The 115,343-nt window shown below is 74.3% G+C and carries 75 protein-coding genes, 2 pseudogenes and 1 riboswitch; of the genes and pseudogenes, 51 read left to right on the top strand and 26 right to left on the bottom strand.

The window, feature by feature from the left end:
* Positions 1-185: 185 nt before the first annotated feature.
* The 9 genes from ACF07S_RS21375 (at position 186) to ACF07S_RS21335 (ending at position 45,253) form a co-directional block, all read left to right on the top strand.
* Entirely contained in the window at positions 186-1,394 is a 1,209-nt protein-coding gene (locus ACF07S_RS21375) for a cytochrome P450 (protein ID WP_391974819.1), read from the top strand.
* Positions 1,395-1,482: 88 nt separating this feature from the next.
* Entirely contained in the window at positions 1,483-2,832 is a 1,350-nt protein-coding gene (locus ACF07S_RS21370) for a serine hydrolase domain-containing protein (RefSeq protein ID WP_391963350.1), read from the top strand.
* A gap of 138 nt (positions 2,833-2,970) precedes the next feature.
* Complete coding sequence (locus ACF07S_RS21365; protein WP_391974818.1) at positions 2,971-21,552, top strand: non-ribosomal peptide synthase/polyketide synthase; 18,582 nt, start codon at positions 2,971-2,973, stop codon at positions 21,550-21,552.
* 13 nt (positions 21,553-21,565) lie between these two features.
* Positions 21,566-41,503, top strand: coding sequence for a non-ribosomal peptide synthase/polyketide synthase (locus ACF07S_RS21360; protein ID WP_391974817.1), 19,938 nt, complete (start codon positions 21,566-21,568; stop codon positions 41,501-41,503).
* A 105-nt stretch (positions 41,504-41,608) separates the two neighbouring features.
* Complete coding sequence (locus ACF07S_RS21355; RefSeq protein WP_301971175.1) at positions 41,609-41,812, top strand: MbtH family NRPS accessory protein; 204 nt, start codon at positions 41,609-41,611, stop codon at positions 41,810-41,812.
* Between the two features lie 102 nt (positions 41,813-41,914).
* Positions 41,915-42,427 carry a GNAT family N-acetyltransferase gene (locus tag ACF07S_RS21350; RefSeq protein WP_391963347.1) on the top strand — a complete coding sequence of 171 codons (513 nt, stop codon included), beginning with the start codon at positions 41,915-41,917 and terminating at the stop codon, positions 42,425-42,427.
* 464 nt (positions 42,428-42,891) lie between these two features.
* The gene (locus tag ACF07S_RS21345; RefSeq protein ID WP_391974816.1) at positions 42,892-43,938 is read left to right on the top strand and encodes a glucose 1-dehydrogenase; all 1,047 of its coding nucleotides are present in this window, start codon (positions 42,892-42,894) and stop codon (positions 43,936-43,938) included.
* Positions 43,939-43,965: 27 nt separating this feature from the next.
* Positions 43,966-44,475, top strand: coding sequence for a gluconokinase (locus ACF07S_RS21340; RefSeq protein WP_391963345.1), 510 nt, complete (start codon positions 43,966-43,968; stop codon positions 44,473-44,475).
* A 325-nt stretch (positions 44,476-44,800) separates the two neighbouring features.
* On the top strand, positions 44,801-45,253 hold the full coding sequence (locus tag ACF07S_RS21335; RefSeq protein ID WP_391963344.1) for a DUF4383 domain-containing protein: 453 nt from the start codon (positions 44,801-44,803) through the stop codon (positions 45,251-45,253).
* 173 nt (positions 45,254-45,426) lie between these two features.
* Here the strand turns inward: ACF07S_RS21335 and ACF07S_RS21330 are convergent, their stop codons facing one another.
* On the bottom strand, positions 45,427-45,999 hold the full coding sequence (locus ACF07S_RS21330) for a rhomboid family intramembrane serine protease (protein WP_391974893.1): 573 nt from the start codon (positions 45,997-45,999) through the stop codon (positions 45,427-45,429).
* A gap of 533 nt (positions 46,000-46,532) precedes the next feature.
* A riboswitch (cobalamin riboswitch) is annotated at positions 46,533-46,659 on the top strand.
* Between the two features lie 62 nt (positions 46,660-46,721).
* Here ACF07S_RS21330 and ACF07S_RS21325 point away from each other — a divergent pair.
* Positions 46,722-47,126 (top strand): (2Fe-2S) ferredoxin domain-containing protein, encoded by a 405-nt coding sequence (locus ACF07S_RS21325; RefSeq protein WP_391974815.1) that lies wholly within the window; start codon positions 46,722-46,724, stop codon positions 47,124-47,126.
* A gap of 404 nt (positions 47,127-47,530) precedes the next feature.
* Here ACF07S_RS21325 and ACF07S_RS21320 read toward each other — a convergent pair whose 3' ends face one another.
* Positions 47,531-48,334: an SDR family NAD(P)-dependent oxidoreductase gene (locus ACF07S_RS21320; RefSeq protein ID WP_391974814.1), complete on the bottom strand. Its 804-nt coding sequence runs from the start codon at positions 48,332-48,334 to the stop codon at positions 47,531-47,533.
* Between the two features lie 510 nt (positions 48,335-48,844).
* Positions 48,845-49,081: a hypothetical protein gene (locus ACF07S_RS21315; protein ID WP_391963341.1), complete on the bottom strand. Its 237-nt coding sequence runs from the start codon at positions 49,079-49,081 to the stop codon at positions 48,845-48,847.
* A gap of 349 nt (positions 49,082-49,430) precedes the next feature.
* Here ACF07S_RS21315 and ACF07S_RS21310 point away from each other — a divergent pair, with 349 nt between their 5' ends.
* A complete protein-coding gene (locus tag ACF07S_RS21310) occupies positions 49,431-50,438 on the top strand; it encodes a Ku protein (protein ID WP_391974813.1) in 1,008 nt (335 codons plus the stop codon).
* 118 nt (positions 50,439-50,556) lie between these two features.
* Here ACF07S_RS21310 and ACF07S_RS21305 read toward each other — a convergent pair whose 3' ends face one another.
* Positions 50,557-50,691, bottom strand: coding sequence for a hypothetical protein (locus ACF07S_RS21305; RefSeq protein ID WP_391963339.1), 135 nt, complete (start codon positions 50,689-50,691; stop codon positions 50,557-50,559).
* Positions 50,692-50,709: 18 nt separating this feature from the next.
* Positions 50,710-51,573 carry a hypothetical protein gene (locus tag ACF07S_RS21300; protein WP_391974812.1) on the bottom strand — a complete coding sequence of 288 codons (864 nt, stop codon included), beginning with the start codon at positions 51,571-51,573 and terminating at the stop codon, positions 50,710-50,712.
* A gap of 663 nt (positions 51,574-52,236) precedes the next feature.
* Here ACF07S_RS21300 and panD point away from each other — a divergent pair.
* The 6 genes from panD to ACF07S_RS21270 all read left to right on the top strand — a co-directional run bounded on the left by panD (position 52,237) and on the right by ACF07S_RS21270 (position 55,487).
* Positions 52,237-52,659: an aspartate 1-decarboxylase gene (panD, locus tag ACF07S_RS21295; RefSeq protein WP_391974811.1), complete on the top strand. Its 423-nt coding sequence runs from the start codon at positions 52,237-52,239 to the stop codon at positions 52,657-52,659.
* 34 nt (positions 52,660-52,693) lie between these two features.
* A complete protein-coding gene (locus ACF07S_RS21290; RefSeq protein ID WP_391974810.1) occupies positions 52,694-53,041 on the top strand; it encodes a GNAT family N-acetyltransferase in 348 nt (115 codons plus the stop codon).
* A 6-nt stretch (positions 53,042-53,047) separates the two neighbouring features.
* Positions 53,048-53,731 (top strand): aspartate/glutamate racemase family protein, encoded by a 684-nt coding sequence (locus ACF07S_RS21285; protein ID WP_391974809.1) that lies wholly within the window; start codon positions 53,048-53,050, stop codon positions 53,729-53,731.
* 128 nt (positions 53,732-53,859) lie between these two features.
* On the top strand, positions 53,860-54,357 hold the full coding sequence (locus tag ACF07S_RS21280; protein WP_391963331.1) for an SRPBCC domain-containing protein: 498 nt from the start codon (positions 53,860-53,862) through the stop codon (positions 54,355-54,357).
* Positions 54,354-54,689, top strand: a complete 336-nt coding sequence (locus ACF07S_RS21275) for an ArsR/SmtB family transcription factor (RefSeq protein ID WP_391974808.1) — start codon at positions 54,354-54,356, stop codon at positions 54,687-54,689. Before ACF07S_RS21280 ends, ACF07S_RS21275 begins: the two co-directional genes overlap by 4 nt.
* Before the next feature lie 33 nt (positions 54,690-54,722).
* The gene (locus tag ACF07S_RS21270) at positions 54,723-55,487 is read left to right on the top strand and encodes a DUF899 family protein (protein WP_391974807.1); all 765 of its coding nucleotides are present in this window, start codon (positions 54,723-54,725) and stop codon (positions 55,485-55,487) included.
* A 505-nt stretch (positions 55,488-55,992) separates the two neighbouring features.
* On the opposite strand, the gene gndA is transcribed toward ACF07S_RS21270, so the two are convergent.
* Positions 55,993-57,432: an NADP-dependent phosphogluconate dehydrogenase gene (gene gndA, locus ACF07S_RS21265; protein WP_391963328.1), complete on the bottom strand. Its 1,440-nt coding sequence runs from the start codon at positions 57,430-57,432 to the stop codon at positions 55,993-55,995.
* A gap of 444 nt (positions 57,433-57,876) precedes the next feature.
* Here gndA and ACF07S_RS21260 point away from each other — a divergent pair, with 444 nt between their 5' ends.
* Positions 57,877-59,148 carry a transglycosylase family protein gene (locus ACF07S_RS21260; RefSeq protein ID WP_391974806.1) on the top strand — a complete coding sequence of 424 codons (1,272 nt, stop codon included), beginning with the start codon at positions 57,877-57,879 and terminating at the stop codon, positions 59,146-59,148.
* Here the strand turns inward: ACF07S_RS21260 and ACF07S_RS21255 are convergent.
* A complete protein-coding gene (locus ACF07S_RS21255; RefSeq protein ID WP_391974805.1) occupies positions 59,138-60,322 on the bottom strand; it encodes a DMT family transporter in 1,185 nt (394 codons plus the stop codon). The genes ACF07S_RS21260 and ACF07S_RS21255 overlap by 11 nt on opposite strands.
* Positions 60,323-60,643: 321 nt before the next feature.
* On the opposite strand from ACF07S_RS21255, the pseudogene ACF07S_RS21250 reads away from it, so the two are divergent.
* Positions 60,644-60,928: pseudogene (locus ACF07S_RS21250) on the top strand (IS5/IS1182 family transposase); the annotation flags it as partial.
* 617 nt (positions 60,929-61,545) lie between these two features.
* Here the strand turns inward: ACF07S_RS21250 and ACF07S_RS21245 are convergent.
* On the bottom strand, positions 61,546-61,704 hold the full coding sequence (locus tag ACF07S_RS21245) for a hypothetical protein (protein WP_391974804.1): 159 nt from the start codon (positions 61,702-61,704) through the stop codon (positions 61,546-61,548).
* A 216-nt stretch (positions 61,705-61,920) separates the two neighbouring features.
* On the opposite strand from ACF07S_RS21245, the gene ACF07S_RS21240 reads away from it, so the two are divergent.
* Positions 61,921-62,427, top strand: coding sequence for an AfsR/SARP family transcriptional regulator (locus ACF07S_RS21240; RefSeq protein WP_391974803.1), 507 nt, complete (start codon positions 61,921-61,923; stop codon positions 62,425-62,427).
* A gap of 126 nt (positions 62,428-62,553) precedes the next feature.
* Here the strand turns inward: ACF07S_RS21240 and ACF07S_RS21235 are convergent, their stop codons facing one another.
* Together ACF07S_RS21235 and ACF07S_RS21230 are read right to left on the bottom strand one after the other, a co-directional pair.
* Positions 62,554-63,579 carry a ParB/RepB/Spo0J family partition protein gene (locus tag ACF07S_RS21235; protein WP_391963320.1) on the bottom strand — a complete coding sequence of 342 codons (1,026 nt, stop codon included), beginning with the start codon at positions 63,577-63,579 and terminating at the stop codon, positions 62,554-62,556.
* A gap of 30 nt (positions 63,580-63,609) precedes the next feature.
* The gene (locus tag ACF07S_RS21230; RefSeq protein ID WP_391974802.1) at positions 63,610-64,143 is read right to left on the bottom strand and encodes an RrF2 family transcriptional regulator; all 534 of its coding nucleotides are present in this window, start codon (positions 64,141-64,143) and stop codon (positions 63,610-63,612) included.
* A 91-nt stretch (positions 64,144-64,234) separates the two neighbouring features.
* On the opposite strand from ACF07S_RS21230, the gene ACF07S_RS21225 reads away from it, so the two are divergent.
* Together ACF07S_RS21225 and ACF07S_RS21220 are read left to right on the top strand one after the other, a co-directional pair.
* The gene (locus ACF07S_RS21225; RefSeq protein ID WP_391974801.1) at positions 64,235-65,512 is read left to right on the top strand and encodes a CynX/NimT family MFS transporter; all 1,278 of its coding nucleotides are present in this window, start codon (positions 64,235-64,237) and stop codon (positions 65,510-65,512) included.
* Between the two features lie 79 nt (positions 65,513-65,591).
* Positions 65,592-66,524 (top strand): NAD(P)/FAD-dependent oxidoreductase, encoded by a 933-nt coding sequence (locus ACF07S_RS21220; protein ID WP_391974800.1) that lies wholly within the window; start codon positions 65,592-65,594, stop codon positions 66,522-66,524.
* 19 nt (positions 66,525-66,543) lie between these two features.
* On the opposite strand, the gene ACF07S_RS21215 is transcribed toward ACF07S_RS21220, so the two are convergent.
* Both ACF07S_RS21215 and ACF07S_RS21210 read right to left on the bottom strand, forming a co-directional pair.
* Positions 66,544-66,777 (bottom strand): hypothetical protein, encoded by a 234-nt coding sequence (locus ACF07S_RS21215; RefSeq protein WP_391963303.1) that lies wholly within the window; start codon positions 66,775-66,777, stop codon positions 66,544-66,546.
* 69 nt (positions 66,778-66,846) lie between these two features.
* Positions 66,847-68,061 carry an MFS transporter gene (locus tag ACF07S_RS21210; RefSeq protein WP_391974799.1) on the bottom strand — a complete coding sequence of 405 codons (1,215 nt, stop codon included), beginning with the start codon at positions 68,059-68,061 and terminating at the stop codon, positions 66,847-66,849.
* Between the two features lie 54 nt (positions 68,062-68,115).
* Here ACF07S_RS21210 and ACF07S_RS21205 point away from each other — a divergent pair, with 54 nt between their 5' ends.
* The 7 genes from ACF07S_RS21205 to ACF07S_RS21175 all read left to right on the top strand — a co-directional run bounded on the left by ACF07S_RS21205 (position 68,116) and on the right by ACF07S_RS21175 (position 78,514).
* Positions 68,116-68,850 carry an AraC family transcriptional regulator gene (locus ACF07S_RS21205; RefSeq protein WP_391974798.1) on the top strand — a complete coding sequence of 245 codons (735 nt, stop codon included), beginning with the start codon at positions 68,116-68,118 and terminating at the stop codon, positions 68,848-68,850.
* 130 nt (positions 68,851-68,980) lie between these two features.
* Entirely contained in the window at positions 68,981-69,718 is a 738-nt protein-coding gene (locus ACF07S_RS21200) for a (2Fe-2S)-binding protein (protein ID WP_391963300.1), read from the top strand.
* A gap of 39 nt (positions 69,719-69,757) precedes the next feature.
* Positions 69,758-70,909, top strand: coding sequence for a glycogen synthase (gene glgA, locus ACF07S_RS21195; RefSeq protein ID WP_391963299.1), 1,152 nt, complete (start codon positions 69,758-69,760; stop codon positions 70,907-70,909).
* 52 nt (positions 70,910-70,961) lie between these two features.
* Positions 70,962-72,182, top strand: a complete 1,221-nt coding sequence (glgC, locus tag ACF07S_RS21190) for a glucose-1-phosphate adenylyltransferase (RefSeq protein WP_391963298.1) — start codon at positions 70,962-70,964, stop codon at positions 72,180-72,182.
* A 205-nt stretch (positions 72,183-72,387) separates the two neighbouring features.
* Entirely contained in the window at positions 72,388-75,015 is a 2,628-nt protein-coding gene (locus ACF07S_RS21185; protein ID WP_391974797.1) for a PA14 domain-containing protein, read from the top strand.
* Between the two features lie 357 nt (positions 75,016-75,372).
* Positions 75,373-76,803, top strand: a complete 1,431-nt coding sequence (locus ACF07S_RS21180; RefSeq protein WP_391974796.1) for a wax ester/triacylglycerol synthase family O-acyltransferase — start codon at positions 75,373-75,375, stop codon at positions 76,801-76,803.
* 217 nt (positions 76,804-77,020) lie between these two features.
* Entirely contained in the window at positions 77,021-78,514 is a 1,494-nt protein-coding gene (locus ACF07S_RS21175; RefSeq protein WP_391963295.1) for an SDR family NAD(P)-dependent oxidoreductase, read from the top strand.
* A 15-nt stretch (positions 78,515-78,529) separates the two neighbouring features.
* On the opposite strand, the gene ACF07S_RS21170 is transcribed toward ACF07S_RS21175, so the two are convergent.
* The gene (locus ACF07S_RS21170; protein ID WP_391963493.1) at positions 78,530-78,979 is read right to left on the bottom strand and encodes a hypothetical protein; all 450 of its coding nucleotides are present in this window, start codon (positions 78,977-78,979) and stop codon (positions 78,530-78,532) included.
* A 469-nt stretch (positions 78,980-79,448) separates the two neighbouring features.
* On the opposite strand from ACF07S_RS21170, the gene ACF07S_RS21165 reads away from it, so the two are divergent.
* Together ACF07S_RS21165 and ACF07S_RS21160 are read left to right on the top strand one after the other, a co-directional pair.
* Complete coding sequence (locus ACF07S_RS21165; RefSeq protein ID WP_391963294.1) at positions 79,449-79,625, top strand: hypothetical protein; 177 nt, start codon at positions 79,449-79,451, stop codon at positions 79,623-79,625.
* 52 nt (positions 79,626-79,677) lie between these two features.
* Positions 79,678-80,170 (top strand): annotated as a pseudogene (locus ACF07S_RS21160) (GNAT family N-acetyltransferase).
* A 16-nt stretch (positions 80,171-80,186) separates the two neighbouring features.
* Here the strand turns inward: ACF07S_RS21160 and ACF07S_RS21155 are convergent.
* Both ACF07S_RS21155 and ACF07S_RS21150 read right to left on the bottom strand, forming a co-directional pair.
* The gene (locus ACF07S_RS21155) at positions 80,187-80,582 is read right to left on the bottom strand and encodes a VOC family protein (protein ID WP_391963293.1); all 396 of its coding nucleotides are present in this window, start codon (positions 80,580-80,582) and stop codon (positions 80,187-80,189) included.
* Between the two features lie 245 nt (positions 80,583-80,827).
* A complete protein-coding gene (locus tag ACF07S_RS21150; RefSeq protein ID WP_391974795.1) occupies positions 80,828-80,986 on the bottom strand; it encodes a hypothetical protein in 159 nt (52 codons plus the stop codon).
* A gap of 406 nt (positions 80,987-81,392) precedes the next feature.
* Between ACF07S_RS21150 and ACF07S_RS21145 the strand changes: the two genes are divergently transcribed.
* Positions 81,393-84,413: an alpha-mannosidase gene (locus ACF07S_RS21145; RefSeq protein ID WP_391974794.1), complete on the top strand. Its 3,021-nt coding sequence runs from the start codon at positions 81,393-81,395 to the stop codon at positions 84,411-84,413.
* A gap of 5 nt (positions 84,414-84,418) precedes the next feature.
* Here the strand turns inward: ACF07S_RS21145 and ACF07S_RS21140 are convergent, their stop codons facing one another.
* Complete coding sequence (locus ACF07S_RS21140; protein WP_391963291.1) at positions 84,419-85,120, bottom strand: FadR/GntR family transcriptional regulator; 702 nt, start codon at positions 85,118-85,120, stop codon at positions 84,419-84,421.
* Positions 85,121-85,332: 212 nt separating this feature from the next.
* Between ACF07S_RS21140 and ACF07S_RS21135 the strand changes: the two genes are divergently transcribed.
* The 4 genes from ACF07S_RS21135 (at position 85,333) to ACF07S_RS21120 (ending at position 89,327) form a co-directional block, all read left to right on the top strand.
* Positions 85,333-86,679: an enolase C-terminal domain-like protein gene (locus ACF07S_RS21135; protein ID WP_391974793.1), complete on the top strand. Its 1,347-nt coding sequence runs from the start codon at positions 85,333-85,335 to the stop codon at positions 86,677-86,679.
* Complete coding sequence (locus ACF07S_RS21130; RefSeq protein ID WP_391963289.1) at positions 86,676-87,431, top strand: SDR family NAD(P)-dependent oxidoreductase; 756 nt, start codon at positions 86,676-86,678, stop codon at positions 87,429-87,431. The genes ACF07S_RS21135 and ACF07S_RS21130 overlap by 4 nt, the downstream gene beginning before the upstream one ends.
* A complete protein-coding gene (locus ACF07S_RS21125) occupies positions 87,428-88,426 on the top strand; it encodes an aldo/keto reductase (protein ID WP_391974792.1) in 999 nt (332 codons plus the stop codon). Before ACF07S_RS21130 ends, ACF07S_RS21125 begins: the two co-directional genes overlap by 4 nt.
* Positions 88,427-88,487: 61 nt before the next feature.
* Complete coding sequence (locus ACF07S_RS21120; protein ID WP_391963287.1) at positions 88,488-89,327, top strand: amidohydrolase family protein; 840 nt, start codon at positions 88,488-88,490, stop codon at positions 89,325-89,327.
* Here the strand turns inward: ACF07S_RS21120 and ACF07S_RS21115 are convergent.
* Complete coding sequence (locus ACF07S_RS21115; RefSeq protein WP_391974791.1) at positions 89,315-90,736, bottom strand: lipase maturation factor family protein; 1,422 nt, start codon at positions 90,734-90,736, stop codon at positions 89,315-89,317. The two genes, ACF07S_RS21120 and ACF07S_RS21115, sit on opposite strands and share 13 nt — an antisense overlap.
* A 143-nt stretch (positions 90,737-90,879) precedes the next feature.
* Between ACF07S_RS21115 and ACF07S_RS21110 the strand changes: the two genes are divergently transcribed.
* Positions 90,880-92,976: a SpoIIE family protein phosphatase gene (locus ACF07S_RS21110; RefSeq protein ID WP_391963285.1), complete on the top strand. Its 2,097-nt coding sequence runs from the start codon at positions 90,880-90,882 to the stop codon at positions 92,974-92,976.
* 3 nt (positions 92,977-92,979) lie between these two features.
* On the opposite strand, the gene ACF07S_RS21105 is transcribed toward ACF07S_RS21110, so the two are convergent.
* From ACF07S_RS21105 to ACF07S_RS21095, 3 genes are all read right to left on the bottom strand, one after another.
* Positions 92,980-93,633, bottom strand: coding sequence for a zf-HC2 domain-containing protein (locus ACF07S_RS21105; protein ID WP_391974790.1), 654 nt, complete (start codon positions 93,631-93,633; stop codon positions 92,980-92,982).
* A gap of 151 nt (positions 93,634-93,784) precedes the next feature.
* Entirely contained in the window at positions 93,785-94,303 is a 519-nt protein-coding gene (locus tag ACF07S_RS21100) for a hypothetical protein (protein WP_391963283.1), read from the bottom strand.
* Between the two features lie 136 nt (positions 94,304-94,439).
* Positions 94,440-94,985 (bottom strand): sigma-70 family RNA polymerase sigma factor, encoded by a 546-nt coding sequence (locus tag ACF07S_RS21095; protein ID WP_391963492.1) that lies wholly within the window; start codon positions 94,983-94,985, stop codon positions 94,440-94,442.
* 211 nt (positions 94,986-95,196) lie between these two features.
* Here ACF07S_RS21095 and ACF07S_RS21090 point away from each other — a divergent pair, with 211 nt between their 5' ends.
* The gene (locus tag ACF07S_RS21090) at positions 95,197-96,351 is read left to right on the top strand and encodes a CapA family protein (RefSeq protein ID WP_391974789.1); all 1,155 of its coding nucleotides are present in this window, start codon (positions 95,197-95,199) and stop codon (positions 96,349-96,351) included.
* A gap of 7 nt (positions 96,352-96,358) precedes the next feature.
* On the opposite strand, the gene ACF07S_RS21085 is transcribed toward ACF07S_RS21090, so the two are convergent.
* Positions 96,359-96,826 (bottom strand): MarR family winged helix-turn-helix transcriptional regulator, encoded by a 468-nt coding sequence (locus ACF07S_RS21085; protein WP_391974788.1) that lies wholly within the window; start codon positions 96,824-96,826, stop codon positions 96,359-96,361.
* Between the two features lie 66 nt (positions 96,827-96,892).
* On the opposite strand from ACF07S_RS21085, the gene ACF07S_RS21080 reads away from it, so the two are divergent.
* Positions 96,893-97,708, top strand: coding sequence for an alpha/beta fold hydrolase (locus ACF07S_RS21080; RefSeq protein ID WP_391963280.1), 816 nt, complete (start codon positions 96,893-96,895; stop codon positions 97,706-97,708).
* 199 nt (positions 97,709-97,907) lie between these two features.
* On the top strand, positions 97,908-98,732 hold the full coding sequence (locus ACF07S_RS21075) for a polysaccharide deacetylase family protein (RefSeq protein WP_391963279.1): 825 nt from the start codon (positions 97,908-97,910) through the stop codon (positions 98,730-98,732).
* 26 nt (positions 98,733-98,758) lie between these two features.
* Here ACF07S_RS21075 and ACF07S_RS21070 read toward each other — a convergent pair whose 3' ends face one another.
* Positions 98,759-99,427, bottom strand: a complete 669-nt coding sequence (locus tag ACF07S_RS21070) for a class F sortase (RefSeq protein ID WP_391963278.1) — start codon at positions 99,425-99,427, stop codon at positions 98,759-98,761.
* 333 nt (positions 99,428-99,760) lie between these two features.
* Here ACF07S_RS21070 and ACF07S_RS21065 point away from each other — a divergent pair, with 333 nt between their 5' ends.
* Positions 99,761-100,258: a hypothetical protein gene (locus tag ACF07S_RS21065; protein WP_391963277.1), complete on the top strand. Its 498-nt coding sequence runs from the start codon at positions 99,761-99,763 to the stop codon at positions 100,256-100,258.
* Between the two features lie 101 nt (positions 100,259-100,359).
* On the opposite strand, the gene ACF07S_RS21060 is transcribed toward ACF07S_RS21065, so the two are convergent.
* Both ACF07S_RS21060 and ACF07S_RS21055 read right to left on the bottom strand, forming a co-directional pair.
* Positions 100,360-101,121 carry a hypothetical protein gene (locus ACF07S_RS21060; protein WP_391974787.1) on the bottom strand — a complete coding sequence of 254 codons (762 nt, stop codon included), beginning with the start codon at positions 101,119-101,121 and terminating at the stop codon, positions 100,360-100,362.
* A 30-nt stretch (positions 101,122-101,151) separates the two neighbouring features.
* A complete protein-coding gene (locus tag ACF07S_RS21055; RefSeq protein ID WP_391963275.1) occupies positions 101,152-101,289 on the bottom strand; it encodes a hypothetical protein in 138 nt (45 codons plus the stop codon).
* Positions 101,290-101,992: 703 nt separating this feature from the next.
* Here ACF07S_RS21055 and ACF07S_RS21050 point away from each other — a divergent pair.
* The 4 genes from ACF07S_RS21050 (at position 101,993) to ACF07S_RS21035 (ending at position 106,627) form a co-directional block, all read left to right on the top strand.
* Positions 101,993-102,928, top strand: a complete 936-nt coding sequence (locus ACF07S_RS21050; RefSeq protein ID WP_391963491.1) for an SCO0930 family lipoprotein — start codon at positions 101,993-101,995, stop codon at positions 102,926-102,928.
* Positions 102,929-103,251: 323 nt separating this feature from the next.
* Complete coding sequence (locus ACF07S_RS21045) at positions 103,252-104,064, top strand: SAM-dependent methyltransferase (protein ID WP_391963274.1); 813 nt, start codon at positions 103,252-103,254, stop codon at positions 104,062-104,064.
* Positions 104,061-106,202 (top strand): putative bifunctional diguanylate cyclase/phosphodiesterase, encoded by a 2,142-nt coding sequence (locus tag ACF07S_RS21040; protein WP_391963273.1) that lies wholly within the window; start codon positions 104,061-104,063, stop codon positions 106,200-106,202. The genes ACF07S_RS21045 and ACF07S_RS21040 overlap by 4 nt, the downstream gene beginning before the upstream one ends.
* Before the next feature lie 104 nt (positions 106,203-106,306).
* Entirely contained in the window at positions 106,307-106,627 is a 321-nt protein-coding gene (locus ACF07S_RS21035) for a DUF4440 domain-containing protein (protein ID WP_391963490.1), read from the top strand.
* A gap of 113 nt (positions 106,628-106,740) precedes the next feature.
* On the opposite strand, the gene ACF07S_RS21030 is transcribed toward ACF07S_RS21035, so the two are convergent.
* A complete protein-coding gene (locus tag ACF07S_RS21030) occupies positions 106,741-107,625 on the bottom strand; it encodes a LysR family transcriptional regulator (RefSeq protein ID WP_391963272.1) in 885 nt (294 codons plus the stop codon).
* Between the two features lie 119 nt (positions 107,626-107,744).
* Here ACF07S_RS21030 and ACF07S_RS21025 point away from each other — a divergent pair, with 119 nt between their 5' ends.
* The 6 genes from ACF07S_RS21025 to ACF07S_RS21000 all read left to right on the top strand — a co-directional run bounded on the left by ACF07S_RS21025 (position 107,745) and on the right by ACF07S_RS21000 (position 113,975).
* The gene (locus ACF07S_RS21025) at positions 107,745-108,416 is read left to right on the top strand and encodes a succinate dehydrogenase (protein WP_391963489.1); all 672 of its coding nucleotides are present in this window, start codon (positions 107,745-107,747) and stop codon (positions 108,414-108,416) included.
* Positions 108,417-108,418: 2 nt separating this feature from the next.
* Complete coding sequence (locus tag ACF07S_RS21020; RefSeq protein WP_391974786.1) at positions 108,419-110,368, top strand: fumarate reductase/succinate dehydrogenase flavoprotein subunit; 1,950 nt, start codon at positions 108,419-108,421, stop codon at positions 110,366-110,368.
* Positions 110,365-111,114 (top strand): succinate dehydrogenase/fumarate reductase iron-sulfur subunit, encoded by a 750-nt coding sequence (locus ACF07S_RS21015; protein WP_391963270.1) that lies wholly within the window; start codon positions 110,365-110,367, stop codon positions 111,112-111,114. Before ACF07S_RS21020 ends, ACF07S_RS21015 begins: the two co-directional genes overlap by 4 nt.
* 224 nt (positions 111,115-111,338) lie before the next feature.
* Positions 111,339-112,109: a GNAT family N-acetyltransferase gene (locus ACF07S_RS21010; protein ID WP_391974785.1), complete on the top strand. Its 771-nt coding sequence runs from the start codon at positions 111,339-111,341 to the stop codon at positions 112,107-112,109.
* Positions 112,109-112,909, top strand: a complete 801-nt coding sequence (locus ACF07S_RS21005; protein WP_391974784.1) for a lysophospholipid acyltransferase family protein — start codon at positions 112,109-112,111, stop codon at positions 112,907-112,909. The genes ACF07S_RS21010 and ACF07S_RS21005 overlap by 1 nt, the downstream gene beginning before the upstream one ends.
* A 100-nt stretch (positions 112,910-113,009) precedes the next feature.
* Positions 113,010-113,975 carry a PRC and DUF2382 domain-containing protein gene (locus ACF07S_RS21000; RefSeq protein WP_391974783.1) on the top strand — a complete coding sequence of 322 codons (966 nt, stop codon included), beginning with the start codon at positions 113,010-113,012 and terminating at the stop codon, positions 113,973-113,975.
* A 93-nt stretch (positions 113,976-114,068) separates the two neighbouring features.
* Here the strand turns inward: ACF07S_RS21000 and ACF07S_RS20995 are convergent, their stop codons facing one another.
* Positions 114,069-115,091: an LLM class flavin-dependent oxidoreductase gene (locus ACF07S_RS20995; RefSeq protein ID WP_391974782.1), complete on the bottom strand. Its 1,023-nt coding sequence runs from the start codon at positions 115,089-115,091 to the stop codon at positions 114,069-114,071.
* Between the last annotated feature and the right edge of the window lie 252 nt (positions 115,092-115,343).

Genomic DNA, 115,343 nt, shown 5'->3' with positions numbered 1-115,343 from the left:
CGCCCCGTCCGCCCGCCACGCCCGTGACGGCCGCGGCGCCCCGTCCGCCCGCCACGCCCGTGACGGCCGCGGCGCCCCGTCCCGCCCACCACGCCCGTGACGGCCACGGCTTCCCGCCCGGCGAACCCACGGCACCGTCGGTACCCACACCGCCGGGCCCGCGCGTCCTCATCCAAGGAGAAACGGTGACCAGCACCCGACTGTCTGGGAGAAGATCCCCCCTGGACGCGCTGCCCGAGCGGTGGCGGTCCTTACGCGAGGCGGGCCCCGTGACCTACGACGAAGCGCAGGACCAGTGGCGCGTCGTGGACCACCAGGGGGTCTCCGCCGTACTCGCCGACCCGGGCACGTACTCCTCGGACCTCACGCCGATCACCCCCACCCAGCAGGACTTCGAGACCTTCCGGCAGGGCAACTTCGTCGGCATGGACCCGCCGGAACACCGCAAACTCCGCACCCTGGTGAGCCAGGCCTTCACCCCCCGGGTGGTCCACGGGCTCGAACCGCGCATCGAGGCCGTGTGCGCGCGCCTCCTCGACGGCGTCGCCGACCGCGACCGGTTCGACCTGGTCGACACCCTCGCCTACCCGCTGCCGATCATCGTGATCGCCGAACTGCTCGGTGTCCCCGCCGGCGACCACGGACTGTTCCAGGAGTGGGCCAGTACCCTCTTCGGCGGCGACCAACTCGGCGACAGTCTCGACATGGCCGACCTGGAACGGGCTCTGGAGGCCATCGCCCCGACCGTGCGCGAGATGAACGGCTACGTGCTGGACCACATCCGGAACCGCCGCGCCCACCCCGGGGACGACCTCACCAGCAGGCTCCTCACCGCCGAGGTGGACGGAACGCGCCTGGCGGACGAGGAGATCGTCGGGTTCGTCGCCCTGCTGCTGGTCGCCGGGCACATCACCACCACCGCGCTGCTCGGCAACGCCGTGGTCACCTTCGACCGGCACCCCGGAACCCTGGCCGCGCTGCGCGAGAACCCCGGCCGGCTGCCGGACGCCGTCGAGGAAGTGCTGCGCTGGCTGCCGCCCTTCCCCGAGCTGGGACGGCGCACCACCCGGCCGGTGGTGCTCGGCGGACACGAGATCCCGGCCGACACCCTGCTGATGGCACACCTGGGCGCCGCCAACCGTGATCCCTCCTGCTTCACCGATCCGGATGCCTTCGACGTGGCCCGCAGTCCGAATCCCCATCTGACCTTCGGCCACGGCATCCACTTCTGTTTCGGCGCGCCCCTGGCCCGGCTGGAAGCACGGATCGCCCTGCATATGCTGATGGAACGTTTCCCTGTCGTCGCGGTCCCTTCCCACGACGAGGTCACGTACCAGAACCCGGCCGTCCTCGTCGGCGTACGCCACCTGCCGATCGTCGTCACCAGGCCGTGACGCGCGTCGACGCGCCCAGGTCCCGTACCGCTCACCCACGGGGCCGCCCTTCCTCCCCGCACCCGCTCTCACCAGGAGTCCCCTCCCCATGCCGTACTTCACCGCCGCTCCGGCCGCCGACCGGCCGCCGTCCCCGCAGCACCAGGAGTTGCAGAGCCGCCTCGACTCCCTCGCGCGCGCCCACCGCGTGCCCGGCGCCCAGCTGGCCGTGCACACCGGCACGCACACCCTCAGCGTGCACACCGGCACGGCCGACGCCCTGACGGGAACCCCGTTCACCGCGGACACGGCCGTGCCCCTGGGCTCCGTCACCAAGCTCGCCACGGCCGCCACCGTGCTGCTCCTCGCCGACGACGGCGACCTCGACCTCGACGAGTCCGCCGCCGAACTGATACCCGGGTTACGGCCGTTACCCGAGGTGACCGCGCGTCACTTGCTCAGTCACACCGCCGGCCTGCCCACCGGACCCGACTCCGACAGCGCCGCCGGCACCACCGCCACGCGCTACCTCTCGGCGGTCTGCACCGCTCGGAACGCCCTGTTCCCGCCGGGAACCGGCTTCTCCTATTCCAACGCCGGCTATGTCGCCGCCGGCCGGCTCGTGTCCGAAGTGACGGGCATGACCTGGCAGGAGGCGCTGCGAGCGCTCCTTCTCGAACCCCTGGGCATCGTGCCCGCCTTCCTCGGCGACACCGCCCCCGCGCGGTCCCTCGCCACCGGCCACGCCCTCAACACCGCCACGGGCCTGGTACGCCCGGCCCACCAGAACCTCGCCCCGGTGGAGGCTCCGGCCGGAGCCCTGCTGGCGAGCGCCGAGGACCTGGTGGCCCTGGGCAGGGCCGTCATCGGCCGGTCCGCCGTCCTGCCCGCGTCCGTCGCCGCCCGGATGCGCCGTCCCGAGCCGGCTGCCGACCCCGGAGCCCTGGCGGACTCCTGGGGCCTGGGCCTCGCCCTCTTCCAGCAGGACGGTCGCGTGTGGTGCGGCCACGACGGGAACGCCCAGGGCACCTCCTGCCATCTGCGGGCCGAACCGGACAGCGGCGTCGTCGTCGCCTTCACCGGCAACGCCGGCGGCGCCACCGCCCTGTGGCGGGACCTCGCCGCCGACGTCGCCCGGCTCACCGGCACCCGCGTGCCGACCGCCCCGGCCGCCGCCCGCCGCGGCCCCGCCGTGCCGCTGCCGGAATGCGCCGGCACCTACCGCAACGGGAGCACCGAGTACGCCGTCAAGCTCGACGGGGACGGCACGCCGACCTTGTCCGTCGACGGTGACTACCCCATCCCGCTGGTGTGCTACCCGGACCTGTCCTGTGACCTTCTCGACCCGGCCACGGGCCGGCCCGAGCCCGGCGGCCGCTTCCACCGCGACCCCGCCACCGGGACCGTCGACCGCCTGCAGATATCCGGCCGCACCGCGCGCCGCACCGGCACCGGCTGACCGCGCCCGCGTCACGCACCCGCGACACGCACCCGCCCCGTACGCATGGACCCCGCACTGCCCAGGTGTGCCCGCAGGCCGCCCGGGAGCGGTGCGCCGGGTCCGCGCGCCGCCCCACCCCCGGAGGACTTCACCCCGATGACGGACCTGCACGCCCAGCGCCCCGCCGCGCCCGCCGGCACCACCCCGTCGGCCCGCGCGGACCACGCCACCCGTCACGTCCCCCTCGGCGAGCTGTTCGCCGGGTGGGTGGAGCGCGACCCGCACGCCCCCGCGGTGACCGACGGCCGGCGCACCTGGTCCTACGGAGAACTCGCGCGGCGGGCCGGCCGTCTCGCCGCCCACCTCGCCGGCACCGGCGCCGGACCGGAGCGGACGGTGGCGCTGGTCCTGCCGCGCTCGATGGAACTGATCGCCGCCGAGCTGGCCGTCACCCTGACCGGTGCCGCCTTCCTCCCCGTGGATCCCGGCTATCCGGCCGAACGGCGGGCCCTGATGCTCGCCGAGGCCGCGCCGGCCGTCGTCCTGGACGACCCGGACCGGGTCCGCGCGCTGATGGACGCCGGGGACCGGGAGGCGCACCCACCCGGGAGCCGGGTGCTCCCCGACCACGCGGCGTACGTCATCTTCACCTCCGGCTCCACCGGCACCCCCAAGGGCGTCACCGTCACCCACCGCGGCATCGGCGGGTTCACCGCGGCCGCCGCCGAGCGGTACGCCGTCGGCCCGGGCGACCGCGTGCTGCAGTTCTCCTCACCCAGCTTCGACGCCTCCGTACTGGAACTGTGCGTCTCCGTCCTGTCCGGCGCCCTGCTGGTCGTACCGCCGGACGGGCCCTGGCTGGGCGACGAACTGGCCGCCGTCCTGGACGAGCACCGCATCACCCACGCCCTCATACCGCCCGCCGCCCTCGCCACCCTGCCCGACCCGGCGGACACCGGCGGCGCGCCGCACCTGCGCACCCTGATCGTGGGGGCCGAGGCGTGCCCGGCCGCGCTCGTCGACCGGTGGGCACCCGGCCGCCGCATGATCAACTCCTACGGGCCGACCGAGGCCACCGTCGTCGCCACCTGGACCGGGCCGCTGGCCGCCGGCACCGGGACCCCGGCCATCGGCAGCCCGCTGCCCGGCACCGAGGCCCACGTCCTGGACGCGGCGATGCGCCCGGTGCCGCCCGGCACGGAGGGGGAACTGTACGTGGGCGGCGACGGGCTGGCCCGCGGCTACCTCGGCCGCCCCGGCCTGACCGCGACCCGGTTCGTCGCCCACCCCGCCGGCCCGCCCGGCGCCCGCCTCTACCGCACCGGCGACCGGGTGCGCCGCGGGGCGGACGGCGAGCTGGAGTTCCTCGGCAGGACCGACCGGCAGATCAAGGTGCGCGGCTTCCGCATCGAGCCCGGTGAGATCGAGGCCGCCCTGACCCGGGACCCCGGCGTCCGTGAGGCCGTCGTCGTGGTCCGCGAGGAGGAACCCGCCCGCGGCCGGCTCGTCGGCTACGTCACGCCCGCCGACCCGGCCCGCGGAGCCGATCCGGCCCGGCTGCGTGCCGCCCTCGCGGCCACCCTGCCGGCCCACATGGTGCCCTCCGCGGTCGTCGTCCTGGACGCGCTGCCGCTCACCCCGCAGCACAAGATCGACCTGAGGGCCCTGCCCGCGCCCGCCCCCGGCGGTGCGCCGGCCGAGGAGCGCGTCGAGCCGCGCACCGACGACGAGCGGGCCCTGGCCGCGATCTGGGCCGACGTCCTCGGCGCCGACGCCGTCGGCGTCACCGACGACTTCTTCGACCTGGGCGGCGATTCGATCCTCGCCGCCCGTGCCCTGACGCGGATCAGGGACGTCCTCGGCGTCCGGCTCTCCCTGCGCGACGTGTTCACCGCGCGGACCGTCGCCGCCCTCGCCCCACTGGCCGCCGAGCCGTCCGCCGCCGCACCGCCGGACCCGATCGCCCCCGCCCCGCGCGGAAAGCCCGTCCCGCTGTCCAACGCCCAGCGACGCCTGTGGTTCCTCGACGACCTCGCCGACGGCGGGACCGAGTACAACACCGGCGTGGCGCTGCGGTTGCGCGGTCCGCTCGACACGGCGGCCCTGCGACGCGCCCTGGACCGGCTCGCCGCCCGCCACGACTCCCTGCGCACCACCTTCGCCACCGTCGACGGCCGGGGCGTCCAGCTGATCGCCGACGAGGCGGCGCTCCCCCTGCACACCTCCGACGTCGCGCACCTGCCCGCCGGCCGGCGGGACGAGGCCGTCGAACGCCTGCTGACCGGGGAACTGCGGCGCCCCCACGACCTGACGACGGGGCCGCTGACCCGGGCGCTGCTCGTCCGCCGCGGCCCCGGGGACCACGTCCTGCTGCTGGCCCAGCACCACATCGTCACCGACGGCTGGTCGGTCGGTGTCCTGACCCGGGACCTGGCCGCGCTCTACCGCGCCGAGGCGACCGGCGAACCGGACGGCCTTCCCCGGCCGGGCGTGCAGTACCCGGACTTCGCGCTGTGGGAACGCGAGCGGCGCACCGGCGACACGGACGCCGACGGCCTCGGCTACTGGAAGCGCCACCTGGCCGGCATGCAGCAGCTCGAGCTGCCCACCGACCGGCCCCGGCCGGCGGTGCGCACCACCGCGGGCGCGGCACACCGCCACGACCTCCCGCACCACCTGGTGGACCGGCTGCGGCACCTGGCCGCGGGCCGCGGCACGACCGTCTTCACGCTGTTCGCCGGGGCGGCGGCGGTGCTGTTCTCCCGCTGCTCCGGGCAGCGGGACGTGGCGTTCGGGACCGTCACCAACGGACGGGACCGCCGCGAACTGGAGGACGTGACGGGCTTCTTCGCCAACACCGTCGTGCTGCGCGCCGAGGTCGACGACGCCGTCACGGTCGACCGGTTCGTGGCGGCCATGCGGGCGACCGTGCTGGACGCCTTCGCGCACGACGGCGTGCCGTTCGACCGGGTGGTCGAGGAACTGGCCCCGCCGAGAGACCCCAGCCGCACTCCGCTGGTCCAGGTACTGGTGGTGCAGCAGGCGGCGCCCGCCCGGCCGCCGCTGGCGGCCGGGGTGCGGATCGAGGACCATCCGCTGCCCCGCCCGGCCGCCCGCTTCGACCTCGTGCTGGAGTTCGCGCCGCGCGCCGACGGCGGCTGCGAGCTGACGGTCGAGTACAACACCGACCTGTTCGAGGCGGAGACCGTGGCCCGGATGAGCCGCGGGCTGCACCACCTGCTGGAGGGGATGGCGGACGGCCCGCACCGGACGCTGGCCGAACTGCCGCTGCTGTCGGACGAGGAGCGCCGCACGCTCCTCGACACCTGGAACCCGCCCGTGCCGGCCGGCGGCCACGCCGAGGACGCCACCCTCCCGGCGCTGTTCGAGGCGCAGGTGGCCCGGACCCCCGACCGGACCGCCGTGACGTGCGGCGGGACCCGGCTGGACTACGCCGGGCTGAACCGGCGCGCCAACCGGCTCGCGCGGCTGCTGACGGCGCGGGGCGCCGGCCCGGAGTCCCTGGTGGCGCTGTGCCTGCCGCGCTCCGTCGACCTGCTGACGGTGCTGTGGGCGGTCCTGAAGTCGGGCGCCGGATACCTGCCCGTCGATCCCGGCTACCCGGCCGAGCGGATCCGTTTCATGCTCGACGACGCGGCCCCCGCCCTCGTCGTCGCCACCCGCGAAACCGCCCACGCCCTCCCCGACGACTGCGAGCCGCTGCTCCTGGAGGACGCCGGGCCGTCCGACGCCGGTGCCCCGGACCCGGCCGACGCCGACCCGGCCGACGCCGACCCGGCCGACGCCGACCGGACCCGGCCGCTGGACCCGTCGCACCCGGCCTACGTCATCTACACCTCCGGTTCCACCGGCCGCCCCAAGGGCGTGGTCGTCACCCACCGCAGCGTGGCCGCGCTGGCCGCCTGGGCGGAGGAGAGGTTCGGCCCGAGCGGACTGGCGCACGTCGTCGCGTCCACCTCCCTCAACTTCGACGTGTCCGTCTTCGAGCTGCTGTGCCCCCTGCTGGCCGGCGGCGGCGTCGAGGTGGTCGCCGACCTCCCGGCCCTCGCCGACGGCCACGGCCCGCGCCGGGCCGGACTCCTCAGCGGCGTCCCGTCCGTGCTCTCCCGCGTGCTCGGCGGCGACGGCGCCGTCGAGGCGGACACCGTCGTCCTGGCCGGCGAGGCCCTGCCCGCCCGGACCGTGCGGGACATCAGGGACGCCATGCCCTCGGCCCGGATCGCGAACATCTACGGACCCACCGAGGCCACCGTCTACGCCACCGCCTGGTTCGCCGACGGCGCCGTCCCCGGCCAGGCCCCGCCCATCGGCCGTCCCGTCGCCCGCACCCGCGTCTACGTGCTCGACCGCCTGCTGCGCCCCCAGCCCCCGGGCGTCACCGGCGAGCTGTACCTCGGCGGCGGCGGACTGGCCCGCGGCTACCTGGGACGCCCCGGCCTGACCGCCGCCCGCTTCATCGCCGACCCCTTCGGTGCCCCCGGTGACCGCATGTACCGCACGGGCGACCGGGTGCGCTGGAGCGCCGACGGCCAGCTGGAGTACCTCGGCCGCCTCGACCAGCAGGTCAAGGTGCGGGGCTTCCGCATCGAGCTGGGCGAGGTCGAGGAGGCCCTGCGCGGCTGCACGGGCGTCGCCGAGGCCGCCGCCACCGTCCGCGACGGCGACGGCCACCGCCGCCTCGCCGGATACGTCGTCCCCGTCCCCGGCACCCGTGTGGAACCGGAGGCGGTACGCCGCGAACTCGGCCGGACCCTGCCCGACTACATGGTCCCCGCGGCCGTCGTGGTGCTGCCCGCCCTGCCGCTCAACCCCAACGGCAAACTGGACCGCGCGAAGCTGCCCGACCCGGCACCGGCCGGACCCGCGGTCCGCCACGTCGCGCCCCGCACTCCCACCGAGCGGACCCTCGCCGCCATCTGGACCGACGTCCTGCACGTGGAGCGGGTCGGAGCGGACGACAACTTCTTCGCACTGGGCGGCGACTCCATCCTCAGCATCCAGGTCGTCGCCCGGGCCCGGCAGGCGGGCCTCACGATCACCTCGCGGGACGTCTACCGGCACCAGACGGTCGCCGCCCTGGCCCGCTGCGCCGACGAGGCGGGAAGCCGGCGGCCCGCCGCGCCCGCCCCCGTCGAGGCGACCGGCACCGCGCCGCTGACACCCATCCAGCACTGGCTGTTCGGCAGCGCCGCGGAACGGGCCGGGCACTTCGCCCAGACGCTCTCGGTGGAACTGCACACCGGTGTGGACGCGACCGCCCTCGAAGACGCCCTCAACGACGTCGTCGCCCACCACGACGCGCTGCGCTCCCGCTTCCTCACCGACGACGCGGGCGTGCGGTGGCTGATCGACGGGCCGGGCGCGCGCTGCCGCCTCGTCCACCACACCGGCCCGGACACCGGCACCCCGCACCTCGGCCCCCACGACCTGCGCCGCGGCCCGCTGCTGCGCGCCGTCCTGCACGACCGGGGCCCCGGACGACCGCGGGTGCTCCACCTGGCCGTCCACCACCTCGTCGTCGACGGAGTGTCCTGGCGCCTGCTGCTGGAGGACCTCGACCTGGCCTACCGCGCCCGGCGCGCCGGCCGGGACGCGGCGGCGGCGCTGCCCCGGAAGTCCTCCCCGCTGCGGCAGTGGGCCGAACGCCTCGCCGCGCACGCCGCCGCCGGCGGCTTCGACGACGAGAGGGAGTACTGGGAGCGCGCGGCCGAAGGAGCCCGGGCCGCCCTGCCGGCGGACCGGACGGGCACCAACACCTACGCCTCCCAGCGCTCGGTGACGGTACGCCTGGACCCCCGGGACACCGAAGCGCTGCTGCGCACCCTGCCCGGGACCTACCGGACGCGGGCGAACGACGTCCTGCTCGCCGCCCTCGGCCGGACGCTGTGCGGATGGACCGGTCACGACCGGGTGCTGGTGGACGTCGAAGGCCACGGCCGGGAGGAACTGTTCGCCGACGTCGACACCAGCCGCACCGTCGGCTGGTTCACCACCCGCCACCCCGTCGCCCTCGCCGTCCCGTCCGAGGCGCACTGGGACGCCGTGCTCAAGCAGGTCAAGGAGCAGCTGCGCGCGGTTCCCCGGCACGGCCTCGGCCACGGCCTCCTGACCCTGCCGGGCCGCGACGCCGCACCGCTCCCGGCGGTCACCGCGCAGATCAGCTTCAACTACCTGGGCCGCTTCGGGCTCTCCGGGACCTCCGAGGGGCTGTACGCCGGCCCGTTCCGTCCGCTGGAACTGGACGCCGACCCCTCGGCGCCGCGCCCGCACGCCCTGGAGGTCGTGGGGCGGCTGGACGGCGACAGCCTGGAGTTCACCTGGTTCTACTCGGACGAGCTGCACCGGCGGGACACCGTCGCCGGCCTCGCCGGACGGTACGCCGACGAGCTGGCCGGCCTCGCCCGGTACGCGGCCCGGCCCGGCGCCGCCGGACGCACCCCCTCGGACTTCCCGCTGGCCCGCCTGGACCAGACGCACGTCGACCGCATAGCGGGGGAGGACCCGGCCGGGGTCGAGGACGTCCACCCCCTCACGCCCACCCAGGCCGGCATGCTCTTCCACCGGCTCTCGCAGGACGACCGCGGTGTGTACTTCCAGCAGCTGACGTTCGTCCTGGACGGCGTGCCCGACCCGGCCGTGCTGGCGGAGGCATGGCAGCGGGTCACGGACCGTACGCCGGTGCTGCGCGCCCGCGTGGTGTGGCAGGACGTGCCCGAGCCGCTGCTCGTGGTGCAGCGCCGGGCGGCCGTGCCGGTGGAGTCCTCGGACTGGCGCGATCTGTCCGACGCCGGACGGGAGGAGCGGCTGCGCGAACTGCTCGAGGGCGACCGCGCCCGCGGTGTCGACCTGACGCGCGCCCCGCTCCAACGCCTCGCGCTGGCCCGGGTCTCCGACCGTTCGGTCCGTGTCGTGTGGTCCTTCGACCACCTGATCCTGGACGGGTGGAGCCTGTTCCAGGTCCTCTCCGACGTCTTCGCGTGCCACGCCGGACTGTCCGGCGCCGCGGACGTCTCCCCGCCCGACCGCCGCCCCTTCGGCGACTACGTCGCCTGGCTGCTCGGCCGCGCCGACCGGGCCGGGGCCGAACGGCACTGGCGGACCCGCCTGAACGGCCTGGGCGAGGCCACCGCGCTGCCCTTCGACCGCGAGCCCCGCGAGAGCCACCGCGCGGAGTCCACACGGGCGGTACGCGTCACGGTGCCCGAGGCCACCACCCGGGCACTGGAGGGCCTGGCCAGATCGGCGGGCCTGACGATGAACACCCTCGTGCAGGGCGCCTGGGCGCTGCTGCTGAGCCGCCAGGCGGCCCGCGACGAGGTGGTCTTCGGCACCACCGTGTCCGGACGGCCGCCCGAGCTGCCCGGGGCCGACACCATGACCGGCCTGTTCATCGCGACCCTGCCCACCCGCGTGACCGTGCCGCGGGACGAGACGCTGCTCACCTGGCTGGGCCGGCTCCAGCAGGAGCAGAGCGAGGACCGCCGCCACGGCCACGTGCCGCTGCACCACATGACGGCGTTCACCGAACTGCCCGAACGCGTCGCCCTGTTCGACAGCATCGTGGTGTTCGAGAACTATCCGGTCGACGACGGTCTCGCCGCCGCGCACGGCCTGCGGCTCAGCGGCCTGGACGGCATCGAGACCACCAACTACCCGCTCGGCCTGGTCGCCTACCCCGGCACGGAACTCGCCCTGCGCCTCGGCTACGACCCGGACCTCTTCGACGCCGCCACCGTCGAGCGGATGGCCGAGTACCTCACCGTCCTGCTGGAGGGCTTCGCCACCGCACCGCGGAGCGCGCCCGCACGCCTGCCCCTGCTGACGGCCGCCCGCCGCGAGCAGGTGCTCCACACGTGGAACGACACGGCCACGGGCACCCCCGCGGCGACCACCGCCGACCTCTTCGCCGCGCAGGTGCGGCGCACTCCCGACGCCGTCGCGCTGCTGGCCGGCGACGAGCGGCTCACCTACCGGGAACTCGACGACCGCGCCACGGCACTGGCCGGCCGGCTGGCCGCGCTCGGGGTCCGCCCGGAGGTGCCCGTCGGCGTCCTCATGGACCGCTCGGCCGCGCTCGTCGTCACCCAGGTCGCCCTCGCCCGCCTCGGCGGCGTGTACGTCCCGCTCGACGGCAGGGCGCCGCGGGAACGGCTGCGCACCATGCTCGGCGAAGCCGGCACCGACCTGCTGCTCACGGACGACGCCTGGCGGGAGACGGCCGCGGCCCTCCTGCCGGACGGGCGCGTCCTGCGGCCCGAGGACGACACCGCCGACGGTTCCCCCGGCGCGATCGCGTCCCGCGTGCACCCCGACAACGTCCAGTACCTCATGTTCACCTCCGGCTCCACCGGCAACCCCAAGGGCGTGGCGGTGCGCCAGCGGGACGTGGCGGCGCTCGCCCTCGACCGCGCCTTCGCCGCCCACGACCGCGTCCTCGTGCACTCCCCGCACGCCTTCGACGCCTCCACCTACGAGGTGTGGGTGCCGCTGCTGCGCGGCGGCACGGCCGTGCTCGCCCCGCCCGGGGACCTCGAAGCCGCCACCGTGCGTCACGCGATCCGCGAACAGGGCGTGAACTGCCTGTTCCTGACGATCGGTCTGTTCCGCCTCCTCGCCCAGGAGGACCCCGGCTGCCTGCGCGGCGCGCGCGAGGTGTGGACCGGCGGCGAGGCCGTGCCCGGCTCCGCCGTGCGGCGCGTGCTGGACGCCTGCCCGGACCTCACCGTCGTCGACGTGTACGGACCGACCGAGGTCACCACCTTCGCCACCCGGCGGGTCTTCCGCGCCGGTGACGCGCTGCCCGCGGCCCTGCCCATCGGCCGTCCCCTGGACGACACCCGCGCGTACGTCCTGGACGCCGCCCTCCAGCCGCAGCCGCCCGGCATACCGGGCGAGCTGTATCTCGCGGGCGCCGGACTGGCCCGTGGCTACGCCGGGCGTCCCGGCGCGACGGCGGCCCGCTACCTGGCCGACCCGTTCGGCCCGCCCGGCGGCCGGATGTACCGCACCGGCGACATCGTGCGCTGGAGCGCCGACGGCCACCTGCACTTCGTGGGACGCGCCGACGACCAGATCAAGATCCGCGGCTTCCGCGTCGAACCCGCCGAGATCGAGGCGCGGCTCACCGCCCACCCGGAGATCGCCGAGGCGGTCGTGTCGGTGGCGCGGCACGCGGGACGCAAACGCCTGGTCGCCCACCTCGTACCCGCCCCCGGCGCGGCCGTCCCGGCGGCGGCCGAGCTGCGCGAGCGCCTGTCCGGCGCACTGCCCGACTACATGGTGCCGGCCGCGTTCGTCACCGTGGCGAAGCTGCCCCTGACCGCGAACGGCAAGGTCGACCGGCGGCGCCTGCCCGACCCCGGCCTGCCGGCGGTGGACGACACGGCCTACCGCGCGCCGCGCACCGACGCCGAGCGGGTGCTGGCCGGCATCTGGGCCGACCTCCTCGGCGTGGAACGGATCGGCGCCGACGACAACTTCTTCATGCTGGGCGGCGACTCGATCGTCAGCATCCAGGTCGTCTCCCGCGCCCGCACCGCCGGGCTCGCGCTGACCCCGAGGGACCTGTTCCGGCACCCCACGCTCGCCGCCCTGGCCACCGCCGCGACCGGCGCCGCCGCGACCGTCGCGGGCACCGCCGAGGTGTCCGGCGAGGTCGGGCTCACCTCGATCCAGCGCTGGTTCCTCGACGCCGAACCGCCGCGCCCGGAGTACTTCAACCAGTCCGTGACCGCCGAGACGGCCGAGGACGTGGACGCCGGCGCGCTGAGCACCGCCCTGGCCGCGTTGTGGGCCCACCACGACGCCCTGCGCGCCCGCTTCACCCGCACGGCGGACGGCACCTGGCACCAGGAGTACGCCGCCCCGGACGCCGGGGCACCGGAGCTGCTGCGGGTGCACGATCTCAGCGGTCTCGACGCGCGGGACACCGAGGCGGCCGAGGCCCGCCTGTCGGAGGAGGCGCACACCGGGTTCCGGCTGGACACCGGCCCCCTGATCGCCGCCCGCCTGTTCACCGGCGGGCACCGGGCACCCCGCCTGCTGCTGACCGCCCACCACCTGATCGTCGACGGCGTCTCCTGGCGCGTCCTGCTGGAGGACCTGGAGACCGCCTACGCGCAGGCCCGGGCCGGTGAGCGGACACGGCTGCCGCAGCGCACCACGTCCGTACGGGAATGGGTACGGCGGCTCACCGAGCGCGCCGGCGAGACGGACTTCGCCGCGCAGCGTGCCCACTGGGACACCGTGGCCCGGCACTGCGCCGACCCGCTGCCGACGGACCTCGACGGCGGCAACACCGCCGCCGACCTGCGCACGGTGACCGTACGCCTCGACCGCCGGCGGACCGACGACCTCCTGCGCAAGGTCCCCGGCGCCTACCGCACCCGCATCGACGACGTCCTGCTGACCGCCCTCGGCCGCGTGCTGGCCGACTGGACCGGCCGCGCCGCCGTCGCCGTGGGACTGGAGGGACACGGCCGCGAGGACCAGCTCTTCGACGACCTCGACCTGTCCCGCACGGTCGGCTGGTTCACCAGCCTCTACCCCGTCGCCCTCGAACTGCCCAAGGGGGACTGGGGGGCCGCCCTGAAGTCCGTGAAGGAGCAGCTCCGGGCCGTACCCGACCGGGGCGTCGGCTACGGCGCGCTGCGCCACCTGGCGGGCGACGAGCGGCTCGCCGCCGCGCCGCTGCCCGGCATCAGCTTCAACTACCTGGGCCGGTTCGACTGGTCGGCCGACGGCGGCGCGCTGGTCCGGTCCGTACCCGGCGGCCTGGGCGGCGCCGAGGACCCCGGGGCGCCGCGTCCGCACCTGCTGGACGTGGTGGCCCGCGTCGAGGACGGCGAACTGGAGATCACCTGGCACTACAGCGGTGGACGCCACCGTGAGGAGACGGTCGCCTCGCTCGCCGGGGGCATGCTGCGGTCACTGGAGGAGATCGTCGCGCACTGCGCCGCCCCGGACGCCGGCGGCCGCACGCCCTCGGACTTCCCGCTGGCCCGGCTCGACCAGAGTGCCGTGGACCGGGTCGTGGGGGACGGGCGCGCGGTCGAGGACGTGTACCCGCTGACGCCGATGCAGGCGGGCATGCTGTTCCACAGCCTCATGGACCCGCGGGGCCGCACGTACGTCAACCAGGTGCAGGTGGTGCTGCGCGGCGTCACCGACCCGCACGCGCTCGCCGAGGCGTGGCAGCGCACGGCGGACGCCAACCCGGTCCTGCGGACCCGGCTGGTGTGGCAGGAGACCGCGACACCCCTGCAGGTGGTGGAGCGGCGGGCCACCGTGCCCGTCACGCACCACGACTGGTCGGGGTGGCCCGCCGAACGGTGCGCGCGGGAGACGGAGCCGCTGCTCGACGCGGACCGGCGGGCCGGGATCGACCTCGGCGCGGCCCCGCTCATGCGGCTCGCGCTGATCCGGCTGGCACCGGACCGGGTGCGCATGGTGTGGACGTTCCACCACGTCCTGCTCGACGGCTGGAGCGCGGCCCAGGTCTTCGACGAGGTCTGCGAGCGGTACGCGGGCCTCACCGCCGGACACCGCCCGCAGGTGCCCGGCCGGGCGCCCTTCGCCGACTACCTGCGGTGGCTGGCCGCCCAGGACAGCGGCCGCGCGGAACGCTATTGGCGCGAGACCCTCGCCGGGTTCGCCGTCCCCACCGGGCTGCCGCGCGACCGGCGCCCCGCCGACGCCCACCGCACGTCCTCGTCGGGAACGGTCCGGGTGGCCCTCGGGCGTGAGGTGTCGGCGCGGCTGAAGGAGACCGCGCAGCGGGCCGGGCTGACCGTCAACACGGTGCTCCAGGGCGCCTGGGGACTGCTGCTGCACCACTACGGCGGCGGTGACGACGTCGTCTTCGGCACCACCGTCTCCGGCCGCCCGGCCGAACTGCCCGGCGTGACCTCCATGGTGGGCCTGTTCATCAACACCCTGCCCACCCGGCTGCGGATCGACGGGCGGCGCCCCCTGCTGGACTGGCTGCGCGAGGTGCAGGCCGCCCAGTCGGAGGCCCGGCGCCACGACTTCGTCTCCCTGGCCCAGTTGCAGAACTGGAGCGAGGTGCCCGGCGGCACCAACCTGTTCGACAGCATCGTCGTCTTCGAGAACTACCCGTTCGACGAAGGCGCCCTGGCCCGGCACGGGATCGCCGTCGAGCACGAACGCGACCTGGAGCCGACGAACTACCCGCTCAGCGTGGTCGTCGCCCCCGGCGACGACGTGACGGTGTCCCTGGACTACGACCCGGCGGCCTTCGACGCCGCCACCGTCGAAGGGATCGGCGCGAGCCTGCGCACCCTGCTGACGCGGATCGCCGCCGACGCCGACCGCTGCCTGGCCGACCTGCCGCCGCTCGAACCGGCCGACGCTCGCCGCCTGCTGGACCGGCTCGCGGGACCGGTCGCCGAGCTGCCGCACCGCACCCTCCCGGACGTCTTCGCGGCCCGGGCCGCCCGCGTCCCCGACGCCCCGGCCGTGACCGCCGGCGCCGAGAACCTGACGTACCGTCAGCTCGACGAGCGGGCCAACCGCCTGGCCCGCCTCCTGATCGAGGCCGGGGCCGGACCGGAGCGGTTCGTCGCGCTGGCCCTGCCCCGCACCGCCGACCTGATCGTGGCGCTCCTCGCGGTCCTCAAGAGCGGCGCCGCCTACCTGCCGGTCGACCCCGGCCATCCGGCCGAGCGCATCGCGTTCCTCTTCGAGGACGTACGGCCCGACGCGGTGATCACCTGCGCGGAGACCTCCGGGCGGCTGCCGGACGGCCCTTGCACCCGGATCGCCCTGGACGACCCGGCCTGCGCCGGGCGCCTGACCGCCGCGTCCGCCGCGCCGGTCGGTGACGGCGAGCGGCGCGGCGGGCTGCTGCCGGACCACCCCGCCTACGTCATCCACACCTCCGGCTCCACCGGCCGGCCCAAGGGCGTCGTGGTCTCCCACGCCTCGGTGGTGGCGCTGGCCGACTGGGCCGCCGCCGAGTTCACCGGCCGCGGGCTCGCCCACGTGGTGGCCTCCACGTCGCTCAACTTCGACGTGTCCGTGTTCGAGATCCTCTCGCCGCTGCTGGCGGGCGGCCGCATCGAGCTCGTCCGCGACCTGCTGGCCCTCGCCGAGCGGCCCGGGCCGTGGCGCGCGGGACTGCTCAGCGCCGTCCCCTCCGCCCTGGGCCGCCTGCTCGCCGAGGACACCGTGCGCGTCAGCGCCGACACCGTCGTCCTGGCGGGCGAGGCGCTGCCCGCCCGCGCCGTCCAGCAGGTCCGCGCGGCCGTCCCCGGCTGCCGGGTCATGAACATCTACGGCCCCACCGAGGCCACCGTCTACGCCACCGCCTTCACCTGCGACCCGGCCGACCCCGACCGGGTCCCGCCCATCGGCCGGCCCGTCGGCGGCGCCCGCGCCTACGTCCTCGACACGGCCATGCGCCCCGTGCCCGTCGGGGCGCCCGGCGAGCTGTACCTGGCCGGGACCGGCGTGGCCCGCGGCTACCTGAACCGGCCGGGCCTGACCGCCTCCCGCTTCCTCGCCGACCCCTTCGGACCGCCCGGCAGCCGCATGTACCGCACCGGCGACCTGGTCCGCTGGACGGCCGACGGCGACCTGCTGTACCTCGGCCGCGGCGACGACCAGGTGAAGGTGCGCGGCTTCCGCATCGAGCTCGGCGAGGTGGAGGCCGCGCTGGCCCGGCACCCGCAGGTGGCCGCCGCGGCCGCCCGGGTCGTGGAACACGACGGCCACAAGCGCCTCGTGGGCTACGCCGTGCCGCGCGGCGCCGCCGCCCCGGCACCGGCGGACCTGCGCGCCTTCCTCGCCCGGACGCTGCCCGACCACCTGGTCCCGGCGGTCGTGGTGCCGCTGGAGCGGCTGCCGCTGGGCGCCACCGGCAAGCTGGACCGGCGGGCCCTGCCCGCGCCCGTGTGGTCCGCCGCCACCACCGAGGGCAACCGGCCGCCGCGCACCGCCGCCGAGCGGACGCTGGCCGCGATCTGGTCCGAGGTGCTGGGCGTGCCCGACGTGGGCGCCACCGACAACTACTTCATGCTCGGCGGCGACTCCATCCTCGGCATCCAGATCGTCTCCGCCGCCCGCCGCGCCGGCCTCGCGCTCACGCCCCGGCACCTCTTCCAGCACCAGACCGTCGCCGAACTGGCCACCGCGGTCCAGGAGTTCCCGGCCGCGGCGGCCACCGCCGAGCAGGGCCCGGTCGTCGGGGACGTCCCCCTCACTCCCGTACAGCACTGGCTGTTCGACACGCTCACCGGCGACCCGGCCCGCTTCACCCAGGCGGTCTCCTTCGAGCTGGCGTCCGACACCGACGAGGCGCTGCTGCGCGGCGCCCTCGCGGCGGTGCTGGAGCAGCACGACGCGCTGCGCATGCGCTACGAACCGGCCGGCGACGGACGGTGGCGCCAGCACGGCGCCCCGCCCGGCGCCGCACCGCACCTGGAGGTGCGCGACACCCCGGAGGAGCCGGCCGCCGTGGCCGCCGGCCTGTGCGCCGCGTTCGACCTGACGGAGGGACCGCTGCTCAAGGCCGCCCTGTGCCGGCCGGACGACCACCGGCCGCCCGTGCTGGTGCTGGCCGCCCACCACCTGGTCGTCGACGCGGTGTCCTGGCGCGTCGTCCTGGAGGACCTCGACACCGCCCACCGGGCACTGCGCGCCGGGGAGACGCCCGACCTGGGGGCGAAGACGACCTCGTTCCGCGCCTGGGCCCGGCGCCTGGCCGCGCACACCGCCGACGGCGGCTTCGACGACGAGATCGCGCACTGGAGCGGCCTGCGCCCCACCGCCCTGCCGACCGACCTCGCCGGCGGCAACACCGCGGCCGACGAGGAGACCGTGACGGTGAGCCTGGGCGGCGAGGACACCCGCCGGCTCCTCCAGGACGTGCCGGACGCCTACCGCACCCGCGTCAACGACGTCCTGCTGTGCGCCCTCGGCCGGGTCCTGGCCCGCTGGACGGGGCGGGACCGGGTGGTGGTCGCGCTGGAGGGTCACGGCCGCGAGGACCTGTTCGACGACGTCGACCTCGCCCGTACCGTCGGCTGGTTCACCACCATGTTCCCCGTCGCCCTCGACGTGCCCCGCGACGCCGGTCCCGGGACCGCGCTGAAGACGGTCAAGGAGAACCTGCGGGCCGTCCCGCGCGGGGGAGTGGGCTACGGCGCACTGCGGCACCTGCACCCCACGGCGGGGCGCGAGCTGCCCGGCCTGCCCCAGGTGGGCTTCAACTACCTGGGACAACAGGACTGGAACGCGGCCGAGGGCGGCCTGCTGCGCGCGCCCCACGGCGGGCTGAGCGGCGGCATGGACCGCTCGGCGGACCGGCCGCACCTCATCGACGTCCTCGGCCGGGTCACCGGCAAGCGGCTGGAGTTCACCTGGTCCTACTCCCGGCGGGTGCACCGGCACGACACCGTCGTACGCCTCGCGGAGGAGACGGCGGAGGAACTGCGGCGGATCGTCCGGCACTGCGCCGGACCCGGCGCGGGCGGCCGTACCCCGTCGGACTTCCCGCTGGCCGCACTGGACCAGGCGGCCGTCGACCGGCTCGTCGGCGACGGGCGCGAGGTGACGGACGTCTACCCGCTCACGCCCACGCAGACCGGCATGGTCGTGCACGGCATGGACGAGCCCGGTGAGGGCCTGTACGTCGAGCAGATCACCTTCGTCGCGGACGGCGTGCGCGAGCCCCGGCTGCTGGCGGCCGCCTGGCAGCACGTCGTGGACCGCACGCCCGTGCTGCGGACCGCCGTGGCCCCGGGCGAGGTGCCGGTCCCCCTCCAGACCGTGCGCCGCCACGTCACCCTGCCCGTCACCGCACTCGACTGGAGCGGCCTGGACCCGGCGCGGCGGGACGCCGAACTCCGGCGGCTGCTCGAGGAGGACCGCGCCCGCGGCATCGCCCTGGACCGTCCCCCGCTGCTGCGCGTCTCCCTGATCCGGCTCGGCCCCGACGAGGTGCGCGTGGTGTGGACCTTCCACCACGTCCTGCTGGACGGGTGGAGCGTCTTCCACGTGCTGTCGGACGTGATGGCCGCACACGCCGCGCTCGCCGCCGGCGGCGAGCCGCGGCTGCCGCTGCGGCGGCCCTTCGCGGACTACGCCGCCTGGCTGGCCGGCCGGGACACCGCCGCCGCCGAGGAACACTGGAAGGCCGCCCTCGCCGGCTACTCCGCGCCCACCCCGCTGCCGTACGACCGCAGGCCCGCCCCGGGCGCCGCCGCCCGGTCGGGAACCTGGCTGTCCCGGCGGCTCGGCGCCGAGGGCACGGCCCGGCTGACGGACTTCGCCCGCCGCCACCGGCTCACCCTCAACACGCTGGTGCAGGGCGCCTGGGCGCTGCTGCTGGCGCGTTCCAGCGGCGAGCGGGAGGTGTGCTTCGGCACCACCGTCTCCGGCCGGCCCGCCGACCTGCCGGGCGCGGACACGATCACCGGCCTGTTCATCACCACCCTGCCCGCGCGGGTCGCCGTGGACGAGTCCACGCCGTGCGCCGCGTGGCTGCGGGAGCTCCAGGCCGCCCGCGCGGAGGACCGGCGGTTCGACCACGTGCCGCTGACCGACGTGCACCAGTGGAGCGAACTGCCCCCCGGGACGTCCCTGTTCGACAGCCTGCTGGTCTTCGAGAACTATCCCGTGGGCGACGCCACCGCCGGCGCCCACGGCGTGCGCATCCGGGACCTCGACGCCCGCGAGGCGACCAACTACCCGCTCACCGTGGTGATCTCGCCCGGCGACGAACTGAGCGTGGAACTCGGCTACGACCCCCGGTACTTCGAGGAGACCACCGCCCACGCCCTGGCCGCCCGGCTGCTGCAGACCCTGTCCGCCCTCGCCGGATCCGCCGACCCGGCGCCGCTGCACGCGGTCGACGTGCTGCCGCCCGGCGAACGGCACCGGCTGCTGCACGGCCCCGCCCGCCCCCCGTCACCGCCGGTGCCCCCGGCGACGCTGCCCGCGCTGATCGAGGCCGCGGCCGACCGGTGGCCCGGCCGGACCGCCCTCGACACGGGAGGGACGCGGCTGACCTTCGGCGAGGCGGAGGCACACGCCAACCGGCTGGCGCACCGGCTCATCGCACGCGGGGCGGGGCCCGGCGACATCGTCGCGCTGGTCCTGCCGCGCTCGGCGGACATGGTCCTCGCCCAGCTCGCCGTGGCCAAGGCAGGGGCCGCCTTCCTCCCGGTGGACCCCGGCTACCCGGCCGAGCGGGTCGCGCTGATGCTGCGCGACGCGGACCCCGCCGTCACGCTCACCGCCGAGGAGGTCGCCGGCCTGCTCGCCGCGCCGCCCGACGGCACCCCCGGCCACCGGCCCGCCGCCACCGACCGCGTCCGCCCCCTCCACCTCGACGATCCGGCGTACGTCATCTACACCTCCGGCTCCACGGGCACCCCCAAGGGCGTCGTCGTCACCCACCGGGGACTGGCCGGCTTCGCCGCCGCCGAGGCCGCGCACTACCGGGTCGGACCGGGGGACAGGGTCCTGGCCTTCGCCACGCCCAGCTTCGACGCCTCCGTGCTGGAGCTGTGCATGTCGCTGCCGAACGGCGCGGCCCTCGTCGTACCGCCGCCCGGCCCGCTGCTCGGCGCGGAACTGGCCGGCGTCCTGCGCACCGCGCGCATCACCCACACCCTGCTGCCGCCCGCCGCGCTCGCCACCCTCCCGCCGGACACCCCCGGCACCCTGCCGGACCTGCGCACCCTGGTGGTCGGCGCCGACGCCTGCCGGGCCGAACTGGTCGCCCGATGGGCACCGCACCACCGCATGGTCAACTCCTACGGGCCCACCGAGGCGACCGTCGTCGCCACCTGGTCCGACCCGCTGGAACCGGACGGCTCCGCGCCGCCCATCGGCCGCGCGCTGCCCGCCACCGGCGCCTACGTCCTCGACGCGCGCCTGCGCCCCGTCCCCGACGGCGTGCCCGGTGAACTGTGGCTCGCCGGGCCGGCCCTGGCCCGCGGCTACCTGGGCCGCCCCGGCCTGACCGCGGCCCGCTTCACCGCCGACCCGTTCGGGGCGCCCGGCACCCGCATGTACCGCACCGGCGACCTGGTCCGCCGCGACGCCCGCGGCGAACTGCACCACCTCGGACGCACCGACCACCAGATCAAGGTGCGCGGCCACCGCATCGAGGCCGGCGAGGTGGAGGCGACCCTGGTGCGCCACCCGGCGGTGCTGGACGCCGTGGTGAGCGTGCGGGAGGACGAACCGGGGCTGCCGCGCCTGGTGGCCCACCTGTTGCTCGCGCCGGGTGCCGAGCCGCCCGCCGGCGCGGAACTGCGGGCCTTCGCCGCCCGCACCCTGCCCGGCCCCATGGTGCCCTCGGCGTTCGTGACGCTGGACCGCTTCCCGCTCACGGAGAACGGCAAGACCGACCGGGCCGCGCTGCCCGCGCCCGGCCCGGACACGCAGGAGCGGACCGCCGGGCACGTGCCGCCCCGCACCCCCACGGAGGAGGCGGTCGCCGCCCTGTGGGAGGAGGCGCTGGGCACCGCCGTGGGAGTCGAGGACGACTTCTTCGCCCTGGGCGGCGACTCCCTGCGCGCCCTGCGGGTGGCCTCCCGCGCCAACGACACCTTCGGCGTGACCCTCACGCCCCGCGACGTCCTGGTCAACCGCACCGTCGCCGCCCTGGCGGACCTGGTGGAGGAGCAGGTGCTGAGCGAACTCGAAGACGCCGCACGCGGCGACAGCGACCACGACGAACGGTGAGGACCGGACAACCATGACGTCTTCGAAGCGAAACCGCGCCGAGGCCCTGCCGCAGGACCTCCAGGAAGTGCTCCGCCGCCGGCTCGCCGGACGGGCCGCCGGCACCCCCGGCGGCGCCGCCCGGCAGGCCATCCCGCACGCGGACCGCACCCGGCCGCTGCCGCTGTCCTTCGCCCAGCAGCGCCTGTGGTTCCTGGACCGGCTGCGCCCCGGCGACCCCCGCTACAACAGCGCGGTCGCGCTGCGCCTGACCGGAAGCCTCGACCGGGCCGCCCTGTCCGGCGCGCTGGAGCACGTGGTGGGCCGGCACGAGGCCCTGCGCACCACGTTCCAGGACAGCGACGGCAGACCCGTGCAGACCGTGCGGCCCGCCGGGCCGCTCCCGCTGCCCGTCCGGGACCTGACGGCCCCCGGCGACGGGCCGGCGGACCCGGAAGCGGTGCTGCTCGCCGAGTACGAGCGCCCCTTCGACCTGCGGACCGGGCCGCTGCTGCGGGCCCTGCTGCTGCGGGAGGCGCACGACGCGCACGTCCTGATGCTGACGGCTCATCACATCGTCACCGACGGGTGGTCGATGGGCGTGCTGCTGGAGGAGCTGTGCGCCGCCTACGACGCCCTCGCCCGGGGCGACCGGCCCGCGCTGCCGCCGGTGGCCACGCAGTACCCGGACTTCGCCGCCTGGCAGCGCGAACAGCTCTCCGGCCCCCGGCTGGAGCGGGAACTGGCGCACTGGAAGGAGAGGCTGACGGGCGCGGTGGCGCCCGAGCTGCCGCTGGACCGGCCACGCCGCGGCGAGGAGTCCGGCGCGGGCGCGGTGCACACGTTCACCGTCCCCGCGGCCACCGCGGTCCGGCTGAAGCACCTCGCGGCCGAGCAGCACACCACGCTCTTCACCGCCCTGGCCGCCGGCTGCCAGGCCCTGCTGGCCCGCTGGTCCGGTCAGGACGACATCACCATCGGCTCGCTGACCCCCGGACGCGGGCGCACCGACCTGGAACGGGCCGTCGGGTTCTTCGCCAACACCGTCGTGCTGCGCACCCGCGTCGAGACCGCCGGTTCCTTCCGCGAGCTGCTCACGACCGCCGCGGACACCGTCAACGACGCCTTCGCGCACGGCGACACCCCGTTCGAGCGGCTGGTGGAGGCCGTCGGCGCGCCCCGGGAGGCGGGCCGCAACCCCCTGTTCGACGTGATGGTCCTGCTGCACCTCGCGCCGCCCGCCGCACCGGACCCGCACGGTCTGGCCACCGCCCCGGTCGCCGTCCCCAGACAGGCCGCCACGTTCGACCTGAGCGTGGAGTTCGTCCCGCAGGGGGACGGCCTCACCGGCCTCCTCGAGTACCGCACCGACCTGTTCGACGCGGCCACCGCCGAGCGCATGGCGGACCAGCTGCTGCGCACGCTGGAGGCCGCCGTCGCGGAACCGGACCGGCCGCTGGGCACCCTGCCCCTGCTCTCGCCCCGGCAGACGCGGCAGGTGACACAGGACTGGAACGCGACCGCCCTCTCCGTGCCCGAGGTGACCCTGCCCGAGCTGTTCGCGCGGCAGGCCGCCCGCACCCCGCACGCCACCGCCCTGGTCGCGGGGGACGTACGCCTCGACTACGCGGCGCTCGACGCGCGGGCCGACCGTCTGGCCCGTCACCTGATCGCGCGCGGCGCGGGCCCCGAGCGCCTGGTCGCCCTCAGGCTGCCGCGCACCGCCGACATGATCGTGGCGATCCTCGCCGTCTGGAAGGCCGGCGCCGGCCACCTGCCCCTGGACCCCGCGCTGCCCGAGGACCGCGTCCGGTTCCTGCTGGACGACGCGCGGCCGGCGCTCGTCCTGGACGAGGCCGCGCTGCGGGAGGTCCCCGACGACGAGGCCGCGCTGCGGGAGGTCCCCGACACCGCCCCCGGCCGGCTCACCCCGCCGCACCCCGACACCACCGCCTACGTCATCTACACCTCCGGCTCCACCGGCCGCCCCAAGGGCGTCACCGTGACCCACCGGTCCCTGGCGAACCTCCTGGCGGGCCACCGCCAGGGCTTCGTCGCCGAGGCGGGCGGCGGCCCGCTGCGGGTGGCGCTGACGGCGTCGTTCTCCTTCGACACCTCGCTGGAGGGCGTGCTGCTGATGGCCGACGGCCACCCGCTGCACCTGGTCGACGAGACGACCCGGCTGGACGCCGACGCGCTGGTCGAGTACGTCGTCGAGCACCGCGTCGACTTCCTCGACCTGACCCCCACCCACCTGCGCCGGCTGCTGCCCGCCGGACTGCTCACCGACCCGCGCCACCGCCCCCGGGTGCTGATGCTCGGCGGCGAGGCCGTCGGCCCCGGCCTGTGGCGGGAACTGGCGACGCGGCGGGACGTGGCCGCGTACAACTTCTACGGGCCCACCGAGTGCACGGTCGACGCCCTGGCCTGCCGCATCGAGGGCGACGGTCCCCCGACCGTCGGCAGGCCGCTCGCCAACGTGCGCGCCTACGTCCTGGACGACCGGCTGCGGCCCGTGCCGCCCGGTGTCGGCGGCGAGCTGTACCTGGCCGGCGTGCAACTGGCGCGCGGCTACGCCGGCCGGCCGGGGCTGACCGCCACGCGGTTCCTGCCCGACCCGTTCGGCCCGCCCGGCGCCCGCATGTACCGCACCGGTGACCTGGCCCGCTGGACCGCCGACGGACGCCTGGACTACCTGGGGCGCGCCGACGACCAGGTCAAGGTGCGCGGCCACCGCATCGAGCCCGGCGAGGTCGAGGCGGCCCTGACGGAGCTGCCCGGGGTCGCCGCCGCCGCGGTCGTCGCCGTCACCGACCCGCACGGCCACACCCGGCTCGCCGCCTACCTCGTACCCGCGGGCCGCGACGCGCGGCTCACCGCGGGCGAGGTGCGGGCGGCCTGCCGGCGCGTGCTGCCCGACCACATGGTGCCGTCCTCCTTCACCGTGCTCGACGCCCTGCCGATGACCGTCAGCGGCAAGGTCGACCGGCGTGCCCTGCCCGCCCCCGACCTCGAGGGCGGCGAGCGCGACCGGGAGTTCGTCGCCCCGCGCACCCCCGAGGAGGAGACCCTGGCCCGCATCTGGGCCGAGGTGCTGGGCGTGCGCCGGGTCGGCGTGACGCACAACTTCTTCGAGCTGGGCGGCGACTCCATCCTCAGCATCCAGGCCGTCTCCCGCGCCCGCGCGGCGGGACTGCACCTGACCTCGCGGGACGTCTTCCGCCACCAGACCGTCGCCGACCTCGCCGCCGCCGCGTCCCCGCGCGCCGCCGACGTGCCCGCGCCCCGCCGGCCGCGCGAGGAGGGACCGGCGCCGCTGACGCCCGTCCAGGAGTGGTTCTTCGCCACGCACGGCCCGCTGCGGCACTTCAGCATGTCGATGCTGCTGGACCTGCCGCACGACGTGGACGAGCCGGCCCTGGAGCGCGCCCTCGCGGCCCTGATCGCCCACCACCCCGCGCTGCGCACCCGCTTCACCCGCCCGGCCGGCACCTGGCGCCAGCACCCCGGCGACGGCCCGGTCACCGGCCCGCTCACCCGCCACGACCTCTCCCGCGCCGCCGACGCGACGGCCGCCCGCGAGGAGGCCGCCGAGGCCGCCCGCGCCGCCCTCGACCCGGAGACCGGCACCCTGCTGCGCGCCGCCCTGCTCTCCCGCCCGGGCGAGCGCCCCCAGCTCTTCCTCACCGCCCACCACCTGGCCGTGGACAGCGTCTCCTGGCGCATCCTCCTCGCCGACCTCGCCCAGGCCTACCGCCAGGCGGCCCAGGGCGAACCGATACGACTGGAGCCCGTGCCCACGCCGTTCACCGACTGGGCCGCCCACCTGTCCCGCCGGGTGCGCGCCGGTGACCTCGACGCCGACCTGGCGCACTGGACGGCCGAGGCCGCCGAACCCCGTACCCCGCTGCCCGTGGACCGCCCCGGCACCCCGCTCGCCGGTTCGGTCCGCACCCTGCGCACCCGCGTCGACCGCGCCACCACCGGGGCGCTGCTGCGCCGGGTGCCGGCGGTCTACCGCACCCAGGTCAACGACGTGCTGCTCAGCGCGCTGAGCCGGGTCCTCGCCGACTGGACGGGGACCGAGCGGGTGACCGTCGCCCTGGAGGGCCACGGCCGCGAGGACGAGGCGCTGGACCTGTCCCGCACGGTGGGCTGGTTCACCACCCAGTACCCCGTCACCCTCGCCCCCGCCGGACCGCCCGGCGCGCCCGACTGGGGCGCGACCCTCAAGGCGGTGAAGGAGCGCCTGCGGGCCGTCCCCCGGCACGGCCTGGGCTACGAGGCGCTGGCCCGCCTCGGCTCGCCCGACCCGGCCGCCCGCGCCCTGCGGGACCTGCCGCTGCCACAGGTCTGCTTCAACTACCACGGCCAGTGGGAGGCCGGCGACGGGCGGGACTTCGCTCCGGCGGGCGAGGCGCCCGGCCGTGACATCGCCGCCGACGAGCCGCTGGACCACCTGCTGGACGTCTCCGCCGTGGTCGCCGGCGGCGAACTGGAGATCACCTGGCACTACAGCGACCAGGTGCACGACGAGGACACCGTCCGTGCCCTCGCCGACGGCATGACCCGCGCGCTCGCCGCGATCACCGGGCACTGCGCCGGCCCCGGCGCGGGCGGCCGCACCCCGTCCGACTTCCCGCTGGCCCGCCTCGACCAGGACCGCCTGGACCGGCTGGTCGGCGACGGGCGGGACGTGGAGGACGTCCTGCCGCTGACCCCGCTCCAGGAGGGCATGCTCTTCCACCGGCTGGTCGGCGGTCCCGACGACGTGTACGTCGACCAGGCGGCGCTCCTGCTGGACGGCGTCGCCGACCCGCACGCCCTCGCCGTGGCCTGGCAGCGCGTCACCGACCGCACGCCCGCCCTGCGCACCTGTGTGGTCTGGGAGGACGTGCCGGTGCCCCTGCAGGTCGTGCGCCGGGACGTGCGGGTGCCGGTGACCCACCTCGACTGGCGCGACCCGGACGAGCCGGAGCGCGCCGAACGCCTCGACCGGCTGCGGGCCGACGACCTGGCCCGCGGCATCGACCTCGCCGCCGCGCCGCTGATGCGGCTGACCCTGGTCCGGCTGCCCGACGCGCGGCTGCACCTGCTGTGGACCTCCCACCACCTGATCCTGGACGGCTGGAGCCTGGCCCAGGTGCTGACCGAGGTGTTCGAGGAGTACGCCGCCCTCACCGCCGGCGCCGAGTCCCGGCCGCCGGTGCGGCGTCCCTTCGGCGACTACGTGCGCTGGCTCGCCGAGCAGGACGCCGGCGCCGCCCGCGCGCACTGGCAGGGCGTCCTCGCCGGCTTCACCACCCCCACCCCGCTGCCGACCGACCGCCCCCTGCGCGAGGCCCACCTGGCCCGCTCCGCGGACGTGCACGTGGCCGGCCTGGACGAGGGGACGTCGGCCCGGCTGGCGCGCACCGCACGCGACGCCGGACTCACCCTCAACACGGTCGTGCAGGGCGCCTGGGCGCTGCTGCTGGCCCGGTACGCCGCCGAGGACGACGTGGTGTTCGGCACCACCGTCTCCGGCCGGCCCGACGACCTGCCCGGCGTCGAGGCGATGGTGGGCATGTTCATCAACACCGTGCCCACCCGGGTGCGCGTCGACGCCGGGCGCACGGTCGGCGCGTGGCTGCGGGAACTGCAGGACGCGCAGGCCGAGTCGAGACGGTTCGCGGCGGTGTCGCTGGCCGAACTGACCCAGCTGAGCGACCTGCCGTCCGGCAGCCCGCTCTTCCACAGCATGGTCGCCTTCGAGAACTACCCCTTCGACGAGGCCCGCACGGCCGGCTCCGGGGTGCGCCTCGCCGAGGTCACCTCCCGCGACGCCACCAACTACCCCCTCGTCCTGCGCGCTTACCACGGCGAACGGCTCGGCTTCGACCTCGCCCACGACCCCGCCCTGTTCGACGCGGCGACCGTCCGCTCGCTCGCCGACCGGCTGTGCCTGCTGCTGACCGAGATGGCCGACGGCCCCGACCGGCCGCTGCGCGCCCTGTCCTGGACGACGGCCGCGGAACGGCGAGGGCTCACCGGCTGGAACGGCATCGAACGGGGCCGCCCGACGAGGACCCTGGTGGACCTGTTCGAGGCGCAGGCCGCCCGCAGGCCCGGCGCCGTCGCCGTGACCTGCGGAAGCGAACGTCTGGACTACGCGACGCTCGACGCCCGCGCGGGCCGGCTCGCCCACCGGCTCGCCGAACTCGGCGCCGCGCCCGAGCGGTTCGTCGCCCTCGCCCTGCCCCGCTCCTGCGACCAGGTCGTCGCGATCCTGGCCGTGCTGAAGACCGGCGCGGCCTACCTGCCGATCGACCCGGCCTCGCCCGCCGAGCGCGTCGGCCACCTCCTCGCCGACGCCGCCCCGGTGACGCTGGTGACCACGACCGGCACGGCGGCACGGGCCGACGGCACCGGTGTGCCCGTCCTCCTCCTCGACGATCCCGAAGTGGGGGCCGACCTCGCCCGCCGCCCGGCCACCGGCCCCGCCCCGGCCCGCCGGCCGCTGCCGGAGAACCCCGCCTACGCCATCTACACCTCCGGCTCCACCGGCCGCCCCAAGGGCGTGGTGGTCCCGCACGCCAACGTGGTGCGGCTGTTCACCCGCACCCGCCACTGGTTCGGCTTCGGCGAGGACGACGTGTGGACGCTGTTCCACTCCTACGCGTTCGACTTCTCCGTGTGGGAACTGTGGGGCCCGCTGCTGCACGGCGGCCGGCTCGTGGTCGTGCCCGACGGGACCGCCCGCTCCCCGGAGGACTTCCTGCGCCTGCTGGCCGACGAGAAGGTCACCGTCCTCAACCAGACGCCGTCCGCGTTCTACCCGCTGATCCGCGCGGACGCCGAGCACCCCGGGACCGGCGCCCGCCTCGCGCTGCGCACGGTGGTCTTCGGCGGCGAGGCCCTGGACGTCGCCCGGCTCGCCGACTGGTGGACGCGCCACCCGGCCTCCGCCCCGCGCCTGGTCAACATGTACGGCATCACCGAGACCACCGTGCACGTCACCCACGCCCCGCTCGATGCCGCCACCGCCGCCGGCCCCGCCGGCCCCATCGGCACGGCCATCCCCGACCTGCGGGTGTACGTGCTCGACGCGGACCTGGCGCCCGTGCCGCCCGGCGCGACCGGCGAGATGTACGTGGCGGGCGAGGGACCGGCCCGCGGCTACCTGGGCCGCCCCGGCCTCACCGCCACCCGCTTCCTCGCCGACCCGTTCGGGCCGGCCGGCGGCCGCATGTACCGCACGGGCGACCGGGCGAGATGGCGGGCCGACGGCACCCTGGAGTACCTGGGCCGCGCGGACGCCCAGGTGAAGATCCGCGGCTACCGCATCGAACCCGGCGAGATCGAGGCGGCCCTGCACACCCACACCGGCGTCGCCGAGGCCGCGGCCGGCGTGTTCGAGGACGCCTCCGGCACCCGCCGGCTCGTGGCGCACGTCGTCGGCTCCGGCGGCGCCGCCCTCTCGGCCGCCGAGCTGCGCGCCCACCTGGAGCGCCTGCTGCCCGCCCACATGGTGCCCGCCGCCTACGTGCCGGTGGACGCGCTGCCGCTCACCGCCAACGGCAAGCTCGACCGGCGCGCCCTGCCCGCGCCGGGACCGGACGGCTACGCCGCCGGCACCGACCGGACACCGCCGCGCACCCCCGCCGAACGGCTGGTCGCCGCCGCCTGGGCGGACGTCCTGGGGGTCGAGGAGGTGCACGCCGGCGACGACTTCTTCGCCCTCGGCGGCGACTCCATCCTCGCCGTCCGCGTCACCGCCCGGCTGCGCGCCGCGTTCGGCCCCGGCGTCTCCCCGAGGCTGCTGTTCACCCGTCCCACGGTGGCCGCCCTGGCCGCCGAGCTCGGCGAACCGGCCGACGGCACGCCCGCCCCGCGGGCCGACGCGATACCGGCGACCGCCCCGCACACCCCGGCGCCGCTGTCGTACGCCCAGCAACGCCTGTGGTTCCTCGACCGGTTCGAGCCCGGCAGCACCGAGTACACGACGCTGTCCGTGCTCCGCCTGCGCGGTCCCCTCGACGCCGGCGCCCTGCGCACCGCGCTGGACGGCCTGGTCGCCCGGCACGAGGCGCTGCGCACCACGTTCACCGAACAGGACGGACAGGCCCGGCAGCTGGTGCACCCGCCCCACCGCGTCGACCTGCCCGTGGACGACCTCACCACGGCCCCGGACGCGCGGGCGGCGCTGGAGGCGCTGCTGGAGCGGGAGGCCGCCACGCCCTTCGACCTGGCGGCCGGACCGCTGCTGCGCGCCCGGCTGGCCCGCCCGGCCGACGGCGAGCACGTCCTCGTCCTCGCCGTCCACCACATCGTCACCGACGGCTGGTCGCTCGGCGTCCTCGGCCGGGACCTGGGCGAGCTGTACGCGGCGGCGCACGAGGGCCGCAGCCCCCACCTGCCCGCACTGCCCGTGCGGTACGCCGACCACGCCGCCTGGCAGCGCGCCCGTGGCGAGGAGACCGGGCGGCAGCTCGCCCACTGGCGTCAGGTGCTGGACGGAGTACCGCCGCTGGAGCTGCCGACCGACCGGCCGCGTCCCGCCGTACGCGCCCGGGACGGCGCACTGGTCACCTTCACCCTGCCCGCCGACCTGACCGACCGGCTGCGCGAGCGGGGCCGGGAGGCCGACGCCACCCTGTACATGACGCTGCTGACCGCCTGCACGGCCCTGCTGTCCCGCTGGGCCGACCAGGACGACTTCGCCGTCGGCACCGTCACCGCGGGCCGTGAGCGCCCCGAAGTGCACGACGTGGTCGGCATGTTCGTGAACACGCTGGTGCTGCGCAACCGGGTGCGCCCCGGCACGTCGTTCCGCGCGCTGCTGGAGCAGGTGCGCGACACCGTCCTGGACGCGTTCGCCCACCAGGAGGTGCCCTTCGAGCGGCTGGTGGACGCCCTCCGGCCCGAGCGGGACACCAGCCGCACCCCCCTGTTCCAGGTCATGGTCGCCCTGCACAACCTGGGCGCCGAGGTCCCCGCGCTCCCGGACCTGGACGTCGAGCCGGTCCTGCCGCCGGTCCGGCACGCCACGTTCGACCTGGCCTTCGACTTCGTGGAGGGCGACGACGGCGTCACCGGCCACCTGGAGTACGACACCGGCCTGTTCGACGAGGACACCGTCCGGCGCCTGGCCGCCCGGCTGCGGCTGCTGCTGGAGGCCGCCGCGCAGGACCCGGACCGGGACGTGCGGGCGCTGGAACTGATGACCGCCGACGAGCGGCGCCGGGTGCTGCACGACTGGCAGGGGCCGCGGCTCGCGGTCCCGGACACCACCTTCCCCGCGCTGTTCGAGGCGCAGGCCGCCCGCACCCCGCACCTCACCGCCCTGGTGGCACGGGACACCACCCTCGACTTCGCGGCCCTCAACGAGCGCGCCAACCGGCTCGCCCACCATCTGCTGGCCCAGGGTGCCGCCCCCGAGCGGGTGGTCGCCGTACGACTGCCCCGCACCTCCGACCTGATGGCGGCGGTCCTCGCCGTGGCCAAGGCGGGCGGCACCCTCCTCTGCCTCGACCCCGACCTGCCCGAGGAACGCGTCGCCCACCTCCTCGCGGACGTGTCCCCGCACACCGTGCTGACCGCCGACACCCTGCGCGAGACGCCATGGGAGCGGCTGCCCGCCCACAACCCCACCGACCGCGACCGCCCGTCACCGCTGCGCCCGGACCACGCCGCCTACATCGTCCACACCTCCGGCTCCACCGGCCGCCCCAAGGGCGTCGTCGTCGAACACCGCCACCTGGTCAACCTCTGCCACGACCACCGCGAGGGGCTCGTCGCCCCGCACACCGCGGACGGCCGGCGGCTGCGCGCCGCGCTGAGCGCCTCGTTCTCCTTCGACACCTCCTGGGAGGGGCCACTGCTGCTCGCCCTCGGCCAGGAGGTCCACCTCGTCGACGAGGACGTGCGCCTGGACCCCGACGCGTTCTGCGCACAGGTCGCCGAACGCGGCCTGGACCTGGTGAACGTCACCCCGTCCTTCCTGCGCGAACTCACCGCCGCCGGTCTCCTCGCACCCGGCCGCCACCACCCGCGCGTCCTGCTGGTCGGCGGCGAGGCCACCGGCCCCGACACCTGGCGGGAGCTGTGCGCCGCCGCCGACCTCGGCGTCACCGCGTACAACATGTACGGGCCCACCGAGTGCACCGTCGACGCCACCTACGGGCGCTGCGCCGACCACCCCGACCACCCCGTCATCGGGCGCCCCGGCCGCAACCTGCGCGCCTACGTCCTCGACGGCGCCCTGCGCCCGGTGCCGCCCGGCGTGCCCGGCGAGCTGTACCTCGCCGGCGCGCAGGTGGCCCGCGGCTACCTGGGCCGCCCCGGCCCGACCGCGTCGCGCTTCCTCGCCGACCCGTTCGGCGCGCCGGGGGAGCGGATGTATCGCACCGGCGACCGCGCCCGCCGGGACGACCGGGGGCTGCTGGAGTTCCTGGGCCGCGCCGACGAGCAGATCAAGATCCGCGGCTTCCGCATCGAACCCGGCGAGGTCGAGGCCGCGCTGCTCGCCCACCCGGACGTGGCCGAGGCCGTGGTGACGGCACGCGAACACGCCGGCCGGCTCATGCTCGTGGCCCACCTGGTGCCCGCCGGGGACACCGTCCCGACCGCCGCCGGACTGCGTCTCGCGCTGCGCCGCACCCTGCCGGACCACATGGTGCCCGCGGCGTTCGTCCCGCTGGCGCGGATCCCGCGCACCAGCAGCGGCAAGACCGACCGGCGCGCCCTGCCGGCCCCGCCCGCACAGCCCGACCCCGCCACGGCGTACGTGGCACCCCGGCCCGGCACCGAGGAGACGCTGGCCGCGATCTGGACGGAGGTCCTGGGGATCGAACGGGTGGGCGCGCGCGACAACTTCTTCGCGCTCGGCGGCGACTCCATCCTCAGCATCCAGATCGTCTCCCGGGCCCGCCGGGCCGGACTGGCGCTGACCACCAAGGACGTCTTCCGCCACCAGACCGTCGCCGAACTCGCCCTGCGCGTCACCGAGACGGCCTCCGCCCCGGCGGCGCAGGACTGGCCCGCCGAGGCACCGCTCACCCCCATCCAGCGCTGGTACCTCGACGGCCGCGGCCCCGGCGACCCGTTGCGCTTCACCATGTCCCAGCACCTCGAACTCGCCCCCGGCACGGACCCGTCCGCCCTGCGTCCCGCCGTGGACGCCCTCGTCCGCCACCACCCGGCGCTGCGCGCCCGCCTCCGCCGCACCGGCGACGGACGGCACCAGGAGGTCCGGCCGGACGTCCCGGACGGCATCCTCACCCACCACGACGTGAGCGGCCTGGACGGCCCCGCGCTGGAGACCGAGGTGCGGCGCGCGGCGGACGCGGCCCGGGACTCCCTCGACCCCACCGAGGGCCGGGTGGTCCGCGTCCTGCTCTTCGACCGCGGCCCGGAGCGGCCCGCACGACTCCTGTTCATCGTCCATCACCTGGTCGTCGACGGCGTCTCCTGGCGGATCCTGCTGGCCGACCTGGAGACCGCCCACCGCTCGGCCGCCGCCGGGCGCCCCGTCGAACTGCCCCCGGTCACCACCCCGTACGGCCACTGGGCGGCCCGGCTGGAGACGCACACCCGTTCCGGCGCCCTGGACGGCGACCTCGCCCACTGGGAACGCGCCGCGGCGGCCCCCGCCGGCCTGCCCCCGGGCCGGCCCGGCCCCAACACCCACGGCACGGCCGCCACGCTCACCGTCCTGCTGGAGCCGGAGACGACCGAGGCCCTGCTGCGCCGGGTCCCGGAGGTCTACCGCACCCAGGTCAACGACGTGCTGCTCAGCGCCCTCGGCCGGACCCTGGCCCGCTGGTGCGGGCGCGACACCGTGCTGGTCGGCGTGGAGGGCCACGGCCGCGAGGACCTCTTCGACGACGTGGACCTCTCCCGGACGGTCGGCTGGTTCACCGCCGAGTTCCCCCTCGCGCTGAGCGTCGCCCCCGACGCCGGCTGGCACGACACCCTGCGCTCGGTCAAGGAGCAACTGCGCGCGGTACCCCTGCACGGCCTCAGCCACGGCGCACTGCGCCACCTGCTGCCCGACAGCCCGCTGGCCGGCGCCCCCGCGCCGCAGGTCGGCTTCAACTACCACGGCCGGTGGGACGCCGGCGGCGGGAACGGCCTCTACGGCGCCGCCCTGCCCCCGGCCGGTTCCGACACCGACCCCGACGCGCCCCGCCCCTACCTGCTGGACATCACCGGCGTGGTCCAGGACGGCCGGCTCGAACTCGGCTGGACCTACCCGCCGGGCGTCTACGACGAGTCCACCGTCCGCGAGCTGGCCGACGGCATGTGCGCGGCCCTGCGCGAGATCGCGGCGCACTGCGCCCGTCCCGGAGCGGGCGGCCGCACCCCGTCGGACTTCCCGCTCGCCGGGCTCGGCCAGGGGGAGCTGGACCGCCTCGTGGGCGACGGCCGGGACGTGGCGGACGTCCTGCCGCTGACGCCCCTCCAGGCCGGCATGCTCTTCCACGGCCTGGTGGACACGGCGGGCGCCTACTTCGACCGGACGGCCGTACGGCTGTCCGGAGTGGCCGACCCGCGGGCCTTCGCCGCCGCCTGGCAACAGGTCGCCGACCGCACCGACGCCCTGCGCACCAGCGTCCACTGGCAGGGCCTGCCGCACCCGGTCCAGGTCGTCCACCGGCACGTGGAGCTGCCCGTCACCCACCTGGACTGGCGGCACCTGACCCCCGGACAGCGCGAGCAGCGGACCGGCGAACTGCTGGCCGCCGACCGCGCGGCGGGCATGGACCTCACCACCGCGCCCCTCACCCGCCTCACCCTCGCCGAGCTGCCCGGCGACGGGCTGCTGCTGCTGTGGTCCTCCCACCACCTGATCCTGGACGGCTGGAGCACCGGGCAGCTGCTCACCGAGGTGTGCGAGCGCTACGCCGCGCTCACCGGCGGCCGCGAGACCCCGGCGCCGGTCCGGCGCCCGTTCTCCGACTTCCTGCGCTGGCTGCACGAGCAGGACGAGGAGGCGGCCGAGGCCCACTGGACCCGCACCCTCGAGGGCTTCCCGGCCCGCACCCCGCTGCCGTACGACCGCACACCGGCCGAGGCCCACCGCGCTCGCGCCGCCGCCGTGACGCACCGGGAGCTGGACGAGCACCTGTCGGCACGGCTGCGGGAGACCGCGGCCCGGGCCGGACTGACGGTGAACACCGTGATCGAGGGCGCCTGGGCGCTGCTGCTGGCCCGCCACGGCGGACGCGACGACGTCGTGTTCGGCACGACCGTCTCCGGACGCCCGGCCGAACTGCCGGGCGTGGAGGCGATGATCGGCATGTTCATCAACACCGTGCCCGCTCGCGTCCGGGTGCCGGGCGGGGGAGTGGCGTCCTGGCTGCGGGGTGTGCAGGAGCGGCAGAGCGACGCCCGGCGCTTCGACTTCCTCGCGCTGCCCCGCATCCAGGCGCTGAGCGACGTCCCGGCGGGCGAGGCGCTGTTCGACAGCATGGTGGTGTTCGAGAACTATCCCGTCGACGAGTCCGCCACCGCCCGGACGGGCGTGCACGTCGAGGAAGTGCGGACCGACGACGCCCCGACCTTCCCGCTGTGCCTGCGCGCCCACCTCGGCGACCGGCTCGGCATCGACCTCGCCTACGACGCCGAGCTGTTCGACGCGGACACCGCCGAGCGCCTCGCGGCCCGGCTCGCGGCCGTCCTGACCGCCCTCGCCGACGGCATCGAGGCCGACACGGACATCACCCGCCTGGAGCCGCTCACCCGGGACGACCGCGCGCTGCTGGAGCGGTGGAACGCCACCGCCCGCCCGGCGGCGCCGCGCGGCCCCGTCGAGCTGTTCGCCGAGCAGGTCCGCCGCACCCCCGACGCGCCCGCCCTGCGCGACGGCGGCACGGAGCTGACGTACCACCGCCTGGACGACTGGTCGGACGCCGTGGCGTCCCGGCTCCTCGCCGGCGGCCTGCGACCCGAGGACCGGGTGGCCCTGCTGATGGACCGCGGTGCCGAACTGGTCGTCGCCCAGCTCGCCGTCCTGAAGGCGGGCGGCGCCTACGTGCCGCTGGACGTCCGCGCCCCCGAGGAGCGGCGCCGGGCGCTGACCGAGCGGGCCGGTGCGACGGCCGAGCTGACCGCCGCCGACGTCTCCGCCGTGCGCACCCCCGCGCCGGACGCGCCCACCGCCGTGTCCGCGGACCCCGACCGGCTGGCGTACGTGATGTTCACCTCCGGATCGACCGGCGAGCCCAAGGCGGTCGCGGTACGGCACCGCGACGTGGCCGCCCTCGCCACCGACAGCCGCTTCGCCGGCGGGGTGTGCGACCGGGTGCTGCTGCACTCGCCGGTGGCCTTCGACGCCGCCACCTTCGAGGTGTGGGCGCCCCTGCTCAACGGCGGCTGTGTCGTCGTGGCACCCCGGCAGCCCGTGGAGGCGGCACTGCTGCGGCGCCTGGCCGGCGACGGCGGCCTGAGCGCGCTGTGGCTGACCGCCGGGCTCTTCCGCCTGCTGGCGCAGGACGCGCCGGACTGCTTCACCGGCCTGCGCCAGGTGTGGACCGGCGGTGACGTGGTGCCCGCCGCGGCCGTACGCCGCGTGCTGAGCGCCTGCCCCGGCCTGACGGTCGTGGACGGCTACGGCCCCACCGAGGCGACGACGTTCGCGACGTCCTTCGCGATGGCCGACGCGTCGGCCGTCCCCGCCACCGTGCCCATCGGCCGGCCGCTGGACGACCTGCGGGTCCACGTCCTCGACCGGCGGCTGCGGCCCGTACCGCCGGGCAGCGCGGGCGAGCTGTACCTCGCCGGCGAGGGCGTGGCGCGCGGCTACCTGGGCCGCCCCGGCGACACCGCCGCCCGCTTCCTCGCCGACCCCGCCGGCCCGCCCGGCACGCGCATGTACCGCACCGGCGACCTGGCCCGCCGCCGCCCCGACGGCACGGTCGAGTTCCTGGGCCGCGCCGACGACCAGGTGAAGATCCGCGGCTTCCGCGTCGAACCCGGCGAGGTGGAGGCGTCCCTCGCCGCGCATCCCGGCGTCGCGGACGTGGCGGTCCTGGCCCGCGAGGACCGGCCCGGCAGCCGGCGCCTGGTGGCCTACGTGGTCGGCACCGAAGACCTCACGGCCGTCAGGGAGTTCGCGCTGCGCTCGCTCCCCGACCACCTCGTGCCCTCGGCGTTCGTCGCGCTGCCCGCACTGCCGCTCAGCCGGAACGGCAAGGTCGACCGGGCGGCGCTCCCGGCGCCGGAGGCCGCCGCCGACCGGCCGGACGGGCCGGTCGAGCCGCGCACCGACGCCGAGCGGCGCACCGCCGACGTCTTCGCCGAGGTCCTGTCCCTGCCGCGGCCCGGTGTGGAGGACGACTTCTTCCGGCTCGGCGGCGACTCCATCCTCAGCATCCGCCTGGCCGCCCGCCTGTCCGAGGCGTTCGGCACCGGCCTCTCCCCGCGCGCGGTGTTCACCCACCCCACCCCCGCGGGCCTCGCCGCCCTGCTCACCGGGGAGCGCTCCGGTGACGCCGTGCCCACCGCGATCGTCCCGGTGCCCCGCGACACGCCCGCGCCGATGTCGTACGCCCAGCAACGCCTCTGGTTCCTGGAGGAGTTCGCGCCCGGCAGCGGCGAGTACGTCACCGCGCTGGCGCTGCGCCTGCGCGGCCGGCTCGACGTACCCGCGCTCACCTCGGCCCTGCGCGCCCTGGCCGAACGGCACGAGGCACTGCGGACCACCTTCGACGCGGTGGACGGTCACGGCGTGCAGATCGTCCACCCGGCGCCGGACGTACCGCTCACCCCGCACGACCTGTCGGGGGCGGCGGAGACCGACCGGGCGGCGCGGCTGGCGGAGCTGCTGGAGGCCGAACGCGCCCGCACGTTCGACCTGCGGCACGGCCCGCTGCTGCACGCGGGACTGATCAGGCTCTCGAACGACGAGCACGTCCTCACGCTGACCCTGCACCACATCGTCACCGACGGCTGGTCCACCGGCGTGCTCACCGGCGACCTCGCCCACCTCTACCGCGCCGAACTGGGCCTGGAGAGCGGCCCGCTGCCCCCGCTGCCGGTGAGTTACGCCGACTACGCCCACTGGCAGCGCGGCAGCGGCACGGACGAACACCTCGCGTACTGGAAGGAGCACCTGACCGGTCTGGAGACGCTGGACCTGCCCACCGACCGGCCGCGTCCGGCGGTGCGCACCCACGACGGCGCCGGCGTGCGCCTCGTCCTGCCGCGCGACACGACCCGCCGCCTCGTCCAGGTGGGCCGGGACCGGCAGGCCACCCTGTTCACCACGCTGGTCGCCGCCGCGCAGACCTACCTGGCCCGCCTGACCGGCGGACGCGACATCACCGTCGGCACGGTCACCTCCGGCCGCGACCGCGCCGAGACCCAGAACCTCGTCGGGTTCTTCGTCAACACCCTCGTCCTGCGCTCCCGCGTCGAACCCGACCGCCCCTTCCCCGAGTTCCTCGGCGAGGTGCGCGCGACCGTGCTGGACGCCTTCGCCCACCAGGAGGCGCCGTTCGAGCGGGTGGTGGACGAGGTGCAGCCGGTCCGCGACACCAGCCGCACCCCCCTGTTCCAGGTCATGGTGGTGCTGCAGAACGCCCCGGCCGCGGGCCTCGACCTGCCCGGCATCGAGGTCACCGACGTCGACACGGACGCGCGGCACGCGGCGTTCGACCTCACCCTGGAGTTCGCCGAGACCGGCACCGGAGAACTGCACGGCGTGCTCACCTACAACACCGACCTGTTCGACGCGGCCACCGCCGAGCGGATGGCCGACCAGCTCGGCACGCTCCTGACCGCCGTGGCCGACGACCCCGACCGCCCGGTCGGCGCCCTGCCCCTCGCCACCGACGAGACGCTCAAGGCCGTCCTGGACCAGGGACGGGGCACCGCCCGCCCGGTACCGGCGGCGACGCTGCCGGAACTGTTCGAACGGCAGGCCGCCCGCACCCCCGACGCCGTGGCCCTGGCCGACGCCGACGGCCGCGAGCTGACGTACGCGGAGGTCGAACGCGCCGCCAACCGGCTGGCGCACCGGCTCATCGCCCGGGGCGTGGGACCCGAGCGGGTCGTGGCGCTGGCCCTGCCCCGCGGCGCGGAGACGGTGGTGGCCCAGCTCGCCGTCACCAAGGCCGGCGGCGCCTTCCTGCCCGTCGACCCCGACTACCCCGAGCAGCGACGGGAGTTCATGCTGCGCGACGCGGGCGCCCGGCTCGTCCTGGACGACCCCGCCGCCGTACGGGACGCGGACGGCCCCGACACCGCGCCCACGGACGCCGACCGCACGGCCGCGCTGACCGCCGCCCACCCGGCGTACGTGATCTACACGTCCGGTTCCACCGGCACACCCAAGGGCGTGGCGGTGACCCACGGCGGCCTGGCCGCCTTCGCCGCGGCCGCCGCCGACCGCTACGACGCGGGCCCGGGCGACCGGGTCCTGCAGTTCGCCTCGCCCAGCTTCGACGCCTCCGTGCTGGAGCTGTGCGTGTCCCTGCTCGGCGGAGCCACCCTCGTCACCGGGGAGGAGGGCCCCCTCGTCGGCGAACGGCTCGCCCAGGTCCTCGCCGAGCGGCGCATCAGCCACACGCTGGTCCCGCCCGCCGCCCTGGCCACCGTCGCCCCCGGGACCGCCGCCGCCCTGCCGCACCTGCGCACCCTCATCGTGGGCGCCGAGGCGTGCCCGGCCCACCTCGTGGAGCGGTGGGCACCCGGCCGACGCATGATCAACTCGTACGGTCCGACCGAGGCCACCGTCGTCGCCACCTGGACCGGCCCCCTCGCCCCGGGCACGGGTGCCCCGCCGATCGGCCGCCCGGCCGGCGCCACCCGCGTCCACGTCCTCGACGCCGCGCTGCGCCCCGTCCCGCCCGGTGTCACCGGCGAACTGTACGTGGCCGGACCGGGGCTGGCCCGTGGCTACCTGAACCGGCCCGGCCTGACCGCCTCGCGTTTCGTCGCCGACCCGTTCGGCGCGCCGGGGGAGCGGATGTACCGCACCGGCGACCTGGCCCGCTGGGACTCCTCCGGCGAACTGCGCTTCGCCGGACGCGCCGACGACCAGGTCAAGCTGCGCGGCTTCCGCATCGAGCCCGGGGAGATCGAGGACGCGCTGCGCGGCAGCCCGCGGGTGCGCGACGCGGTGGTCACCGTACGCGGCGGCGGGACCGACCCGGACGGCCGCTCCGCCGGACGGCTCGTGGCCTACGTCGTGCCCGCCCGGGGCACCACGGAGGAACTGCCGGTGGCGGAACTGCGCGACCACCTCGCCGGACTGCTCCCGCCGCACATGGTCCCCTCGGCGTTCGTGCCGCTGGACCGGCTGCCGCTCACCCCCAACGGCAAGACCGACCGCGCCGCCCTGCCCGAACCCGGCCCCGCGCACACCGCCACCGGGCCGCACACCCCGCCGCGCACCGACACCGAACGCCGCATCGCCCGCATCTGGGCCGACGTCCTCGGCGTGGCGGACGTCGGCGCGCACGACAACTTCTTCCACCTCGGCGGCGACTCCATCCTCAGCATGCAGGTCGTGTCCCGGCTGCGCAGGGACGGACTGCACCTGGCCACCCGCGACCTGTTCACCCACCAGACGGTCGCCGAGCTGGCCACCGCCGTCACCGGCGCACCCCGGCACTCCGGGGAGGGACCGGTCAGCGGAGACGTACCGCTCACCCCGATCCAGGAGTGGTTCCTGACCACTCCGCGCGCCGACCACGGCCACTTCAACCAGTCGCTGCTGCTGGAACTCGGCACCGCCCCGGACGCCGCCGCCCTGGAAACGGCCCTGAACGCCCTGCTCGACCACCACGACGCCCTGCGCATGCGCTTCACCGAGGACGACGGCGGCTGGCGCCAGTTCAACCCGCCGCCGGCCGACACCGACCGCGACCGGCTGCTGATCCGGCACGACCTGAGCGGACTGACCCGCGCCGAGGCCGACGCGGCGATGGAGAAGGCCGCCGACGACCTGCACACCGGCTTCGACCTGGCGCGCGGCCCGCTGCTGCGGGCGGCCCTGTTCACCGGGGCCGCCGAGGGGCCCGCCTTCCTCCTCCTGGTCGCCCACCACCTCGTCGTGGACGCCGTGTCCTGGCGCATCCTGCGCGACGACCTGGAGGTCGCCCACCGGCAGGCCGTCCGGGGCGAGCCCGTCGCGCTGGGAGAACGCACCACCTCCTTCCGCGACTGGGCCCGAGGACTCGCCGCGCACGTCGCCGCCGGAGCCCTCGACGACGAACTGCCCTACTGGGAACGGGCGGTGAACGCCGGGCCGCCGCCGGCCGAGGCACCGGCCGGGCCGGATACGGGCCTCGTCGACACGCTCACCGTCGAACTCGACGAGGCGGACACCGAGGCCCTGCTGCGCGCCGCGCCGACCGCCTACCGCACCCGCGTCAACGACGTGCTCCTCGCCGCCCTCGCCCTGGCCCTGGCCCGCTGGACCGGCCGCGAGGAGGTCCGCCTGGACCTGGAGGGACACGGCCGCGAGGACGTCCTCGAGGACGTGGACCTGTCCCGCACGGTCGGCTGGTTCACCACCGTCCACCCTGTCGCCCTCCAGGTGCCCGAACCCGCCGACCTCGGCCCCGGCCGGGACTGGCGGACCCTGGTGAAGTCGGTGCGCCGCCGGCTGCGCGCGGTGCCCGGCAACGGCCTGGGCTTCGGCGCACTGCGCACCTTCGGCCCGCCCGAGGTGCGCGAGCGGCTCGGACGGGCCGCGCACGGACAGGTCGTCTTCAACTACCTCGGCCAGTGGGACGCCCGCCCGGAGAGCACCGGCGACGGCCTGGTGCGCGCCGAGCACGGCTCGCTCGGCCGGCACCACGACCCGCGCGACACCGGCTCCCACCCGCTCGAGGTCGTCGGCGCGGTGCAGGGCGGCCGGCTGTCCTTCACCTGGCACCACCGGCCCGCCCTCCACGCCACGGACACCGTGCGACGCGTGGCGCACGACTTCGCCGAGGCCCTGCGCCACATCGCCCACCACGCCCGGAACAACCGGTGACGCCCGGCCCCGCGGTCCGCGGCCCGCCGCCGGACACCGCACCACCGGCCCGTTCCGCCCGCCACACCCCCGATCCGGCGATCCGAGAGAGCGAGAGAGAGACACATGGACGAGAACACCCGCTACCAGGTGCTGCGCAACGACGAGGAGCAGTACTCGCTGTGGCCCGTCGACGTCGAGGTGCCCGCCGGCTGGCAGCCCGTCGGCAAGGAGGGCACGGAGGCGGAGTGCTCCGCCTACGTCGACGAGGTCTGGACGGACATGCGCCCGCGCAGCCTGCGGGAGCGCATGGAGAACGCCGGAGCCTGACGCGTCCCGCGCAGCCGCGCGGGCGGGGCCGGGGTGCGGCCCGCGACCGCACCCCGGCCCCGCCCGGCCCGTCCGTCCGTCCCTCCGTCCCGAGGAGCCGTCATGACACCGGTCCTGTACACCGAACGACTCACGTTCCGGCCCTACCGCCCCGAGGACGAGGACGTCTTCGTGGCCCTGCTGCGCGACGAGGAGGTCTGCCGCTGGATGGGCCAGGACCGCGTGCCCGAGGCCGACCTCCGCGCGCTGTTCCGCGCCATCCTCACCGACGTCTACCCGCAGCGCAGGTTCGACGTGTGGGGACTGTGGTCCGAGGAGGTCCACGTCGGCCACGCGGAGGTGAAGAAGACCGGCAACGTCGACGGCCACGAACTGATCACCGCCCTCGCCCCCGAGTACTGGGGCCGGGGCCTGGGCACCGAAGCGGTCCGCGGCCTGCTCCGCCACGCGGCCGACGACCTGGGCCTCGAGGAGGCCTACGGCATGGTCGGCGCCGGCAACACCGCCAGCCTGTCCATGTGCCGGCGGCTGGGCTTCCGGCACGTGCGCGACGTGGTCGGCGACGACGGCACCGTGACCAGGCTGATGGTGATCCCGACGACGGGCCCGGACTGACGCCGGGAGCCGGTCCGGAGCACCACGCTTCCGACGTCCACATCGTCGGCGGGCGCTGTGTACCTGTGTACCTGTGTTCGGGTGTCGCGCCTGTGTGCGAAAACGGGATGCCGCAAGCCGACCCGCCGACCGGGCCGAAGCCCGCAGGCGTTCCACCACCGCCGTGCGCCCATCCCCTCGTTCGCCATGGCTGCCACCACGCCGTGGCGCGAGGAGGCGGCGGTTCTCCGCGCGGGGCACGGGCCCGCGCGGCGGCGCCGCTCACCCGTTCGGACCGTTCCGCCGGCGGTCCTGAGCGGCTCGCTCCCTTCCGGTGAGCAGCACGGCGGCGCACGGACGTCTCCCCCCGTCCCGTCCGGCCGGTGCTGAAAAGCCGTGAGCGGGACACACGTAAAGCCGGGACGGACATCGAGCAGCGGCGCGCACGGCATGGGGCGCCGCGTGGCGAGAGGACGAGGTGGGCGATGCGTGCACTGACCGTGCGGCCCGGCGAGAAGGATTCCCTGGAGGTGCGGGAGGTGCCCGACCCCGTCCCCGCCGACGGCGAACTGCTGGTGCGGGGACTGGCGGTGGGGGTGTGCGGAACGGACCGGGAGATCGCCCGGGACGAGTACGGCTGGGCCCCGCCGGGCCGCGAGTGGCTGGTGCTGGGGCACGAGTCCCTCGGGCGGGTGCGGCAGGCGCCGCCCGGCAGCGGCTTCTCGGCCGGTGACCTCGTCGCCGGGGTGGTGCGCCGGCCGGACCCCGAACCGTGCGGGGCCTGCGCCGGCGGGGAGTTCGACATGTGCCGCAACGGCCGCTACACCGAACGCGGCATCAAGGAGATCGACGGTTACGGCGCACAGGTGTGGTGCGTGGAAGCCGGCTACGCGGTGAAGCTCGAGTCGCGTCTGGAGCGCGTCGGTGTGCTCATGGAACCGACCACCGTGGTGGCGAAGGCATGGGAGCAGGTCGAGCGGGTCGGTGGCCGTTCGTGGTTCGAGCCGCGTCGCGCTCTGGTCACGGGAGCGGGGCCCATCGGACTGCTCGCCGCCCTGCTGGGGGCACAGCGCGGGCTGGAGGTGCATGTGCTCGACCGGATGACCGAAGGAGTCAAGCCCGCTCTGGTACGGGAGTTGGGCGCCGTCTACCACGCGGAGGACGCCGGGCGGGTCATCTCCGCCGTGCGCCCGGACGTCGTCATCGAAGCCACGGGCGCGAACGAACCCGTCCTCGCCTCGCTGACGGGCACCGCACCCTACGGGGTGGTGTGCCTGACCGGTGTGTCACCCGCCGGCCGCAGGACGACCGTGGACGCGGGCGCCCTCAACCGGGAGATCGTGCTGCAGAACGACGCGGTGGTGGGCTCGGTCAACGCCAACCTGCGCCACTACCGCCAGGCCGCCGAAGCGCTGGCACGGGCCGACACGTCATGGCTCGAGCGCCTGATCACCCGGCGGGTGCCGCTGGAGCGCGCGAAGGAGGCGTTCACGCCGCGACCCGACGACGTCAAAGTGGTCGTCGAGCTGTAGGCGACACGATACGAAGGAAGGCTTCGGATGTCTCACCACACTGCTCCACTGGTCGTCGTCATGGGCGTGTCGGGTTCCGGGAAGACCACAGTGGGCCGACTGCTGGCACGGCACCTCGGCGTCCCCTACGCCGAGGGGGACGACTTCCACCCCGCGCCCAACGTGGCGAAGATGCGGGCGGGCCACCCGCTCGACGACGAGGACCGCCGCCCCTGGCTGGAGGAGATCGCACGGTGGCTGGCCGGCCACGCGGCCGGCGGAGGCGTGGTGACGTGCTCGGCGCTCAAACGCCGCTACCGTGCCCGGCTGGTTTCCGCCGCACCGAGCGTCTTCTTCCTCCACCTCGACGGCTCGCCCGAGCTGATCGCCGCACGGATCACCGCGCGACAGGGCCACTTCATGCCGCCCGGCCTGCTCCGCACGCAGTTCGCCGACTTCGAGCCACTGGGCGACGACGAAGCGGGCTCGGCCATCCCGGTCGACGGTACGCCGCAGGAGACGGCGGCCCTCGCCCGTGCCGCCGTCACCTCGTCCTGAGCCGTTCGCGCCGCGGTCCGTCGCCGGGTGGCGGGGCCCGGGGCGGCGGCCGTGCAACGGCGTGGCCCTCACCACCCGGCCGGCCCAGGACGCCGCAGCGGATTCCTGCCGGCACGGGGACGGAGAAGGACGACCCCGCGCGCCTGCTGCTCCCTGCCGGAACCCCGGACTCACCCCCGCCGGGAGAGGGAACCGGTCGGGAGGCCTCGGACCGGGCAGCGCGCTGAGCGGTGGCAGAAGAGGTGAGCTGGCGGTAAAGAGGTAACCAACGGATTCATCGTGCGCGGCTCCGGCCGCCCGTACCGCCGGAAGAGGCATCACGATCATGTCCACCCATCACGCCACCCCCACGGCCGGCCGGACCAGGGTCCAGCAGGCCGCGCTCGCCGTCGGAACAGTGTTCCTCCTGGTGGGCGTTCTCGGGTTCATCCCCGGTGTCACGACCGACTACGACACCATGAAGTTCGCCGAGCACCACTCCGAGGCCAAGCTCCTGGGGATTTTCCAGGTATCGATCCTGCACAACATCGTCCACCTGCTGTTCGGCGTCGCCGGAATCGCCATGGCCCGCGCGGCCTCCACTGCCCGCACGTTCCTCATCGGCGGTGGCGTGATCTACCTGATCCTGTGGATCTACGGGCTGATCATCGACCACGACAGCGCGGCGAACTTCGTTCCGGTCAACACGGCCGACAACTGGCTGCACTTCTTCCTGGGCATCGGCATGATCGCCCTGGGCGTCCTGCTCACCCGTCGCACCCCGTCGGCCACCCGCTGATCCCCTGCCACCCACGCCGTGGACGCTCCGCCTCCACGGCGTGCACTCCGGCACGGACCTCCCGCGGGCAGCCGAACCGGAAGCCGGACCGGAGGCACCCACCGACCGCCGGCGACTGTGCGCACGGACAGGCCGTCCCACGTGTCGCGTCCGCCGCAGCCTCCCCGCGCCGGTCAGTTTCGCCAGGTCCCCGGGGCGCGCGCACCGCCGCGGTCGTTCCCGCGGTCGTCGCGCGGCCGCCGGAACACGAAGGCCGCGGTCACCCCGCCCAGCAGTCCGAACAGGTGCCCCTGCCAGCTGATCCCGGCAGCCGTCGGCAGGACGCCCCACAGGAGTGACCCGTAGACCGCGGCGACGAGAACGCCCACGACGATGTCGCCGGCGCGGCGATTCACGAAGCCGCGCACCAGCAGATAGCCGAAGAGCCCGAAGACGACACCGGACGCACCCCCGGTCGTGGAGTGTGCGGGCGCCGTCAGCCACAATCCCAGGCCGCCGGCGAGGACGATCACCGTGACGACGGCGAGGAACCGGCGCATGCCGGAGAGCGCGGCGAGGAATCCGAGAACCAGCAGCGGCACGCTGTTCGCGGCGAGGTGGTCGAAGCCGAAGTGGACGAAGGCGGCGGGCACGACGTCCCGCAGTTCGCCCACCTGGCGCGGGCTGACGCCGAAGGTGTCCAGGGCATGGCCGCTCACCGCGTCGACGGCCTCGAGCACCCAGAGCAGAGCTACCCAGCCGGCCATCACAAGACCGGCCTTCCCGGCCCGCCCACGGCGCGACCGGGGCGCGGGGCGCGGGGCGTCGTACGCGCCGTACGAAGGGCCGGGGCCGTACTGCGATCCGTACATCATGAGACGTCCTGTCTCTCCTCGTGTACTGCTCAACGCGGGGAGAGAAGGCCCGGTTCCCGTTCGCGGGCGGCTCGGCCGGGGCATCCGCGGGCCGAGGACCGCCGGGCAGGCCGTCCCGGGCCGGTCCGCTGCTCGCCCCGTACCCGATTCGGTTCCGGGATGCTCCCGGCAAGCCGCGGGAGAGGCCGGCTACGGCACGCAGGACGACGCGACCGAGCGCCTGACGCAGACCCGCGGCCGGGCGCCGTCCTGCTGCAACCGCCCGCGACGGCCCCGCAGGCACCGGAGACGGGACGACGGTCAGGTCCCGGCGGGGAACCCGCTCCTGGGTCTCCCCGCTGGCTCACGGCCGGGTGAGGACAGGGGGCACCGTGGTGCCGGCGCGCCCGCGATGGGAGGATGGCCGGCGACAAGGGCGACGGCGGAACGAGGAAGCCGGTGTGAATCCGGCGCGGTCCCGCCACTGTGATCGGCGAGCGGATCCCGACACGGCCACGGCCCCCAGCGGGCGGGAAGGCCGGGACGAGCATCGACCCGAGAGCCAGGAGACTCACGCGGTCGCCTCCTCGACGGACCACCGGGGCGGATCTCCCCGGAGAGAGGAGCGGCGCGCCATGCCCGCGACGCCTGCCGGAGCGACGAGCGACGACCCGATCGGGGAAACGGCGGCCGGTCCGGTGCCGTGCCGGATCGTCGTGTGCCGGGACTGCTGCTGCGGCAGTCCCAAAGTCACCGGCGTCGACCACACGGCCCAGACCGAGCGCCTGCGCGAGGTGGCGCCGGTACGCGTCTCCGACTGCCTCGACGTCTGCGACCAGGCCAACGTCATCGTCGTACGGCCCTCCGCCGAGGGCCGTGCCGCCGGCGGACGGCCGGTGTGGCTGGGACTGGTCAACGACCCGGACGCGACCGAGGACATCGCCGCCTGGGTGCGTGCCGGAGGCCCCGGCGTCGCGCCCCGGCCGGAGATCCTGGACCTGTACGCCTTCACACCGAAGAAGCGTCGCACGGCGTCCTGAGCCGCTGCCGCGCCGGCCGGGCGAACGCACTGCCTTCCGCGTCCTGCGGGCGCCGGTCAGCCGACTCGTCGCGCCCTGCCCCCCGCCGGCCGGCGCCCCGGCGGGGGCGCCGGGCCCTCGGCGCACGCACCCACCCCGCTCCCGCGAGTGCAGGGATCCGGGAGCCGAGCCGGCTCCTCCGCACACCCCCGCCATCACCTCCCGGAGCCGTCCGTGGGTGGCGCTGTCGCCTGACGACAGCCGGTTCCCCGAAGCCGCCGCGCGCCGGCGAGCCGTCGGCCCCGTCCCGGGCACCGGCCGCGCACCGCCGTGTCCGGCCGCCCCTCCTTCCTCACCTGACCGGTTCCGGCTGTCCCGCCCCGGAACCGCCGGGAGGCGGTCGTCCGCCGTGCGGGCGGGCCGGGTCAGCTCCCGCCCCGGCGGGCCGCCGTGCGGATCGCCAGTTCGGCCTCTGCCAGACCGTCGATCAGGGCCGGGTCCTCGAGTCCCGGTACACACACCACCTCGCCGGTGCCCAGCGCGGCCAGTGACGCGTCGACGACTTGGTCCACGGGCATGCCGCCGTCCTCGTGCACGGACCGGTCCCGTCCCGGGACGGGCTTGTCACCACGCGACCGGTGGAACTCGGTGGCGGTCAGCCCCGGGCACAGCACCTGGATCCGCAGCGGTGTGCCGGCCAGTTCGGCGGCGAGGGTGCGGGTGAAGGTGACCACGTAGCCCTTGGTGCCGCCGTACACGGCGCGTTCGGGCAGCGGGTGCGGCGGCAGCGCGCCCGCGAAGGCCAGCTGCGAGGCCACGTTGACCACGGTGCCGTGCCCGCGTTCCAGCATGGCCGGGACCGCGGCCCGCGTGAGTGCGGTGACGGCGAGGACGTTGACGCCGAGAACCCTTGCCATGAGTTCCGGTTCGAGACCGGGGAACGGGCCGTAGCCGTTGATCCCCGCGTTGTTGAGGAGGAACCCGACGTCGTCGTCCGCCGCGCGCCGCGCCACCCGTACCAGGTCGTCGGGCTCGTACAGGTCGGCCACGAGGGTCTCCACCATGGTGCCCGCCGTCTCGCGCAGTCGCTGCGCGAGGTCGTCGAGCCGCTGCGCCCTTCTGGCCACGAGAACGGTGTCCCATCCCTGGGAGGCCAGTCGTCCGGCGTAGGCCGCTCCGATGCCGGAGGAGGCTCCCGTCACCAGGGCCGTGCCACCTCGTGTGCTCACTGGGACGTCGCCTTTCGCGCGAGCGGTCGGCGAATGCCGTGATCGGTGACAGGCACCCGGGCAAACGCCACGTATCTGCATGAACCCGCTTTGAAGCGGCTGTCGGGATGACGGGATACCGCCTGTCACCGCCTCTACGAGGAGGCGGTGACGCGTGCGGGCGGTCCCGCGAGCACACGCCGACGCCAAGAGGGCCGGGTGAGCCGATCCGCACGGCAGCAGCCGCCCCGGACCGTCCGGCCACCCGTGCGCCCGGACGGCCGTCGAGGAACATCCGGCGTGTGCGGGCAACCACCGCCCGACCTGCCGCGTCTTCGTCGCCCGCACCCTGCTCCCTTGACCTCCCGGGGAGCCGGAGTGCGGTCGAGCGCCCGCGAAAGGACCTGGTGCCCGCTGTGCACCGGTTTCCTGGCCGGGAGGATCTGCGGTCCCACACGGGTGGGGAACGGACCGGTGCCCGTGTGTACGGGCTGCCGGGGACCGGGACCGGACCCGGAAGGACGTGCGCGGCTATGCGCTGTCCGTGAGGGCCTCGTAACCGCGCGCACGGGCGCAGTGGGCGCAGCAGAAGAACTGCCCGTCGGCCTGGTGCCCGTGCCCGAGGACTTTGCACTGGCAGTTGTCGCAGATCGGCGCCAGCTTGTGGGCCGCGCATTCCAGGCTGTCGAACGTGTGCACCGCGCCGCCGACCGTGTGCACCTGAAAGGACAAGGCGTAGTCGTTCCCGCATACCTCGCAGACCGCCATAATGTCCTCCTTTCCGAGCGGCGACCGGGTACCACGCCGTGCCCGTTGCATGCGGATCACTCGCCGTGCGGGCTCGCGACCTCCGGCGGCCGCACGGATGCCCCGCCGGTACGGGTCGTCCGGTGCTCCCGGTGTCGCCCGCATCCGCCTCGACGAGGGGGCCGTCACCGGTCCGGTGGAGTACGGAAACCGGCCGGCACGGAGGCCCTGTACGCGGTGGCGCGGTACCGGAGCACCCGGGCGCGGGTGTGAGCCGTCACCCCGCCCGGCCGGGCTCCGGAGGCGATGGCCGGCATCCCCGCAAGAGGAAAAACTCAAAGTAGGACAAAATGGCATCATCGTCCCGCGGATGACCGGAAAGGTGCTGCACGTGAGGTCCATCTGGAACGGCGTGATCTCGTTCGGCCTGGTCAGGGTTCCGGTCAAGCTGGTGAACGCCACCGAGAGCCACGCGATCCCCTTCCGCGAGATCCACACGGAGGACGGCGGCCGGATCCGCCACCGCAAGTTCTGCGAACTCGAGGACCGCGAGGTCACCGCCCAGGAGATCAGCAGGGGGTACGAGGAGGCGGACGGCACGATCATCCCCGTCACCGACGAGGACCTGTCCCACCTGCCGATCCCCACCGCCAGGACCATCGGGATTCTCACCTTCGTCCCCGAGGACAGCATCGACCCGCTCCAGATGGGCGCCGCGTACTACCTGGCGGCGGGCAGGGCGCCGGCCGCCAGACCGTACGCGCTCCTGCGGGAGGCCCTGAGGCGCAGCGACAAGGTGGCCGTCGCGAAGTTCGCGCTGCGGGGCCGTGAGCGTCTGGGCATGCTCCGCGTGATCGGCGACACGATCGTCCTGCACGGCCTGCTCTGGCCGGACGAGGTCCGCGCCCCCGAGGGACTCGCCCCCGGCACGGACGTCACCGTCCCCGACCGGGAGCTGAACCTCGCGGACGCCCTGGTGGACGCCCTCGGCGGGGCCGGCCTGGAGGGTCTGCGCGACGAGTACCGCGAGGCGGTGGAGGAGGTCGTCGCCGCCAAGATCTCCGGCGAGGCCCTGCCCGAGGCGCCCCAACCGGAGCGCGGCGGCCGGATCCTGGACCTGACGACGGCGCTGGAGATGAGCCTCCGGGAGGCCCGCGAGTCCCGCGCCGCCCCCGGGGAGACCGCTGGCGGAAAGCCGGAGTCCGCGGCGAAGAAGAGGACGCCGGCGAAGAAGACGCCGCAGGGAAAGACACCGACGGGGAAGCCTGCCGCCAAGGCCGGGCAGGACGTGAGGAAGACGACGAAGGCACCGACGAAGAAGGCTCCCGCGAAGAAGGCCCCGGCGAAGAAGGCGGTCTCCCGCGGACGCCCCGCCTGAACCCCGCCCGGGCCACGGGAGCCGCTTGCGCGTCCGGCGCGGAGGGACGGGGGCGGGGACGAGCACCCCGGCCGTCCCCGCCCCCGCGGACCGGGCCGCCGGGCGCCCCGGCCACGCGTCAGGTCCTCGGACGCGCCTTCCAGCCGTGCCGGAAGCCGAGGTGGGCCGGCACCACGACCAGCAGCGGACCGGGGGTCCACCGCAGTGCCACCCGGAACCCGCCGTCCGTCGGGGTGGCGACCAGGACGACCACGCCGGTGCTGCCGGTGGGTCAGCTCTGCTTCCGGCCGCCCTGGAGCGCCTCGTCGGTCATGTCGGCGACCTGCTTCGCGGGCGGAGCCTCGGCGTCGACCTCGGTGCCGAAGTCCGAGAACTCCATCCGTGTGCTGACCTTGACCTGCTGGGGCGAGGCACCGCTCTCCGGCTGCCCGTCGGCGGCCGAGGCCTTGACGGTCATGTCGACCTGCTGGCGACGGAGCCGGCCCTGGTCGTCGAGCCAGACCTCCATGGGCAGCGCCGGACCGATCTGCCGGCGCAGCTGGGCGCCGCCGGGCAGCTCGGCGACGTCGACCGTGACCTTGTACCGGGTGGTGTCGACCCCGTCGATCTTCTCGGTGCCGACCTTGGTGACGTCCTTGTCGGCGATCGCCTTGGCGTAGGCGGCGGACTGGGCCGGGTCACCGATCTGCTGGGGGTTCACGCCCTGCTGATCGGCGACCTTCTCCAGGTCGATCTTGACCCAGGACCTGCCGCCCTGCGCCTTCTGGCCCTCCATCTTCTGGTAGAGGACCTGGTCGACCACGCGCTGCTCGACGCGCTTGCCCTCGGCGGTGACGGTCATGACGCTGTCGCCCTCCGCCATGTCGAGGGTTCCCCGGCCGTTGGACGTCATCGTCCGGCCGTCCGCGGCGGCCTTCACCTCGATCTCCATCCGCGCCGTCTCGGCCTCGGCCGTCCTGTCGTAGGCGGTGCGCACGGCCGCCGTGCCCTCCTCCCGGGCCCCCGCGCCGCTGCTCGCGCTCGACGAGGCGCCCTTCTCCTCGGAGTCGCCGTCCCCGCCACAGCCGGTCAGCGCCACGCTCCCCGTGACGGCCGCCACCGCGATCGCACCGGCCGTCATCCTCTTGCTACGCATAAGTCCCTTTCCTCTCAAGCTGGTTGACTGACTTTCAGCAGATGTCGATCCACCGCCCCGAATGCCCTCCATCGACGGAAAAACGCATGTCTGTACGGCGAGTCGGGAAGACCGGGCCGGACTCCGGGGACCGGTCGAAAGGAACCGGCCGTTCCGCGGAGGCGCCGCTCCCGTGCCCGACCGGGGCACGGGAGCCGGGTCCCGCGGAAGGGGAGCGGACCACCGGCGGCCGTGACCGCCCCCGGCGCACCGTCACGCCCGTGCACGCGGCTTCCGGGCCTGCCGGAAGCCGAGGTGCGACAACGCCACCGTCAGCGGCGGAACGACGTCCCGCAGCAGTACGACGCGGAGCCCGCCGTCCGTCAGGGCGGCGACCGGGCCCGCATTCCCGTGAAGCGGTGCGCATCCTCCTGGCGTGGCGTCAGGAAGAAGGTCGGCATGGAGCCTTCTCCGGCCTGCCCGCCGAAGCACTCAGGGTGCCGCACGGCATCACCGGCGATCGGCTCGGACGTCAGGCCGGAAAGGCTCACCGGGCCGGTGTGAGCCCTTCGACACCCGGTGACAGCCGACCGGACGTGCCCGACGTGCCCGTCGATGTACTCTCCGGGCAACGCCCTTGACCTGCAGAAGCAGGCAGGGAGCAGACGAACCGGGAGTTTCCTCATGTTTCGTACCATGTTCAAGTCCAAGATCCACCGTGCCACCGTCACCCAGGCCGACCTGCACTACGTGGGATCCGTGACGATCGACGCCGAACTGCTCGACGCCGCCGATCTGCTGCCCGGGGAGCTGGTGCACATCGTCGACGTCACCAACGGGGCCCGGCTGGAGACCTACGTCATCGAGGGCGAGCGGGGGTCAGGGGTGGTCGGGATCAACGGGGCCGCCGCGCATCTCGTGCACCCCGGTGATCTGGTGATCATCATCAGTTACGCTCAGGTGACCGACGCCGAGGCGCGGGCGCTGGAGCCCCGGGTGGTGCACGTGGACGCCGGCAACCGCATCGTGGCACTGGGCGCCGACCCGTCCGAGCCGGTGCCGGGGTCGGACCAGGAGCGCAGCCCTCAGGCCGTCACCACGGCCTGACCGGCGCGGACCGAGGCGGGAGCGTGATGTGGCCATGGGTGACATCGAGATCCGTGACGACCGGACGGCGGGCCGGCTCGAGGCGGTGACGGACGGCGAGGTCGTCGGGCGGATCGAGTACTTCGTCCTCGACACCCCCGGCCGCGCGCTCGTGCCGGTGCACACCGTCGTGGAGCCCGCCCACGAGGGCAAGGGCATCGCGGGCTCCCTCGCCCGCGAGCCGTACGGTGTCGCCGCCCGCGAGGGCAGCGCCGTCGCGCCGCTCTGCCCGTACGTCGCCAAGTGGGCCGAGCGTCACCCCGACCAGGCTCCGGCCGCCGCCGGTCCGGAGCTGATCCGGGCGGCGAAGGAGTGGCCGGCGGCTCGTCCCGAGCGGTTCTGAGGTCCCGTGCTCGCGCTGCTGCACACCTCGCCCGTTCACGTGCCCGTCTTCGACGCGCTGCGCGACCGGGCCCATCCCGGGCTGGAGTTGCGCCACCTCGTCGCCGAGGACCTGCTCGAGCGCGCCCGCGCCGACGGTCCCGCGGCGGTGGCCGACGAGGTGCGGGCGAGGGTGCGTGGGGCCGTCGACCGCGGTGCCCGGGCCGTGCTGTGCACCTGCTCGACCATCGGCGGGGTCGCGGAGGCGGCCGCCGCCGACATCGGTGTGCCGGTGCTGCGCGTCGACCGGCCGATGGCGGCCGCGGCGGTGGCCGCCGGGTCGCGTGTCGTCGTCCTCGCCGCCCTGGAGAGCACGCTGGGGCCGACGGTGGCGCTGGTCGAGGAGGAGGCGGGCCGTGCCGGACGGTCCGTCGAGGTGCGGGCCGTGCTGGTCGAGGGCGCGTGGGCGCGCTTCGAGGCGGGCGACCCGGCGGGGTACGCGCGCCGGGTCGCGGACGCCGCCGACGCGGTCACCGGCGCCGACGCGATCGTCCTCGCCCAGGCCTCCATGGCCCCGGCCGAGCGGCTCACCACGGCTTTGGTGCCCGTGCTGTCCAGTCCCCGTACGGGCCTCGCGGCGGCAGCCCGCCTGCGCCGGCAGGGCTCCGGCGAGGCCGTGCCGGACCGGGAGGCGCTCCGGCCGGGGACGTGACACTTCCCGGAGACGTGCCGCGTGGACGCGTGGGCCGCGGATGGACCATCGAGTGCAACCCACGGGTTGCGCGTGCCGTCGGGATGTGCAATCGTTCAGTTGCACAATGGAGGGCGATGGAGGTACCCGTGAACGACGCGAACCGTACCGACGCGGAGCCGGCCGAGCTCGACCGGATCGCCCGCCGGATCGACATCGACGCCCCCGCCGAGCGCGTGTGGGAGCTGGTCGTACGGCCCGGCTGGTACATCAACGACGGCGTGGTCGAGGCCGAGCCGGACCTGCGCCACGAGGGCGACGTGACGGTGGTGCGCCATCCGTCGCTGGGTGAGTTCCGGTTCCGGACGGTGGAGTTGGACGAGCCGCGCTACGCGGCGTTCCGCTGGATCGGAACCCCCTACCGGGACGATTCGACGCCCTCGACCCTGGTCGAGTTCTGGATCGACGAGCGGGACGGCGGCGGGGTGACCCTGCGCGTGGTGGAGAGCGGTTTCTCCGGCCTCGCCGACGACCCGGCGGAGTGGCTGAAGGAGCGCGAGGGCAACGACAGGGGCTGGCTCACCGAGCTGGCGGCCGCGAAGGCGTTCGTCGAGCGGAACGCGTCGGCCCCGGCGAGGCACCGGTGACCGATCCCGCTCCTCCCGTCGTGTGTGCCGCCCTCGGTGACCCGACGCGCTGGGAGATACTCACCCGGCTCGGTGAGGGCCCCATGTCGGCGTCCGCGCTGGCCAGGGTCCTGCCGGTGAGCCGGCAGGCGATCGGCAAGCACCTGGAGGTGCTGCGCGGGGCCGGGCTGGTCGAGTCCGAGCAGCGCGGACGTGAGGTCGTCCACCTCGCCGTCGGCGCCCGGCTCGGCGCGCTGGCCCGCGAACTCGACCGGATCGGCCGCTCCTGGGAGACGCGTCTGCTGCGGATCAAGGAACTGGCGGAGCGCCCCGGACCCGGCGCGGCCACCTGACGGACAGCGGCCTACGACGATGGGAGCAAGACCGTGACCGAGCACGACGAAAGGCCCACGGACCGCGCGCCGGCGCTGCCGCCGACGGCCGACCGGGCCACCTTCCAGGCCGAACTGGACCGCCTGCGGATCCGGGAGAAGGCGCACACCCGGGAAGGCGACGCGATCGCCGCCGCCCGGCGGCGCCTGCCCATGGTCGAGGTGGCCGCCGACCTCGAACTGACCGGGCCCGACGGGCCGGTCACCCTGCTCGAAGCCTTCGAGGGGCGCCGGCAGCTCGTCGCCTACTACTTCATGTGGCACCACGGCCACGACGCGGCCGGGCAGTGCGAGGGCTGCACCTGGGTCACCACCCAGGTCCAGGAGCTGTCGTACCTGCACTCGCGCGACATCACCTACGCGGTCTTCTGCCAGGGCCCGTACGGGGAGAGCCGCCGCTACCGCGACTTCATGGGCTGGGAGGTGCCCTGGTACTCGGCGGTCCCCTCGCAGGACGAACTGCTGGTCGGGCGCCACGTCGGCATGATGCACATCGTGTGCTACCTGCGGGACGGCGACCGCGTCTTCGAGACGTACTGGACGACCCTGCGCGGAGTGGAGGCGATGGACTACAGCTACGCGCTCATGGACCTCACCGTGTACGGACGTCAGGAGCTGTGGGAGGACTCGCCCTCCGGCTGGCCCACCGTCCAGGGCACGCCCGCCGGGCACGTGCGGCTGCGGAGCGGCGGACGCCCCATCCCCCAGTGGTCGCGCCTCGAGGCCGGCCGCTCCGACGCCCTCACCCCGCCCCCCTGATCCGCCGGCCGGGCCGGTTCCCCCCGGCGTCCGGCGTCGGAGGTCCGCGGGGTGCCCGGCCGGGGGGTGGCGCCATCCGGCCCCGCGCCGTCATGCGGGCGGGTGACTGTGGAGGCGGCCGTCGGGTAGGCGGGGTAGTAGTCCAGAGCCCACGCCGAGCGACAGGCCGGAGGACACGCGCCATGACGAACCCGTACCCGGACCCCGTCCCGCCGGGCCCCACCCCGGGACCGGACCCCTCGCACCCCGAGCCCTACCCGGACCCCGCCCCCGCGCCCCCGCCGCCGGGTCCCGGTCCGGAGCCGGCCCCGCAGCCCCCGGGCCCGGGACCGCAGCCGCCCCCGCCGCATCCGGGGCCCCCCGAGCCGTCCCCCTCGCCGATCCCACCGGGTCCCGAGCCGGTGCCGAACCCGGAACCCGGCCCGCCGCTGAGCTGACCCGGACGCGGCACGAAACAGGGCGGCGCACGGCCACCGGGCCGTGCACCGCCCTGTCGCACGGGGTGTTACGCCGACACCTCCGACCGGTCCCCGCCCCACAGCGTGTGGAACGAGCCGTCGCGGTCCGTGCGCCGGTAGGTGTGCGCGCCGAAGTAGTCCCGCTGGCCCTGGGTGAGCGCGGCCGGCAGGCGCTCCGCGCGCAGGGCGTCGTAGTAGGCGAGCGCCGCGGCGAAGCCGGGCGTGGCCACGCCCTGGCGGGTCGCCGCGACCAGCACCTCGCGCCAGTCGTCCTGCGCTTCGGCGATCTCCCGCGCGAAGGTCCCGTCCGCCAGCAGGCTCGGCAGGTCCGCCCGCGCGTCGTAGGCGGCGCGGATGCGATCCAGGAAGGCGGCCCGGATGATGCAGCCGCCGCGCCAGAGCGCGGAGACCGCGCCGAGGTCGATGTCCCAGCCGTACTCCTCGCTGCCCGCGGCGATCTCGTGGAAGCCCTGCGTGTACGACACGATCTTCGACGCGTACAGCGCCTGCTCCACCCGGTCGGCGAACGCCGCGGCCTCCGCCTCGCCCAGCGGCGTGGCCTTCGGTCCCGCGAGGCCGCGTGAGGACTCGCGCAGCGCCGCGTGCCCGGAGAGGGAACGGGCGAACACCGCCTCGGCGATGCCGGACACCGGCACCCCCAGATCGAGGGCGATCTGCACCGTCCAGCGGCCCGTGCCCTTCTGCTCCGCCCGGTCCGCCACCACGTCCACGAACGGCTCGCCCGTGGCGGCGTCGACGTGCGACAGCACCTCGGCCGTGATCTCGATCAGGTACGAGTCCAGCCGGCCGGTGTTCCAGGTGCGGAAGATCTCCGCGATCCGCGCGGGGGAGTACCCCGCCACGTCCCGCAGCAACTGGTACGCCTCGCCGATCAGCTGCATGTCGGCGTACTCGATGCCGTTGTGGACCATCTTCACGAAGTGACCCGCGCCGTCCGGGCCGACGTGCGTGACACAGGGGGTGCCGTCGGCCGCCTTCGCCGAGATCTTCTCCAGCATCGGGCCCAGCGACTCGTACGACTCCGCCGAACCGCCCGGCATGATGCTCGGCCCGAGCAGCGCGCCCTCCTCGCCGCCGGAGATGCCGGTGCCGACGAAGTGGATGCCCTTCTCGCGCAGCTCGCGTTCCCGGCGCCGGGTGTCCGCGAAGTGGGCGTTGCCGCCGTCGATGATCATGTCGCCGGGCTCCAGCAGCGGGGCGAACTCCTCGATCACCGCGTCCGTCGGCTCCCCGGCCTTCACCATGACGACCAGCCGCCGCGGCCGCTCCAGCGCCGCCACGAACTCCTTCGCCGTCCCGGCCGCCACGAAGCCGCCCTCGTGCCCGAACTCCTCCACCAGCGCGTGCGTACGGGCCGCCGTCCGGTTGTGCACCGCGACCGTGTAGCCGTTGCGGGCGAAGTTGCGCGCGAGGTTGCGGCCCATGACCGCGAGCCCCGTGACGCCGATCTGCGCTGAACTGCTCATTGGGGTGGCTCCTGGTGACCTGGTGACCTGGTGGCCTTGTGGCCCTGGCATCGGTACTACCGGGGTGACGGTGCTGCCTTCCGGCCCCGTCGGCCCGCCGTCGACCATCCTGACGTGTCGCACCTGCGTGTGCACGCGCAGACATCGTCACGACACCGCGCAGGCGGATACGGGTGGGAGCACCCGGCGTACTCACGCCGTACGGACGGCGGCCCCGTGCCGTCCTCCCCGCGCCCTCCCCGCGCCCTCCCGGCGCACGCACCCGCGTGCCCCCGCCCGGGGGCACATCCGCCCGCGCACACGCCCTCCGGGCATGGGACGGGGGCGCAGCAGCCGACGACTACCGGCCATGTGGCGCATCCGTGCGGCCGATAGCCGCCTTGTCACGGCAAGTTCGCACCGCTTACTTTTGCCCCTCCTGACGCATCGTCGAGGGGGGATTCCATGGCCGTGCGCGGCCGGCACCGCCGGTATCAGCCGAACAGGATCAACCGGGCCTCGCTCACGGTCACCGCGGGCGGTGCCGGGATGGCACTGCCGTTCCTGGGCGCCGGGGCGGCCCAGGCCGCCGACGTGGACACCTGGGACAAGGTCGCCGCCTGCGAGTCCAGCAACGACTGGAACATCAACACCGGCAACGGGTACTACGGCGGGCTCCAGTTCACCCAGTCGACCTGGGAGGCGTACGGCGGCGCCCGTTACGCACCGCGCGCGGACCTGGCCACCAAGGACCAGCAGATCGCCGTCGCCGAGAAGGTCCTCGACGGACAGGGCCCCGGTGCCTGGCCGGCCTGCTCGGTACGGGCCGGACTGACCCGGGGCGGCGCCGTGCCCGACATCCGGCCGACCGCCGGCACGTCCGGTGGGAGCGGTACCAAGGCCGACGGCGAGAGGAGCAGCAGGAGCAAGGAGAGCGACGGCAGGCCCACCCGCCGGTCCTCCGTCGACGACGTCAAACCGCACACCACACCCCAGTCCCGCGCGGGCAGGGCCGAGATGTACACCGTGGTCCGCGGCGACACCCTCTCCGGCATCGCCGCCGAGGAGCGGATCCGGGCCGGCTGGCAGGGGCTGTACGACGCCAACCGCTCGGCCATCGGCACCGACCCGGACCTCATCGTGCCCGGGCAGCGGCTCGCCCTGCCCGACGGAACGGCCAGGGCCCCGGAGAGGCCGGCCGGCAGGCAGGCCGACAAGAAGGCCGACAAGAAGGCCGACAAGAAGAGCGACAAGAAGACCGGGAAGAAAACGGAGAAGCCGGCCGCCTCGCAGCGCGCCGAGAACCGTGCCGACCGTGCCGGGCAAACCGGCGGCGGCCTGGTGGCGCCCGTCAGCGCCTCGCTCGGCACGCCGTACCACCAGGCCGGATCCGCCTGGTCGAAGGGCTACCACACGGGCGTCGACTTCCCCGTGCCCACCGGCACGTCGGTGAAGTCGGTCGCGGCGGGCACCGTCGTCGGCGCGGGCTGGGAGGGGTCGTTCGGCTACCAGGTGGTGGTCCGGCACTCCGACGGCCGCTACAGCCAGTACGCACACCTGTCGGCGATCTCCGTGAGGAGCGGCCAGTCCGTCACCGCGGGCCAGCGCATCGGCCGGTCCGGTTCCACCGGCAACAGCTCGGGCCCGCACCTGCACTTCGAAGTGCGGACCGGGCCCGGCTTCGGATCGGACGTCGACCCGGTCGCCTACCTCAGGGCGGGCGGGGTCAGGATTTGACGCGTACCCGGTGGCGGTCCACCACCGCCACCGGTACGTACGGGCCGCCGTAGTAGGGCGCGTACGACACCAGCGGCACCGGAGCGGGGTCCTCGTCGTCCGGGGCGCCGGCCGGTGACGGCACGGGGACCGGCACCCGCACGCCCGCGGGGAGCGGGGGGAGCGCGAGTTCGGCCAGCAGCCGATCGGCGGGGTCCGCGGCCGGCGGCCCGGCGGGCTCCGCCACGGACCGGGCGGCGGGAACGGCCCCGGTCGGGGAACCCGCCGCGGCGGCCTCGCCGTTCACGGCCCCGTCCACCACCTCGTCCACGGCCCCGTCCACCGCCCCGGTCTCCTGCTGCTCGCGGGCGAGCCGCTCCGTCGTGAGCAGGATCAGTCCGCCGGCCGCCACCACCCCACAGCTCAGTGCGAGCGCCGTGCCCGTCGACCCGTAGCGGAAGGTCTCACCGAACATCGTGATGCCGACCGCCGCCGCCACCACCGGGTTCACCACCGTCAGCGTGGCCAGCGGGGCCGCGAGGCCGGCCCCCCGGTAGGAGGCCTGGGACAGCAGCATGCCCGCCGTGGCGAGGACGCCGATCGCCGTCAGGGAGGGCAGGTCGGCCGCCGAGATCCCGCCGCTCCAGTCGACCGCGACGGTCTTGGTGAAGACGGAGGACATGCCGAACGCGACACCGGACGCGACGGCCAGCAGAATGCTGCGGACCGCCGGATGACGGTGCACGGCCCGGGCCGCGACCATCAGCACCACGACCGCCCCTGCCGTCGCCAGCGCCGCCGCCACCCGTTGCGCGGTGTTCAGCGACTGCGCGTCGGACGCGCCGATCAGGGAGAGCAGACCCGCGAGCCCGACCGTCGCCATGATGGCGCCGCGCCACGCCGCCGCCCCGGCCCTGCGGCCGACGAACAGCGCGGCCATGGGCAGCGCGAACACGATGGTCAGCGCGCCCAGGGGCTGCACGAGGCTCAGCGGGCCGTAGGCGAGCGCCACCACGTGCAGCAGACCGCCGAGGCCGTTGAGCGCGACCGCCGCCCACCAGGCCGGCCGGCGCAGCGGTGCGTACTGCTGCGCGCCGGGTGAGGACACCGCGACCCGCTCCTGCACGATCGCCCCACCGGCGTACGCCACGGCGGAGACGAACGACAGGACCACGGACAACGCGAGGGCGCTCATCGGCTGCTCCTCTGCGTGAGGCCGGGGCGGTGGACCCGGCGCGGCGAACGGTCGGCTTTCATGACCAACACGATGCCGTGTCAAGGTCTTCCCGTCGTCGTCCCTGAGCATTCATTGAGTCCTACTGCCGATGGAGTACGGCGAGGACCCCGTCATCCCCAGGGTGGGTGCCCGTCGGCGGAGGCCCCCTGGTCGGCTCCCCCCGACTGATCACTTCGGGACGGGCCCGGTCAAGGGCTTGGCGATGGACCGGGTCGCCGGCAGGATTCCGCCGGTTCCGGGATGATCTTGTCCCTGACAACCTGCGGGGCCGCGTAGCCCCGCTGCCGGTCCCGCCGCCGGCCCAGGCGTCCGTTCGCCGCCCGGGGCTACGACTACGACAGGTACCGCCGCCTCATCCGGACCCGGGGCATCACACCGAAGACCGCCCGCAGAGGCATCCCCACGGCTCAGGCCCGGCAAGCACCCGCCGGGGCGTCGACCGCGCCTTCCGCCTGGCTCCACCGGTTCAAACGACTGCGGACACGCTACGGGATACGTGCCGATCTCCACCTCGGTCCGCTCCGGCTCGCTCCCAGCACCATCTGCTTGCGCCGGCTCCACGCGCCGGGCAGGCCGCAGGCCGAAGCACGGCTCGTTTCTGCCCGGGAGGGGCTGGGGAACCCCGATTCCCTGGCCTGCGCGGCGGTCTCCCGTTCCTTGACGCCCGGCGTGATCCGCCCGTCGTGGCCGTGCTCCCGCTGGACCGCCTCGCCGCCCGGCTCGCCCGGGCCGACGCGGTCCTGGCCGGGCTTCGCGCCACAGACGGGACAGCGGCGGCGGATCCGGAACCGGCGGGCGGCCTTCTCGTGCAGGGAACCCTCCGCCCCGGCGGACGGGGCCGGACCGGCTGCGCCGCCTCGAACGGCTCGCACGCGTCAGTGAGACGCCGGAGGAAGCCGTTCACGCGGCGCCGCTGCCCCTCCTTGAGCACCCCGGCGCAGCCGGCACACTTCTCCTCCTGCCGCTCGGCTCGACGCGGGCGAGGCCGTACGAGCCCCGTGACGGGCTCGGGGCCAGGGCGGGGCGGCTCTCCCGGGTTCCGTCGCGGCGCACGACGGTGACGTCCAGGGCCGGCGGCCGGGTCGTACGCCGGGGGCCGCGGGGCGGCGACGTACGACTGCCGTCCGGACGGGTCGCCCAGGGCGGTCCCCGCAGCCCTGGGCGCGGCCTTCGGTGCCGGGTCAGGCCGTGTCGCGGACCAGGTCATTGAAACGCGCGGCCGCAATGATCGGTCCGTCGGACACCGAGTGGTCCAGTGGAACAAGAACGAGGCGGCCGTCCCCGTAACCGGACAGTCTGGCAAAGCGTAAAGCGTTTCCGGTCAATGTGGTATTCGCCATCCTGTACTCCTTCGGACGAGGATTCGGCGGAGGCGGAGGTGTTGAGCGCCCGGCGGAAGCCTGGCAAAGCAGTGGTTCCGGTTCATATGTGAGCTCTGGCAGGAAAAGCCGCCGGCGACCGGTCTGCGCACCCTGCAGACCTATATCCTTACCTGCCGAAAAATACTGTCCCGGCTCAGCGGCTGCTCAGCCGCCTACGTCGCCCGGGAGATCCTGGTGGCCGGAGCGGACGGCTACGGACTGAAGGGCCACCATGTCGGCCTGGACTGGTCCGAGTTCCAACGGCTGAAAAGCCTCGGGATGAAGGCTCTGGAAGACGGCGAGAACGCGGCGGGAAGTGAATTGCTCGACGCCGCCCTGGACTTGTGGCGGGGTGGCGCCCTGGCCGATGCCCCGGCGGGACCCGTACTCGATTCCAAACGGCGGTTCTTCGAGGAGTCCCGGCTCGAAGTGATAGCGATCCGGGCCGACGCGCAGATCAAGGCCGGGCTGCACCAGCGGGCCATCACCCAGCTCGCCGCGGTGACCAGCGAGCACACGCTGCACGAGGGGTTGCACGCCCAGTACGTCCGCGCTCTCGCACTGGGCGGACGCCGGGCGGAGGCTCTGGGAGTGCTGCGCACGCTGCGCACCCGGTTGGTGAGCGAGATCGGGACCGAACCCGGTGCCCCGCTGAGGGAACTCCAACTGGGCATACTGAGCTCGGAACCCGGCATGGTGTGAGTCACGTCCGAGGCGTCCGGCCACCGGCCGGACGCCTCGGACGTGGTGCGCGCCGCCGGGGTCCCCGTCCCCGTCGGAGGGTTTCGGGTGCCCTGGCGGACCGTCGCCGGACACCGCCGCACCCGGTTACGGGGCAGCCGGCACCGTCTCCCAGGGGAATGCCGCGCTGAACGAAGTGGGGGCGGACATCCGCAGGGCGTCGGCCAGGTTCTGCCACTCCTCAGCACAGGCCGTGGCCATCTCGGAGATGGAGTCGGCGCAGTGCGCTGGCACCGAGGCGGCGATGCGCCGGTGGTCCGCCGCCATGTGCAGCTCCATCATGCGCAGGAGCAGGCGCCCGGTCTCGGTCATCCGCAGGGAGGGATCGCGGCACAGGCTGCGGAACGTCGCCTCGCGGGTCTCGGTCGACATCCCCACCGGCTTGTCGTACGGCGCGACGGGCGGCGCACTCCGCCACACCGGAGGTCTGCCGGCCGCCCGCTGTCCGGTCGGCACCGGGCTCTCGCCGCGCCTCAGCCGGTCCCGTACGTCGCGGACCGTACCGGGGGAGATGCCCGCCTTCTTGGCGATGCTGCGCAGTGACGCGGAGGGGTCCTCGAGGAGCAGCCGGGCCGCGGTGCGCCGTCCCTCGGCGCTGCTGAGCGGGCGGACCCTGCCGTCCCGGCCGATCCGGGCCGCCGGGCCGGTGGCGTCACCGTGGATCTTCAGGCGCTGGACGGCGACGGACTTCGCGGACAGGCCGGTGACGGAGGCGATGACGCGGTCGGACCAGTTCTGGTGGGTGCGGAGTATGCGGACGGCGGCCGCGGTGCGGTCGGCTGTGGACAACGGCAGGCCGTGGCGGACGTTGGCCTGGACGGCAAGGACAAAGGCATCCTTCTCGGGGCCGTCGAAGAACCGCACGTCGATCGTGTGGCTGCCGCGCGACCGGGCGGCGAGCAGCCGGTGCATGCCGTCGATGACACGCATGGAAGGGCGGTGGACGAGGATCGGCGGGAGTGGATCCTCGGAGCCGGCGAGGAGGCGGGCGTGTTCGTCGTTCTCGCCTTGGCGGCGTGGGGAGTCGGCCGGTAACAGCCGGCTGATCGGTACGACCTCCACTTCGGAGAATTCCGAAGCGAGTGCGGGTCCGAGATCGTCCTCGAAGCTCATCGCGCAGTGCACCTCCGGTGAGTGTTGCGGTCAGGCCACGCCCAGCGGGCCGGTGGGAGACGAGGCTGAGGCGGAGGGGGGTGGCTCACTCCGCCCGGTCAGCCACTGCCGGACCTCGTCCATGGCGGTGCCGTCGCTGTCGGCCTCGATCTCCCGGGTGAGATCAGCGATCGTGATGTCCCGCAGTGCCGCCCGCCACGCCGTCTCGGCGGCGGCCATGGCGCGGGAGACGGCGCAGGGCTTCGTGCACTTCTCCGGTCGCAGGGCGAGGGGTCCCTTCCGGCGGATCTCGGTGCAGCGGAACGCCGGCTCAGGCCCGTCGACCGCGCGGACCACGTCCAGGACGGTGACCTGCTCGGTGGGACGGGCGAAGGTGTACCCCCCGACCGGGCCGGGTGTGGAGCGCAGGATCCCGGCCTGCGACAGCGACTGCAGGTGCTTGGCGAGATAGGCCGGCGGAATGCCGTGAAGCTTCGCCAGCCGGCCTGCCGACACCGGGACTTGGCTCTGGCTGAGCGACACGCAGCAGTGCAGGGCCCACTCGACGCCGTTGGTCAGCTTCATGTCCAACAGCGTATCAATCTCAGACTCTTTCTATCCGTGATTCTGTTATAACAAGGACACCAACTATCCGAGATATGTGAAGGTGCAGGTCATGAGTGAGGCAGAAGATCGTTTAACGGCGGCGCGCGTCGCTGCGGCACCCGAGCGCACCGCGGAGCCCTCTTCCTCGTCGGCACACGACCGTGCCGCTCTCGGGTTCGCCGCCGTCGCCCTGTTCGTGGCAGCCGCCAACCTGCGGCCCGCGATCGCCGCCGTATCCCCCCTGGTGGACCGGATCCGCACGGACCTGGACCTGTCGGCGACCGGGGTCTCCCTGCTGACGACCGTCCCGACCCTGGCGATGGGCCTGTGCGCGCCGCTGGCCGCCTCGGTGGGCCGCCGCTGGGGACTGCAGAAGGGCGTGCTGCTCGGCCTGGCCGTGGTCGGCCTCGCGACCGCGGCGCGCGGTCTGGGGCATTCCACCTGGCTGCAGTTGGTGTGCGCCGCCGTGGTGGGCACCGGAATCGCCATCTCCCAGACGCTGCTGCCGGCCGTCGTGAAGAGCCGCTTCGCCGACCGCGCCGGACTGGTCACCGGCATCTACACCGCCGGGCTCGGCCTCGGCGGTGCCGTCGCGGCCGGTGCCAGCGCGCCGCTCGCCGACGCCATCGACTCCTGGCCGGGCGCCCTGGCCTCCTGGGCAGTCCTCGCCGTGGCGGGCATGGTGCTGTGGACGGCCGCCAAGGGCTCGCTGCGCCTGGAGCACGTCGACGGCCCCAAGGGCCCGGTCACCAGCGGACTGCCCTGGCGGTCCGGCCTCGCCTGGCGGATCACCGCCGTGTCCGCGGGCAACTCGGCGCTCTACTACTGCGAACTGGCCTGGATCGCACCGCTGCTGCATGACGACGGCGGACTCGGCGAGGCTCGTGCCGGGTTCATGCTGACGGTGATGATCTCCATCCAGGTCGTGGCCATGCTGGCCGTCCCCGCCCTGCTGGGCGAGCGGGAGGACAAGCGGTTCGGTCTCGCGCTGACCACGGTCCTGACCGCCGTGGGCTTCCTCGGCTTCGGCTTCAGTCCCGGCACCGGCACCTGGCTGTGGGTCGTCGCCATGGGCGTCGGGCACGGCGGCCTGTTCACGCTGGTCCTCACGCTCCCCGTCGCGGCGGCCCGGGACGCCACTCAGGCCGGGCGGTTCGCCGCCATGGCCTTCTTCGTCGGCTACGCCTGCGCAGCCCTCGGACCGGTCGTCGTCGGCACCCTGCGTGACGCCACCGGCGACTACCGGCTGGCCTTCGGCCTGCTGACGGCGCTCACCGTGCTGATGCTCCTGCCCATCGCCCGGCTTTCGCCGCGGCACATCGAGAAGGACCGGGGCACCTCCGTGTAGTTCGCCGCCCGGCCGCCCCAGGCCGCCGGCACCCCGACGGCAAACGCCCGGTCAGCAGGACGGGGTCACGGAGCGGTGGATGGATTGGGACCTGCAGATGCGGGGCGAGTACCGGACCGCCCACCAGGCGGTGCGGGCGCCCCTGGCGCTGCTGTGCGGCACCTCCGACCCCTTCGCCCGCCCGGCCGAGATGGAGCAGTGGAAACGCTTCACCACCGGCCCACACCTCGGGCCCGGCGGCCGGGGTGTCGTCGTCGGCGGCGGTCTGCTCGGCCTCGAGGCGGCCCACGCCCTGAGCCGGCTGGGCCTGCGTGCGCACGTCGTGGAGACCGCACGCCATCTGATGCCCGCTCAACTCGACTCCGGGGCCGCCGAGGTGCTGCACCGGCACGCCGCCGGCCTCGGCATGCGCCTGCACTGCGGCACCGCGATCGCGGAGGTGCACGCCCGGTCCGACGGCACCGTGCGCGCGGTCACCCTCGGCGACGGCACGACCCTGGACGCGGACCTGGTGGTCTTCGCCGCGGGAATCCGGCCCCGGGGCGAGCTGGCCGGGGCGCTGGGCCTGGCGCGCGGGGAACGGGGCGGCTTCCTCGTCGACGCGTACTGCCGTACCGCTGACCGGCAGGTCTGGGCCGTCGGCGAGTGCGCTGCCGTACAGGGCCGTTGCCACGGGCTGGTCGCCCCCGGCTACGCCATGGCCGAATCGGTGGCGGCCCAGCTGGCGGGCCGGGACACCGAGCCCTTCGACCGGACCGACGGTTCCACGGCCCTGAAGCTCCTCGGCGTGCACGTGGCCACCTTCGGTACGACCGCACCCCCGGCGGACGTCCGCCCGGTCGAGGTCGTCTTCGCCGAGGGCACCGCCCGCTACGCCAAGGTCTTCCTGCGGCCGGACACCGGCAGTCTGCTCGGCGGCATCCTCGCGGGCGGCACCGGGGCCCGCTCCCGGCTCGAAGCCCTCGTCGGCCGCCGCCCGCCGGCGGACCTGGAACAGCTGCTGCTGCCGTGATCCACGTGGTCCACCCGGCCTAGGAGGGGCCGGGCGCGGTGAAGGCCGCCAGCTCGCCCTCGCGCAGGATCACCAGCGCCGCACAGGTGCACCGGCAGTACTCGACGCGACCATCCGACGTGGCATGGCTGGACATCAGCTGCCAGTCGGGCTGCGGCAGCGCGGTACGGCATCCCCAGGAGGCCAGCGGGCAGGCCTCCTGGCCCGGTGCGGCCGAAGGGGGCGTGACGTGCCGGCTCGCTGCTCGTCGCACTCCGTCGTCCTTCCGTGAGTGGTTCCGTGAGTGGTTCCGGACCGGCCCGCCGATCAGGGGGCGGCCGGGTCAGAGGCGGCTGTGCTTGGTGGAGGCGTTCCCGGTGCCGTGCGTGGTCTCCTCGTCCCGGTCGCCCAGCAACGGCTCGGGCACGGCCGGTTCGGGCAGGGTCCGGAACAGCAGCCAGCTCAGCGCGGGCATCAGGATCAGGGGCGCCAGGGCTGTGCGCAGCGAGGTGGCGTCGGCGATGCTGCCGATCAGGGGGCTGGTGAGGCCGCCGACGCTGACCATCAGTCCGAGGGTGATCCCGCTGGCCGTGCCGACGCGCGTGGGCAGGTAGTCCTGCGCGAGCGTGACCTGGAGCGAGAAGGGCACGTACAGGCCGATCGAGGTCAGCGCCACGAACAGGTAGATCGCCGGGCCGGGTACGAACACGACACCGGCGACGGCGGCGACCGTGGTCAAGTACGACATGCTCACCACCGTGACCCGGTCCCAGCGGTGGGCGAGATTGCTGCCGACGACCGTGCCGACCGCACCGCCGAGGTAGAGCACGAAGAGTGCCGCCGTCCCCGCCGTCGTGCCGCCGCCCGTCTGCTCCCGGGCGTGGAAGGCGATGAAGGTGCTCAGGCCGACGAAGGCGATCGACCGGCACACCACCGCCAGCGACAGCCGCACGAACGAGCCCCAGTCGTCCCGTCCCCGCGCTGCCCCCTTGCCGCCGTCGGCGCGTGGCGTCCTCTGCAGCGCCCGCAGCACCGGCAGCGTCAGCACGCTGCCGACCAGCGCGGGCAGGATCAGCAGCGGGGAGAACCGTAGCCCGCCGGTGGCGATCACCACGGTGACCAGCAGAGGAGCTGTCGCGAAGCCGACGTTGCCGCCCAGCGAGAACCACCCCATGGAGCTGTGGCTGCCCTTGCTCGCGACCCGTGCGACCCGCGCCGACTCCGGGTGGTACGCGGCGACGCCGATGCCGGACAGCGCCACGAACAGCAGGGTGAGCGCGTACGAGCCGGTGACGCCGCTCAGGGCCACGCCGAGCCCGCCGAGCACTGTGCTCACCGGCAGCAGCCAGGGGACGGGGTGCCGGTCGGTGAGTGCGCCGAACAAGGGCTGCGCCACCGAGGACAGCAGGCTGGCGGCGAGCACGATGCCCGAGGCCGCGGCGTAGGTGTAGGCGCGCTCGGCGACGAAGAACGGGACCAGGGCCGCGACGGCCCCCTGGTAGACGTCCACGCAGGCATGCCCGACCGACAGCAGGACGATCGACTTGTTCCTTCGCATGGCGCCATGGTCATCCATGACACCCCTGTCGTACTTCCGATAATCTGCCAATTGATGAGGGATATCCGCCATGAACCGGTGGCGCCGACCAGCACCCGCCGGCTGGCCCCCGGCACCGGCATCGACGCCCACCGGCACGACGACCACCAGATCGTCTACGCGGGCCGGGGCGTGCTCGCCGTCACCACCGGCGCCGGCTCCTGGACGGCCCCGGCCACCTGGGCGATCTGGGTGCCGGCCGGCACCGTGCACTCCCACCAGGCGCACGGCGAGCTCGAACTGCACCTGGTCGGCCTGCCCGCGGACACCAACCCGCTCGGCCTCGACGAACCCACCGTGCTGATCGTCAGCCCCCTGCTGCGGGAGCTGATCCTCGCCTGCACCCGCGACCCGGCGGACGACAGCCCCGAGCACCGCCGCCTGCGCGCCGTCCTGTGCGACCAGCTGCGCACCTCACCCCAGCAGCCGCTGCACGTGCCCACGCCGACCGTGCCGCAACTGAAGGCGCTGTACGAGATCCTGCTCGCCGATCCGGCCGACAACCGCACCCTGGCGGCCCTGGGCAGACAGGTCGGCGCCAGCGACCGCACACTGTCCCGGCTGTTCAGGGCCGATCTCGGCATGACGTTCCCGCAGTGGCGCACCCAACTGCGGCTTTCCCACGCCCTGGTGCTGCTCGCCGAGGACACGCCGGTGACGGTGGTGGCACACCGGTGCGGCTGGTCCTCGGCGAGCGCGTTCATCGACGTCTTCCGGCGCGCCTTCGGCCACACACCGGGACGCGCCTGATGCCCGGTGGGGGCGCCCCGCCGCGGCGGGGCACCCCCACCGGGACCCCGAGCCGGGCCTCCACGGCCCGGTGCCGTTCGCGGGCGGCGGCCGGCGACTCGGCCCGAGGGACCTGGTACTACTGCACGTCGTGGACCTCGACCCGCGTCTCACCGCCCTTCGCCGCCTCGGTGGCTTCTTCGCACTGCGCACGGAGGACCTGCCCGGCCGTCCCCTGCCCACGCTCGCCCAGGCGTACGTGCCGGGGCGAGCGGATGGCCGGGACGACGTCCTGACCGCGCGGGTCCGCACGGTCGCCGGTGCCCTGCGCGCCCCCGAGACACGGGTCGCCGCGTCGGTGGCCCACCAGGGGCTCGCCGCCCGCCTGTGGTCCGTGGCCCTCGGCAGCGCCGCCCTGTACGGGGCCGTCCCCGACCTGGCCCCGAAGCTGCTGCGGTGGGACCCCCGGGGCAGCGCCCCCGACGATTTGTGGCTGACCGGGGTACGGCCGCTGCGCGGTGACGCGGCGACGGTCGCGGAGCTGGTGCTGCGCGGCCACCTCGAACCCCTCGGCGCGGCCCTGCGCTCCCGCCACCGCCTCGCGCCGGGCCTGCTGCGCGGCAACGCCGCCTCCGCCCTGGCGGGCGCCGCCCGGGAACTGGACCGCTGGGGGCGCGGCCACGGCCGTGGGGACGTCGCCGCCCGGGCCGCGGCGCTGGCCGCCGAACTCCTCGCGCACCCCCTGCTCTCCGGGGCCGGGACCCTCACCGGCACCGCCTTCCGGCGCCGCAGCTGCTGCCTGTACTACCGGGTGCCCGGCGGGGGCGTCTGCGGCGACTGCTGCTTCCCACGGCCGCCCCGCTCTTCCCCACGCGCCCCATCTGGGTGACCATGAGGGGGAAGGTCCGTCCAGACAGGGGGTTCACGGGTGCGCGTGGGACTGCTGAGCCGGGAGTATCCCCCGGACGTGTACGGCGGCGCGGGAGTCCATGTGGAGTTCCTCGCCCGGGAACTGCGCTCCCTGGTCGACCTGGAGGTGCACTGCTGGGGAGAGGGCCGCACCGACGGTGTGCTGCGCCACCGCCCCTGGTCCGCGCTCGACGGCGCCAACGACGCGCTGCGCACCTTCTCCGTGGACCTGGCCATGACCGCGGCCCTCCAGGACCGCGAACTGGTCCACTCCCACACCTGGTACGCCAACCTCGGCGGCCACCTCGCCAAGCTGCTGTACGGCATCCCGCACGTGATGACCGCCCACTCCCTGGAGCCGCTGCGCCCCTGGAAGGCCGAGCAGCTCGGTGGCGGCTACGCGTTGTCGAGCTGGGCCGAGCGCACCGCGGTGGAGGCCGCCGACGCGGTGATCGCCGTCTCCGGCGCCATGCGCGACGACATCCTCGGCAGCTACCCGGCCCTCGACCCCGGCCGGGTGCACGTCGTGCACAACGGCATCGACACCGGTCTGTACCGCCCCGACCCCGGCACCGACGCCCTGGACCGGATCGGCCTGGACCGCTCCCGCCCGTACGTGCTGTTCGTCGGCCGCATCACCCGGCAGAAGGGCGTGCCCCATCTGCTGCGGGCGGTGCGCGGCATCGACCCGGCCGCCCAGGTCGTGCTGTGCGCGGGCGCCCCGGACACGCCCGAGATCGACCGGGAGTTCCGCGAGCTGTACCAGGAGCTGAGCCGGGTCCGCGAGGGCGTGCACTGGATCCCGCAGATGCTGCCGCGCCCGGAGGTGATCCAGCTGCTCACGCACGCCGCCGTGTTCGTCTGCCCCTCGGTGTACGAACCGCTCGGCATCGTCAATCTGGAGGCCATGGCGTGCGGCACCGCGGTGGTCGCCTCCCGGGTCGGCGGCATCCCGGAGGTCGTGGCGGACGGCTCGACGGGGGTACTCGTGGAGCCGGGCGACGACTTCGAGGCGGACCTCGCGCGGGCCCTCGACTCGGTCCTCGGTGATCCGGGCACGGCGCGGCGGATGGGCGAGGCGGGGCGGGAGCGCGCGGTGGCGGAGTTCGGCTGGGACGCGGTGGCCCGCCGTACGGTCCTGCTGTACGAGGAGATCCTCGAGCAGGCTTAGTCCGGCCCGTCCGGGGCAGTCTTGGGGGAAATTCGGCGTGAGGGGAGCGGCCATGCGTCGTGGTGGTCCTTCGGTCCTGGGAATCGTGCTGGCGGGCGGCGAGGGCAAGCGCCTGATGCCCCTCACGGCGGACCGTGCCAAACCGGCGGTCACCTTCGGCGGCACCTACCGCCTGGTCGACTTCGTCCTGTCCAACCTGGTCAACGGCGACATCCTGCGGATCTGCGTGCTGACCCAGTACAAGTCGCACTCGCTGGACCGGCACGTCACCACCACCTGGCGGATGTCCAGCCTGCTCGGCAACTACGTCACGCCGGTCCCCGCCCAGCAGCGCCTGGGCCCGCGCTGGTACCTGGGCAGCGCCGACGCCATCCTGCAGTCGCTCAACCTGATCTACGACGAACAGCCGGAGTACGTGGCGGTGTTCGGCGCCGACCACGTCTACCGCATGGATCCGCGCCAGATGCTCGCCCAGCACATCGAGAGCGGCGCCGGTGTCACGGTGGCCGGGATCCGGGTGCCCCGCTCGGAGTCCTCCTCCTTCGGTGTGATCACGCCGGGCTCGGACGGCCTGACCGTCGAACGCTTCCTGGAGAAGCCCGGCGACCCGCCCGGCCTCGCCGACGACCCCGAGTGCGTGTTCGCCTCCATGGGCAACTACCTCTTCACCACCAAGACCCTGATCGAGGCGCTCCACCGGGACGCCGAGGACGAGAACTCGGTGCACGACATGGGCGGCTCGATCCTGCCCCAGCTCACCGAGCGGGGCGAGGCCCATCTGTACGACTTCAGCTCCAACCACGTCCCGGGCGAGACCAGCCGCGACCAGGGCTACTGGCGTGACGTGGGAACCCTGGACGCGTACTACGACGCGCACATGGACCTGATCGCCGAGCGCCCGGCGTTCAACCTCTACAACCGGCAGTGGCCCGTCTACACCCACTCGAGCCAGCTCTCGCCCGCCCGGTTCAACGCCGGCGGCATGGCGAGCGAGTCCATCATCAGCGCCGGCTGCCTGATCCGCGGGCAGGTCACGCGGTCGGTGCTGTCGCCGGGCGTGGTGGTCGACCCGGGGGCCGTGGTGCAGGGCTCGGTGCTGCACGACAACGTCCACATCGGGCGGGGCGCGGTGGTGCGCGGAGCCGTGCTCGACAAGAACGTGGAGGTGCCGCCGGGCGCGACGATCGGCGTCAACCCGGAGCGGGACGCCGAGCTGTACACGGTGTCCAAGGGCGGGGTGATCGCGCTCGGGAAGGGACAGCGGGTGCCGTAGCGGCGGTGCGCGGGGCCCCGGTCGGCTGTGACCACCGGGGCCTTTGTCATGTCCCTGGACGGATGGCGGAATCCGTGCTGTTATGCCGACTACTGTTCATGACAACGTTGTACGGGGCCCGTACAGCGCACAGAAGAGAACACGCACCACCGCTACGCACCGCACTGAGCAGCGAGCCGTCACCGTTCTCACCGACGGAGGATCCGTGCGCATCAGAGGACTCAGGAGCCGTTTCGCGCTCCTCCTGGCCGCCGCACTGGGAGTCACCGGACTCACCGCGGCCGGCCCGGCCGCGACCGCCGCGGCGGACGACCCGGTGGAGATACACGGGCTGAAGGGCGATTACTACACCCAGTCCGCCCCCGGCGCCTTCGACTTCCACGAGCTCAGGGCCACCGCCTTCGACTCCCACCTGGACTTCGACAACCTGGAGCCGCGCCTGAACGTCACCACCGGCCGGTCGGACGACGTCAGTGTCCGCTGGACCGGCAAGATCGTGCCGGAGAGGACCGGCGCCCACACCTTCTCGGTCACCGCCGACAACGGCTTCCGGCTGTGGATCGACGGCCGGCTCGCCATCGACCACTGGGTCGACGACTGGGACCGCGAACAGACCGCCGAGCCGGTCGGACTGACCGCCGGCACCGCCTACGACATCAAGGTCGAGTACTTCGAGCACTACGGCGGCTCCAACCTCCACCTGCGCTGGACCGAGCCCGACGGAACCAAGGAACCCGTACCGCAGTCCGCGTTCCGCCTCCCCGACGGCTTCGACTACGACGGTGCCCTCTCCGCCACCGTCCTGGCCTCCGGCCGCACCCTGAAGCTCGCCTTCCCACAGCCGCCGGCCGCACCGCCGGCCGGCTTCACCGACCACGTCGACGCGGTCATCGGCGGCGCCGACTGGCCCCTGACGTCGGCACGCCCCGACCCGGCCGATCCCCGGGCGCTGCTCGTCACCCTCGCCGAGCCCGTCGTCGGCAACAGGACCGGCACCGCCCGCGGCAGCGCCGACATCCGCTACGACGGACAGGGCGGCCTGACCACCGCCGACGGCGACCCCGTGGACGCGTTCCTCAGCAGCGGCCCCAACCGCTCCACCCACGAACTGCGCACCGGGTGGGCCGAGGAGGTGGGCCCGGACAACGCCCTGCCCGAGTACCCGCGCCCGCAGCTCACCCGTGACGAGTGGCGCAACCTCAACGGCCGCTGGCAGTTCGCCGCCGCCGAGGAGGGCGAGCGGCCACCCGTCGGGAGGACGCTGGGGGAGCGCATCCTCGTCCCGTACCCGGTGGAGTCCCAGCTCTCCGGGATCCAGCGGCACGAGGACCGGATGTGGTACCGCCGCACCTTCACCGTCCCCCGCGGCTGGGACATCGGCTCCGACCGGCGGCTGCGGCTGAACTTCGGCGCGGTCGACTGGCGCTCCGAGGTGTACGTCAACGGCACGAAGGTCGCCACCCACGAGGGCGGTTACGACAAGTTCGGCGCCGACGTCACCGACGCGCTGAGGCCCGGCCGCACCCAGGAGCTCATCGTCGGCGTGTACGACCCGACCGATGCCGCGAACGGCGAGAACCCCCCGCTCGGCAAGCAGCGCCTGGATCCCAGCGGCATCTGGTACACGCCCAGCTCCGGCATCTGGCAGACCGTCTGGATGGAGCCGGTCGCCCGGGACCACGTCGACTCGCTCGAACTCGTCCCGGACGTGCCCGGCGAGCGGCTCACCGTCCGGGCGCGGGGCGTCCGGGACGGCATACCGGTCAGGGCCACCGCGTACGACGGACGGCGCAAGGTCGCCACGGCGACCGGCCGCACCGGCGACCCGCTCACCCTGAAGGTCGACGACCCGCGCCTGTGGTCGCCCGACGACCCCTTCCTGTACCGCCTGGAGGTGACCGTCGGCGCCGACCGCGTCGGCAGCTACTTCGGGATGCGCTCCATCGCCGTCGAGCAGATCGACGGGGTGCCGCGCACGGTCCTCAACGGCGAACCCGTCTTCCTGATGGCCACGCTCGACCAGGGCTTCTGGCCCGACGGCCTGCACACCGCGCCCACCGACGAGGCCCTCGCCCACGACCTGCGCGCGCACAAGGAACTCGGCTTCAACTCCGTGCGCAAGCACATCAAGGTCGAACCGGACCGCTGGTTCTACTGGGCCGACCGGCTCGGGCTGCTGGTGTGGCAGGACATGCCGGCCATGACGGCCGGGGTGAACCCGGGCACCGAGGCCCGCGAGCGCTACGAGCGCGAGCTGAAGCAGATGATCGACGAGCACATCAGCAGCCCGTCGATCGTCATGTGGGTCACCTTCAACGAGGGCTGGGGCCAGTACGACGTCGGCCGGATCGCCGAACAGGCCAAGGCCTGGGACCCGACCCGGCTGGTCAACAACCAGTCCGGGCTCAACCTCGGCGCCGACGGGGGAACCGGCGACATCATGGACGAGCACGGCTATCCCAGCCCGGCACTCCCGCCCCGCCCGGACGGCGAGCGCGCCCTGGTCAGCGGAGAGTACGGCGGCCTCGGTCTCGCCGTGCCCGGGCACGCCTGGCCGGTCCAGCAGTCCTACGTCGACGTCGACCCGGCGGCATACACCGATGACTACCTCACCAAGCTCGACGAGGTGCGCGCGCTGGTGTGCCGGGGCAGCAACGGGGCCGTCTACACCCAGATCACGGACGTGGAGGGGGAACTCAACGGCCTGCTCACCTACGACCGGCGCGTCATGAAGCCGGACGTGGACCGGGTGAAGGCCGCGCACGACGCCCTGATCCGGGACGCCTCCCGGGCGCAGCCCGCCGGCTGTGCCGCCGAGGGCGCCGCGCGGTGAACGGTTCCTCCGGCGGGCGGCACCCGTCCGGGTGGCGTATGCCGTCCGCCGGCGCGGTGACCGCGCCGCCGTAGCCCCGCCCGTCCCCGACGTGCCGCCCCTCCCGCCGCGCCGGTGGGAGGGGCGGACGCCTCACCTGGTGTTGACTGTGGGTGTCCGGGTCGTACTTGACCGTGATCGGCCGGGAGCGATTGACTGCTGATACGTCCCCGTCCGTCCCGTTTCCGCCCGGTTCCCTTCCCTTCCCTTCCCTTCCCTTCCCCGTCCGCCTCGTCCCCGTCCGTCCCGTTCCACCCTGCTCCCGTTTCCGTCCGTCCCGTTTCCGCCCGTCCCCGTCGTCGACGCGAGGCACCACCCATGACCGCAGACCCGCTCGCCCCTCTCGACCTGGCCTTCTGGAACATCGAGTCCGCCGGTCACCCGATGCACCTCGCCGCGCTCGGCGTCTTCTCGGCCCGCTCGCCCTCCGCGGCGGCCCACGCGGCGGATCTGCTGGCCGCCCGCGCCGCCGCCGTCCCCGGACTGCGCATGCGCATCCGGGACACATGGCAGCCGCTCGCGCTGCGGCAGTCGCTCGCGGCGTTCCGCCGCCCGTGGCAGGCCCCCGGCGAGCCCTTCGCCGCCGCGCTGCGGCAGCCGCTCGCCTCGGCCCTGCGCCGGTCGCTCGCCTTCGGCGGCGCCGCCCGGGAACCCGACGCCGGATTCGACCCCCTCGACCACATCCGGCTGCACCCCGCGGCCGCGGACTTCCACGACGCGGCCGGGCGGCTCATGGGGCGCCCGCTGGAGCGCACCCGGCCCCCCTGGGAGGCCCATGTGCTGCCGGGCGAGGACGGTGCCTCCTACGCCGTCCTGTTCAAGTTCCACCACGCCCTCGCCGACGGGCTGCGCGCGCTCACCCTCGCCGCCGCGCTGATGGACCCGACGGACCTGCCCACACCCCGGCCCCGTCCCGCCGACCCCCCGCGCGCGGCGCTCCCGGACCTGCGTGAGGTGCCCGGCCTGGTGCGCGACGCCCTGTCGGACGCGGGCCGGGCCCTGGACATCGGCGCCGCCGTCGCCCGGTCCACCCTCGACATGCGCTCCTCGCCCGCACTGACCTGCGCGCCCAGCGGCACCCGCCGCACCGCCGGCGTGGTGATCGACCTGGACGACGTGCACCTGGTCCGCAAGGGCGTCGGCGGCACCGTCAACGACGTGCTGATCGCGGTCGTCGCCGGCGCGCTGCGCCGCTGGCTCGACGAGCGCGGCGACGGCAGCGAGGGCGTCGCCCCCCGGGCGCTCGTCCCCGTCTCCCGGCGCCGGCCGCGCACCGCCCACCCACAGGGCAACCGGCTCTCCGGGTACTTGATACGGCTCCCCGTCGACGAGCCCGACCCGCTCGCCCGGCTCGCACAGGTGCGTACCGCCATGGACCGCAACAAGGACGCCGGTCCGCACCGGGGCGCGGGCGCCGTCGCCCTGCTCGCCGACCATGTGCCACCCCTCGGTCACCGGCTCGGCGGACCGCTGCTGGGCCAGGCCGCCCGACTCTGGTTCGACGTCCTGGTCACCAGCGTGCCGCTGCCGGGCCTCGGCCTGAGACTCGGCGGCGACCCGCTCGGCGCGGTGTTCCCGCTCGCGCCGCTGGCCCCCGGGCACTCCCTCGCGGTCGCCGTCTCCACCTACCGGGGACGCGTCCACTACGGGCTGGTCGCCGACGGCGCGGCCGTCCCGGACCTCGACCGGCTGGCCCACGCGGTGACCGCGGAGGTGGGGGCGCTGATCACCGCCCGCGACCACCACTAGTGCCGCGCCGGCCGGAAACCCAAGCACGGTGCAGTACGGGGGCTTCCGTCCGGCACGCCGGGAGCGCGCACCGGGCGCCGCTCCTCGAAGGGCAACCCCGGCTGACGCGGCACCGGCCGCGAGTTTGGCGCTACGGCCCGGCGCTCCGTAAAATCCCCCGTTCGACAGCGGATGCGAACGGAGCGCCGCGACGGCAGAGCGGGAAACGGCAGCGGCGATGACGGTGACAGAGGACGGCCCCCAGGCCACGGACGCGGTGGCACACGGGCCGGGCATCGACCCCGAGCGGCTCGCCGTCTGCCTCGGCGTGCTCGAGGAACTCGACGAACTCGACGTGGACCACCCCGACGCGATCCTGGTCCGCCGGGCCACGTCGCACATCTACCGGACGGTCAAGCAGCGCCGCCGCCAGGAACGCCGGGCGGCCAAGACCGCCCACGACAAGGCGGTCACCGAGGCCACCGCCACCGGCTCCGCCGAGCGCATCGACGACGAGACGGAGGGCATCCTGCCGTCCTCCCGTGTCGAGGAGGGCCGGATCGCGGGGATACTCCAGCGCCCGCGCTCCTGCTACACCTGCAAGACCCGCTACGTCGAGGTCGACTACTTCTACCACCAGCTCTGCCAGAAGTGCGCCGCCGAGAACCGGGCCCGGCGCGACGCCCGCGCCGACCTCACCGGCAAGCGGGCGCTGCTCACCGGCGGACGCGCCAAGATCGGCATGTACATCGCGCTGCGGCTGCTGCGCGACGGCGCCCACACCACGATCACCACGCGCTTCCCCAAGGACGCCATCCGCCGCTTCAAGGCCATGGACGACTCCGGGGACTGGATGCACCGCCTGGAGGTCGTCGGCATCGACCTGCGCGACCCGGCCCAGGCCGTCGCGCTGGCCGACCGGGTCACGCGGCAGGGCCCGCTCGACATCCTGATCAACAACGCCACCCAGACCGTACGCCGTCTGCCCTCCGCGTACGCCGCGCTCGTCGAGGGCGAGAGCGCCCCCCTGCCGGCCGGTGAGCTGCCCGCCCACCACGTCATCGGCGCCTTCAACTCCGGCGCGGTCGACGGACTGGCCGCGCTGCCCGTCGGCGTCAGCGGACTCGACGCGCAGAAGGTGGCCGACCTCGCCCTGGTGGCGGGCAACGCCAGCGTGGTCCGCCACCGTGACGGCACCGCCATCGACGCGGGCGGCCTGGTCCCCGACGTCGTCGACACCAACACCTGGGTGCAGACCATCGAGCAGATCTCCCCGGTGGAGCTGCTGGAGACCCAGCTGTGCAACTACACGGCGCCCTTCATCCTGATCAGCGCGCTGCGTCCGGCGATGGCCGAGGCCGCGCGCCGGGCGTCCGCCGGGCGCGCGTACGTCGTCAACGTCTCCGCGATGGAGGGCGTGTTCGACCGCGGTTACAAGGGCGCGGGCCACCCCAACACCAACGCGGCCAAGGCGGCCATGAACATGGTGACGCGGACCAGCGCGCAGGAGATGTTCGAGACGGACCGCATCCTGATGACCTCGGTGGACACCGGCTGGATCACCGACGAGCGGCCCCACTTCGACAAGCTGCGCCTCGCCGAGGCCGGCTTCCACGCCCCGCTCGACCTGGTCGACGGCGCGGCCCGGGTCTACGACCCCATCGTGCGCGGCGAGGCGGGCGAGGACCTGTACGGCGTCTTCCTGAAGGACTACGCGCCCGGCAGGTGGTGACGGCCCGACGGGTCGTCAGTCGACCATCCGGAGACGGGAGTTGCGGGCCGCCAGCAGCTCCAGCACGGTGCGCCAGTCCTCCGGGACACCGGCGTCGAAGCAGGCGGTGCGGGCCTCCTCCTCGGCCGCGCGCAGGGCGAGGAGGTCGTCGTCGGCCGGAAGCCCGTACCGGGGCCGCAGGCGGACCAGCCCGGCCACCCGCTCGCCGAGCAGCGCCCGCACCGCGTCCGCCACGCGGTCGGCCCGCGCCGCCGGTTCGCCCGGCCACAGCAGCCGGCCGACGGGCCGTACCAGGCCCGCCGCCTGCAGCTCCTTGTCCGCGGGCCGGCCGCGGCGCAGCAACGCGGCGGTCCGCAGGGCGTGGTCGTGGGCGTCGACCGGTGCCCGGTCGTGGCCCTGGACGTCCCGCGTGCCCCGGCACGCGTACAGCAGGTCCATCAGCTCCTCGACGGTGCGCAGTTCCATGCGCCGGTCCTCCCGGGAGTAGGCCGTTGCCGTGCGGCAGCAGATCATGGCGAGCTTGCGCGCCGGCCAACGGGGCCTGAACTGCGCCATGACCACGTGGCCTTGTCGAGGGCGTCGATGCCCGGGTACTCCGAACGAGTGAGCAGAAGAGAGGTGTGAAAAGGTAAATAGCGGCATATTGAGGCTGATTGCGTGCCCTCCGTCGCAGGATTGTTACCCACGGTTTCGAGCCCCATCGAGCGGGGGGCCGCTCATTTGGTTACGCTGAGGCGGACGGACAGCGACCAGGGGTCTACCCGCACCCACGGTCCGTCATGGGACCAGCCGGTTGACAACGGCCTGCTCTTTCTCCAGTTACCGGCGCCACCGCGTCCGAACGGCTTTCGACTCGACCCGGGTGGACGGCGGGCGCCAGGCGCAGGGCCGGCGCGGCACGTCCCGAGGGTGACCGACACATAAGGAGTGCGCGGTGGCACCGGAGAAGACGACGACACGCGAACAGCGCCCCGAGCAACGCCCGGAGCGCGCCCCCCGCCGGCCCGGTGAACTGGGCATTCTCGAGGTGTGGGCCCGTTCGGCCCCGATCCGTCTCGCGGGCTACGAGGACGACCTCGCCGAGCCGCACATCCTGCCCAGCGTGGACTGACCCGCCTCACCCGCGCGATCGCCGAACGGGCGGGCGTTCCCGACTCGCACCCGTGCTGATCAGGGAAGCGCCCCCGGCGACGGGCCGCGCATCTGGCCGTTCCGGCATCGCATCGTCGCCGCGGGCGAGACCTGCACCTGGGACCCGGGCACCTCCGAGGAGGCCGCCCGGGCCCTGTGGACGGACCCGGCGAAACAGGTGTACGTGACAGGTGTACGTGGTCGAGGACGGCGCCTCCGCCGTCGTCGCCTCCGCCTGTCCGACGCCCCACTACGGCGGCCCCGCGGCGGGGATCGCCGACGCGGGCTTCATGGCCGACCCCGGCCGGGCCGGCCGGGGTCGGCCCGCCCGCTCGCCGAACACGTCCTGGCCGAGGCCCGGTCCGCCGGCTACCGGGGCACGGTGTTCAACGCCGTCGTCGGGACCAATCCGGCGTCGCCCTGTGGACTTCGCCCGGCTTCACGGTCCTCGGGACGGTTCCCGGGGCCTTCGGCCACCCCCGGCACGGACCGGTCGGGCTGCACCTCATGTACAGGGCGCTGTGACCGGACGGCTCCGGTCTCAGGGCCGGGCGTAGGGCCGGGTCATGATCTCCATGTTGTGGCCGTCCGGGTCGTCGAAGTAGGCGCCGCGGCCGCCGAAGAGGTCGTTGACCCTGCCCGCGTCCCTGTGGCCGGGATCCGCGTAGTAGGTGATCCCGGCCGCCTCCAGGCGCGCGATCATGGCGTCGAACCGCTCCTCGGGCACCAGGAACGCGTAGTGCTGGCCCTGGACCGGCTCGTCCCTCTTCTCGTAGTAGTCGAGGGTCACGCCGTTGCCGAGGTCGACGGGCAGGAAGGGACCGAACGGGGCGCCGACCTCGAGTCCGAGTATTCCGGCGAGGAACTCGGCCGAGAGCCGGCGGTCGCTCGCGTAGACGGCGGTGTGGTTCAACTGGACGTGTTGTGCGTCGGGCATGGCTGGATTCGTCTCCGGTGTCGGTTTCCACGGGTGGGGCCGTGCGAGGGCGCGCGGCGGGGGAGGAAAGAGGAACACGGAGAGGAGTGGCGGGCCACGGGCTCTCGCCCGGCCTCGCGCGGGCGGGGACGCGCCCCGCGCCGGCCTCACACCGAGGCCGGGAGCGCCTTGCGTGAATGGCCCACGGCCGACCCGGCAGTCACCCGGCCGACCTTAGGCCCTCGCGGCCGGTCATGGCAACGCCGTCACCGGCCGCACTCCTCCGGCTCCTCCGGCTTCTCCGGCTTCTCCGGCAGGCGGGCCGCGGGCGGTTCGCCCCCGCCGTGGCGCGCGGTCGACCCGTTCTCCTGCGCGAGCCGGCGCAGGGGCGTCGGCGCCGGTTCCGGCAGGAAGGCCAGGAGCACCGCACGCGCCGGCCCATCGCCTCGATCAGGACGGCGTCCTCGGGGCCGGTCCCGACGGCGCCGCCCTCCTCGGCCGCGCCGGCTGCTTCGGTGCCGTCCGGCCGGATGCCGGAGGCGATGCCGAGCAGCCGGTGCGTGTCCGTCCGGTGTGCGGTCACGGCGTCCAGGACCTGCTCGGCCGGCGCGACGGACCGCCCGCGCACACCGGTCAGCGCGCGGATCGGGCGCAGTCCTCCGAGGCGGTTCTCGTCGTACCCGGCCAGGGTCGCCGCGGTGGCCCGGGCCGGGCGGCAGCAGCCCTCGCAGGCAGTACTTCTGACCGGCGGCCCGGTCCGAACGGGTTCGCACCGGGGGAGTGGTGTGGTACCCCTGGTGGCCACCCGCCCTCAACCCTGGAGCGCCCCGCATGCACGACGACCGCACCCTGGTCGAAGCCCGCCTCGAGCGCGTCCTCGAGGAGCGCATCCGCCCCGCCGTGTACCCCGAGTCCGTACCGCTGCGGGTCGCGGTGTGGCACGCGCCCGGGGAACCCGTTCCCGTCGCCGAGGGCCTGGCGGCCGAACCCGGTCCCGTCGAGGTGGGCGCCCGCTGGGGCGCGCCCTGGGGCACCAGCTGGTTCCGGGTCACCGGGACCGTCCCCGAGGCGTGGGCCGGCCGGACCGTGGAGGCGGTCCTCGACCTCGGCTTCGACGAGAACATGCCCGGCTTCCAGTGCGAGGGCCTGGTCTACCGGCCGGACGGCACCCCCGTGAAGGGCCTCAACCCACGCAACCAGTGGGTGCGCATCGGCGCGCCCGCCGAGGGAGGGGAGGAGGTGTGCCTGCACGTCGAGGCGGCCTCCAACCCCGTCATCATGGGCCACCGCCCGTTCCTGCCCACCCTGCTCGGCGACAAGGACACCGCGGGCGGCGAACCGCTGTACACGCTCGCCCGCATGGACCTCGCCGTGTTCGACGAGAACGTGTGGCACCTGGTCGTCGACCTCGAGGTACTGGGCGAGCTGATGGCCGAGCTGCCGGCCGGCTCGCCCCGCCGCTGGGAGATCCTGCGGGCGGTGGAAAGGGCCCTGGACGCCGTCGACCTCCAGGACGTGAACAGCACGGCAGAACGGGCCCGTTCCCTGCTCACCGACGTCCTCGCCGCGCCCGCCGCGTCCTCCGCGCACCGCATCAGCGCCGTCGGACACGCGCACATCGACTCGGCGTGGCTGTGGCCGCTGCGTGAGACCGTGCGCAAGGTCGCCCGTACGACGGCCAACATGACCGCCCTGCTCGACGACGAACCCGAGTTCGTCTTCGCCATGTCGCAGGCCCAGCAGTGGGCGTGGGTGAAGGAGCACCGGCCCGAGGTGTGGGCGAGGGTGAAGAAGGCGGTGGCCGGCGGGCGGTTCGTGCCGGCCGGCGGGATGTGGGTGGAGTCCGACACCAACATGCCCGGCTCGGAGGCGATGGCCCGGCAGTTCGTGCACGGCAAGCGGTTCTTCCTCGACGAGTTCGGCATCGAGAACGACGAGGCGTGGCTGCCGGACACCTTCGGCTTCGCCGCCGGCCTGCCCCAGATCATCAAGGCGGCGGGCTCCAAGTACCTGCTGACGCAGAAGATCTCCTGGTCACGGACGAACAGCTTCCCGCACCACACCTTCCGCTGGGAGGGCGTCGACGGCACCCGGATCTTCACCCACTTCCCGCCCGTCGACACCTACAACTGCTCCATGAGGGGCGCCGAGATCGCCCACGCCGTCCGCAACTTCAAGGACAAGGGGGTCGCCCGCCACTCCCTCGCGCCCACCGGATGGGGCGACGGCGGCGGCGGCACCACCCGCGAGATGGTCGCCAAGGCGGCCCGGCTGCGGAACCTGGAGGGCCCGGCGACGGTCACCTGGGAGACACCGTCCGCGTTCTTCGCCAAGGCGGAGGCGGAGTACCCCGAGCCGCCCGTCTGGGTCGGCGAGCTCTACCTGGAACTGCACCGCGCCACCCTCACCAGCCAGGCCGGGACCAAGCAGGGCAACCGCCGCAGCGAGCACCTGCTGCGCGAGGCGGAACTGTGGGCGGCCACCGCGGCCGTACGCACCGGGTTCGCCTACCCGTACGAGGAGCTGGACCGGATCTGGAAGACGGTGCTGCTGCACCAGTTCCACGACATCCTGCCCGGCTCCTCCATCGCCTGGGTGCACCGCGAGGCCCGCGCCACCTACGCCCGGATCGCCGCGGAACTGAACGGGATCATCGACTCCGCCCAGCGCGCCCTGGCCGGCGAGGGGCCGGTCCCGCTGGTCTTCAACGCCGCCCCGCACCCCCGCGCGGGCGTCCCGGCGGGCGGCGCCCGGACGGCGGCCGCCGAGGGCCGTACGACGCTCGGCGCGCGCCCCGGCGGCGGGCACATCCTCGACAACGGCCTGCTCCGGGTCGAGATCGACGCCCGCGGCCTGGTGGTCTCCGCCTACGACATCGGGGCCGGCCGCGAGACCGTCGCGCCCGGCCGGGCCGCCAACCTCCTCCAGCTCCACCCCGACCTGCCGAACATGTGGGACGCCTGGGACGTCGACGAGTTCTACCGCCGCACGGTCACCGACCTGACCGACGCGGAGGAGGTCACCGAGGGCGAGGACGGCGTCTCGGTGCGGATCGTCCGCTCCTTCGGCGCCTCCCGGGCCACCCAGGTGCTGTCGCTCCCGCCGGGGGAGCGGCGGCTGGTGGTGGACACCGAGGTCGACTGGCACGAGACGGAGAAGTTCCTCAAGCTGGCCTTCCCGCTCGACCTGCACGCCGAACGGTACGCGTCCGAGACGCAGTTCGGGCACTTCTTCCGGCCCACGCACACCAACACCTCCTGGGAGGCCGCCAAGTTCGAGGCGTGCAACCACCGCTTCGTCCACCTCCAGGAACCGGACTGGGGCGTGGCGGTCGTCAACGACTCGACGTACGGCCACGATGTGACGCGCACCGTGCGGGACGACGCGGACCACGGCACCACCACGACGGTCCGGGTCTCCCTGCTGCGCGCCCCGCGCTTCCCCGACCCGGAGACCGACCAGGGTGTGCACCGCTTCCGGCACGCCCTGGTGCCGGGCGCGTCCATCGGCGACGCGGTGCGCGAGGGCTGGCGGATCAACCTGCCCGAGCGGCAGCTCAACGGGGCCGGTGAGGTCGCCCCGCTGGTGACCGCCGACCGGGACGCGGTCGTGGTCTCGGCGGTCAAGCTGGCCGACGACGGCAGCGGTGACGTGGTCGTCCGCTTCCACGAGGCCCACGGCGCCCGCGCCCGCGCCACCCTCACCACCGGGTTCGAGGCCACCGGCGTCGAGGTGACCGACCTGCTGGAACGCCCGCTGGCGGACACGGAGGCGCCCCCGCTCGACGGCGACCGGATCACCGTACGGCTGCGCCCGTTCGAGCTGATGACGCTGCGGCTGAAGCGCGCCTGACCCGGTCAGTCCTCGAGCCGGGCGCGCAGCCACTCCTCCACCGCGCCCACGTGCGCGGCCGCCGCCGCCCGCGCCGCCTCCGGATCGCGGGCGGCCAGGGCGCGGTGGATCGCGGCGTGTTCGCGCCGGGTGCGGGCGAAGGCGCCCTCCTCCTGGTAGCCGCGCCACACCCGGGCCCGGAAGGTGCGCGAGGACAGGCCCTCCAGCATCGCGGCCATCGTCTCGTTGCCGGCGGCGGCCACGATCTCGCGGTGGAAGGCCAGGTCGTGGGCGAGGATCTCCTCCGCGTCGTCGGTGGCGTTCATCGCCGCAAGGTGCTTCCCGACCTCGGCCAGCCGGTCCGGCGTGATCCGCGCGGCGGCCAGCGCGGTCGCCGTCGACTCCAGGACGCGGCGCACCTCGAGCAGTTCGACCAGCCGCCGCCCCCGGGACAGGTCGGCCACGACCCCGAACGTCTCCAGCAGGTCCCCGGCCTCCAGCCGGGTGACGTAGATGCCCGAACCGTGCCGTGCCTCCAGCACACCCAGCACCGTCAGCGCGCGGATCGCCTCCCGCATCGAACTGCGGGACATCCCGAGCCGGGCGGAGAGATCCCGCTCGGTGGGCAGCCGCTCGCCGGGCTGCAGTCCGCCCTCGCGGATCATCGCCGTGATCCGCTCGATGGCGCGCTGCGTCACCGTGCCCTTCTGCGGGGCCGTCTCCTCCACGCCACTCCTTCATTCGCCGGTCGCCGCAGTCTAACGACGGAAGTGGTCGGACCACTGAGGAACAAGAGCGGGGAAAAACATGTCCGGGGGGTGTTCTGCTCGCCAAGTGGTCTGATAAGTATGCCGTCGTCCGCCCCGACCGCCCGCGTCACCACGAGCCGTGACCGCGACCGACACCGCGTTCGTCCCCGCCACCCACCGAAAGGTCCTCCGTGCCCCCGCCGCCCGCCCGCATCACCGCCGTGGACACCTACGACGTCCGGTTCCCGACCTCGCGCGAACTCGACGGCTCCGACGCGATGAACCCCGACCCCGACTACTCGGCGGCCTATGTCGTCCTGCGCACCGACGCCGCCGACAGACACGAGGGGCACGGCTTCGCGTTCACCATCGGGCGGGGCAACGACGTCCAGGTCGCCGCGATCGAGGCGCTGCGCGGCCATCTGCTGGGACGGTCCGCCGACGAGCTGTGCGCCGACCCCTCCGTCCTCAACCGCGACCTGATCGGCGACAGCCAGCTGCGCTGGCTCGGACCCGAGAAGGGCGTGATGCACATGGCGATCGGCGCCGTCGTCAACGCCGCGTGGGACCTGGCCGCCAAGCGCGCGGACAAGCCGCTGTGGCGGCTGCTCGCCGAGGCCGAACCCGAGTGGCTGGTCCGGCAGATCGACTTCCGGTACCTCACCGACGCCCTCACCCCCGAGGAGGCCCTGACCCTGCTGCGCCGCGGCCGGGAGGGCGCCGACCGGCGCACCGCCCTGCTGCTGGAGCGCGGCTACCCGGCCTACACCACCTCACCCGGCTGGCTCGGCTACGACGACGGCAAACTGACCCGGCTCGCCGCTCAGGCGGTCGCCGACGGCTTCCGGCAGATCAAGCTCAAGGTCGGCGCCGACCTCGACGACGACATCCGTCGCTGCCGGGTGGCCCGCGCGGCCGTCGGACCGGACGTGCGCCTGGCGATCGACGCCAACCAGCGCTGGGACGTGGACGAGGCGATCCGCTGGACCAGGGCGCTCGCCGGGTTCGACCCGTACTGGATCGAGGAGCCCACCAGCCCCGACGACGTGCTCGGCCACGCGGCGATCCGCCGGGCCGTCGCCCCGGTCAAGGTCGCCACCGGCGAACACGTACAGAACCGGATCGTCTTCAAACAGCTCCTCCAGGCCGGCGCCCTCGACATCGTCCAGATCGACGCGGCCCGCGTCGGCGGGGTCCCGGAGAACCTCGCCGTCCTGCTGCTCGCCGCCAAGTTCGGCGTACCGGTGTGCCCGCACGCCGGCGGGGTCGGGCTGTGCGAACTCGTCCAGCACCTGTCGATGTTCGACTACGTGGCCCTCTCCGGCACCACCGAGGACCGGGTCATCGAGTACGTCGACCACCTGCACGACCACTTCCTCGACCCGGTGGTGATCCGCGGGGGCCACTACACGGCACCCCGCGCGCCGGGCTTCTCCGCCGCCGTGCGGCCGGAGTCCCTGGCACGCTACACCTATCCCGGCGGCGCCTTCTGGGCCGCCGACCCGGACACGCGGAAGGAAGAGGAGCGGACCGCATGAGCGACTTCGAAGGCCTGACGGCCCTGGTGACCGGTGGCGCCTCCGGCATCGGCCGGGCCACCGCGGACCTCCTCGCCGGGCGCGGCGCCCGGGTGGCCGTCCTCGACCTCGACCCGTCACCGGTCGGCGAGCCCCTCACCGGGTACCTCGCCGACGTCGCCGACGACGCCTCGGTGCGCGCGGCGGTGGCCGCCGCCGTCCACGACCTGGGCGGCCTCGACGTCCTGGTCAACAACGCCGGCACCGGTGCCCGGGGCACCGTGGAGACCAACTCCGACGAGGAGTGGCACCGCGTCTTCGACGTCAACGTCCTCGGCATGGTCCGCACCGCTCGCGCCTGCCTGCCGCACCTGCGGGCCTCCGCGCACGCCGCGATCGTCAACACCTGCTCCGTCGCCGCCACCGCGGGCCTGCCGCAACGGGCCCTGTACAGCGCCACCAAGGGCGCCGTGCACTCCCTCACCCTCGCCATGGCCGCCGACCACGTCCGCGAGGGCATCCGCGTCAACTGCGTCAACCCGGGCACGGTCGACACACCCTGGGTCGGCCGGCTGCTCGACGCGGCCGACGACCCGGCCGCCGAACGCGCCGCCCTCGAGGCCCGCCAGCCCACCGGCCGCCTGGTCTCCGCCGCCGAGGTCGCGGGCGCCATCGCCTACCTGGCGAGCCCGCTGTCCGGCGCCACCACCGGCACCGCCCTCGCGGTCGACGGCGGCATGCAGGGCCTGCGACCGCGCCCGGCCGGCCGGTGAACCGGCACCGGCTCGGCCGCGGCGCCGAGCTCACCGGCCTGGCCTTCGGTTCCGCCGGCATCGGCAACCTGTACACCGAGGTCGGCGAGGAGACGGCGCGGGAGGCGGTGCGCGCCGCCTGGCAGCGCGGCATCCGCTACTTCGACACCGCCCCGCACTACGGCCTCGGCCTGGCCGAACGCCGCCTCGGCGCGGCCCTGCGCGAGCACCCGCGGGACCAGTACACCGTGTCCACGAAGGTGGGCCGCCGGCTGGAACCCGCCCCTACCGGCGGCGACCTCGCCAACGACCTCGCCAACGGCTTCGCCGTGCCCGCCACCCACCGCCGCGTCTGGGACTTCACCGCCGACGGCGTACGGCGCACCCTGGAGGCGAGCCTTCGGCGCCTCGGCCTGGACCGGGCCGACATCGTCTACCTCCACGACCCCGACGACCACGCGGAACAGGCCTTCCGGGAGGCCTACCCGGCACTGGAGCGGCTGCGCTCGGAGGGCGTCGTCGGGGCCATCGGCGCCGGCATGAACCAGACCGCGATGCTCACCCGCTTCGTCCGCGACACCGACGTCGACGTCGTCCTGTGCGCCGGCCGCCACACCCTGCTCGACCAGAGCGCCCTGACCGGTCTGCTGCCCGCCGCCCTGGAACACGGCACGTCGGTCGTCCTCGGCGGTGCCTTCAACTCCGGTCTGCTGGCCGACCCGAAACCGGACGCGACGTACAACTACACGCAGGCACCAACCGAGTTGCTGGACCGCGCCCTGCGGATGAAGGACGCCGCCGAGCGCCACGGCACCACCCTGCGCGCCGCCGCCCTGGCCTTCTGCGCCGCCCACCCGGCGGTCGCGAGCGTGCTGGTCGGCGCCCGCTCGGCGGCCGAGGTGCACGACTGCGCCGACCAGTTCGCCACCCCGGTGCCCGCCGCCCTCTGGCAGGAACTGCGCGCCACCGGGCTGCTGCCGCCCGACGCCCCCGTACCCCCCGGGGAGCCGTCATGAGGGCCGCCCCGCACACCGGGGTCCGCGCCGACGCGGGCCCGTCCGTCGCGGGGGAGCTGCCGTGACCGTCGACGCGCACCACCACGTCTGGGACCTGTCCGTCCGGGACCAGGACTGGATCACCGGACCCCTGCTCGAGCCCCTGCGGCGGGACTTCACCCTGGCCGACCTCGCACCGGAGGCGTCCGCCGCCGGCGTCCGCCGCACCGTCCTGGTGCAGACGGTCACGGTCCCCGGGGAAACCCCCGAACTGCTGGCCCTCGCGGAGGCGCACCGGCTGGTCGCGGGCGTCGTCGGCTGGACCGACCTCACCCGCCCCGACGTCACCGACGAGCTGGCCCGGCTGCGGGAACTGCCCGGTGGACGGTACCTGAAGGGCGTCCGCCACCAGGTCCAGGGCGAGGCCGACCCCGAGTGGCTGCTGCGCCCGGACGTGCGGCGCGGACTGGCCGCCGTGGCCGCCGCGGGGCTGGTGTACGACCTGGTGGTGCTGCCGCACCAGCTCCCGGCGTGTGCCGCCGCGGCCGCCGCCCTGCCCGGCCTCACCCTCGTCCTCGACCACGCGGGCAAACCCCCCGTCGCCTCGGGCGCCCTGGAACCCTGGGCGTCCGGCGTCCGTGCCCTGGCGGCGCTGCCCAACACGGTGTGCAAGCTCTCCGGCCTGGTCACCGAGGCCGACCCGGCCTCCTGGACCGTCGGCGACCTGCGCCCGTACGCCGACGTCGTGCTGGACGCGTTCGGACCGGGCCGGCTGATGTTCGGCTCGGACTGGCCGGTGTGCACCGTGGCGGCCGCCTACGGCGACGTCCTCGCCACCGCGCGGCACCTGACCGCCACCCTCGACGACACCGAACGGCACCGGCTCTTCGAGGCCACCGCGACCCGTGTCTACGACCTCTGAGCCGTCTCCGCCAGCCGGGTCGGCGGCAGGAACTCCCGCACGTACGTCCGCTCCCAGCACGCGCCCGTCTCCCGCAGTTCCCGCCACGTCGTGTAGCGGTAGCGGAACAGGCGGGCACGGATGTGGCGGGGCGGCGCGTCGGCGGGGAACGGGGAGCGGCGCAGCAGTCTCAGCGTCTCGCGGTCGTTCTCCAGCAGCCGCTCCACCAGCGCCCCGAACCACGGGCCGGCGTACGCCGGTGACAGCGCCGCGAACCACATCAGCCAGTCCAGCCGCAGATGGTACGGCGCGAACTGGCGCGGCCAGCGCCGTGGATCACCGGGCTTGCCCTTGAACTCGTACTCCCGCCAGTCGGAGTCCCCGCGGGGCACCTCGTCCGCCGTGCCCTCCACGACCACCTCGTACCGGATCCGGCTGACGCTGCCGAACGCGCCGTAGGTGTTCACCAGGTGCAGCGGGTCGAAGGAGCGGTTCATCACCTGGCGGCGGGAGAGCATGTTGCGCACCGGCCGCCAGGAGAGACCGAGCAGCAGCGCGGACACCGCCAGGACGACCACCACGTACCACAGCGGCGCGCCGGACTCCTCGGGCGGATCGGCCGGGAACCGGACCGCCGACAGGGCCAGCACGATCGTGATCCAGTTCAGCCAGGCGAAGTTGCCGGAGAGCACCAGCCACAGCTGGGTCACGATCATCAGGCAGGCGGCGACCGTGGCCACCGGTTGCGGGGTGAACAGCGCGAACGGCACCACGAGCTGGGTGACGTGGTTCGCGGCCACCTCGACCCGGTGCAGCGGCCTGGGCAGGTGGTGGAAGAACCAGCTCAGCGGCCCCGGCATCGGCTGGGTCTCGTGATGGTGGTCCAGACAGGTCAGTTTCCGCCAGCACTCGTCGCCGCGCATCTTGATCAGGCCCGCGCCGAACTCCACCCGGAACAGGACCCACCACAGCAGGAAGAGGACGACGACCGGAGGCGCCACCTCGTCGTTGCCGAGGAACACGGCGAGGAAGCCGACCTCCAGCAGCAGCGACTCCCAGCCGAACGAGTACCAGGTCTGCCCGACGTTGACGATCGACAGGTACAGCGCCCACGGCACCAGCCACAGCAGCATCGCGCCCCACAACGGAAGCAGCGAGTCCGCTCCCGCCAGCAGCGCCGCCGACACCGCGCAGCCCGTCCAGACGCAGCCCGCGAAGAACCGGTCCGAGTAGTGCAGGTGGAACAGGCTCGGCGAGCGGCGCGCCGGCACCCGCTCCACGAACCGCGGCACCGGCAGCATGCCGCGCTCCCCGATCAGCGCGCGGAACTGCAGCGCCGCCGTCAGGAACGCGACCAGGTACAGCCCGGCCAGCCCCCGCTGGAAGACCAGCCGGCTCAGCCAGTGGCCGGACGCGGTGAACCACTCCACGGCCCCTCGCTCCCTTCTCCGTCGTCCAGCCGGCCCCGCGACTGTCCGTGTACCACCCGCGCGGTCCCCGCAACCCGGTGGGGGAAGGGAGCGAAGACCGTCCAGCGGTCGAAGAATCGCGTGAATCCTGGCATGGTGAACCCATGGCTGATCGGGGAGCGAGCGCCCTGTCACTCCCGGACGACTGGCCGGACCACCCGGATCCGATCCTGGCGCTCAACCGCATGGGCAGTTTCGACTGGGACCTGGACGCCGGGGTGATGCAGATGGACGCCCAGGCGCACGAGATCTTCGACGTGCGCCCCGACGAGTACGACGACCGCCCCGAGTGCCTGGGCGACCGCGTCCCGTCCGGCGAGGCCCTGCGCCTGGACACCGTCGTGTCGCAGGCGCTGAAGGACGGCAGCGAGAACTACGGCGCCTACTTCCGCGTCCGCCGCCGCGACGGCTCCCTGCGCTGGACCCACACCCAGGGCTACATCCGCCGTGACGAGACCGGGCGGCCCCGCCGCATCATCGGCATCGTCCGGGACGCCACCCAGGAGCTCAGCGACGGCGAGGCCAGGCGCGAGCAGGCCGAGCAGGAGGGCATCCGACGCCGGCAGACCAACGTCGTCCAGCTCACCACCGCCGCCCTCGCCCACGCCCGTACCGTCAAGGACGTCATCGACGTCCTCAAGGACACCCACGGCCTCACCCACCTGGGTGCGACCAGTCTGGTCATAGGCCTGGTCGAGGCCGGCCGGATCCGGCTCATCGCGGAGGGCCCCGCGGACGGTTTCGTACCGGGCACCGAGCTCACCGGGATCGACGAGCCGTACCCGATGAGCGAGGCGGTGCGCACGCTCAGCCCGTGCTTCATCGAGTCCCCGGAGGAGTTCGCCGAGCGCTACCCGAAGCTGTGGCAGGGCATCACCGGGCTGGACATCACCTCGGCGGCCTATCTGCCGCTCATCGCCCAGGCCCGCCCCATCGGCGCCATGGGACTGCTCTACAGCGACCGGCTCGGCTTCTCCGCCGAGGACCGCAACATCCTGGTCGCCCTGGGCAGCAGCATCTCCCAGAGCCTGCAGCGCGCGATGTTCTACGAGCAGGAGATGGACCTCGCCCAGGGCCTGCAGCAGGCCATGCTGCCGCGCACCATCCCCAGCGTGCCCGGCGCCGACCTCGCCGTGCGCTACCGGGCCGCCACCATCGGCGGCTCCGTCGGCCGGGACATCGGCGGCGACTGGTACGACCTGATCCCGCTGCCCGGCGGCAGGGTCGGCGCGGTCATAGGCGACGTCCAGGGCCACGACACGCACGCCGCCGCCGTCATGGGCCAGTTGCGCATCGTGCTGCGCGCCTACGCCGCCGAGGGCCACCCGCCCGCCACCGTGATGGCCCGCGCCTCGGTCTTCCTGCACGAACTCGACACCGACCGCTCCGCGACCTGCCTGTACGCCGAGGCGGACCTGTCCACCGGCGTGCTCCAGATGGTCCGGGCCGGCCACATCGACCCGCTGGTGCGCCGCACCGACGGATCCTGCCGCCGTGTCCCCGTCCCCGGCGGGCTGCCCCTCGGCCTGTCCGCGGAGTTCGGGCAGCTCGACTACCCGGTCGGCACGATGGAGCTCGATCCCGGCGACACCCTGCTGCTGTGCACCGACGGACTGGTCGAGCGGCCCGGAGCCGATCTCGACGACGGCATGGAGAACCTGTCCGCGCTCATCACCGACGGCCCCGACGACGTGCGCGACCTCGCCGACCGGCTCATCGAACTGGCCGGGGAACGCGGCGGGGACGACGACGTGGCGCTGCTCCTGCTGCGTCGCCGCGTCCTGGACGGCCCGCGCCCCGGCGGCCGGCTCAGGCAGCACGTGCCGCCCGGTGATCCCGAGGCGCTCTCCGAGGCCCGGCGCCTGATCCGTACGGCGGTCGCCGCCTGGGGCGCACCGGAGCGGACCGACGAGATCGAGCTGGTGGCCGACGAGATGATCACCAACGTCCTGATGCACACCGAGGGCTCCGCGGTCCTCACCCTCAGACTCCTCACCGGCAGCGGGCGACGCGTGCGCGTGGAGGTCGAGGACTCCTCCAGCGCCCTGCCCCGCCCCCGCGAGGCGGGGGAGTCGGGCGTCTCCGGCAGGGGCCTGCTGCTGGTCGAGACGCTCACGGACGTGTGGGGCGTGGAGGCGCGTGGCGGCGGCAAGTGCGTGTGGGGCGAGTTCGTGGTGGCGAAGGACTCCGGCGCGGCCTGAGGCTCACCGCGGCCGAAGCGTCACCAGGTGCTCGCCGTCCGCCGTCCGCACCTCGTAGCGGGCGATGTCCTCGGGGCGGATGGCGGACCCGCCCAGCATCGTGTTGGGGCGGGCGTCGTGCCGCGGCACGGTCCAGCTGGTCACCGTCTCCTCGGAGCCGTCCAGGCCGACGACCACCAGACGGCAGACGCGCGGACCCGCGCCGTCCTTCACCCTCAGCCGCACGTGGCTGCCCCAGGCCCGGTCCTCGGTGGTCACCTCCGCCCACACCCCGGACAGCTCGTCGGTCGTCGCGGTGATCGCGGCGCTCCCGCCCCCGTCCCGCGCCATCAGCGCGATCGCCGGCGCGGACACCGCGAGCACCACCGAGGCGGTCAGCGCGAGCAGCGTCCGGCGCCGCCCCGCGCGGTCGCGGGCGGCCACCTCCGACAGCAGCCGGTCCAGCACCCCCGGGCCGGGCTCGGCCAGCGGGTGCACCAGCCGCGGCGTGGATCGCCGGTACAGCATCAACTGCCGTGTCGCAGGACCGAACGCGGTCACCTGGGCAGCGCAGCGGGGGCATTCCATGAGGTGGTCCTCGAAGCGGAACGTGTCCGCCTCGTCCAGCACGCCGAGTGCGTACGCGCCGACGTCGCGGTGCCTCTCCAGGGACCTCATGCCGAATCCTCGTGCCGTTGGGTGGGGGTGGGGTCACTCCTTGCACCCACCGGTACGCACCAGGCCGCCGGATCACTCAAGCCACGTGCCGAATCGTGACCGAGGGATCCGGAGCCCTCCGGCCCGCGGATCGGCCGGTTATCCGGGGAATCTAGAAGAGGTGGATGGCGAGGTGGCCGAGCGGCAGTCCGAGCTGCCAGGCCGGTGTCCACACCTCGGCTCCCTCGTCCTCACCGGTCACCGCGCCGCCCGGGACCGCGTTCAGGTCCGGTGCGAGCAGTTCCGTCTCCCGCAGCCAGCGCCAGGCCTCCCGGGCCAGCTCCAGGTCCGGACCGGGCGCGGTCCGGCCGGACGCGGCGGCGTCCGCGGCCAGGCCGTCCAGGCGTTCTCGGACCCACTCCTGCCACGGCTGGTCGTACGCGGTCAGCGACAGCCACGTCTCCAGCTGGGTGACCACCCGGATGCCGGACAGCTCGCCGTCGGTGTCGGACAGGAAGACGGTCAGCGCCAGCGCGTCCCGGCCGGCGCGGAACTCGAAGGACGTCGGCGGCATGAGATCGCCGCTGCGCAGCAGTTCGTCGGCGATGTACTCGGCGTACAACCAGGCCATGGGGACGGTCAGTTCACCGTCGCCGGCGCCGTCCGTGCTCTCTGGACCTCTGTGCAGCATCCCTTCCTGCCCTCCTCCGGTGCGTACGTGTCGCCCGAACCCCGGCCCTCGGTCCGGAACACGGATGAGGACAGCCGATTACCCGACCGGGGCAGTCGGCAAGGCGCTTTACGGAGGTTTGACTCGACCGCCGGTTTCAGCGCATGTCGCAGGCGTATCCGGGAAGCACCCGGCGCAGGGCGCGCAGCGCGTAGTACGCGCGCGACTTCACGGTACCGGGCGGGATCCCGAGGGCCGTCGCCGCTTCCGCCACACTCGCCCCTTGGAAGTACACGAGTACCAGGACGTCACGGTGCTCCGGAGTGAGTGTCTTCACAGCCTCGCGGACGTCGAGCATCGCCGCGGCGCGCTCGGCGTGGTCGGAGGTGACCCGGGCGTTCTCCAGCACGGCGTCCCCGACCTCGGCGGGCCGGGCCTGCCGGGCCCGCCGCGCGTCGATGGCGAGCCGCCGTCCCACGGTGAGCAGCCAGGGCCGTACGGAGGCGAAGTCCTCCGCGCGCAGGGCCTCGGGGTGCTGCCAGGCGCGCACCAGCGTCTCCTGGACGAGGTCCTCCGCCCGCTGCCGGTCCCCGTCGCAGAGCCGGAGCAGCAGCGCGAAGAGCGGCCGGCCGTGCTCGCGCTGCAGTGCGGCGAGCTCGTGCTCGGCGGTCGTCCCGTTCGTGAGTGTCGTTCCGGCCGTCATGGCCGTATGGCAGCGCACGGCGTCGCCCGGGGACAGGGCGCGCGCAGGAGTGTGCGGCGGACGGTCGATCGCGTCGGCGAACGGTTCGACGAACGGTCGGGACGGCCGTTCGCGCACGCCGGACGGGCTAAAGAGCGTGTCGGAGCGGCAGCGGGGAGGGCGGAGATTCTTATCTGTTCCTCCATAAATACGACTACAGCGGGGTGAAGTGATGATCACACGGAGTCGGCAGGTGGCCCTGGTCCTGACCGTCGTCCTCGCCGCGGGCGCCGCCTGCCAGGCGCGGGACCACCGGCCACCGCGGCCGGGGCAGCCGGCCCCCTCCGCCACGGGGGCCCGCGGCTTCACCCTGGTCGCCTCGGGCGCTGTGCTGCCGCACGACACGATCATCGAACGCGCCCGCTACGACGCGGGCGGCGCCGGTCACGACTTCCGGCCGATGCTCTCCGGGGTCCGCCCCCTCGTCGCCGGCGCCGACGTGGCACTGTGCCACCTGGAGACCGTCTCCGGGACGGAGGGCGACTACACCGGCCATCCGCTCTCCAAGTCCCCGCCCGAGATCGCCCGTGACCTCGCCGCCACCGGCTACGACGGCTGCTCCACCGCCTCCGACCACACCCTGGACGACGGCACCGAGGGCATCCGCCGCACCCTGGACGCCCTCGACCGCTCCGGAGTGCGGCACGCGGGCTCGGCGCGCACCGAACAGGAGGCCCGCACGCCGACCGTGCTGCGCGCCGGCCCGGCGCGGATCGCCCACCTCGCCCACACCTACGGCACCAACGGCCACCCCCTGCCGCCGGACCGCCCCTGGGCCGTCGACCTGATCGACGAGGGTCGCATCGTCGCCGACGCGCGGGCCGCCCGCACGGCCGGAGCCGATGTCGTCGTCGTCTCCCTGCACTGGGGCACCGAGTGGCAGGAGGCCCCCGACGCGCAGCAGCTCGCCCTGGCCCGTTCGCTCACCGCGTCGACGACCCGGGGCCGCCCCGACGTCGATCTGGTCCTGGGCACCCACGCCCACGTCCCGCAGGCCTACGAGAAGGTCAACGGCACCTGGGTGGTCTACGGCATGGGCGACCAGATCGCCGGCGCGATGACCGACCACGAGGGTGTCCAGGATCCGCGCGGCAACCAGTCCACCCTGGGCCGCTTCACCTTCGCCCCGCCGTCGCGACCCGGTGGGCGCTGGCGGGTGACGAGGGCCGAGTTCGTCCCGCAGCTCTTCGACGTGGACGCCGGCCGGGCGGTCGACCTCGACCGGGCGCTCGCCCGGGGCGCCGAGGTGCGGGCCGTGCGCGACCGCATCCGGGACGTCGTACTGAGCAGGGGCGCGGCGCAGGACGGCCTCGTGATGGGGGAGTGAGGGCCGGTCAGCTCGGGTCGATGTGGTCCAGGGCCCTCAGCAGCTCGCCGAGCACCCGCAGGCACGTCGTCACATCGGCGTCCGTGAGGCCGCCGCCGACCTCGCGCAACAGCTGGTGTTCGCGCTCCAGGACGGCGGTGATCGCCGCGGAGCCCTCCCGCGTCGGGCGGATGAGCGAGGAACGCCGGTGGGCGGGGTTCGGGATGCTCTCCACCAGCCCCCGTGCCGCCGCCTCGTTCACCATCCGCTGCACGAACTGCCGGCTGATCGCCTGCGCCCTGCCCATCTGCGGCACGGTCATCGGCCCGTCGCGGTGCAGCAGGGTCAGCACGGCGCGCACGCCCAGCGACAGGCCGTCGGCGGCGGTCAGACCCTGCTCCACGCTGCGCTGGGCGCGCCGGTAGAGCGGGCCGACCAGGTCGTACACCTCGGTGAGGCGGCGTCCGAGTTCGTCCGGGGGGAGGGGCCTGTCCATCTCGCTCACCCCCTCATCATGACACCTCGGTTGCCAGATCCCTCCAGAGATGACACCTTGGTTGTCATGACTGGTGCTTCGGACCTGCGTTTCCTCCCCTCCGCCGACGGCGATCTCTCCTACCTCGACACCGGCTCCGGCGACCTCGTCGTCCTGCTCCACTCCGGGTACGCCGACCACCGGGTGTGGGACGCCCAGATTCCCGCCCTCGCCGCGCACCACCGGGTGATCGCCCCGGACGCGCGCGGCCACGGGTTCTCGGCCAACGCCACCGAGCCGTTCCGCTGGGCCGACGACCTGGCCGGACTGCTGCGCCACCTCGGCGCGGGGCCCGCGGTCCTGGTCGGCCTCTCGATGGGCGGCGTGATCGCGACCGACACGGTGCTCGAACACCCCGGACTTGTCCGCGCCGTGGTCACCTGCGGTGCCGCGACCGGAGACTTCCGGTACACCGATCCCTGGCACCAGGAGGTCCGGGCCGAGACCGACCGGGCGCTGGCCGCCGGTGACATCGAGGCCTGGCTCGAGGCCTTCCTCCGCGTGGTACCCGGCCCGCACCGGAGCGCCGACGACATCGACCCCGCCATCCCGCGCCGGCTGCGCGAGATGGCGCTCCACACGATCTCCAAGCACACCCCGGACGAGAAGAACCTGCTCGTGCCCGTGACCGGCTCCTGGGCCCGGGTCCAGGAGATCGGTGTCCCGCTGCTCACCGTCAACGGCGCCCTCGAACCCGCCGGCCTGCACGCCGCCGCCGAACGCCTCGCCGGGGCGGTTCCCGACGGCCGGACCGTGACCGTCGACGGCACCGGCCACTACCCGAACATGGAACGGCCGGAGCTCTTCAACCGGATCCTGCTCGACTTCCTCGGCTCCCTCTGACACCGAGCCAGTGGCCCGCCCGCCCGGAGGCACCCACCACCACCGCGTCCGCCCCCAGGCCGTCCGCCGCCCTCACCCGGCCCTCGCAGGGGGCGCCGCGGAACGCGGGGAACTCCCGACTGCGCCGGACGGGTGAAACCGTGCCGCCGCACCGGTGTCGCTGAGGTGCGTCGGCCCTTCGCGGGGCGACTGATGAGTCATGCAGAAGGATCAGTTGCCCAACCGGCGCCGGGCGCTGCTCGCCGGCGCCGCCCTCGGCGCGGCCGGCGTGGCCGCGGCGTACGCGCCCGGCGCCGGGGACCCGCCGGCGCCCGCCGCGGGAGCCCCGGCGGCCCGCCGCCCGCTCAGGCCCACCGAGTACCGCCTGAGGCCCCTGACCGGCTACGGCCCCCCGCGCAGCACGCCCGTCAGGACCCCGGTACGGCGGGAACCGCTGCTGCGCGTGTCCGGGCGCGGCCGCACCATGGTGCTGACCTTCGACGACGGCCCGGACCCCCGCTACACACCGCACATCCTGGACACCCTGGCCTCCCACGAGGTGCGCGCGATGTTCTTCGTGTGCGGGGAGATGGCGGCCGAGAACCCGGACCTGCTGGCCCGGATGGCCGACGAGGGGCATGTGGTCGGCAACCACACCTGGTCCCACCCCCTGCTCACCGGTCTCGGCCGCCGCCGGATCCGCTCCGAGATGGAACGCACCTGCGACATCATCGAAAAGGCCTACGGAGGACGCCCGGAATGGTTCCGCGCGCCCTACGGGGCCTGGAACCGCGCCGCCTTCCAGCTCGGCGCCGAACTGGGCATGGAGCCCCTGGCCTGGACGCTCGACACCCTCGACTGGACCACGCCCGGCACCGGCACCATCGCCGGCCGGGTGGAGGACGGCGCCGGCCCCGGCGTCGTGGTCCTCTCGCACGACGCCGGGGGCGAACGGGGGCAGAGCGTGCGCGCCCTGCGCCGCTATCTGCCCCGCCTGCTGGACTCCGGATACCACGTCACCGTGCCCCGCCGGCAGTACCTCTGAGCGGTGCCCGCATGGCCGGCCTCCGTTCAGCGGACCCCGACCATGCGGGCGAAGACGACGACGTTCCCGTCGTAGCCGTTCTGCTGGGAGAAACCGCCGCCGCAGGTGATGACCCGCAGCTCCGCGCTGCCCTTGGAGGCGTAGACCCGGTCCCCGGGGAAATCGTTCTTCGCGAACACCTCGACGCCGTAGATCTCGAACACGGCGGTCCTCGCGTCCTCGCGCGCGATCTCGACGCGGTGTCCCTTCTGCAGCGCCCCGAGCCCGTAGAACACCGCCGGTCCCCGCGCGTTGTCGACGTGGCCGACGACGACCGCCGTGCCCTTCTCGCCCGGCGAGACGGCACCGGTGAACCACCCCGCCAGGTTCGGGTCCTCGGGCGGCGGTGCGTCCACCCAGCCCTCCGCGTCCAGTCCCACCGGCATGACCGGCGCGTCCACCTGGATCGCCGGGATCCTCACCCGGTCCGGCACCGCGTACGGCAGCGGCTCGGCCGACCCGGTCACGGTGCCGCCGGGCACCCTGCTGTCGGCGGCGGCAGCGCCGGCCGGCTGCGGCGGGCCCACGTCGAACTCCCCCGAGCCGTTGCGGATGAGCGCGAGCCCGGTGAGCAGGACCAGCGCTATCACGCCCCACGGGGCGCGCCGCTTCGGCGGCGCCTCCTCCTCGGCTTCGGCCGGCCAGAAAGCAGACATTCGCCTTCCCCTCTCGACACGGCCGTCGCCGCGTCACTCGAGCCTGACGAAAACGCTATGCGGCGCGCGCGCGACCGGCGACGGGGCAGCGGCGAACGGGTGGCCCCGCGGACCGGGGTGCGCCATCCGGGGCGCAGCCCGGCGAAGATTTTCTGACGGTCCGTGACCTGCGGTGATGTCCCGTCCCACGGTGTGCCGCGAGGGCGTGGCCTCACCGGGACGGACCATCGCCGAAATGCGGTCCCGCTCAAGGCAACTGAGGGTCTTTCCGGGAGGCGTTTTCTCGCCGATCGACCGGGGACGGGACCCGGGGCGCCTCCCGCGGAGGATCACATGCGCAACTCACGTGCCCTGGCCGCCGCCGGTGCCGCGGTCGCCGTCCTCGGGGTCGCCGCCCCGACGGCAGCCGCGGACTCCGGCCGGATGGCCAACCCGTCCAACATCGTCGCCCTGCCCAGTGTCATCGCCCGCGGCGGCCAGCTGACCATCACGGTCGACGGCTGCCCCCACGGCGGCACGGCGACCTCCAACGCCTTCCCGAAGACCGACCTGACGCCCATCAGCGGTGCCAACGACACCTCCAAGGGCACCGCGACCGTCGACGCCGAGGCCCGCCCCGGTTCCTACGACATCACGGTCCACTGCTCCGGCAGGAGCCTGACCCGTCCGGCCGCCTTCACCGTCATCGGCGGTGTCCGCGGCGGTGTCGGCGGCAGCAGCACCAGCGGGGCGACCCCGACCGACATGGCCATCGGCGGCGCGCTGGTGACGGCGGCGGTCGTCGGCAGCGGCGTCTTCTGGATGCGCCGCCGCGCCGAGAAGCGGATCTGAGCCGCTGTCCCCTTCGCCCCGCCGTTTCGCCCGTGCTCGACAGGACATCGCCCCGGAGCCGCACCGGAGTCCGGGGCGAAGCTCTGCCCGGCGGGTGCCGCTCAGCCCCCGATGCCAGGGAAGAGCCGCAGGAACGGGTCCGTCGACGCGCTGACGCCCCGGCTGTAGGGGGCGTCGAAGTCCCAGATCAGGAAGAGCAGGAAGGCGATCAGCGCGGAGAACAGCCCGGCCAGGATCAGCTCGCGGCTGGTGCGCCGGATCTGCAGCACGAAGATCATGCCGATGGTGACGACGGCCCCGGAGATCAGCCCGAACCACACCACGCCCGGCATGGTCTCCCCGGTCGACTCCGCCCGCGCGTCGCGCGCCTGGTCGGCGGCGGCCACCTGGTCCATGAGGGGCTGATAGGCCTGTGCCTCGAAGTCCGTGCGCGGCCGGTAGTCGGTGACGTCCCGGCGGACGCGGTCGAGCAGGCCGGCGCCGCGGTCCGTGACCCGGCCCTCGTCGGCCATGGCCCGCCACTCGGTGGTGACCACGTGTCCGACATAGGCGTTGACATCGTCACGGATGCGGTCGCGCACGTCGGCGGGATAGACCCGCACCCGCTCCGAGATCTCGTGCAGGGCCACCGCCTCCGCCCGCACGTGCTCCTGGGCGGCGCTGCGGCCCTCCCAGACGCCGGCGAGGGCGAGACCCAGGACGATGGCGTACACCACGCCGATCCACATCGTCATGTACTCGATGACGTCCGGGGTCTCGCTGGGATCCTCGTCGGCCGCCCTGCGGTGCCGTACGAGGGTGATGACCACCACGACGGCACAGGCGGCCGCCATCACGAGGGTGAGAACAAGCCATTCCGGCAAGTGGTGCCTCCAGCAGGGTCGGGTCGGTTCTCAGCGCGGGCGGAGCGCGACGACGGCGACCACCGCGGGGATCGCCACGAACAGGACGAAGGTGAGCGGCGAGGTGGCGTCGCCGGAGGGCGGGCGCGCCGGGGCCGCCCGGTAGCGCGGGTAGTGCACGGGCGTCACGGACGGACGCGCCTCGGGCGTGGCCGGCGGTGGTGGTGTCGGAGACGGCGAAGGGCGCGACGGCGGGCGTGGCGAGGGGGTGGGGGCCGGTGCCGGAGCGGGGGGCGTCGCCGGGGCCGGGCGGGCCGCGGGCGGCGCCGGACGGGCCGCGGGCGGGGGCGGCGGCTCCGGCTCCGGGGTGGGGGTGGGCCTCGGCGGCGGCGATGCGGTGGGCGTGGGCTCGGGCGGAGGCGGCGGTGGAGGCGGAGGCGGCGGTGGAGGCGGCGTCGGCGTCGGCGGCGGGGTGGGCGGCAGGGTGGGGGTGGGTGTGGGAGACGGCGGCGGCGGTGTGCAGGGCGGGGGATCCGTCCAGGTGACGCTCCCCGCGACCGCCACCGCCTCCGTGCCTCCCGGCCCCGTCGAGGCGTACGCGCAGGCGTCGGCCCGCGCCGCGCCGGGTGCGCCGGTGAGCGCCCAGAGCAGTGTGGCGAGGGCCAACACGCGTGCGGCGGGCACGGGTTGGGTCGGTACGAGTACGTGCACGACGAGGATCATGAGTCGGGAGCGGCCGGATCACGCACGGGAGCCGGGTGATTGACCCGAAGGAGTTAACCGAAGAAATTCGGGCCCCCGTTGAACACGACCCGTGCCCCCATGCGTACCCATCGTCGAGCGGCGGCACAGCAGGGCGCTGCAACACCCTTGCGATGATCTGGAGTTGACGATGAAGACCTCCTGGCGGACCGCCTCGCTGGTGGCGAGCGCCGCGGCGGTGCTGGCCCTGACCACGGCGTGCGGTCAGGAGACCGCGCCGCCCGCCTCCAGCCAGAACGTGGGTGCCACGGCCGCGGCCGGGGACTACGGCGCCATCGGCAGTGGCGCCGAGACCGCGGGCGGTGGCGCGCAGGCCTCCGCCGACCCCTCCGACACGGCGGGTGAGCTGGCCGTCTCCACCAACGCCGAACTGGGCAAGGTGGTGACCGACAGCCTGGGCCTGACCCTGTACCGCTTCGACCAGGACACGGCCGAGCCGCCCCGGTCCGGCTGCGACGGCGACTGCGCCGAGACCTGGCCGCCGGTGCCCGCCGACGACGCCACGGCCGGCGAGGGGATCGACGCGTCGCTGCTCGGGGAGGTCACCCGGGCCGACGGCACCAAGCAGCTCACCGTCGGTGGCTGGCCGGCCTACCGCTACGTCAAGGACGTCAACGCCGGTGACGCCAAGGGCCAGGGAGTGGGCGGCAAGTGGTTCGCGCTGACCCCCGAGGGCAAGAAGGCGCAGGCGGCCGACCAGCCCGGACTGTCCACCCGCCAGGACCCGGAACTCGGCGAGATCGTCGTCGACGGGAACGGCATGACCGTCTACCGGTTCATGAAGGACGAGGCGTGGCCGAAACCCGTCTCCGCGTGCATCGGCGCCTGCCTGGAGAAGTGGCCGGTGGTGGCGCCGGTCGACTTCGCCGACACCCAGGGCATCCAGGAGAAGGGGTACATGACCTTCACCCGGCCGGACGGCGCCGACCAGCAGACGGTCGACTGCTGGCCCATCTACACGTTCGCCGGTGACAAGGCCGCCGGCGACACCAACGGTCAGGGCGTCGGCGGTACCTGGTACGCCGTGCGGCCCGACGGAAAACCGGTCGGCGCACCGGAGAAGTAACAACCTCCCCCAGGGTGTCGTCCCCTCCGGACGCGCCGGTCCGTGTCCGCCCCTCCGCAGCCGGCGGAGGGGCGGACCGCTGTTCCGCCATCCACCGGAATGCAGGGAATTGTCGGCATTGTTCTCCGCGTTCCCCCGTGCGTGCCGGGACTCTCCGGAGTGTCATGAACACTTCTTGTGACGCGGCGCGAAGGGACCGGCCGGGCACGTGTCACTGGCAGTGACCGGGAACGGACGGTCAATTTCCGTTTGGGGTCGCTGCATTGGCGGGCGATCAGTAGCCTCTGCTCGAACATCGGATCGCCTACGCCTTGGAGAGATACATGGAGCGTCCCGCCTGGGCCCCACGGAGCATCGACATCACGGTGCCCAGCGTCTCCCGGATGTACGACTACTACCTGGGCGGTTCGCACAACTTCGAGGTCGACCGGGAAGCGGCCCGCAGGGCCATGGAGTTCATGCCGGGACTGCCCAAGATCATGCAGGCGAATCGTGCCTTCATGCGCCGGGCGGTACGTTTCGCGGTCGGCGAGGGCGTCACGCAGTTCCTGGACATCGGCTCCGGCATTCCGACGTTCGGCAACGTCCACGAGGTGGCGCAGGCGGCCGCTCCCGACGCACGCGTGATGTACGTGGACCACGACCCGGTGGCGGTGGCGCACAGCCAGGCGGTTCTCAAGGGCAACGACGGCGCGGACGTCGTCGCCGCGGACCTCCGCAAGCCGCGGGAGATCCTCGACAGCCCGCAGGTGCGGGAACTGATCGACCCGAATCGGCCAGTGGCGCTCCTCCTCGTTGCCATACTGCACTTCGTGGAAGACGCGGACGACCCGTACGCGGTGGTGGCCGAACTGCGCGAGGCCCTCGCGCCCGGCAGCATGCTGGTGCTCACCCATGCCTCGTACGAGCGGATCCCGCTGCCGCCGGAGCGGGCAGAAGGGGCGGTGGACGTGTACCAGGACGTCCGCAACCCGCTGATCATGCGCACGCGCGAGGAGATCGCGCGGTTCTTCGAGGGGTACGACATGGTGGAACCCGGACTGGTGCCGATGCCGCAGTGGCGGCCCGACACCGCACCGGAGGACGAGGATCCCTATGCCTTCTCCGGTTACGCGGGCGTGGGGCGTACGGCGTGAGCGTGGAGCCGGACGGGCCGGAGGACAGACTGCGCCGGTTCGCGACGATCTGGAGCCGGGCCGTCTACCCGGTGACCTCGACGTCGTCGACCAGGCCGGAGTTCGAGGCGCTGCTGCTGCCGCTGGCCCGGCGGCTGAGCGAGGCGCTGCGGGCCAGGGGGTTCGACGCGGACGAGGGCAAGGCGGTCGGCGCCGCGCTGGTGGACGCGCACTGCACCGACCCGGAGGCGCTCAGCCGGACCCTGGACTGCGTCGACGCCTATCTCGTCCTGTACTGCGGCGACGACGGCGACCGCGAGGACCTGCGGGCGCGCAGCGCCCGGCTCCAGCACGCCATGGCCGCCGGGTTCGCGCAGGCGCTGCGCGAGCGGACCCTGGCCGAGCAGGAGGCCATCGCGCAGGCCGCCCTGGAGGCGCAGGGCGTGGTGGCGCAGGCGCTGCACGCCACCGAGGCCCGGTTCCGCGCGGTCTTCGAGGGCGCGGCCATAGGCATCGGCATCGCCGACCTGGAGGGCAACGTCCTGCAGGTCAACGGCGCACTCAGACGTATGTTCGGCCTGTCCGAACAGGCCCTGCGCGGCCGCAGCGTCACGGAGTGGGTGCACCCCGACGACGCCCCGCAGACCTGGCGGCTCTACGAGGAGCTGGTGAGCGGGGAGCGCGAGCACTACCACCTGGAAAAGGCGTTCTACCGCCCGGACGGAACGGTCCTGTGGACCAACCTGACGGTGTCCCTGCTGCGCGACGCCGACGGCGACCCGCAGTACCAGCTGGCCCTCATGGAGGACACCACCGAGCGCCGGCTGCTCAACCTCCGGCTGCGCTACGAGGCCACCCACGACGCGCTCACCGGGCTGCCCAACCGCACGTTCTTCTTCGAGCGCCTGGAGAAGGCGCTCGGCGCCGGTGAGGGCCGGCGGTTCGGGCTGTGCTACCTCGATCTGGACGGTTTCAAGACGGTCAACGACAGCCTCGGCCACGCGGCCGGCGACCGGCTGCTCGTCGAGGTCGCCGACCGGCTCCAGGCCTGCGCCACCGCGCCCGGCGAGATGGTGGCCCGGCTCGGCGGCGACGAGTTCGTGGCGCTGACCACCGGTCCCGACACCGAGCGCACGGTCGACGAGCTCGCCGGCCGCATCATGAACGCGCTGCTCGCCCCGATCAGCGTGGACGGCCGGGAGCTGACCGTGCGCGGCAGCATCGGCATCGTCGAGGGGCCGGCCGGGGAACGCAGCGCGGCGGAGGTGCTGCGCAGCGCCGACATCACCATGTACCGGGCCAAGTCGGCGGGCGGCAACCGGTTCGAGCTCGCCGACCCGGAGGCGGACGCCCGCGCCATCACCCGGCACGGGCTCACCACGGCGCTGCCGACGGCCCTGGACCGGGGCGAGTTCTTCATCGAGTACCAGCCGCTGGTCCATCTCGGCGACGGCAGTGTCCGCGGCGCCGAGGCGCTGGTGCGCTGGCTGCACCCGCAGCACGGGGTGCTGTCGCCGGACCGGTTCATCCCGCTCGCCGAGCACACCGGGCTGATCGTTCCGCTGGGCCGCTGGGTCCTGGAGCAGTCGGTGCGCCAGGCCCGTGAATGGCGGGACCGGCACGGGGGAGCGGAGGCGCTCGGACCGCTGCGCATCAACGTGAACCTGTCGCCCTGCCAGCTCACCCACCCCGGGCTGGTCCAGGACACCGTCGAGATCCTGGAGCGCACGGGCGTGGGGCCGGAGTCGCTGTGCCTGGAGGTGACCGAGTCGGCGCTGATCGGTGCGGACGACGACCTGCTGAAGCCGTTGCGCCGGCTGGCGGAGATGGGCGTCGACATCGCCCTGGACGACTTCGGCACCGGCTACTCCAACCTCGCCAACCTGCGCCGGCTGCCGGTGAGCATCCTGAAGCTGGACCGTTCCTTCACCCAGAGCATGCAGCAGTTCCCGGCGGACCCCGTCGACCTGAAGATCGTCGAGGGGATCGTCTCCCTGGCCCACAGCCTGGACCTGGCGGTCACGGTGGAGGGCGTGGAGACGGGAGCCCAGGCCGAACAACTCCGGGTCCTCGGCTGCGACACGGCCCAGGGCTGGTACTACGCCCGCCCGGGCCCGCCGGAGCGCCTGCACGAGCTGGCCCTGGTGGACGCGACGTGAGCCGGGCGGCGCGGGAGCGCACGGGCCGCCCGGGCGATCACGGGGGAACGACGCCCCGGGAAGCGGACGCGGTGCGCGCGGCGATCGAGGGCGAGCTGCGCCTCATGGACCCGGCCGTGCGGTCCTCCCGTGCCGAGGCCGTGCGCCTGCTCGACCCCGAGTTCACCGAGGTCGGCGTGTCCGGCCGGCGCTACACGTACGCGGAGATGATCGCCGAGCTGCCCGGTCACCCGGGCGGCTCGGTGGACGGACCGCTCCACGAGCCGTCCGGGATCACCGGCGTCCTCCTCGCGCCCGGTGTGGTCCACCTCACGTACGAGACCGTCTTCGACGGCCGTCGTGCCCGGCGCAGCTCCCTGTGGCGCCGACACGACGAGCGGACCGGCTGGCGCATGTACTACCACCAGGCCACTCCACTCCCCTGAGGGCGCGGGGCGGTGTCGGCACGCGGCTCCACCGCGCGGGCGCCACGGGGGCAGAGTCCCGGGGACGGGACGGGAAGGGGCGGCGGGGCGAGGAACCGGGGCGCTTCCCGGGCTCACCGCTCCAGCAGCATCCGCTGCAACTCCCGGGCCGCCCGCGGCGGAGCCACATCGCTGCGGTGGGCCAGGGCGATGGCGCGGTGCAGGCCGGGACGGGCCAGAGGGGTGACCCGCAGCCCGTGGGCGGAGCGCGCGGCCACCATGCGGGGGACGACGGCGACGCCCAGGCCCGCCCGCACGAAACCCAGCACCGCGTCCATCTCGCCGCCCTCCACCGCGAACTCCGGCTCGAAGCCCTCCGCGCGGCACGCCGCCACGGTCAGCTCGCGCAGGTCGTAGCCGTGCCGGAACATCACCAGGCGCTCGCCCTCCAGGTCGGCGACGCGCACGGTGCGCCGGCCCCGCCCCGGTCCGGGGGCGTCCGGTGAGGACACCACCACCAGGTCCTCGCGCAGCAGCTCCACCGTGGTCAGCGCGGGGGAGGGCGTCGGCAGCGGCAGGACCACCAGGGCGAGGTCCAGCGCGCCGCGGGCCAGCTCCCGCACCAGGTCGCGCGAGCCGCCCTCCTCGACCAGCAGGCGGACGCCCGGGTAGCGGTCGTGGAAGGCGCGCAGCACATCCGGCAGCAGGCCGGTGCACAGACTCGGGGTCGCGCCCAGCCGCACCCGGCCGCCGCGCAGCTGCGCCACCTCCTGCACCTCGTGCCGGGCGGTGTCCGCGTCCGCCAGGATCCGCCGGGCCAGCGGCAGCAGCGCCTCGCCCGCGTCGGTCAGCGTGATGTTCCCGCGCGCCCGCCGGAACAGATCCGCCCCCAGCTCCCGCTCCAGCGCCTTGATCTGCTGCGACAGCGACGGCTGCGCGACATGGACCGTCTCGGCGGCCCGGGTGAAGTGCCGGGTCTCCGCCACGGCCACGAAGTACTGGAGCTGCTGGAACTGCACCGTGCCATCATAGGCCCTCCCTATTCAATCCAGCCGTACCATGTCTTGGACCGATGGGCCCTTCCGGTCCTAGCGTTACGCGCATGGCTCTGGCAACGCGGACGGGCCGACGGCCGTCCATGGCACGCACCGTGTGGGACTCGACCGTCGGCAAGAAGACGGTGATGGCGGTCAGCGGCCTGATCATGCTGCTGTACCTGGTCGCTCACATGATCGGCAACCTGAAAATCTTCTTCGGGGCCGGCGAGTTCAACCACTACGCCCACTGGCTGCGCACCGTCGGCGAGCCGTTCATGCACTACGAGTGGACGCTGTGGCTCGTCCGCGTGGTCCTCGTCGTCGCCGTGGCCGCCCACGCCGTCTCCGCCTACCAGCTCAGCCGCCGCGGCATCAGGGCGAGGCCCGGCAAGTACGTGCACAAGAAACCGCGGGCGAGCTACGCCACGCGCACCATGCGCTGGGGCGGCGTCATCCTCGCCCTGTTCATCGTCTGGCACCTGCTCGACCTGACCACCGGCACCGTGCACTCCGGCGGCTTCGAGACGGGCAAGCCCTACCAGAACGTGGTGGACACCTTCTCCACCTGGTACGGCAACGCCGTCTACGTCGTCGCGATGCTCGCCGTCGGCCTGCACATCCGGCACGGCTTCTGGAGCGCCGCCCAGACCCTCGGCGTCGGCAGCCGCACCCGCGACCGTGCCCTGAAGACCGTCGCCAATGTCCTCGCGCTGCTGCTCACGGCCGGTTTCCTCGCCGTCCCCGTGGGCGTCATGACCGGAGTGGTGAGCTGACCATGACTTCCTACACCGCGTACACGACCGGTGAGCCGGCCGTCGACACCAAGGCCCCCGCCGGCCCGGTCCACGAGCGCTGGGACAAGCGCCGCTTCGAGGCCGGGCTGGTCAACCCCGCCAACCGGCGCAAGCACACGGTCATCGTCGTCGGCACCGGCCTCGCGGGCGGCTCGGCCGGCGCCACCCTCGCCGAACAGGGCTACCGGGTCGTCCAGTTCTGCTACCAGGACTCCCCGCGCCGCGCCCACTCCATCGCCGCGCAGGGAGGCATCAACGCGGCGAAGAACTACCGCAACGACGGCGACTCCGTCCACCGCCTGTTCTACGACACCGTCAAGGGCGGCGACTTCCGGGCCCGCGAGTCCAACGTCCACCGCCTCGCGCAGATCTCGGTGGAGATCATCGACCAGTGCGTGGCCCAGGGCGTGCCCTTCGCCCGCGAGTACGGCGGACTGCTCGACACCCGCTCCTTCGGCGGCGTGCAGGTCTCCCGCACCTTCTACGCCCGCGGCCAGACGGGCCAGCAGCTCCTCCTCGGCGCGTACCAGGCGCTGTCCCGGCAGATCGCGGCCGGCGCCGTCGAGATGCACCCGCGCACCGAGATGCTCGACCTGATCGTCGTCGACGGCCGGGCCCGCGGCATCGTCGCCCGGGACCTGATCACCGGGAGGATCGACACCCACTTCGCGGACGCCGTCGTCCTGGCCACCGGCGGCTACGGCAATGTCTTCCACCTGTCGACGAACGCCATGAACTCCAACGCCACCGCCGTCTGGCGGGCGCACCGGCGCGGCGCGTACTTCGCCAACCCCTGCTTCACCCAGATCCACCCCACCTGCATCCCGCGCACCGGCGACCACCAGTCCAAGCTCACGCTGATGAGCGAGTCGCTGCGCAACGACGGCCGTATCTGGGTGCCCAGGGCCAAGGGCGACGACCGGCCGCCGAACAGGATCCCCGAGGAGGAGCGCGACTACTACCTGGAGCGCATCTACCCCTCCTTCGGCAACCTGGTCCCGCGCGACATCGCCTCCCGCGCCGCCAAGAACGTCTGCGACGAGGGCAGGGGCGTGGGCCCCGGCGGCCAGGGCGTCTACCTGGACTTCGCCGACGCCATCAGGCGGATGGGCCGCAAGGCGGTGGAGGCCAGGTACGGCAACCTCTTCGACATGTACCAGCGGATCACCGACGAGGATCCCTACGAGGTGCCGATGCGGATCTACCCCGCCGTGCACTACACGATGGGCGGCCTGTGGGTCGACTACGACCTGCAGACCACGATCCCCGGTCTGTTCGCGGTCGGCGAGGCCAACTTCTCCGACCACGGCGCCAACCGGCTCGGCGCCTCCGCGCTGATGCAGGGCCTGGCCGACGGCTACTTCGTCCTCCCGGCGACCGTCAACGACTACCTGGCCCGCAACCCGCACCAGGACGCGGTCACCACCGACCACCCGGTGGTGCAGGAGGCGCTGGCCGAGACGGAGGACCGGCTGAACCTGCTGCTGTCCGTCGACGGCGACCGCACCCCCGACTCCTTCCACCGCGAACTCGGCGAACTGATGTGGGAGTTCTGCGGCATGGCCCGCACCGACTCCGGACTGCGCAAGGCGCTCGAGCGCATCCCGCGGATCCGCGAGGAGTTCTGGCGGCGCATCAAGGTCCCCGGCACCGGCGAGGAGTTCAACCAGTCGCTGGAGAAGGCCAACCGCATCGTGGACTACCTGGAGCTCGCCGAGCTGATGTGCCTCGACGCGCTGCACCGCGAGGAGTCCTGCGGCGGGCACTTCCGCGAGGAGTCCCAGACCCCGGACGGCGAGGCCGCCCGCAGGGACGACGCGTTCTCCTACGCCGCGGCCTGGGAGTTCACCGGCACCGGGGAGGCGCCCGTCCTGCACAAGGAAGACCTGGTCTTCGAGTACGTCCACCCCACCCAGCGGAGCTACGCATGAAGCTCACCCTGCGCGTCTGGCGGCAGAAGAACGCCGGCGCCGACGGCACCATGTCCACGTACGAGGTGGACGGCATCTCACCCGACATGTCCTTCCTGGAGATGCTCGACACCCTCAACGAGGAGCTCATCCTCAAGGGGGAGGACCCGGTCGCCTTCGACCACGACTGCCGCGAGGGCATCTGCGGCGCCTGCTCGCTCGTCATCAACGGCGACGCGCACGGCCCCGAGCGCACCACCGCCTGTCAGCTGCACATGCGGTCCTTCCAGGACGGCGACACCATCGACGTCGAGCCGTGGCGCGCGGCGGCCTTCCCGGTCGTGAAGGACCTGGTCGTCGACCGGTCCGCCCTCGACCGGATCATCCAGGCCGGCGGCTACATCACCGCCCCCACCGGCTCCGCGCCCGAGGCCCACGCCACGCCCGTGCCCAAGCCGGACGCCGACCTCGCCTTCGAGCACGCCGAGTGCATCGGCTGCGGGGCCTGCGTCGCGGCCTGCCCCAACGGCGCGGCGATGCTGTTCACCTCGGCGAAGGTCAACCACCTCAACGTGCTCCCCCAGGGCGGCCCGGAGCGCGAGACCCGGGTGCTGGACATGGTGGCGCAGATGGACGAGGAGGGCTTCGGCGGCTGCACCCTCGCCGGCGAGTGCGCCACCGCCTGCCCGAAGGGCATCCCACTGGTCTCCATCACCGCCATGAACAAGGAGTGGTTGCGCGCCACCCGCAAGGCGGCGAAGCGCTAGCCGCTCACGGAACGTTCGCCGACCGGTGCGGACGGACGGGGCCGGGAGAGGTGCTCCTCCCGGCCCCGTATCGCCTCCCACCCCTGGCATTCAACATCCCCACATCCACGCTCCCGGCACCGGTCACGCGGGCGCCAACCGGCATCGGAAGAACAGGAGCGGCGGACCGCACGACCCCGGTCCGCCCCTCCCAGCCGTACCCGGCCCGTGCCCAGGAGTCAGCCATGACCGGCGTCACCACGCTCCACCGTCCCCCGCAGCCCTCGGCGCCCACCCACTACACCGTCGCCCTCGCCCGCGACGAGGAGGACGTGCGCGCCGCCCAGCGGCTGCGGTACGACGTCTTCGCGGGGGAGATGGGAGCCCTGCTGTCCACCCCGCAGCCCGGGCTGGACGTCGACCCCTTCGACGCGTACTGCGACCACCTGCTGGTGCGCGAGGAGGTGAGCGGGCAGGTCGTCGGGACGTACCGCCTGCTGCCGCCGGAACGCGCCGGGATCGCCGGCCGGCTCTACGCGGAGGGCGAGTTCGACCTCTCGGCGCTCGACCCGATACGGCCCTCCCTCGTCGAGGTCGGCCGCTCCTGTGTGCACCCCGGCCACCGCGACGGCGCGGTCATCGGGCTCATCTGGGCCGGCATAGCCCGTTACATGACCGACCGGGGCCACGCCTGGCTGGCCGGCTGCTGCTCCATCCCCCTCGGTGACGGGGGCGCGCTCGCCTCCGCCACCTGGGACCGGGTGCGGGACAAGCACCTCGCGCCCGGGGAGTACCGGGTGCGCCCGCTGCTGCCCTGGCAGCCGAAGACGTCGGCGCCCGCCGCCCCCGCCGAACTGCCCGCCCTGTTGCGCGGCTATCTCCGGCTCGGCGCCTGGGTCTGCGGACAGCCCGCGCACGACGCGGACTTCGGCGTCGCCGACCTCTATGTGCTGCTGCCGATGAACCGGGTCAACCCCCGCTATCTGCGGCACTTCCTCTCCCTCGTCCCGGCCTGATGAGCGTCTGGCTGCCCGGCGCTCCGTGCACCCCGCGGAGCTGCGTGGAACCGACGGCTCCCACGGCGGCCGCACTCCTGGCGGTGCTGCGACTGGCGGCGGTCGGCCTGCTGCTGCTCGCCGGGATCGCGCTGCTGCCGCTCGGGCGGCGCATTCCGGCGGGCCCGGTGCGCCGGTGGTGCCGGTGGATCGTGCGGGCCGCCGGGGTCCGGGTCAGCATCGCCGGGGCCGCCGCCCCCACGGGCGGCCTCCTGCTGGTCGCCAACCACATCTCCTGGCTGGACGTGCCGCTGCTCGCGGCGGTGCGTCCGGCCCGCACGCTGGCCAAGTCCGAGATACGGCGCTGGCCCGTGGCGGGGGCGCTGGCCGCGCGCGGCGGCGTGCTGTTCATCGACCGCGACCGGCTGCGTGCCCTGCCCGGCACGGTCGCCGCCGTCGCCGGTGTCCTGCGCGCCGGGGCGGCGGTCGCGGTCTTTCCGGAGGGCAGCACCTGGTGCGGCCGGGCCCAGGGGCACTTCCGCCGCGCGGTCTTCCAGGCGGCTCTGGACGCCGGGGCCGCGGTGCAGCCGGTCCGCATCCGCTACCGGCACGGCAACGGGCACCCGGCCACCGCACCGGCCTTCGTCGGCGACGACACACTGCTCGCCTCCCTGTGGCGGGTGGCGTGCGCCCGCGGGGTGATCGCCGAGGTCGAGGTGTGCGCCCCCATCCCACCGGGACGGCACCCCGACCGCCGTGCCCTCGCGCACGCGGCGGAGCCGGTCGTCGACGCCGGGCACGGAGCCGGTCACCCTCGGTGAACACGATGGAGATGAAGTGATGATTGTTTCTTTTGCTCCGTTTTCGGCTGACTCATCAGGAGAACCGGGGGAGGAGCGACCCGAAGGGAGGGTGATGCAGATGATCACCCGCGAAGAGATCTCGATCGTGCTGGACCACCCCGTGTACGACGGGGACGGCAACAAGATCGGCGACGCGAAGCACGTCTTCCTCGACGACGCGAGCGGACGCCCCGAGTGGGTGACCGTCAAAACGGGTCTGTTCGGCTCCAACGAGTCGTTCGTGCCGATCCGCGACGCCGCCCTCGTGCAGGACCACCTCGAGGTCCCCTACCGCAAGGACAAGGTCAAGGACGCACCCAGCGTCGACATCGACGCGGGTGGCCATCTGTCGGTGGAGGAGGAGCACCGCCTGTACGACTACTACGGCATCGACTGGGACGGCGTCCTCGCCGACCCCGGGGAGAGCGACCGCGACCGTTCTCCCGGCATGGGCACGGCAGGTACCGCCGGAGCCGCGGGCACGGCCGGTACGGCCGACCGCCGCGAGGACACTTCCCGGACACCGGGCGGGCCGGGCGTGACGGGTGAGCCGGGCACGGCCGGAACCGCGGGTGCCGCCGGCCACCGGAGCGAGGCCCGTACCGATGCGCGCGGTGACGACGCCATGACCCGCTCCGAGGAGCAGATGCGCGTCGGTGTCGAGCGGCACGCGACCGGACGGGCCAGGCTGCGCAAGTACGTGGTGACCGAGGAGGTGCAGCAGACCGTGCCGGTGCGCCACGAGGAGGTCCGCGTGGAGCGCGAGCCGATCACGGACGCCAACCGCGACGACGCCATGGCCGGGCCGGACATCACGGAGGCCGAGCACGAGGTCATCCTGCACGAGGAGCGCCCCGTGGTGGAGACCGAGGCCGTACCGGTCGAACGGGTGCGGATGACCACGGAGGAGCAGACCACGGACGAGACCGTGCGAGGCCAGGTCGGCAAGGAACGCATCGAGGCCGACAGCGAGAGGGACGACGGTGCCGAGCGCCCCGGCCGCGACGTCTCGGGCCGTGACGTCCCCCGGAGGGACCGCGAATAGGGCCACCCACGAGGAGGACCCCTGCGAGGAGGGCCCCGTGAGGAGGACCGCCCCCTCGCCCTCGTACGGACGGTACGGCGCGCCGGTGCGGGGTCACCGGCGCGCCGTCGTACCGCCGTCCAGGCCCGCGATCGCGGCGAGGCGCCGGTAGGAGTCCAGCAGCGCCTCCCGGTCGTGGGTACTGGTCGTGACGAGCACCTCCCGCGCCCCCGTCTCCCCGAGCACCGACTCCAGTTCGTGCGCGACCGTCTCCTCGGTGCCGGCGAGCCGGCCGCGCAGCTCCTCCTCGTAGAAGCCGCGCTCCCTGGCGGTCATGGTGAGCGCCTCGACGCGCTCGGCGGGCGGCAGCGGCGGGAAGGTGCCGTGCGTACGGGAGTACGCCATCGACCAGGCCTCCGGGACCAGCAGGCGGCGCGCCCGCTCGGGGGTGGCGGCCACCGCGATCGTGCCGGAGACGATCACGTACGGCTCGCTCGCCCACTCCGAGGGACGGAACAGGTCGCGGTACCGGTCGATGCCGCGCCGCATCCGGTCGCGGTCGCGCAGGTCGCCGATGACCATCGGCAGACCCGCCCGGGCCGCGATCGTCGCGCCCTCACCCATGGCCAGCACGAACGGCGGCACGGCCAGGCCCTCGGCGGGCCGGGCACGCACGCCGGTGAGGGAAGTGCCCCGGAACCAGCCGAGCAGCTCGTCGAGCTGGGCCGCGAAGTCCTCCGCGTCGCCCTTGTCGCGCCCCAGTGCCCTGCGCACCCCGTCGGTGAAGCCGACCGACCGGCCCAGGCCCATGTCGACACGCCCCGGGAACAGGGATTCGAGGACCCCGAACTGCTCGGCCACGACCAGCGGCCGGTGGTTGGGCAGCATGACCCCGCCGGTGCCGACGCGGATCGTGCGGGTCGCCCCGGCGACGGCGGCGGCGAGCACGGTCGGCGCCGAACCCGCGACCCCGGGCACCCCGTGGTGCTCGGACACCCAGAACCGGTGGTAGCCGAGCCGTTCCACCTCCTGCGCCAGGCGCACGGTGTCACGCAGCGCCTCGGGGCCGGTGTGGCCCTCGCGGGTGCGGGAGCGGTCGAGGACGGAGAAACGGACCGAGGCGATCAGGGAACCCATACCGGCTTCAACACCCGGCGGCCCGCAGGATTCCGCACGGCCCCTCCGGGGCCCGCCGCCGCGCTTGCGCCTGTCGCAGGGGCGGAACGATCCAGTGCCGCGGGGGGCCCGGGGCGGCCCCCCCCCCCCCGGGCCCCCCGGGGGGGGGGGGCCCCCCCCCCCCCCCCCCCCCGGCCGGGGGGGGCCCCCCCCCCCCCCCGGGGCCCCCCCCCCGCCGGGGGGGGGGGGGGGCCCCCCCCCCCCCCCGCCCCC

Source organism: Streptomyces sp. NPDC016640, assembly GCF_043076215.1.
Classification (GTDB): domain Bacteria; phylum Actinomycetota; class Actinomycetes; order Streptomycetales; family Streptomycetaceae; genus Streptomyces.
Note: the sequence above shows the minus strand (reverse complement) of the source record. Positions and strands in the feature narration are given on the sequence as shown.

Excerpts from the sequence above, each read along its gene's own strand:
- ACF07S_RS21350 (WP_391963347.1), top strand. The coding sequence starts at position 41,915 with ATGACACCGGTCCTGTACACCGAACGACTCACGTTCCGGCCCTACCGC.
- ACF07S_RS21145 (WP_391974794.1), top strand. The coding sequence starts at position 81,393 with ATGCACGACGACCGCACCCTGGTCGAAGCCCGCCTCGAGCGCGTCCTC.
- ACF07S_RS21315 (WP_391963341.1), bottom strand. The coding sequence starts at position 49,081 with ATGGCGGTCTGCGAGGTATGCGGGAACGACTACGCCTTGTCCTTTCAG.
- ACF07S_RS21205 (WP_391974798.1), top strand. The coding sequence starts at position 68,116 with ATGAGGGATATCCGCCATGAACCGGTGGCGCCGACCAGCACCCGCCGG.
- ACF07S_RS21170 (WP_391963493.1), bottom strand. The coding sequence starts at position 78,979 with ATGGAACTGCGCACCGTCGAGGAGCTGATGGACCTGCTGTACGCGTGC.
- ACF07S_RS21235 (WP_391963320.1), bottom strand. The coding sequence starts at position 63,579 with ATGAGCTTCGAGGACGATCTCGGACCCGCACTCGCTTCGGAATTCTCC.
- ACF07S_RS21155 (WP_391963293.1), bottom strand. The coding sequence starts at position 80,582 with ATGCCCGACGCACAACACGTCCAGTTGAACCACACCGCCGTCTACGCG.
- panD (WP_391974811.1), top strand. The coding sequence starts at position 52,237 with ATGTTTCGTACCATGTTCAAGTCCAAGATCCACCGTGCCACCGTCACC.
- ACF07S_RS21360 (WP_391974817.1), top strand. The coding sequence starts at position 21,566 with ATGACGTCTTCGAAGCGAAACCGCGCCGAGGCCCTGCCGCAGGACCTC.
- ACF07S_RS21045 (WP_391963274.1), top strand. The coding sequence starts at position 103,252 with ATGGAGCGTCCCGCCTGGGCCCCACGGAGCATCGACATCACGGTGCCC.
- ACF07S_RS21355 (WP_301971175.1), top strand. The coding sequence starts at position 41,609 with ATGGACGAGAACACCCGCTACCAGGTGCTGCGCAACGACGAGGAGCAG.
- ACF07S_RS21330 (WP_391974893.1), bottom strand. The coding sequence starts at position 45,999 with ATGGCCGGCTGGGTAGCTCTGCTCTGGGTGCTCGAGGCCGTCGACGCG.
- ACF07S_RS21105 (WP_391974790.1), bottom strand. The coding sequence starts at position 93,633 with ATGAGGTCCCTGGAGAGGCACCGCGACGTCGGCGCGTACGCACTCGGC.
- ACF07S_RS21230 (WP_391974802.1), bottom strand. The coding sequence starts at position 64,143 with ATGAAGCTGACCAACGGCGTCGAGTGGGCCCTGCACTGCTGCGTGTCG.
- ACF07S_RS21220 (WP_391974800.1), top strand. The coding sequence starts at position 65,592 with ATGGATTGGGACCTGCAGATGCGGGGCGAGTACCGGACCGCCCACCAG.
- ACF07S_RS21035 (WP_391963490.1), top strand. The coding sequence starts at position 106,307 with ATGGACCCGGCCGTGCGGTCCTCCCGTGCCGAGGCCGTGCGCCTGCTC.
- ACF07S_RS21015 (WP_391963270.1), top strand. The coding sequence starts at position 110,365 with ATGAAGCTCACCCTGCGCGTCTGGCGGCAGAAGAACGCCGGCGCCGAC.
- ACF07S_RS21070 (WP_391963278.1), bottom strand. The coding sequence starts at position 99,427 with ATGTCTGCTTTCTGGCCGGCCGAAGCCGAGGAGGAGGCGCCGCCGAAG.
- ACF07S_RS21065 (WP_391963277.1), top strand. The coding sequence starts at position 99,761 with ATGCGCAACTCACGTGCCCTGGCCGCCGCCGGTGCCGCGGTCGCCGTC.
- ACF07S_RS21050 (WP_391963491.1), top strand. The coding sequence starts at position 101,993 with ATGAAGACCTCCTGGCGGACCGCCTCGCTGGTGGCGAGCGCCGCGGCG.
- ACF07S_RS21025 (WP_391963489.1), top strand. The coding sequence starts at position 107,745 with ATGGCACGCACCGTGTGGGACTCGACCGTCGGCAAGAAGACGGTGATG.
- ACF07S_RS21245 (WP_391974804.1), bottom strand. The coding sequence starts at position 61,704 with ATGGCGAATACCACATTGACCGGAAACGCTTTACGCTTTGCCAGACTG.
- ACF07S_RS21085 (WP_391974788.1), bottom strand. The coding sequence starts at position 96,826 with ATGGACAGGCCCCTCCCCCCGGACGAACTCGGACGCCGCCTCACCGAG.
- ACF07S_RS21255 (WP_391974805.1), bottom strand. The coding sequence starts at position 60,322 with ATGAGCGCCCTCGCGTTGTCCGTGGTCCTGTCGTTCGTCTCCGCCGTG.
- ACF07S_RS21335 (WP_391963344.1), top strand. The coding sequence starts at position 44,801 with ATGTCCACCCATCACGCCACCCCCACGGCCGGCCGGACCAGGGTCCAG.
- glgC (WP_391963298.1), top strand. The coding sequence starts at position 70,962 with ATGCGTCGTGGTGGTCCTTCGGTCCTGGGAATCGTGCTGGCGGGCGGC.
- ACF07S_RS21370 (WP_391963350.1), top strand. The coding sequence starts at position 1,483 with ATGCCGTACTTCACCGCCGCTCCGGCCGCCGACCGGCCGCCGTCCCCG.
- ACF07S_RS21310 (WP_391974813.1), top strand. The coding sequence starts at position 49,431 with ATGACCGGAAAGGTGCTGCACGTGAGGTCCATCTGGAACGGCGTGATC.
- ACF07S_RS21090 (WP_391974789.1), top strand. The coding sequence starts at position 95,197 with ATGATCACACGGAGTCGGCAGGTGGCCCTGGTCCTGACCGTCGTCCTC.
- ACF07S_RS21130 (WP_391963289.1), top strand. The coding sequence starts at position 86,676 with ATGAGCGACTTCGAAGGCCTGACGGCCCTGGTGACCGGTGGCGCCTCC.
- ACF07S_RS21345 (WP_391974816.1), top strand. The coding sequence starts at position 42,892 with ATGCGTGCACTGACCGTGCGGCCCGGCGAGAAGGATTCCCTGGAGGTG.
- ACF07S_RS21110 (WP_391963285.1), top strand. The coding sequence starts at position 90,880 with ATGGCTGATCGGGGAGCGAGCGCCCTGTCACTCCCGGACGACTGGCCG.
- ACF07S_RS21210 (WP_391974799.1), bottom strand. The coding sequence starts at position 68,061 with ATGCGAAGGAACAAGTCGATCGTCCTGCTGTCGGTCGGGCATGCCTGC.
- ACF07S_RS21325 (WP_391974815.1), top strand. The coding sequence starts at position 46,722 with ATGCCCGCGACGCCTGCCGGAGCGACGAGCGACGACCCGATCGGGGAA.
- ACF07S_RS21020 (WP_391974786.1), top strand. The coding sequence starts at position 108,419 with ATGACTTCCTACACCGCGTACACGACCGGTGAGCCGGCCGTCGACACC.
- ACF07S_RS21080 (WP_391963280.1), top strand. The coding sequence starts at position 96,893 with ATGACTGGTGCTTCGGACCTGCGTTTCCTCCCCTCCGCCGACGGCGAT.
- ACF07S_RS21365 (WP_391974818.1), top strand. The coding sequence starts at position 2,971 with ATGACGGACCTGCACGCCCAGCGCCCCGCCGCGCCCGCCGGCACCACC.
- ACF07S_RS21075 (WP_391963279.1), top strand. The coding sequence starts at position 97,908 with ATGCAGAAGGATCAGTTGCCCAACCGGCGCCGGGCGCTGCTCGCCGGC.
- ACF07S_RS21095 (WP_391963492.1), bottom strand. The coding sequence starts at position 94,985 with ATGACGGCCGGAACGACACTCACGAACGGGACGACCGCCGAGCACGAG.
- ACF07S_RS21260 (WP_391974806.1), top strand. The coding sequence starts at position 57,877 with ATGGCCGTGCGCGGCCGGCACCGCCGGTATCAGCCGAACAGGATCAAC.
- ACF07S_RS21300 (WP_391974812.1), bottom strand. The coding sequence starts at position 51,573 with ATGCGTAGCAAGAGGATGACGGCCGGTGCGATCGCGGTGGCGGCCGTC.
- gndA (WP_391963328.1), bottom strand. The coding sequence starts at position 57,432 with ATGAGCAGTTCAGCGCAGATCGGCGTCACGGGGCTCGCGGTCATGGGC.
- ACF07S_RS21005 (WP_391974784.1), top strand. The coding sequence starts at position 112,109 with ATGAGCGTCTGGCTGCCCGGCGCTCCGTGCACCCCGCGGAGCTGCGTG.
- ACF07S_RS21000 (WP_391974783.1), top strand. The coding sequence starts at position 113,010 with ATGATCACCCGCGAAGAGATCTCGATCGTGCTGGACCACCCCGTGTAC.
- ACF07S_RS21100 (WP_391963283.1), bottom strand. The coding sequence starts at position 94,303 with ATGCTGCACAGAGGTCCAGAGAGCACGGACGGCGCCGGCGACGGTGAA.
- ACF07S_RS20995 (WP_391974782.1), bottom strand. The coding sequence starts at position 115,091 with ATGGGTTCCCTGATCGCCTCGGTCCGTTTCTCCGTCCTCGACCGCTCC.
- ACF07S_RS21340 (WP_391963345.1), top strand. The coding sequence starts at position 43,966 with ATGTCTCACCACACTGCTCCACTGGTCGTCGTCATGGGCGTGTCGGGT.
- ACF07S_RS21180 (WP_391974796.1), top strand. The coding sequence starts at position 75,373 with ATGACCGCAGACCCGCTCGCCCCTCTCGACCTGGCCTTCTGGAACATC.
- ACF07S_RS21290 (WP_391974810.1), top strand. The coding sequence starts at position 52,694 with ATGGGTGACATCGAGATCCGTGACGACCGGACGGCGGGCCGGCTCGAG.
- ACF07S_RS21225 (WP_391974801.1), top strand. The coding sequence starts at position 64,235 with ATGAGTGAGGCAGAAGATCGTTTAACGGCGGCGCGCGTCGCTGCGGCA.
- ACF07S_RS21175 (WP_391963295.1), top strand. The coding sequence starts at position 77,021 with ATGACGGTGACAGAGGACGGCCCCCAGGCCACGGACGCGGTGGCACAC.
- ACF07S_RS21010 (WP_391974785.1), top strand. The coding sequence starts at position 111,339 with ATGACCGGCGTCACCACGCTCCACCGTCCCCCGCAGCCCTCGGCGCCC.